Below are 115,343 nucleotides of genomic sequence, written 5' to 3' on the forward strand. Positions count from 1 at the left end.
TCGCGACGAGCAGTCTTGAAGTCGTTCGATTACGCGAATTCTCGACGTTGAGGTTCAATGAAATTTCCTCATGCAGCACTGCCAGTTGTGATCCAGCACGGCGTCGACGAAAACGCTCGGACTTGCCGTTTGTTGTTCAAATGGAAATCATGACGACAACAGTGGCGTCATGGACGCGGATTACTTAAAGAGTCGAACAAAACTGCCTGTTGACCTTTGCGATGTCTTTCAGGTCAGAAGCGAATATAGCAACCACTTCTTCAAAACGTAGAAAAGTTCAATATGTCGATACTTCCTTCGATGATTGTTTTGGCTCTGGCTGCTCCACAGCAGCCCGGAGTGTGGCCAGGTTTTCTGGGTGAGGGAGCCTCACAGCTTCAGATGGAATCTCTTCCGCTGAATTGGTCTCCCGAGGAGGGAGTCGCCTGGCAGCGTCAACTTCCCGGATACGGGCAATCCTCGCCTGTTGTCTGGGACGGAACAGTATTCGTCACCTCCGTTTCAGGAGCCGACAAGAACACACTTCACGTCGTTGCTTTCGATCTCAAATCCGGAGACTTAAGTTGGGAAAGTGAGACCGCATCAACATTCCCTGAAAAAGCCAGCGTTTACATCAGTCGAGCAGCTCCGACGCCAGTCGTCGATGCAGACGGAGTCTATGCTTACTTCGAAAGTGGCGATGTGGTCGCTTTGACCCGATCCGGTGAAGAGCGGTGGAAACGATCGCTTTCCGATGACTATGGGCAGCCGAAAAATAAGTTCGGCCTGTCGAGCTCGCCTGTGCAGACTGAAGATCAGGTCATCATCCTGATTGATGACGAAGAAGCTGCTTATCTGATTTCTTTGAGCAAGGAGACCGGCGAAACGCTGTGGAAGACCGATCGGAAACCACGCACGAACTGGAGCTCTCCCGCGATTGTCGAAATCGGTGGGCAACCGCAAGTCGTTTGCAGCTCCGATGGCACAGTCATGGGATATGACACCAAGACAGGAAAAGAGCTTTGGACGTTCGACCAGGTCGGGGGCAACAGAGCAACCACTCCACAGTCTCCAGGTGAAGGACAGTTCTTCATCGGTGCTTCCGCTGGTCGACAGGGCGAAAATGAAACCATGGCCCGGAAGTCGAATGGCTTGCTGGTCGTCGAAAAGCAGGGTGAGGATTACGTTCCGAAGTTCCAGTGGACGACGCCGAAGGCAACGCCCTCCTGGGCCTCACCCGTGGCACATGATGGAGTGGCGTACTGGGTGAATCGGTCAGCAGTCGTCTTTTGTGTCGATGTTGAAACCGGCGACGACGTCTTCACCGAACGCATCGCAGATTCCTGCTGGGCGACCCCTGTCGGTGTCGGCGAGCGAGTTTACTTCTTCGGGAAATCAGGGACGACAACAGTCCTGCAGTCCGGAAAAGAGTTCAAAGTCCTGGCCGAGAACAAACTTTGGACAGAAGAAAACCCACCCGTCAATAACATCCCGGTTGCGGAAGAGGAAACGGAAGAACGCCGCAGTGCAGCAGCGATGTTTTCTGCTCCAACTCTCTACGGCGTAGCTGTCGCTGACGACAGCTTTGTTTTACGAACCGGAAGCCAACTCTTCTGCGTACGAAAACCATAATTTAGTTGCTGCCCAGAAAAAGTTCTCACTTTTGAACAATCTATGATTCACAGATCGACTTTGTGAGCCAATACACAGATCATGGTCGTTGATTCGGGTAGATTACTTTCAGCAATCAGGCGATTGCATTCAACTCGCGAAAAGTTGTCAGCGAGTGCAGTTGCCGATTGTTCTTCAACGATCAACAAGTTTTCACTGACAAAATTGGAGTATATGAACATGCCAAAGTGGATGATGCTGTCTGTTGCCGTCGCTGTCGCGACGACTGTCGCTGGTTGTACGAATTCAGATCAACAAGCTGCGAGCGACGCTCCAGCTGCAACTGAATCGATGACAGAAACCGCGACCGCTACTGATCTGGCCGCTTTCACATCAGGAGACGAAGTGACGTTGGCAGTGCCTGAGATGCACTGTCCGTTCGCTTGCTATCCGAAAGTGAAAGAGACACTCGAAGGAATCGATGGTGTGAGCCTCGTCGAACTCGTTCCACAGGAACAAGAAGGTGTGATCAACGATCGTCGCGTTGTCGTCAAATTCGATGGCGATGTCTCATCAGATGTTGCGACCGCTGCACTGACTGACGCTGGATTCAAAGGATCATCAGTCGAGTAATTCGCTGCAGTGAATGATCAGAATCGATCAAAGAGCCCGACGGCAATTGTCGACGGGCTCTTTTCAGTTTCAGACTGTCGTACCGAAGCAATGAAAAGGCGCTGGCAGCTACTGTTTCTCTTCGGTGTCAAGCAAGTTCGCTCCCTTTTCAGGCGGCGACGATTCTTGCGCCTGCTTCTCGATTTCCTCGATTTCGCTGCTGAAGCCACCTTCAGATTCATTCTGCACGGTTTCCGGTTCAACAGAAGGCAGCGGTTTTGAAGACTTCTGTTCGACCGGATGTCTTGTTTGACGCTGATCGTCAATCATTGTGATCGGAATTCCCTTCGGAAAGATTACTTCTCTCGCTTCGTCCGGCATCGTTAATCCAGCATCAGAAATCGCCCGCTTGGTCAGGCGAATGACCGACGAGCGAACCTTAGCCGCACTGTATTGGCTGCCATCAATCCAGGCGTAAACGCGAAGGTTCACGGTCGATGTGCCAAGCTCTTCCACCAGCACCATTGGTTCTGGATCGTTGAGAATCGCTTCGTGTCCTTCCAGCATCTGCTGAATGACTTCCTGTGCTTTCGAGGCAGAATCGAGATAGTCGATCCCAACCAGAAAGTCGAATCGCCGTTTCGGATTGGCAGTGAAATTCTTGATAACGTTTTTGTAAATCGTGGCATTCGGAATCTGAACGTGATTGCCGTCCAATGTCATCAGCAAAGTGCCTCGAGTGGTGACTCGCTGCACGACTCCTTCGTGACCGCCCACCAGGATCAGATCGCCCAGCGAGAACGGGCGTTGAATGCTGATCAGAATGCTTGCGAGAAAATTCTCCGCGATGTCGCGAAACGCAATTCCGATCACGATACCGATCAAACCCGTTCCGCCGAGCACTGTCATGGCGATTTGCGTCAGCCCGGAGATTCTGAGGATCAGATAGATTCCAAAAAGAAAGACTGGAATTGCCACCGCTCGAGAGATCACATGTCGCAGAAGTGGGCTCGGGAGTCGGTTCTCGAAGAGCGCAAAAGCGATCCGCATCGACATCGTTGCGAAGACCCAGGTCAGCCCGAACAGGAGTAAGCCCAAGAGAAGCAGGGGAGTTGCTTGAATTGCTTCCCGTCCCATTCTCTGAATCTCAATCCAGGCAGGAGTGAAATCCCAGATGCTTTTATGGCTGACGTGAATTTTGTTGACGACAGCCACAACGTCCTGAGTGTTGCGTGCCAGATCACCCGCCCACTTTCGATGTTCTTCAGTCTCTGCTTCTCCGTTCAGAAAAGCCACACCTTCCTTCACGTCGACTTCCGGACGAAGAAACCAATCGGTCGCTCGCAGAATATTCTCCAGCCGCTCTTCAATCATCTGATCGGTGACCGCCGGTTGAACCTCAACGTCGGACGGAGCAGATTTCACCGCTTCAATTTCGGCATCCGTTGCGAATTGGTTGGGGGCATCATCTTGTGCGAGGCTAGTGAGGGCGGTGCAGAAAACCGATCCCAGAATGACCACGAGTATCCGTAACTTCATCACTCGGTCCGTATTGTTCGTTGTCTGTGGAAGCAAGTCGCCGGCGATCGCTGTCGTGATTGGAAATGGTACACTTGGCAATTGTGTCCCATTTCATGCTTCCGGGGCATCCTTCGAATTGAGTCGGATTGATTCACGTTTGAAGCAATTTCGATCATGATGAGTTTGTCATTTGAAGTCAGTTCGTCAACTCTGTCTGCCTGAAGGACATGTCGATGGCGTCGAAAGTCAATTCTCTGCTTGTTGTTGTCGTGGTGATTTGTCTGTCGCTGAGTTGCCGACCAGCGCATGGAGAAAGAGGAGTACGTTCGAGTAGCGCTTCCTGGACGATTGTCTCTGAGGACCCTGTTCCGGGTATTTCTAAAGCGACCGTCGAAGCTGTCACACTTCGAATGGGCGCTCCGGAACCGCTGAAGGTCGTCTTCTGGTGCGCTGATGCATCAGGCAGTTCCATGCGGAGTAGTGCGGACAAGGACTCAGCGGTTTCCGAAGGTGTTTTCTCGCTTCAGGGTGACGAAATCCCGATTCGCTGCGAAACTAAAGACGGACGCACTGCCTCAGTGATGATCGAAGACCACTTACTTCATACTGATCAAGGCACGTTGTTTCTCATCACGAAGGGATCGTCAGAGGTCAAAGTCTTGCAGCTGGATGTCGACGTCATGAGGCTTCCGACTTCGGTCGATGGCTTGCGTGACTATGCGAAGAGCAATGAAAAAATCGTCAATTTCTTCGCTGGCGAAGAGAAAGCCTCGGACGCAAGTAGCACGCAGTGATGAGCTTCAATCCGATACCACCTTGTCCTGCCGAGTTGGAAGCCCGACAGTAACGTCTTTAAAGTGAGTCAATGTATCGAGTCGTCGAATTACTTGCCGTCGTTTCCAGTGCGTTTTACGGAGTTCTGCTGGCCCGTCGTCATCACATGGATTTCGTGGGCGTGTTCTGCCTTGCGTTCGTTGTTGCATTTGGCGGCGGGACACTCCGCGATCTCTTTCTCGATCGACATCCATTGTTTTGGATTCGAGAGGAATATTATCCGATCATTGTCTTCGTGATTGCTTTAATAAGCTCCGTTCTGAAGACCGTTCCCGTTCACCTGGAGCGGTATCTCAGTATTCCCGATGCTTTGGGACTCGGGTTGTTCAGCGTCGTCGGAACGAGTGCTGCGATCGATTACGGAACGTCATGGTTCATTGCATCATTGCTCGGAGTTGTCACCGGGACGTTTGGGGGTGTGATGGGAGACGTCATTTGCAACCGTGTTCCCAGCTTGTTTCGGCCAGCTCCGTTGTTCGCGACTTGTTCGTTCGTGGGAAGTTGGATCTATATCCTGATGCGTTCCGTTGCATCGCTGGAGACTTTCGCTGCCCCAGTGGCGATTGCAGTCATCGTCGCGTTCCGATTGATTTCGATTCGATTTCATCTCTATTTGCCGCATGTTGGTGATGAGGTTTCGGATCTCGGACAGAACGACGGATGACAAGCGAGCGGATCGCATCGCAAGATCTGATTCTCGACGGCTCAGAGAAAAAACGCATTTTTCGAAATTGTCGCGGTCACATTCTTCGTTTCGGGGTTTTATGAGTATTCCCCCCGATTGAGACGAAGACTTCTCCATGAGTCCGCGTTGTCAGTGAGTTTGCTGCTTGCTGCAATTGCAATCCCCAGAGAGACAGGCCTCACTCAGTCATTCGCCGATGCTCGGTTCTCTCGTTTTCTCAGAAGTGTGAAAACAGATGGTGAGCGTCGAAGGACACGCATGGAGATCTGTTCGATGGAGAATCCTGATTCAGCTCACCGCTTTCGCTGTAAGAATGGCCACAATCTGCGGGCAAGCCATCAGAAGAGCGGGCTGGTGATCAACTGTCCCGCTTGCGGTATCCCGGTCAGAGTCCCGCGTCCGCAGCAGAAATCAATGAGTGAAACGGGGGCTCTTCGCCTTTTGAACGAACTCGAGTTGGAAACTCCTGAAACAAAGTCCGAACCGGTTCGATCAACTCCGCCAATGGCCACGAAGCCAGAGAATCCCGCGGAGCGTCCATGTCCTCGCTGTAGCCATCCGGTCACGAAGCAGTTTCGAGTCTGTCCCTCTTGTCAATTAATTCTGGAGTCGACCAAGAGCGGATTTCGGAACGCTTACAAAGCTGCTTTGCGGTCACTCGGGCGTCCCAGAGCCTAATCCGGTTCCAAATATTCTTCGCGTCACGCTTTGAGCTACGAATTCGAAAGCTCGATCGTTCTGCCTCGCCAGTGAACTGCGTTTCTTCTCCAGCGATGAATGAGAGCTGCCGAGAATGTACAGATCACTGGAAACGCAGAGAGCGGGAAGCACAATGCTTTCGCAACTCGCAGCGTGCAGAGTTGTGTTGCGGGAATCAGCAGCAGAGCCTGAATGATGTAAGTCGCCAGACCGGAAGCGATCATGAGCGGACTTTGCTCAACGATCCCAACGATCGCTGTAGCGATGGGAATCCAATACATAAAGATTGGAAGCCACATCGCAAAGAGTGCCATCCAGGCGCGTGGCATCACGCCCAGAATGTTTTTCGTCAGCCCCCAAAATGCATGGTGATTGCTTTTGAAGAGCCGAACATGCAAAAGTTCCGGGGCGAGCCATAACCGAACTCGCAGTCCGTTCTGGCGTACCCGATTTGCAATGGAGACATCGTCGAGCATTTCTGCCTTGATGCAGTCCATTGCTCCAATCTCTTCGAGAGTTTTCTTCCGTGCCAAAATGAATGCACCCGCACCAGCTGCATGTGGAGATGAGTCGCTATTCACATTCTGAAAGAGAAAGTGCACAACACCTGCGATCAGCGCATGAGGCAGCAGCACGTTTTCCCAGAATGAGTGAAAATCAAACCGCGGGCCGAGGCTGAGCATGTCGAGTTGCTCAGCTTGTGCTGACTGAATCGCGGTTGCGAAACACTCCGGTGAATGAACAACATCCGCATCAGTCAGGACGATCCAGTCGTGACTGGCAACGAGCCGGCCCTGTTCCATCGCATTCGCTTTCCCGAGCCAACCCTTTGCGAGTGGTGGATCGTGAATCACGGTCACGCGATCATCTTTGGCAGCATACTCGTCCGCAATCTCTCCGGTTCGATCAGAAGAGTGATCGTTAATAACAATCACTTCTAAAGCCACATTCTTCTGAGCGAGGATGGAATCAAGCCCTTTCGCCAAGTCGAGTTCTTCATCGCGAGCAGGCACGATAACACTGACAGGTCCAAGTTGTTCCTCTGCCAGTTGGATCGGGCGGGCATGTATAGAAAGGTTGCTCCGGCGAACTGTGATCAGATAGGCAACTCCGAGGAAGGTCGAAATACCAGCTGCGACCCACGTACAGACAAGCAACACGGTATCAATCATGTCCGGGTCTTTATCTCAAAGTGCAATTCAAGCTCTGATCACTTAAGTGGCAAATAGATGTCTGTGCGAAGTTCAGAAGAGTCTGTGTTGCACGGATCATTCAAGTAAATCTCATAGCCGCCGCATTTGTTTTGTTTGAGCTTTTTATAACGCGCAAACTGATGTGCCGCACTCCACGCGTTTCCGAGATGTCGATAGGCACCCTGATGTTCAACCGCCAATGCTTTGCAGGGAGGAAGTACCCAATTGGACATCCCTTCCGGGAGTCTCGCGGAGTTGGAAACCACAAATCCGCTGGTGTAGTCGAAAGTGCGTCGTTTCATGTCCATTTCATGGTAGACGGACAGCGGACCGCTGACGATTGGAATGCTGCTTTCCTCAAGACGCTGTTTCGATTCGGAAATCGCCTCTTCCATTGACGGCCCGACATCACTGAATGAGCACTTGTTTCGGATACCAAACATGGTGAGTGGCCCAACGGACTCAATTCCGCGAATGTTCGTTTGCGATTCGACGGTGCCTGTCTCGATCCACTCTTTGAGCATCATCAGGCCCCGCTCATAATCCATCCCAATGTACAACTCTAAACTCGACTTCATCCAGAACAGGAACCATGGCAGGTTGCCCAGCATTTGCCACGTGACTTCAGTGCCTTCCTGAACGGGAGTCAGCAGAAACCGAACTTCGGAGACCGACTTGAAAGGTTTGATGAATCGAATCTCGTCTTCGATCAGTTCTCCCGGTTCAAGGTTGAGGTGTTCGAGTTCACCAGCCCCCACAATCTCGCCACTCCAGGCATATGTCGAGCCAACACTTTTCGAGTCATCAGAGACGGTGACTCTCGCACTCGGCTCAGCACACAGCCACGGAGACCAAATCGTCCAGTTCGAATAGTCAACGACCTTGTCGTACACCTCGTCGGGTGGAGCTTTAATCTGGATCGAACGACTGACTTGATAGCTTGGCATGATTGGCCTCGTTGAAGAAATGAGCGGAAATCAACAAACAGAAGAAGACCCAGCAATCAGACCGCACTCAAAGAGAATATGAACCGGACGGGCTCGCCCGGTTCTGAAGTAAAACGTTACGACTCATCTCCTGGCCCGTCGTCGTCGTCGGATTCAGGCTCAGTTGCAGGAACTTTTTGATCCTCAACCTTCGCAGAATCCGAAGTATTTGTTTTTGGCTGCTGACGAATCATCACCCCAGCAGTGAATAGAATTGGAAGTGCCAGCCAAAGCGCACGGTTCGCAGATCCGTCTGGAGGGAATTTGTCCGACTGAAGAAGTGGAAAGATAATGGCAGCCAATAACGGATACATCCCCGCTCCAATCGCTGCAACGATTACCAAAGAGATTGCCGAAGTGATCGACATCGCCCGGGAGATAATCAGCGCGAGTGCAAGGGCGATCGCGACGGGCACGAAGAATGCTCCATGAATCGAAATCGCTTCGATGAATTGGTCTTGTTCGTGGACGCGAAAATAATGCAGCAGGTAGGTCGACGCATATCCTCCGACCGCTCCGCCAACTCCTCCCAGGATGAATCCTGAGAGCGTGGCAACGGGAATTCCTCGCTTCGCCAATAGGCTGCCGCCGAGAGCAAGACACCCGGCGAATACCGCCCCAATAATTCCCCCCATGATCGCATGATGTTTGCGAGCGTTCTCATTCTTGACCGTTTCAAGCTGCGCCGACTGTTCTGTGGTCATCGCATTCGCATCGAGTTGTAGCTCTTTCGGAATTTCAAATGGACTTTGATACTCCGTGGCAGCTACTCCAATGACAATCGCAATCAGCGCAAGTGGAAGGATCTTGAGCACGTGAAATTCCTTGTTGTCGATGAATCTAATTAACTAATACAACGTAATTTGGTATGCGGAAATAAAAGCCACAGTTGCAATCAGCGCTCCATGTGACGAATTGATTGTCGTCAGTCTCCAAGTTCTCACTCGGCTGCTTCAAAGCCATTCTTGTTCAGCTCGACGAATCCCTGTTTGAGTCCCCGAGCGTCGTAGCCAAGATTTCTCAATAGATGCGCTGCAGAGACAGAGCGAATCCCCCGCGCACAATGTGTGTAGATGATCTGGTCTTTGGGGAGGTCGAGTTCTTCGACGGTCCCGCGTAGTTCTCGTGTCTGCAAATCACTCAACGGGAACAGCTGGGCCTGGCTGAGGTGACCAGCATCCCACTCTCTTTGTTCACGGACGTCGAGGAGAATGGCGGTTTTGCTATCAAGAAGGCTTTTGACTGTCGCCAGTGAGTCTGTGGTTTGACCGACGTCATTCGTCTTCTCAGATTTGCGAAACGTCATGAAGTACGAGGTGTCAAGGAAATCCACTTCGGACTCGACTTCGAAGCCTGCGTTTTCGATCTCTGCCACAAAAACATCCTGCCCAGCCCGGACATGGTTCATGATCCAGTCAGAGCTTTCACCCTCTTCGCGGTGAAACTCGACCAGAACGACTCTTCCTTCCGGTTTCAATGCCCGATAGATCGATCGCATCGTCTTGTACGGAAACTCAAAGTGATGGTAGGTATCGCAGATGAAAGCGACGTCGATAGAGTTTGGCTGCAACTCGACCGAGTCGGGTTTACAGACCTGCCCACGAACCTGATTCAGGCCGGCAGTTCGCGCTGAGGAGACGGTGTGGTCAACGAACTCTTTAGCGATGTCGACAGCGATGACCGTTCCGGTTGGCCCTGTCTTTTCAGCGAGCAAATGTGTGAAGAGTCCGGTTCCTGCTCCAACGTCTGCAATTGTTTCGCCAGCTGTGATGTTGGCTTCCTCGATGATTCTCTGGCGATGGTCGTAGACCTCGCGGCCCTCTTTCTCGAATCGTTCGACGAAGTCTTTAACATCCGGCGTATCGAAAGAATCGTTGATGCCCGGATTGATGCTTGATTCTTGTCCGAACAGGCTTTGTCCTGATCCAGCAATGATCAGAGTCAGAGTGGAACACAAAACAAATTTGGAAATCGAGTGAAGACTCATGGGGGTAACGTTCTTTCGGTCGATCGTGATGTCTGAGGGAAGTCGTTGTGCCCTTTAGAACTGTTGCAGCAGCAAGTCGTTGTATCAACGCATTATGCAAGAGAGTGAATCCGTTCGACAAGCGACGCAGTTGTTCGGCACTCGACATTGGGAAGTCACCGTCTGCTCGTGCACATCAGAGATTTGTTTCAGTGAATCGCTTCAGAGACAGGAAGGAAATTGGTTGATCTGTTTCGCGAGAATCAACCAGGTCAGCGAGAGCCTTGCCGATCACGTTGACGAATTTGAAACCATGACCGCTCAGCCCCGCCGCAAAAAAGACATTCTTATGTTGAGGATGTTCGTCAACGATGAAGTGTCGATCAGGCGTCAATGTATAGAGGCAGGGGCTGAAGCTTTCACTTTGTGGTTCGAGATCAGGCATGATTTCGCCCAGAAATCGTTCCAGTGGGGCGAGTTCAGACTCCGTGATTTCAGGAGCGTCGTCAGATGGATCGCTAACGTGTTGACCGCCAGTGTGCTCACACACTTTCACGGTCTCGCCATCCAATGACGGGAAGCCGTAAAACTCGCCGTAGGGCATGGTGTAGTGAAAGATAGAACTCCCCATGCTCAGGTCATAAGAATCGGTCCGTACTGGAAACCAGACCATGAACTTTCGAAGGACTTCCAGCGACGGGAATCCCGGCGTTTCATTTAAGAGTTGATTGCTCCAGGCCCCCGAAGCAATCACAACGCTTTTCGCGTGAAAGGTTTTTTCTCCGACAAAAACCTTGGCAGACTCTCCGTCGGATTCCCAGTGGGTGACTGGAGACTCCCATTTGAATTGAACGCCCTTGCTTTGAGCGAGTTCGATGAAAGCCTCGACACATTCTTCCACATCGAGAAATCCGGCGGTCGGCTCGTAGACGACTTCGTAGTCCTCAGGCAGAACGAATCCCGGAAAACGATCCTGAAACTCTTCGGCAGGAACATCTTCCAATTCGATTCCATGAAGATTCGAAGCGGCTCGCGCCCCTTCTATAGTCTCGGCATTGGGCAGCCCAGCCAGCATTAACCCACAAGCGGAGAGCAAAGTTCTTCCGGAACGATCTTCAATCCGCTGCCACAGCTTATAGGCATTTTGAGCCAGCGGGACGTATTCGGGATGCTCGTGATAGGCCGTTCGGATGACGCGGGTTTCACCATGGGAACTTCCGCGTTCATGTCCTCTCGGAAACTGTTCGATGACAAGAACGTTCAGTTTCTTCAGAGCGGCAAAATAGGCGGCACTGCTGCCGACGCCACCACCCCCAATGATAATGAGGTCGAATTGTTGTTCAGTCATGACCCGCTGGTCTTTCGCCTGATTAGAAATCGGCGACTATGACAACAAAGCCTCTGACGTTCAAGACGCCGCGTTGAGTCAACAAGATCGAAACGGAACGAGTCAGTCGACTTTATCAGGCAGCGCAGCTGCTGCGACCGTTGAGATTCGACCGATGAGGTTGTTGACCGAACCGGAGCCGTCAGGATGAACGCGGTTGCTTAGAAAGATGACTGCAAGCTCGAGGTCGGGATCGATCCAGATTCCCGTTCCTGTGAAACCTCCATGTCCAATTGCCGAATCGCTGAGCAGATCTCCTTTGTTGGATGAGTAGGGAGATTGCTTATCCCATCCGAGCGAACGAACCCCGCGCGGGACATCAACACTGTTCGTCATGTGTTGAATCGAAGCTGGTGTGAAGAGTTGAACATCTTCGAGTTCGCCATCATTGAGAATCATGGCTGCGAATCTTGAGAGATCCTGAGCTGTCGAGAAGAGACCAGCATGTCCAGCGACGCCATCCATTTCGTACGCACGCGGATCATGGACTTCACCACGCATCCAGTGATCGCCGCGTTTCTGTGTTGTCGCCGCTCGTTCTCGAAGTGCCGGAGCTGGCAGATAGCCTGTCTCGGACATCTTGAGTGGCCCGAAAATTTCGGCTTGGCAGAACTCATCGAGTCGCTGGCCCGAGACCTTTTCCACGATTCGACCGAGGACGATGAAGCCAACATCGCTGTACATGAATTTCTCTCCCGGTTGAGCAGAGAGCGACAGTTGGTTGATCTTCTCGTAAGCCTCATCTCGACCAGATTGATAGTCAGAGAGAGCATTGTCCGGGATGAGTCCACTCGTGTGTGTCAGTAGCTGTTCGATTGTGATCGTTTCTTTTCCGCTCCCCTGAAAATCGGGAAGGTAGTGATGCGCGGTTTCGTGAACGTCAATGTCGCCTCGCTGCGCGAGAAGATGAATACTCGAAGCGGTCGCGATTGGTTTCGTCAGAGATGCCAGATCGAAAACCGTGTCGACCTGCATCGGAATGACTTCCGGTTCGATCTGTAGATTCCCATAAGCTTTCTCAAAGACTGTCTTGCCCTTGAACTGGATCAACACGACACAACCCGGAAACTGATCACGTTGCAGCCCTTCGTCCACGATTCGATCGATTCGATTCAGACGCTCTTGGTTGATAGCTGGGGCAGTTTCATCCGCGGCTGCATGAAATGAACTGATAGAGAGGAAGATGCCCAGCAGTGGCAGGAGTCGGCCCTTCAAATTTCCTCGGGCGAAGAGTTCTGTTTTCATTGTGTCGCAGGCTTTCGAGAGGATGGAGTTTGAGTATTTGAATTTGATCGAGTTGATCATTCAGAAACTCTGTGGACAGCTAGAGTATCTTCATTTCCTCTCTGCTTCGACACGACCTCGAAAAATGGTGATCTTCGGTCATCGGAATGATCACTTCAGCGGAGAAGAAGATTGCTCAAAATGCGAAAGAGCAGAGCGTTAAAATTTGAGAGGCATCTTCCGGTGAGAAGATAAATCCGGAATTGATCGTGGGTCTGACGAAGCGGTACAGACCAAGCAGTAGGTAGAAAAAAAGTGAGTCCCACCGATTCGGGCCAAATCAAGGTGGGACTCTCCAAATGAAGGCAGCGGGCCAGAGGCCTTCACTTGGTGTGCCGAATTCTAGATCTGAGGATCGGAAATTCAACCTCGTTCTTCGAGTTTTTTTGTGAATAATTTGTCAATCAGGCGTTTTCTGTGTCGTGTTTTGGCTCAAAGGCATCACGTATCCCATCAGTTTGATGAGTATTACCAGAGGCTGACCTGCATTTCGTCCCACCGCGAAACACTGAGAAATCGAATGATTTGCGCAGTGTTTCTGCCTCCAAGCGTCTCGATTCGAAGACTTCCTGCTTGATCACCGTGAAATTTGCGAAAGTTTGACGGTCGTGTATACAATCTCAATCTGATGGGATCGCAAATTGTTCAGGATGCAACGAGTTAAAGGACTTCAGAGTATGGCACGGCACTCCGGAAGCTTTCTACTGGTGATAATGCTGTCTCAGGCACTCTGGGCGGAAGAACCGCCGTCCGCGTCACTGCATGACCTCTCTCTCCCAGGAGTGAATGGGAAACTCGTTTCCGTGTTGGGCGAAGAATCTGATTCAGTCTCAGTCGTCTGCTTTCTCGGGAGTGAGTGTCCGTTGGCCAGACTTTACGGACCGAGACTCGACGCACTTTCTGAGAAGTGGAAGTCGAAAGGTGTTCGCTTCATCGGGATCAACAGCAACTCTCAAGACTCGATCGAAGATCTACGCATCTACTTGAATCGAACAGGAATTGAGTTTCCAGTTTTGAAGGATCGACTTGGAACCGCTGCCGACCTCTTCGGAGCAACTCGAACACCGGAAGTTTTCGTTGTCGATTCGCTGGGAGTCATCCGCTACCAGGGGAGAATTGATGATCAGTATCAGCCGGGTCTGAGCCGGTCAGAACCTGAACGAGAAGACTTGAAGGTCGCGATTGAGCAGCTGATGTCAGGTCAAAAGATCGCTGTGGCTCGCACAGAACCGGTGGGTTGTCTGATCGGACGTATTCGAGATGCTGAAGAATCTACGTCGCTGACGTATGCGAAGGAAATCTCACGAATCCTCCAAAACCGCTGTGTTGAATGCCATCGCGAAGGAGAAATCGGACCGTTCGCTCTCACTGACTTTGAAGAAGTTCAGGGTTGGGGAGAAATGCTTCTGGAGGTGATCGATCAGAAACGCATGCCACCTTGGCACGCCAATCCGGATCACGGAGAATTCCTGAACGCCCGCTCAATGCCGCAAGATGAAATTGAACAACTGCGGGAGTGGGTCCGAGGGGGAATGCCATTCGGTGACGAAAAAGACCTTCCGCCGCCAGTTCCACCCGCTGAAAAGTGGCAACTGAAGCGAGAACCTGATCTCGTCTTGGATATGCATTCGAGACCCTTTAACGTGCCAGCTGAAGGGACCGTCGAGTATCAGTATTTCGTTGTCGATCCACAATTTGAAGAAGACCAGTGGATCGTCGGTGCTCAAGTTGTGCCCGGCAATCGTTCAGTCGTACATCACTGTCTCGTTTTTATTCGTCCACCCGACGGAGAGGACTTTCGAAGAGTTCGCTGGCTAACCGGATTCGTTCCCGGCCAGTTGCCCGTTGATCTTCCAGAGAACTACGGCATCTTCGTTCCGGCGGGATCACGTTTCGTTTTCCAGATGCACTACACGCCCACAGGAGCTCAGGAAGAGGATCTATCTCAGCTCGCCCTTCTCTTGGCGAATGATGAAGACGTGACCCATGAAGTTGCGACATTGATTGGGATCAACAGAGACTTTGAAATCCCTCCGAACGTGTCATCTTTCGCTGTTGATGGAGATGTGACCTACCTTCCCGATTCAGGGAAGCTGATCGGAATCGCTCCGCACATGCATGTTCGTGGCAAAGCGTTCTCCGTTGACGTCGTTCGGGATGGAGAGCGAGACACAGTCCTCGACGTGCCGCATTACGATTTCAACTGGCAGCACTTCTATCAATTTGTCGAACCCTTGCCGCTGGCTGAATTGAAGGGGATTGAGTTCCGATCCGTCTTTGACAATTCCGAAAAGAACCCCGTCAATCCGGACCCGGAACAGTACGTCACCTGGGGTGATCAAACCTGGGAAGAAATGGCTCTAGCCTTCTTCACAGTGGCGATCCCCAGAGATCAAAACGTCCGCTATCGAAATACTTCGGCTGATTCCGTTGTTTCCGTTTCTGAATCAGAACGTGAGGAACAAGCCACCAAGTTTGTTGACCAATTCTTCGGACGATTCGACCGAAACAAAGATGGCAAGATCGTGCGCTCCGAATTGCCGATCGCCATGGATCGATACGGGTTCCGCGAACTGGATCGCAATCGCGATGGATTCATTGATCCGACCGAAGTTCGACACCGGGCAGATGCCGAGTTTCGACGCCGCTAATCCTTCTAAAAGCTGACTCGAATAACATCCTCACGCTCTGAGTTCGCTTGCACTGCGAAATCAGTCTCACTCACATAGATTGTCCTGCTGTGTCAGTAAAATTTCAGAAAGCTTTCGGCTGGACTGTCGACCGGCGAGGAATTGTTTGGGCGCTGCTGTTCTGTCTGACAGCCGTTTCCGCGCTCGGTTATGTCGCACCTGATATGGTTTGGAAACTCTTCGAACCCGCACCCGCTGTGGTGAACGAGACGAGTACGACCCAACAAACGGCTCCCAGGCAAGCTGCTCCCGACGTTGAGGTTGTCAGTCTCACCGATTCCGAAGTCATTCTGGTCATCGATTCCAGCCAGTTCTTCACTGTTGAAGGCTCACAGGCTTTGAAAGCCTGTGTGAGCGCTCTCGAAGAACTTGATTACGTCGAAAGCGTCCTATGGATCGATGAAGTCCCCCCTCTCAATATCTTTGGGCTTCGAGAATCATTCTTTCCGGGAGTCCATGCTTCAGAGCGGCAATTCGAACAGGCCCGAGAAATCGCTCTGGCTCATCCACTTGTCGGGGGGCAGTTGCTGTCTCGCGACGGTGAAACGACTCTCCTGATGGTGCAACTCAATTGGTTCTTTGTCGAAAGTGACGAAGCTGTCACCGACGGTTTGCGTCGAGCGGTGAAGTCAACGCTCAAGAACTTCCCGACGAATGATTTCGAGGTTTTGGTCACGGGACCTGTCCCGATGTACCTGACCTTCATCACCTCACAGGAGGCGAATCGTTTCAAGTACCAGATCATCGGCTACGGGATGGTTCTTCTGATGGCGGTCATCCTCTTCCGAGGATTCCGGGCTGTCATGATCGTCGCGATCGCTCCGACTCTGGGAGTCTTCTGGACGATCGGGCTAGTGAGCTATTTTGAACTGCAAGACAATCCATTTATCGACATTGTCTTGCCCATTTTGTTGAGTATGGTCGGGCTGACCGATGGTGTTCACTTGATGGTCGAAATCCGGCGTCAGCGCGCATCGGGCTTGTCAGAAAAAGAGGCAGCCAAGCGGGGTATCCAGAAAGTCGGCCTGGCCTGTCTTCTCACATCTCTGACCACAGCGATCGGTTTTGGCTCGCTCTCAATGGCTCATCATCAAGTGATCCGAGAGTTTGGATGGGCTTGCGTGCTGGGAGTGATCGTCACGTTCATCGCGGTGATTACATCAATTCCACTGGCCTGCTCGACATGGCTCGGGAGATCGATTCATCACGGCCATGAGCGGGGGCTCATCGATCGAAATCTGAGCCGAATCAGTGTGATTATCGATTTCGTTCTTGGACATGCGCGAGTCGTGGGCATCCTTGGAATTGTGATCACCTTCGCCTTCACTGCGATCTCTCTGACGCTTCGCCCCGATGATCGACGCACAACCGGTTTGCCGATGAAATCCGAAGCAGCCCGGGCGATTGATCACATGGATCAAGCATTCGGAGGGCTCGAGCTCGGATTCGTCGAAGTCACGTGGGACCCGGAGGTTCCATCAGACTCCGCCGAAGTCTTGAAAGTGGTCACTGAAGTTGATGACGCGTTACGCGAAGAACCGCTGCTTGGAAGTCCGCTGTCCATCCGTTCTTTCATTGATGCGCTCCCTGGAGACGGAGACTTCGAAGAGCGAATGCCGCTTTTGGAACTGCTTCCTCCTCCGTTGAAGCGTTCCTACTACTCTCCGGAGAAAAGATCAGCCCGAATTCAGTTTCGCGTTCAGGATTTGGGAATCGCCAAATACGCACCGGTGTTCGAACGGGTTCGAGAAGAGTGCGCAGCGATCACACGAGATCATCCCGGATTTGAGGTCAGACTGGGTGGCGAACCGGTCCGCCGCTGGGAGAGCCTCTTTCAAATCGTGATGGACCTCGTTTACAGCCTCGGCAGTGCCAGCCTCATCATCTTCGTCGTCTTGAGTCTTGCTTACCGTTCGCTTCGTCTCGGTTTGATTTCGATCATTCCGAATGTCTTCCCGCTGGCCGTCACCGGAGTCTATCTGGTGGTGACAGGTCAAACCCTCGAGATCGTCAGTGTATGCGCCTTTACGGTTTGTCTGGGGATCGCAGTGGACGACACGATTCACTTTCTGACGCGTTACGAAGAAGAACGCGCTGAGCTTCAGGCCAGGGGAGGAGGATCAGAACGTGAAGCAATTCGACGCGCGTTCATCGGAACGGGAACAGCGCTCATCATGACGACTGCGGTTCTAGTTGTCGGTTTTGCGACGGTCATGTTCAGCGATATGCGAGATCAGCGAATTTTCGCCAGCATGGCCGGGCTCACGATTTCCGCAGCACTCTTTGGCGATCTTGTTTTTCTCCCCGCACTTCTATCATTCTTCGGGGAAAGCGACAGTCGTTCAGATGATTCCACCGATCCGCAGCTTGACCCTCGAAGCGCCGAGTCATCGGAGGAGGACTCTTCTGATTCCATGATTTCTGCGACACTCGATCGGTAAGTGAACGGCTTCGGTTGATGTCAGTTGATTGCTAAACTCTAAAGCGACAATCTTCCTTCTGACCGCCCGCATCTTTTTGGCTCAGAAAGCAAACGATGAATTCAGTCGCCAGCCGCATTTTCAAAGAGTGGACTCAAACTGGCTGGGGAATGGTCGTTGTCGGTGTTCTGTTTCGGCTGATCTCGTTTGTCGTTCTCGCTCCCTTACCCGGACTTGTCTTGAGGACAGTCCTCACATTCTCCGGGCAATCGGCCGTCGCCGATATGGATATCGTCTCGTTCGTGCTGCATCCGCTGGGAATGATCGGCATGATCACTGTCGCAGCTGTCTTCTTGTGCGTCCTCGCCTTGGAGCAGGCGACCTTCATCGTGATGGCCATGTCTGGACGAAAGGTAACAACTGGTGACTTGCTGACGTGTCTGCACATTAGCTTCTTGAAAGCACCGAATGTTCTACGACTGACTCTACAGATCGTAGTTCGCGTGCTGATGATCGCAGTTCCGTTTCTCGCCGCGGGAGGTCTGATTTTCTGGCTGATGTTGACCGACGTCGATATCAACTTTTATCTGCAGAACCGACCACCCAAATTTCTTGTTGCAGCTTCGATGATTGGAGTCGTGCTGGCTGTCATGTGTTGGAGACTCCTTCCCCGAGTCGCGGGATGGTTCGTTGCACTCCCGATCTTGATGATGGAAAAAGAAGGCCCGTGGGGTGCGATACGCGTCAGCGAACAACGAACGATGGGGCATCGAAAAAACATCGGAATTGGTTTCGTCGCCTGGATCGGAATCTCATTGTTGCTGTCGATGGTCCTTTCGGCAGCCACGGTCTTCATTGCTCGCAGCGTCGTTCCGCCATTCACAGGTTCCGTGACCATTCTCATCACCGTCCTCGGGGCTCTTCTGATTATCTACAGCTTGGCATCGCTCGCTATCAGTTTGACTCAGTCAATTTTGTTCTCACTGCTGATGACAGACTTCTATCGACAGACACTCCCGGAGGAGAAAGCCGTACCTGTTTCGGTAAAAGACATTCCGCAAGCTGAGTCAAAGTTCTGGTCGCAATTGACCTGGCCACGACTGGCTTCTGGAGTTGTGATTCTCGCATTGTTCTCTGGGTTGATTGGCGTTTGGCTGGTCGATGGAGTCCGTCCGGTCGACGATGTTTTGATCATTGCTCATCGTGGAGCATCTGGATCAGCTCCGGAAAATACTCTCTCTTCGGTGCGAAGGGCATTGGACGAAAATGCTGACCAGGTAGAAATTGACGTTCAAGAAACGGCGGACGGAGAGGTCGTCGTCTTTCATGATTCAGACTTCATGAAAGTCAGTCGAGTCAATTTGAAGATTTGGGACGCCACGTTGGAAAAGCTCTCACAGATCGATATCGGCAGTCATTTCTCCTCAGACTTCGATCAAGAGCGAGTTCCAACTCTCAAAGAAGTCCTCGAGGTCTGCTCCGGGCATGCCGTGGTGAACATAGAACTGAAATACTATGGCCACGATCAGGACTTGGAGCGAAAGGTGGTCCAGATCGTCGAAGAGACCGGGATGACAGACAGCGTTGTACTGATGTCCCTGAAGCTGGACGCGGTCAAGAAAATGAAGAAACTTCGGCCCGATTGGACGGTGGGATTGCTCACTGCGACTGCGATCGGAGATTTGACAAAGCTGGAAGCGGACTTTCTGGCTGTCAATTCGAGTTTGATCAGCCATGCATTTGTAGACCGTGCTCACGATCGCGGAAAGGATGTTTACTGTTGGACGGTGAACGATTCGATTCAGATGTCTCTGATGATGTCGCAAGGAGTCGACGGGATCATCACTGACTTTCCGGGGCTGGCTCGGAGAGTGATTCAACAAAGAATGGAACTCAACACCGTCGAACGCCTACTGCTGGAGTTGGCCTACAACTTCGGAGTGATCACTTCCGCACCGGGGCCAGAACAATAATCTCTGTCGTGGATTTCAATCGCTTCTGAGCAACGAGTCGCAACCAACGATGTATGCAATTTGTCGCAGCTACAATAATCCGAAGATCGTTGGACTCCTAGAAAGTCTTCGAAGTCTGCCCGAGATCAACGGACTGATTGTCCCCGTCAATTCAGATCGAGACGGAGCCCCTTCCGGGACAAGCGGCTTCTCCACTAGAGCTTACCTGCAAGAGACTTCTGGTTTCGAGAACCTAAAGTGCTTGCCGATTCCAGATCAAGATTACGGTTGGTCAAAAGCACTCAATGTTGCCCTCGCACATGTTCCGCCGCGTGAGACGTATGTTCTGATCATTTCCACGGAAATTCGTCTCACTTCCGTCCAATTTACCGGGATGTGCGCAGCGGCCGCTCCTCCTTCTGCAAGTTGTGGATACGTATTGTTTCAAGACCGCGAGGAGACATGCTTCCAGTTTCCCAGGAACACCTGCCTCGTCTGGAAACTCTCTCTTTTGAAATCAATCGTGAAGAATGGGATCATTTTCGATGAGTTGCTCGACTCCCGAAGCGGAATGGAAGACGTTGAACTTGCGCTGCGATTGATGGAACAGTCGGACGTCGTCCCGATGCTGGGAGCGAGGGACGTTCGTCTCGAAGCCAGAACGACAGCTTCTGAGTTCGCCAGAAAAGTGGCAGCCGAAAACCAGGCCATCGAAGAGATTTTCGAGAGATTCCCAGCTGAGACTGTCGAGCGGTTTCGACATCACATCCGAGCGGAAAACCAAAAACGGTTGATGTGATGACGTCGCGAAGAATGAAGCTGAATTCGAAATCATCGTCACCGTGCAGTGGGCGCAATCTAAACTCACAAAGTGAGTGTCCGCTCAGAGCAACGATGACAATGCTCAATTGATCCACTACGATTCCAACAACCAGAGTTACCTGAAGAGAAAGGTCGGTTGAGGTTGATTGCAGTTGTCACTGGAGCGGCGGGGCTCATTGGAGCCGAAGCGTGCCGCCAGTTTTCGAAAGTGGGGTTTCAGATCGTGGGGATCGACAACGATCTACGCGCTCACTTCTTCGGGCCGAATTCTTCGACAAGTCCGCAAATGTCGGTTCTGAAAGAACAGATCCCAGAACTCGTCCATCACCCGGTCGATATTCGCGACCGCGAGAAAGTAGACTCAGTCTTTTCGGATTACTCTTCGGACATCTCCGTGGTGATTCACACTGCCGGTCAGCCTTCGCACGACTGGGCAGCGAGTGACCCGTTCACAGACTTTAATGTGAACGCGGTTGGGACGCTCAATCTCTTGGAAGCGACTCGTGCGTCGTGTCCGGACGCGGCTTTTCTGTTTACTTCGACGAACAAAGTTTACGGCGACCGACCGAATGAGTTGCCTCTCGTTGAAGAAGAAACGCGTTGGGAACTCGATTCGAGCCATCCGTTCTTCGAGTATGGGATCGATGAATCGATGCCGATTGACCAAACGACTCACTCGCTGTTCGGATGCTCAAAAACTGCGGCAGACTTACTCGTTCAGGAATACGGACGCTACTTCGGAATGAAGACCGCAGCGTTCCGCGGGGGATGCCTGACAGGGCCCGGACATTCGGGAGCGCAACTGCATGGATTCTTGTCTTACCTGACCAAGTGTGCGGTCCAGCGAATTCCCTATCGCATTTTCGGGTATCGGGGAAAACAAGTCCGAGACAATATTCACGCTCACGATTTCGTCCGCATGCTCTTGTGTTGTGCACGCGATCCGGTGCAGGGAGAAGTCTTCAATGCGGGCGGCGGGCGTTTTAGCAATTGTTCGATTTTGGAAGCAATCAGCATCATCGAGTCACTCAGGGGAGAACGCATGGTCATTGATTTTGACGAGACCCCCAGACGCGGCGATCATCAATGGTATCTCAGCGATACCCGCAAGTTTTCTCATCGGTATCCCGACTGGTCGATGACACTCAATTTACAAACGATTCTCGAAGAACTCATTCGAGCCCACGAAACGGCAGCCCGAACCTGATCAAACTCTCGAATTCTTGAGTCCAGACAGCAGCTGCTGAGACGAGAAGATGAGATGTCTCAATTATCGCTTCGACGCGAATTCCCACTCAGGAAAACAGCTCAAGACACTTCGATCGAAATGAATGGAACCAGGACGTGAAGACTCTCATCACCGGTGTTTGCGGGTTTGTCGGCAGCCGTCTGGCAGAATGGATTCGTCAAGAGCGTTCCGATTGGACTGTGATCGGTATCGATAATCTGTCGCGGGCCGGAGCGGAAACGAATCGCACACGCATTCAGTCTCTGGGAGTCGAATTCGTTCATGGTGATATTCGGGACAGAAACGATCTGGAATTGATTCCCGATGTCGAAGCGGTCATCGATGCTTCTGCAATGCCAAGCGTGCTGGCTGGAACGGATGGAGGCGGTGCTTCGCTGCAGTTGATGCAGCACAACTTGATCGGAACATTGAATCTCCTGGAGTTCTGTCGGTCACGTTCGGCCAAGTTCAATATGATCAGCACGAGTCGAGTCTACGCGATCAAGCCGCTTGCCGGGTTGCCACTGACCAAACAGGACGAAGCATATCTTCCGAACTTCGATGAGATCAAAACTGCCGGGCTCAGCGAACTCGGCGTATCAGAAGAGTTTTCCACCGAAGCTCCTGTTTCACTTTATGGGGCAAGCAAACTCGCTTCCGAAGTTCTCGCGAAAGAATACGCAGAGACGTTCGACTTTCCAGTCTGGATCAATCGGTGCGGAGTGATGGCAGGGGCTGGACAGTTCGGACATCCGGGGCAGGGGATTTTCGCATTCTGGATTCACTCACATCAGCAGCGACAACCACTCAAATACATCGGATTCGACGGAACCGGGGCACAGGTGAGAGATATGCTTCACCCGTTCGATCTAGCTCGACTCGTTGTCAAGCAGTTTGAGTCTGACGGTGACCGCGATCGGCCGATGCTCGTCAATGTCTCGGGCGGCGTCGAGAGTGCGCTGTCGCTGGCACAACTGACTCAATGGTGCGATCAACGATTCGGGGAACATTTCGTCGGGACTGATCCCAATCCACGTCCTTTTGATTTGCCATGGGTCGTTCTCGATAACAGCCTCGCGAAGAAAACATGGGATTGGTCACCCGAGTGGACACGTGAAGACATTTTGACTGAGATCGCCGACTTTGCAGAGACACGAAACGACTGGCTGACCATTTCGAGGGGGCGATGATTGAGCCGCCGTCAGGAGGAAACTGGAAGTGGCCTCTTCTTCCAGTCATTGTCTTTTTAGGACTGCGACTTCCGCTCGTCGTTCATCAACCGGGCGGTCAGGATGAACAGGTCTTTGCCGTTCCGGGGTGGACTGTCGCGAAAGAGGGAGTTCCTCGTGTTCCATATCTGGTGACAGACAAACGAGCCACGTTCTATCAGAACGCCGATCGATGTTTGATGGCGCTTCCGCCCGGGCTGTTCTACATTCAAGCACCGTTTTTCTACCTGCTTTCGGCTGGCTATCCCACCGCGAGAATGCCGCTGCTGTGGGGCGGATGTCTCGCGATTGGCCTTTGTTACTTCGCAACAAGGAAATTTGGTGGGAATTGGTTCGCGGGTCTTCTCGCTGCAAGTCTGCTGGCGTTTTCCCGTCCGTTGATGTTCACGTCGATACTGGCTCGGCCAGACTTGCTCTGCATGCTTTGTGGTTGGGGGGCACTGCTGACGTTGTGGGCCCACTCCGGAAAACGGAGTTGGAAGCGAATCGTCTCAGCTGGAGCCTTGTGTGGTCTGGGCGGACTTTTTCATCCGTTCGCTCTTGTCTTCTGCATACAGTGCGGAGTCTGGGTGCTCGGCGCGAATGGCAGCCTGAAAGATCGCCTTCTTCGGGCGACTCTTCTGACGTTCTCAGCAGTGGCTGTCTTGATGTTGTGGTTGCCGCTGATCATCAAGTTTCCGCAGGAGTTTCAAAGTCAATTCTTTGCGAATGTTGTTGATCGTGCTGGGCCCGGTCTTGGATCGCGTCTCTTGAATCCGATTCCGTCTTTTCGGCACCACATTGGTCTCATCTGGGAGTTCTTCGGTTCTTCGCAGACCGCGTTCTTCGGCGGAGGTGCGATCATCAGCCTGGTGATCTTGCTCAGGCAGCGCGCATCCCATGCCCGCGCGCTTACGATGATCGTGGTCTCAAGTCTCTATCTGACAGCGACAGTGGCCGGGATGCATCCGACCAAGGGGTATTGGGTTTATCCGACATTCTGGATCTGCGTGACCATCGGACTGGCGTTGCAACCGTGGTTGACGACGAGCACTCACCGGATCAGATATTTCCCGACAGCGATTGTCATTGCGATTGGGATGGTCGTTTTCGTTCCGGGCGGAGGCCTACGATCCGCCTGGGTCTATTGGAATCATTGGGGCGATCAACGTTTCCATGCGGGGAACTTCATCTCCGAAGTCCTCGAAGAGATGCCCTCAGATGGGCTTTATCTCGCCGACACAAGCTACGTCTTTGACATCTACCTTTCTGGACGTGAGACTCTGTTGTGTCAACAACGTGAACTCTTTTACGGAGACTCAGAGATTCCCTATCGATATCTACTCGCCGCTGGCGAAGCTGTTCAGGATGAGTGGCCCAAAGAATATGGCGCTGTTCTCAGCTCGACGATCGGAACACAGGCAACGCCGCAAGACTGCTTTGTAAACATTTATGTCCCAAGTGAGTCCGTTGAATAGTCGCCCCCAACTTTCGCTGGTGATCCCGGCACATAACGAAGAACAGAACATTCAGGGATGTCTTGATGAACTGGTGTCGGCACTCATCACAGGGGCTGGACTTGATGTCGAACTGATCGTCGTCGCGGATGGATGTACCGACCAAACCGAAGAACTCGTTCAGGAAAGAATGAAAGCGGTCCCCGGGATCCGCTTGATTCGACACTCAGCTCCGTGCGGTTTCGGTCGAGCGATTCGCTGCGGACTCAATTACGCCGAGGGCGATGTTGTTGTCATCTACATGGCTGATCTGTCAGATCGACCGCAGGATGTTCTGAACTACTATCGTCTGATCATCGACGAAGAGTACGACTGCGTTTTCGGATCGAGATTCATCGACGGCGGAAGCGTTCACAACTACCCCCGTTTCAAGTTGATCGTCAACCGATTCGTGAACACCGCGATTCGCGTCATGTTCTGGACCCGGTTCAATGACCTGACGAATGCGTTCAAAGCGTATCGGCGGGAAGTCATTCAGTCATGTGGCCCGTATCGATCGTGCCACTTCAACATCACACTGGAGATGTCTCTCAGTGCGTTGATTGCGGGCTATAGGATCAAACAATGCCCGATTCACTGGGAAGGCCGCACCTGGGGCTCGACGAAACTCAAGCTTCGCGAAATGGGACGCCGCTACCTGTGCACGTTAATGATGTTGTTCTTCCAGCGGATGCTAATTGCCGATGATGTCCGTCAGGAGCGGGATCGAACCGGAGCTTCGGGAGAAGAAATCTTGCTCACAGAAGTCTCAGACTCGTCGACGGTCTGAGCCAAGAACCATCGCTAATCAAGTCGTTGGGACTGCAGTCATTTGCTGAGGTTTGGAACGCATCCGTCCTGTGAGCAACACTATGACGCCAAAGGCTAGAATCCCGACGCTGTAAAGCTGTGAAATTGTCAGCCCGGTTCCCAACTGACCAAGTTCATCAGCTCGCAGAAACTCAAGCTGAGTTCGTGTGATCGCGTACAGAATCGCTCCGAGTGCGAAAACGTCACCGGAGTGCTTTCGATACCAGTAGTAGTTGGCAGTCACGAAGGCGAGGATAAAGCCATTGATCGAGCTATAAATCTGCGTGGGGTGCATCAGATGCGTCGTCGCAGCATCCGGGTCAACGAACCCACGCGATGCGAGTTCTCCGAACGTCACGCTCTCAGCTGGAAACTGGATTCCCCATGGCAAATCGCACGGATCGCCGTAGCAGCATCCATTCAACAAACAGCCGATTCTCCCGAATCCAATCCCAATAAAAATCGCGGGAGTCATGATGTCCGCAAATTCGAAGAAGTTCAGATTCCGTCGATAACAGAACAGCAGAAAACCTAACGTTCCGCCAACAAGACCGCCAATTTGCACCAAACCTCCTTCTGAGAGATTGACGGCGCGAAAAATGAGATCGAAGGGGCCTTGTGAATTTGCAAAGACGAAGTGACCGTACTGAATCAAGAATGCCAACCGGCCCCCTACAATCCCAAGACCGAGCACCCAGAATGCGGCATCGAGGATGATGTCAGGATCGAAACCGACCGACTTCGCCCGGACGCAAGAAAACCAGAGCGCAGTGACGAATCCGATCAGAACCATCGTTCCGTAGCCAAATACCGGAAGTGTCTCTGGCAGAATTCCCAGCACGGGTTGACCGCTCAACAGAACGATGGCTGCAACCCAGCTCAGCCAGGTATTGCGTTCCAGGAGTGTCGACTTCTGACCGCGAACGAGGTGCACGATCACAAAGATTGCCGCCAGAAATAAGACGACCCAGCAGACGCCGACTTGAGGAGTTTGGTCTGGAAAACTGGTCCAGAAAGCCCAGGGGCGTTCCATCCAGATTCGAAATAGTGTTTGTCGCACAGTCAGGGTCCGTCCAGGGCATCGAACTCTCAGTTCAGTCAATCAACGGGAATTGTCAATTCTCCGTTCGTCGAGAGATTCGTTCTTAAAATGGGATTTAGAGCGAAATCACGGATGCGCATATCACCTTGGAATTCGCTTCGAGCGATCCGATTCGTCTGTAACGATTCAAGTCGAGCTTGAGTCTCATTTCGTGATCGGAATCGTACGGTTATCGATCAAGCGTGTCTGCCCCAATCGGGCAGCGATGAGCGCCACAACCGATGTCGCTGCCTCATCAGGTTCCTGTAATGAGTCAGGATCTCGAATCACCGCGTATTCCGGATTCACTCCGTCGAATGACTTCAGCCGCTCGATCATCGCCTCTTCAACGTCCTTGAAAGAGGCCTCGCCAGCTTGAAGCAGTTGTTCCGCCCGTTCCAATGCTTGGTGCAGGGCAACTGCCGAAGCTCGCTGCTGTTCGTTCAGGTAGGCGTTCCGGCTACTCATAGCGAGTCCGTCCGCTTCACGCAGAGTCGGACAAACGACGATTTCCGTGGGGATATTCAGGTCTCGGACCATTTGACGAATGATCGTTTGCTGCTGGTAGTCTTTTTGCCCAAAACAGGCGACATCCGGCTGAACGATATTCAGAAGCTTGGCGACGATGGTCGTCACTCCTCGAAAGTGTCCCGGGCGAGAAGCCCCCTCGAGAATTCCGGAAATTTCGCCACATTCTACCCAGGTGTCGAATCCTTCGGGGTAGAGTGTCGGGATTTCCGGTGTGAAGACTGCATCAACCTGAACGTGCTCACAAGAGTTCAGATCCTGGGCCAATGGACGGGGATACCGTTCGAGATCTTCTGAGGGGCCGAACTGTGTGGGGTTAACGAAAATGGTTACCAACACGAAATCCACACTTTTTCGACACTCTTCAATCAGGCTCAAATGACCAGCGTGAAGTGCGCCCATCGTTGGGACACAGCCAATTCGGCAACCTTTCTGCCGCGCTTCCCGAAGCAAACGACGCGTTTCGCGGACTTCTGTTGTCACTTCCATTGTGGAGTCCTTGACAATTTCTTCACTTCGTTACCGTAGTCAGGCTGAAGCTGCTTTGCGGGGGAATCCTGCATGCCGACTCGGGAATTTGCCGTTTTCGCAAGCATGAGCCGGTGAAAATTCGTCGGATGAGCCATCCCAAAGCGATCAGAGATCGGACACTGGGAAGTCAGGGGCAAGTTTAGCGGATTTTCCTGAGATCGCAGGCGAGTTCGTCCCACAACCTGATTTGAAGCGGAAAATGACCCGGAAGGGGTCACCGGACACGGGACATCGAATAGAAAACTGTGTTGAATAGTTGTTATGGTCAGGTGATCAACGTGCTTGGTCACTTCTAGCGAGAGAGTATAGGAATTCATGACTCAGGAAATTCAGTCGGAAGACCAACTGATTACGCGCGCCCAGGAAGCATTGAGCCAGTGCAACTGGGTCATCGGAGAGTGCGCTGCTGAATGGACCGAACGCTATTCACGCGGCCGAACCGATGCCGATTTCGGAGCACTGATCGGGTTGAGCGGCGATCAGGTTTATCAACGTCGCCGTGTTTGGGAGTGTTTCGCGGATGTCAGCGGAGACTACCCGAACTTGAAGTGGTCACACTTCTATGTCGCCGTTAACTGGGATGACGCTGCTGAGTGTCTCCAATGGGCGAACGAAATCGAGGCCACCGTCGCTGAAATGAAAGCGTGGCGACGGGCTCAGCATGGGGAAGATCTCAAGGAACCTTCTGAAGAACTTCCGCCATTCAGCGTCGCTCCAGAATATCTGAGTATCGATCAAAACTCGCTGCAACGCGTCGAAGAGGTCGATGAGGACCGCGAGCCAGCCATGGCGGGCGCAGGAGCTTCATCGGGTCGTGCCGAGACGGTTTCATCCGCTCCCAGAGAAGCAGGACAGAGCGAATACGCTCCATTTGGCAAAGGAGCACGTGGAGAAGTCGCTGGAGAAGATCAACAGGAAAGAAGTGATCCCGAAGCGGCCGACTTGTATAAACGCGCTGCGGGCGCCATCGAAAGAGTCGTCACCGTACTCTCACCGGAACTTCTCGATCAGTTCTCAGAAATTCCGCTCGATGTTCAACAACGATTCCTCAAAGCGGTCAACACGCTTCAATCTCGAACCGGTGGATTGTCGTAGTTGACTGCAACTTCGGCATTCATCGTCGACGGGTTGATAATGCTGGTTGTCATTAAGCAGCGAATGGAGGATTCATGATTCGGTTTTCGAGCCCTGTCGTGCGGCGTTTCTGGCTCGCGATGCTTGTTGTCGTGTCGCTGTGCCAGATTGGAATCTCTCAGGATCTCGTCGAGGTCAAAGTTCCAAGCACAGCGGACCAGACTGAACAGCCTGCGTTGATGTTCCTCCCGGAGAAAACGGCCTCCGATCAGAAAAGCCTTCCGCTGTTGGTCCTGCTTCATACCTGGAGCGGTGACTACCATCAGAAGGGACACATTGAGGTCGCTGTCGAAGAGTGTTCATCTCGCGGATGGGCGCTCATCCATCCAAATTTTCGGGGAGCGAACACAGGTCCGGAAGCATGTGGCTCGGAACTCGCCGTCCAGGATGTGATCGATGCGGTCGACTGGATGATTAAAGAGCACGAAATCGATGCCGACCGAGTCTACCTCACCGGTGTTTCAGGAGGGGGGCATCTGTCGATGCTTATGGCTGGTCGTCATCCCGAATATTGGGCCGGTGTGTCGGCGTGGGTCGGCATCTGGGATCTTGCAAATTGGCATCAGGAAACCCAAACGGCTGGTCTCAAGTACTCCAAAGAACTCGAATCTGTCACCGGCGGTTCTCCGGGCGAGTCAGAAGAAATCGATTCAGAGTACCGGAACCGGTCTCCCAAAGTTTGGCTCGACAACGCAGTCAAAGTTCCGCTTGATATCCAGGCGGGCATCCATGATGGACATACGGGAAGCGTCCCGATCAGCCACAGCATCAGCGCTTTTAATCAAGTCGCGAGCCAGTCGGGATTCTCAGATGAGGTCGTTCCGGAAGCTTTGATGAGTCATATGGTGCGTGAGCAAAGTGTTCCAGCGACCGAACTCTTTCGTGGGATGCAAGAGCCACGAAGCCACGGCATTCTCTTTCGCCGCACTGCCGGACCAACTCGTTTGACGATTTTTGAAGGTGGTCACGAAGGCGATGTTCCGACCGCCATCCGATGGCTGGAATCACAAGGTCCGCGAAGTCCAGTTCGTAAAGAACGTGCGGAGTGAGTCGGCCAGCATGAGAGTCGTTTGCTCGATGTTGTGATGCTGCTCGACGTAACGTCTTGCCTGCGAACAGTCCTGCTGCTCTTTCCAATGAAGTCGGACCTTTTCAGCGAGGGCGTCGAGATCTCCGTTCGCACAAAAACCTGCCTGCGTCCGCTTTAGGAATTCTTCTTCAACATTCAGTGACAGGATTGGGATCGAACTCGCTGCCGCTTGAAGAAACGTATTAGGAAATCCTTCCAGCGAGGACGTATTGATCAGCATAGAAGCGTTTTTGTAGAGCGCGGGCATTTCGGCAAACGAAACGCGATCCACAATTTGGACATTGCTCGGTGCTGTCTCACGAATCTGCGATTCGCAAACGTCATCGCGAGGATTCATGATCATCAGAAATCGAACCTCGGGACAAAGTTTGGCGAGCTCAATCAAGTGCTGCGGCTGTTTGTGAACCGGGTCCGCTCGTCCGACCCACAAAGCATATGGGACCGCGTCCAGTGAAATACGAATCGAGTCCGAAGCGAGTCGATCCCATTGTTCGAGGTCAATCGGGTTCGGAATGACTGTTCCGTCGCGGTGAAATCTCGTACTCAGCAGCTCCTGCTGACGAGGAGTCTGGCACAGAATTGCATCCGCCTTTTGAATGACCTGGTAGCATACTTCTCCGGAATCTCGGTAGACGCTCGTGTAGTCGTTGCCGGGTAAATACCGTTCATCGAGATCGCTGTCGGAGCCCAGAAAAAGCACAACAGGGCGTTTCGTTGAATGTGCGGACGAAATCACCGTTGCTGCGTGGCTTTGCACGCCAAAGGAGAGGAACAAGTCGCTATCGACTTGTTGCAGAAGTTCCGAAGGTTGCCACGGATCTTTCTTCCCTCGCAGGAATTTCATGCCCGCGAGGAGCGGAAGATAGAAGGCGTCGCTCAATCGCGGGTGCCGCAGCCTGAATCCCGGAAATCCAGACGTTCGCTCGACTCGCGACAAGAGAGAATCGCGTTTCTGAAAAAAACGGTCACGAATCAGGTGCAGCTTCACATCTTCATATTCGTCCTGACGAAGCGGGTCCCAATGTCTGACGACAAAAGAAACATCGAGCTCCGGCAATCGAGCTAATGCTCGTGCCATCAGCCATGACCGAGTTTCGATCCCGCCGAACGTCCCCGTCACCTGATCGTCAATCGCCGGGTAAGCATTGATTGCCACGAAGCAGACTTTCAGTCGTGAATCATCAGCCATGCGAAAGGAACTTGGTTGGGAAACGGCTGGTTGCGGCACTCAAAGCTCAGAAATAACGCGAGACGCAATCAACATCGGGGTTTGCAAGGACCAGAGGAGGTTAAAACGTCGTGTGAGAAAATGCGAATGAAACACGCTGATGAAAGCCTGTCGGGTCAGGTTGCGTTTCGTCCGGAAGGAGGAGATACTGCGAACACTCAATGTCCTTTGAAAGTTGAGCTCAGCCGAAATCCCATCGTTCGCTTCGCCGGGGCACTCAAGTTGATGGAGTGACTCGAACGAGTACGGTGGAATTCATTTTCTGATTCGGATGAGTTGCTTTCGAGGATATTGCTCCAGCGTTTCATGCGGAATTCAAGTTTCCTTTAGTCCTTATTTGACCATTTATGCTCGCTTGGCGATTCGCGGTCTCAGCAGTCCTGATTCCACTCCTGATTCTGGTCTTTTATCTCGATGCACACGTCGGCTGTTCCGGGCTATATCTTCTGATCTTGTCTGAGATACTCGCGATTCGAAGTGTCTGGGAGTGCATCGACCTCTTCCGTGACCGATCGAAGCGACTCCAACTCCCGATCATCTTCAGCTGTGCCGCAGCGATTGTATTTGCTGGCTGGATTCCGCATCTCAAGGGAGATTGCGATGTCAGTGCAGCCATGGAAATGATTGCGCTGGTCTATTCATTTGCGGTCTTGCTCCTGTGCGCTTCGGAGGCAGCCCGATTTCGAGGTCCTGGCGGAAATATCGAAACACTCGGGACCGAGATTCTAATCGTCAGCTACGTCGGCGTGCTTCTGGCAATCACTACGCAGCTGCGATGGGTGGCTGGAATGGATGCCGGGTATCTCGTGTTAGGCTCGCTGGTGGTCTGTGCGAAGGGAGGGGACGTTGGCGCATTCTCTGTCGGGAAGATCTTCGGAAAGCGAAAACTCGCGCCCCATCTAAGCCCGGGCAAAACACTGGCCGGAGGAGTCGGAGCTCTGCTGGGAGCGGGACTCTGCGGATTGCTTTGGCTCCAATTCGCCACTCCGCTGTTCGATTCCAGCTGGTCGGCCCCTCCGTGGTACTTTTCTGTGATCTACGGATGCATCATCGGAGTCGTCGGTCTGGTCGGCGATCTGGTGGAGTCCTTCCTGAAGCGGGAAGTCGGCAAAAAAGACTCCGCCGCACTCTTTCCGGGATTTGGTGGACTCCTCGACCTTCTCGACAGCGTCATCTATGCCGGACCAGCTGCATATCTCTTATGGAAGGTGCTTCCACTTGCCACCTGGGCTGAGTGAGCATCGAGCGAGCGAAAGTCGGCACGGGCGAGATCACCTCGCCACTTGCTTGCCTACCGACAGCAACAGCACTGTGTCGGCTGGTGACTCAACTAGCTGCTCATACGCAACGATCGATTCAAAGCTTATTGACCGACTCGCTTTAGTTCCGAAGTCCTGAGTGATTGACCTTCGGCCAGTAAGCTTCAAAGTTGAAGTTCGGGCTGTTGTCGTGGTCGTGGCATTTAATGCAGACGCTCTTCTTTGCCTGAGCCAGACTGATTCGGAGTTCCTGCATCGACTCATTCCGCTCCAGCGTCAATTCCGGAGTGAGAGATGCCCCGGCCAGGATCGACTTCTCGATCTCAACATGCTCTGAAGCTGGTCCGTGGCAGTTTTCGCATTGATTCCCTGCCAGATGCGGCGTCTTTTCCAAACTGGCAAATCCCGACTTAAACCGAAGAGCCGCTTGCTGATCCCAGCCAGTGGTGTGACAGGTGAGACATTCTGGATCGTTAATGCGGCTCACCCAAGCATCGCCGTATCCTTCACGGCCTTCGACTAGACTTTCCAGCGCGTGGGAATGGCGAGATTTGTTCCAAACTTCGTAAGCTCCTTTGTGGCACTCTTTGCACGATTCTGCGCCGACAAAAGTTGATGATCGGGAGTGACTGACCGCCAGATCGTCGCTGACGAGTTGATCGTACGCTGCTTCGAGATCGTTCTGATAATTGCGCATCAAATCCGTCATGCGTGGATCGAGTTCAAAACGATCCATATCGAGTTCGACGATTTCATGTTGCAACTTACCGTCATCCATGAGAGCGACCACAGCCACGTTTTTGCCTTTGCGTCCCACTTCGACGACCATCGTTTCGCCAACCATCGTCGGTTCGAGTCGAGGATCTTCTGCGCCTCCAGCAGAAACGATGATCGGGATTTCAGGAAATCGCTCTGCGATGCTCACCGACTCGTCGAGTTCAGAATGCGACAACAGAATGATCAGATTCGGTTCCTGAGCCTTTAATTCGTCCAGGGCTGCACGCAGTGTTTCGTCGACCGGATCGATCTTCAGTTCATTCTCATCTCGGGTCACGCCGGTCTCGTCAAGTTTCTTACGAGTCGTGTCACCGACGATGGCAATCACTCCGATTTTCTTGTCGCCAACTTCCACAACTCGTGAGTTGATTGGAGTGCCGAGGTCTTTGGTTCCGTAAAAAGTGACATTACTGGCCATGAACGGAACGTCGAACTCAGCGTCGCTTGAGAGCTGAGTGTGGGCTTCAAAGATTCCAGCAGGTCCGAGGAGAAGTTCTTCCCGTCCCAGAGCCAGTCCCTGATACCCCATGCGATTAAAGCCGTCGAGCATCCGCATGAACTTAATCTTCGATTGAGGATAGGTGATCCGGTCCAGATCAAGAATTCCGCCGACATCGAAAGCAGTGACGGGCCAGCCGCGTTCATCCTCGATCTGACGGATCAAGTCGGCTCGCCGAGCGAATCCGCCGGACTGTCTTTCTGAGCATCCACAGGGTTCGAGATAGCCAGATTCGTCGCCGGAAAAAACAAAGACGGCTGATGGGTTTTCCCAGCCTTCAAAGAGTGGAGTTGATTGATGGGATTCGGAAGTCTTCGGATTGGTTAAATCCTTACCGTCCTGCGGTTTCGGCCGACATCCGGTGAGAGCGAACCACGTCAGGGTTCCGATTATGCAGGATGTAACAATCTTGGCGTTCACTGAACAGAAAATCCCTTTCACCGTAAACATCTTCACTCCGTGAAATGATGGAATTACAGACCCAACCAGAGGGTTGAGCAGGCGGTATCCGCCGATTTCCCGCCATTTTCGCGTCTGGGAGCCGGATTGGAAGGGATTCGAGGCCCGCAGAAGTGAAAGTTTGCGGATTACAACACTTGAATCGCCCTCTCTTGAAAGAGCGATTTCACCGTGCAGTGGTTACCGATTTCACGAGCTAGAGTGGTTCCTTTGGATGCGCTCAATCTTCTCAGGAAGCGAGTGATGGCAGTTTTTGCTGTCAGTCATAAAAGGAGTCTCCTTCCGGGAATTTTGACCAGGAACGAAACGACTGTCTGCAAACCGGAATTCGTGTGCTCGCGAATTCCAACAGGTGACTAGGAGTAACCGACGATGAGGAAAGTCAACACAACACGATGGCTGTTGACATTGACAGCCGCCTGTGGACTTGCGACGAGCGCAAGTGCACAGGAGAACCAATTTGTGCAACGAGCTGATTCAATTCTCGGAGCACAACAAGGAGGACTGGTTCAACAGATCAACCACGAGTGCGCACCGTTGTGCGACGCAGCTCCGTGCGATGGTCTGGGATGCGACAGCGTCTGCGAACCTGGATGTGGTCTCGGCGGGTGTTTTAACCTGTTCGGTGGACTCAACTGCTTTAACTTCTGTGGCGATAGCTGTGATGCGAGCGGCGGCTGCGACGACTGCTCAAGCTGCTACCTGTGGGAAGGTTGCGGTTTCGATCTGGGCACGACCATCTGTGGTGAGTGCTCCCCAATCGATATCGGTGGATGGTTGCAGTCTGGTTACACCAGCCGATCAACTGGCCTGTTCAACACTCGTCCAAACAAATGGGCGACACACCAGGCTTGGTTGTACGCCGAAAAAGTTGCCGACGGCAGCAACGGACTTGACTGGGGTTTCCGCGGAGACTTCATGTACGGTCTGGACGCCAACGACACACAGGCATTCGGTAACGAGCCAGGAAACTGGGACTACGAAAACGGATTCGACCACGGTCAATTCGGCTTCGCCATTCCACAGTTGTACGGGGAAGTTGCATTCGGAGACTGGTCGATCAAAGCTGGTCACTTCTACACCCTCCTCGGGTACGAAGTGGTGACCGCTCCCGATAACTTCTTCTTCTCACACGCCTTCACCATGTACAACAGTGAAGCGTTTACTCACACCGGTGCATTGGCGACATACAACGCTTCCGACAACCTCACCCTTTACGGTGGATGGACACTCGGATGGGATACAGGCTTCAACCAGTTCGATCAGTTCGGCAAAAAGGGAAGCAGCTTCCTGGGCGGATACTCGTTCGGAATTGGCGATAACATCTCGTTCACCCACATCATCACCGCTGGTGACTTCGGATGGATCGGAAACGGATACTCACAGTCTGTCGTCGTCGACGTTGCACTGTCTGACAAGTTGAACTGGGTCATCCAGTCCGACCTGCTGAACTCTGATAATCGTATTACCGACGCTAACGACAACCTCATCGGTTTCGAAGACGGTAACGAAACAATTGGCCTCAACCAGTACCTGATCTACTCCGTCAACGAATGCTTCGGTGTCGGTGGTCGTGCAGAATGGTGGAAGTCAAACGGAGCCAGCGTATACGCCCTGACCGGTGGTGTTAACTACCGACCAACTCCGAACCTCGTCGTTCGTCCTGAGATCCGCTACCAGTGGGATCCGGGCAATGAGAACGCCGAGATCGAGAACTCAGGCAAAGGAATCTTCGGTGTCGATGCCATCCTGACCTTCTAGTCTGGCAAGCGTCATCCTGAGGAATGCAGAAGCCCTCGTCAGCCGTGTCTGGTTGACGAGGTTTTTTTGCGTTGTTTCAATGCTGTCGCGAACTTCTTCAGAAATCGATTGCCCAAAAAGAAAGACCACGAACAAGACTGTTCGTGGTCTTTCAAATTTCAAGATGCCAATCAGAGATGACTCTCTTGCCACTTCTTAAGAACCGTTTTGCAGGAGCTGGTCAATCGCTCATGCGAATTCTGGAAGTGGCGATTCGAAATGCGATTTAGCCTGCTGCTGCAGCGCTGGCTTGCTTTTCGATGGCTTGTTTGACGACTGCAACGATTTCGTCGAAGACCTCTGGGTCATGAATCGCGATTTCGCTGAGCATTTTGCGGTTGAGTTCGACCTGTGCGAGTTTCAGACCGTAGATGAACTGAGAGTATCGAAGTCCACGGGCTGAGACGGCAGCTGTGATACGAGTGATCCACAGAGCGCGGAAATCGCGTTTACGGACACGGCGGTCACGATAAGCATACGCGCGGGACCGCAGAACAGTTTCCTGAACTGTTCGCCAAAGCTTACTCCGACCCCCGAAATTACCGCGGGCTTCCTTAAAAAGACGCTTCTTCTTGCGTCGACGTGCTTTTCCGTAGCTGACTCGCATTTTCGCTCACCTCATTGAACTGCAGTATCTCAATACTGCCTGTACCGAAATCACTTCTCGTTCAACGGATCTGCTGAAACAGGTCCTCTTTGAAGTGATGGTTGAAACAATTTTTGGAAGCCGTACCTGAAAACAGGCTCTCGCGAGGTGATCGATCCAATCGCTGGCATTGCGACTGTTCGGAAATTCGCTGGGTCTGGATCAACAGAGCCCTTCACGTGGCTGCATCGCTTGCTTGCTCGTCGCTGCACAAACTCCATGTCGTGTCAGCTGAGAGAATATCAAGAAGTGAGAATCACCTGAGTGAAGATCGACTCAAATTGAAACTGTTGCAGCGTCTTGAAAGCCAAGGTTGCTGCGGGCACGGCCAATTTGGGAATCAATGAAGACGTGTCGGAACACGTCAATGACAGTATTACAGGCTGGGTCGCACTGCTTCGACAATCATGCGGGCGTTCGCGCCGTCCACAATTCCCCCGTTACGCAGGTGTCGCTTTCGCTTTCCCGATTTCTTACCGAGAATGTGACCGCGATTTGCGCTGCGATGCTTCGCCTTTTTGCCCGACCCGGTTACTTTGAACCGTTTGGCAATCCCTTTGTGTGTCTTCGCTTTAGGCATAATCTCACCGTGACGTTTTCGCAAAAATCGAAACGAAGAGTTTAGATGAAAACATGTTCAGAATTCCAGTCAACTCGAGAACATTTTTCGAGAAGTTTCTGGGGGCTGTCAATTCGAGTGGAGAAGAGCCGGTGATCAAGACGCAAGTCGCGCAGGTGTAAGTTGATACGTTGCCTCGCTTCTCATTCTTGATATCGGGTTGACAGATGGCATCGAGTAAGTTGAGGGGGCGTTCGGAGGGAGTTACAATTCCACCCAACGACGTGGGAAGGGAAAAGATCCTGGACCCGGACGGTCCCGCAGATCTTTCATGTGAAAGAGAGCGTTCGAAACTGAACTTTGTATTGGAGTCAAAAACGTGGCAGTGAAAGTAGGAATTAACGGGTTTGGTCGAATCGGGCGTATCTCTCTTCGTGCGATGATGGCACGCTCTGACGAATTCGAAGTTGTTGGGATCAACGATCTGAGCGATCCCAAGATGTTGGCAATGCTTCTGAAGTACGACAGTGTTCAAGGTCGTTTCCCCGGAACAGTTGACGTCGAAGGCGACACTCTGATCGTCAACGGTCAAAAAGTCAAAGTCATCGCAGAACGAAATCCTGCTGACCTGCCTTGGGGAGAAATGGGCGTTCAGGTTGCTCTGGAGTCAACCGGAATCTTCACTTCCCGTGCAAAAGACGGAAAACCAGGCTACGACAGCCACCTCGAAGCAGGGGCCAAGAAAGTTGTCATCTCCGCACCTGCGAAAGATGCTCCTGACTTCACTTGCGTCATGGGTGTCAACGACAGCCAGATCAATGCTGAGCACAAGACTGTTTCGAACGCCAGCTGTACAACTAACTGTCTTGCACCTGTCGCGATGGTCCTGAATGAAAAATTCGGACTGGAAAAAGGCTTGATGACAACCTGTCACGCCTATACCAATGATCAACGTGTTTCAGATCAGATTCACAGCGACATCCGTCGTGCCCGTGCAGCAGCGATCAACATTATCCCAACTTCGACTGGTGCAGCGAAAGCTGTCGGTCAAGTGTTGCCAGAATTGAACGGCAAGCTGACCGGAATCTCACTGCGAGTTCCAGTTCCGACCGGAAGTGTCACCGATCTCGTGGCTGTTCTTGGAAAAGACACCACTCCGGAAGAAGTCAACGCAGCTGTCAAAGAAGCAGCAGCTGGCCCGTTGAAAGGCATTCTCGAGTACACCGAAGATCCAATTGTCTCTTCGGACGTGATCGGAAATCCTCACAGCAGCATCTTCGATGCAAGCTGGACACAGGTGATTGGTGGAAACCTCGTCAAAATCCTCAGCTGGTACGACAATGAGTTCGGATACTCAAGCCGCACCGCTGACCTCATCGCGAAACTTGCGTCAATGTAAGTTGTCGATGAGATGAGTTTTTGAGCCATCAGCCGTGACGAAAACCTTTAGTCACGGCTGATGGTGTTTTTGAAGATGTGGGAAGATTTGGGATTTCTGCGGTTTTCAAGGCCACACATCCACCAGAAGCGATGTTTTGACAGGCCTCCAGCAGTTCCTCAGAGAGAAATTTGCTTTCAAAGAGAAATTCGAGACGTCGCCCTAATGATCTATCTCGCGAGGGTCAGGGAATTGACGAGCGAAGTCGCTTTTCGCGGGCAGGAAAATCATTGAAAACGCTCGAATCAGTTTGGACCATCCTGTCGGGGCGAGTCAATCGGCAGTTTTTCGAACAAAACGATCCTGAAGCGTACTCGGAATAACACACTGCTCTGGGATTCCCGGAGTTCAGCCATCCGATTCGGTCGCTGGTGCGATTTGACTAGACGATCCGCCAATCGATGTAGAGAATTCCATTGAATCAAACCGTAGCAGGAATTTGCTCTCTATGACGCGCCAATTGAAAACAAAGTTCCCGGTCGTTGCTCCATCAATGTTGAAATGCGATTTCGGGAATCTGGAGAGTGAAATCTCCCGGCTCGAGGATGCCGGAGCGAGACTTTTTCACTTGGACGTCATGGACGGTCATTTCGTTCCCAATTTGTCCTACGGACCGATGGTGATCGAGCGATTTCGAGATCGCACAGAATTGGTTCTCGATGCTCATCTCATGATTTCCGATCCGGAAAAATACCTCGATGAATACCTGAAAGCTGGGTGCGACTGGATCACAGTACATATTGAAGCGGTTCCGGACCCAAGAGAAATCTTGAATCGGATTCGCGAAGCAGGACGACTGGCCGGGATATCGCTCAATCCCAAGACCCCAGTCTCTGCAATTTCGTCGTTGAAGGGGTTGGTCGACATTGTCCTTGTCATGAGTGTCGAACCAGGTTTCGGCGGGCAGTCCTTCATTCCCGCGTCCGTCGAACGTGTCGCAGAAGTGCGAGAAGTTTTTGGAGAGACCGCGATTGTTTCAATCGATGGAGGGATTGGTCCTCAAACCATTCCATTGGTCGCTCCGCACCAAGTCGATGTCTACGTGGCTGGCAGTTCAATTTTTGATCAGTCGAGCTATGCAGATGCGATTCGCGAGATGACTGAGATTGCTCGGTCGTTCTCGCCTTCCACTTAATTAAAGGATGAACATGGCTATCTTCCTGATTCGGCCGGGCGAAACGGACTACGATGTCCAGGATCGGCTTCAGGGTACTTTGAATTTGCCTCTTACTGAACGTGGAATCAGTCAGGTCGACGCGCTGATTGATCAGGTTCAGGTGGCAGGGATTGACCGGATTTACTGCGGACCCAACGAACCAGCATTGTCGACGGCACGACGTATCAGTCGGCAACTTGATATCCCGCTGAAAGTTCTCGATCAGTTGAGCAACGTTGACCTCGGGCTGTGGCAGGGCCTCTGTCTCGAGGAAATTCGTGCGAAGCAGCCTCGTGTCTTCAAGCAGTGGCGAGAAGCACCCGGCTCGGTCTGCCCACCTCAAGGCGAGGCAGGAGAGTATGCTTGCGAGCGAATTCAGGAAGCCCTGCGCAAGCCTGTGAAAAAGGGTGGCGTGATCGCAATCGTTGCATCTGAGCCGCTTGCTTCGCTCATCGAATGTCAAATCCGAGGCGAATCCCCCGACCTCACGGACTCTTTCGGAAAGCAGCGCCCATCTGCATGCTGCCAGAGAATTGATTCTCCAACTGCTGTGAGCCATAACACTTCGGCGAAGTAGGCTCGACAAGCAAGAGCGATTTCCACAAGATATGCACGTCTTGTCATTCGACCGAATAAATCGATCCGCATTCCCTTCGCTCTCAATCCAGTGTTCTCTTCGATCACTTGCTTGATGACGACAGTGAGATGTTCTGCATATGAGTACTGGCCCCGAAATCGCACGCCCAGCGACGCCGTCTATGAATGATGAATCCGCCACCCCTCGCCGAAAACGTGGTGTTCCCGAGGGACTGTGGCTTCGCTGCCCAAAATGTTCTGCGACGATCTTTCGCAAGCAAGTCGAAAAGAATCTGCGCATGTGCCCGGAGTGCTCGCACCACTTCTACGTTCCGGCGCGAGTTCGGATTCAGCAGCTCTTCGACGATGACAGCTTCGAAGAATGGTACACCGAGCTTCGTTCGGTCGATCCACTCAATTTCCACGATCAGAAACCTTACAAATCTCGCCTCGTCGCTGAGCAAAAGAAGACCGGACTCGACGAAGCATGCGTCGTCGGCAAAGGCTACATGCGTGGTCGACCTGTCGTTTTCGGCCTGACAGATTCCGCGTTCATCATGGGCAGCATGGGATCGGTTGTCGGTGAAAAACTGACTCGCGCCACTGAAGAAGCGACTCGTCAGAAGCTTCCCCTGATCATTGTCAGTGGATCAGGCGGAGGCGCGCGAATGCACGAGGGGATTCTCTCTCTCATGCAAATGGGAAAAGTGTCAGCTGCGCTCGGGCGGTTTCATGATGCTGGAGGACTCTACATCTCCGTCTTGACCGATCCGACCATGGGGGGCGTGGCGGCCAGTTTCGCTTCGCTCGGCGATGTTGTGATCGCAGAACCGGAAGCGTTGATCGGCTTTGCTGGACCACGTGTGGTGAAAGCCACAGTCAGTTCGGAGCTTCCTGAAGGCTTTCAGACGAGTGAGTTTCTGCTGAAGCATGGATTTGTCGACACGATTGTTCCGAGATCAGAACTGCGCAGCGAGATCGTTCGAGTTGTGGACTATTGTACTTGAGATGAGCGAGCGAGGAACTTCCCTGTGACTTCTGAGGCGGGGTCATCGATCGCTGAGATTTGTCGTCCGAAGAATCAGATCAAACCATTTCCTATGATGATCGGAATGCTATGAGTTTTCTCAAGCGGCTCTTCAACAAGAAGGAGAAAGTTCACAAGGTCAACGTTCAGAAAGCCTACCAGCTCCACAATCGGGTTGGTCAGGGAAGTATGTCGAAAGTCTGGAAGGCGACCGATCCAGCGAGTCAAAGTCTGGTCGCTGTCAAAGTGTTGGACAAGGCAAAGCTCGCTCGACTCAATCAGCGATTTCAAGGGATGGCCCGACCGACCGAAGGGCAGATCGCGATTCTTCTCAATCATCCCAACATCGTGAAAACGCTTCTTCACGGGATCACGACCGACGACGAAGAATACCTCGTCATGGAATTCATCGAAGGGGTCAGTCTCAGCTACTTGGTGGAGGTGCAGAACGAGCGGATGCGCGAGAACTGTATCTGGTACGCGATTCAGCTCGGCGAAGCGATGAGTTACCTCCATTCGAACGAATGGATTCATCGCGATCTCTGCCCGCGAAACATCATGGTCACTAATGACGAGTTGGTCAAAGTGATCGACTTCGGGTTGATGGTCCCGAATACGCCCGAGTTTCGAAAACCGGGAAATCGAACCGGAACTGCCAACTACATGGCGCCCGAACTCATCACTCGTCAGCCGACAGACGAGCGAATCGATATCTATTCTTATTCGGTGACCTGTTTCGAAATGTTCACCGGCGAGCTACCCTGGCCAGCTGCAGATTCGTTGGAAGCGGTTCTTCAGCACGTGAACCAGCCGCCGAAAGATATTCTGAAACTTCGCCCCGACCTCGACGAACAAATCGCAAACACGATCATGCAGGGGCTCGAGAGGAATCCAGACGACCGCTGGCGCACGATGCGTCGGATGATCAATGAATTCCGGGCTGCGGGCGAACGACTCTATCCAGATGTGTAAGCTCGAGTGATCAAAACATTCGCAAAGAGCTGAAGGCTTACGACCAGTTGTCTTCTGAACGTCCGAGCAGTTTGGCTCCGTTCTTGAAGCAAAGGTGTCGGAACAGCGAGAGCCAGCATCCGTACATCAGGATGTTCGCCAGCACGATGGGCCAGTGTGAGTCAAAGAGATCGTCCAGTTCCGAGATCTCATGAAGGAATGGAACGACTACCGGCGATAGCAAGAGTGTTGTCACAATTCCGTCACGTTGGTCCACACGGAACATCTCGAAAAGTGTGACCAGAACCACGAGCGGAATCACCATCCACGCGACAATAATCGCGAGCGATGAAAAAATGGCCCTCGTCGACGACTTCATCCACAGCCCCATCAACAGGCTCAGCCAAGCGAACATCGGAAGACTGATCACCACCATCAATACGCTGGCAACGAAGTAGGCAGCTGGGGAGCGTTCCGGTCGATCAAAAAAGTTTGACCAGTCAGTCCCGGATTCAGTCACCAAACCGTACCAGGCTTGCATCGCCATCGCTGTCAAAAGCGGAGTGGCGACCACAAACATGAGACGGTACACCCCCTGGAATTTCTGGCTGATCAACTGCTGACTCGTGATGGGAGTTGTCAGGAGCACGTCCAGCGTTTCGTGCGATCGTTCCCCTGCGACGAGCGAAGCCGACCGAACGACCGTCAGCAGGATGGCGATGATCCAGCATAAGAAGACCATCATCGCAATCGCAGGATGCCTGTTCGTGTAGAACGATCCGACAGAGGTCGCGATGGCAATCGCACAGATTGCCACGACCGGAAACTCCAAAGCGATGAAGATTCTCAACAGATAACGAAACGATCCGAGTGATGTCTTCGTCGTTTCTCTCCATGCGACCGGTTGATACACAGGGAGTGAACTACTTTCCCGGACCAGCACGATTCCTTGCGTAATTCGGTTCTGATTTGCTTTCTGAAAGAGTCGATCAAGCGATTGAAAGAACAGAACGAGATACCGTCGGGGAGAAGCAAACGCCCGCCAAACGAGACAGTATCTGGCCATCAGCAGAAAGAGGGCAGAAATCGCCAGCGACGGAACTCCCATGGAAAGAATCTTCCAGCCCGGTAGAGAGACTGGCACCGCATCCGTTGATTCCAGAATGGGGATCGGGCAGAAAAACGTAAACCCATTTCTGATCGATCGTTCATAAACGGACATGTGGTAGTCAGGTTGCCAGTCAAGAACTCCGTCGAGGTTGGTTCCCAGAAATGATGCCGTTCCGATGAGCGCGAGTTGCCCCATTCGCCCCATGAACAAGAACGATGTGTCGATCAGCGACCAGGCTTCGCGAAAGAAATCGTTCACAAATTGAATTCCCAGCCCGTCGATGACGAACATGGGACCGAAAGCGAGTGCGAGACCCAAAAGGTACGTGGCAATGAAAGCGTTGACGGTCGTTCGAAAATATGTCGAACACAGAATCGCCAGCGAGGCCAGTTGGATCACCAGCACAACAAGTGCGTAGAAACCGTACCAGACCTGGGCTTGCTCGACTCCTCCCAGCGCGTAACAAAAGCCAAACAGGGGGAGTGAAACGAGCAGGTACGTCCCCATCAGAAGCAGACGCCCGAAATACTTCTCGAGAAGAATCGTCCATGGTCCAAGTCGCGTGAGAAACAGAAGCCCGATGGTGTTGCGTTCTTTCTCGGTCGTAATCGCTCCGCAGGTCAGGGCAGGAGTGAACAACGCAATTCCAACGATTTGGAGTGCGGTCAGGATGAAGAACATTTCCCGGCCTTTTCCGAGAAGCTCCATCGGAGAAGTGACGCGATTGTAGATCTGACCAGAAAAAATGAGCGTGGCGAATCCGAAAAGCAGAATCGCGTAGACCGAACGCACAACATACGTTCTCTTTCTCGCGGACTGCTCGATCATTTCTTTCGCGAGTAGTGGAAGCCCGATTGTCTGATTTCTGGCCATCAGGCGGTCACTCCTTCGGTCAACTTCATGAACGCTGTTTCCATGTCCATCGCTTCCGGTTGGAACATCCGAATCTTGCAGCCGAGGCGGACCAACTCGCTGTGCAGATCTTCAACGGCGAGTTCATCTTCTCGGAGGCGAATCGCAACGCGATCAGTGTGGCGTTCTATCGAATCAATCCCCGGAATCTGTTCCATCTCTTTGAGGACTTCGTCACTCAGTTTGACGATCTGAACATGGACCACGCGCTTGAGTGACAACTGCTGAAAAATCTCGTTGAGAGATCCCTCTGCGACCAGTTGACCAGCTTCAATGATTCCAATCCGGGTACACAGCTGCGCAAGTTCGTGAAGAATGTGGCTCGAAATGAGGATGGTTTTGCCCATTTCCTGCATTGCTTTGAGAAGTTCGCGAACCTCAATTCGTGCTCTTGGATCGAGTCCGGAGGCAGGTTCGTCGAGCAAAAGCAGGTCCGGATCGTGAAGCAGAACACGAGCGAGTGCCAGCCGCTGCTTCATCCCGCGAGACAGGGAGTCGACTGGAGAGTCAATCTTGTGACTCAGGTCGGTCAGTTCAAGGACGTCGGAAACGGTGCTGTGACGGCGGTCTTTCGGAAGTCGATAGGCTGCGGCAAAGAAGTGGAGATATTCTCGGGCGGTCAGGTCTTCGTAGACCCCGAAAAAGTCCGGCATGAAGCCAATCATCTCTCGGATTCGATCGGGGTTTTCGCGAACTTCAATTCCGTTCACGCAAACTTGCCCGCTGAACTTTTTCTGAAGGGTAGCCAGAACGCGAATTGTCGAGGACTTACCAGCCCCGTTCGGACCAATGAATCCGAAGACTTCCCCCTTGGGGATTTCGAAAGAGATACCTCGAACTGCGTGGAGTTTTCCGTAGTAGACGTTCAAATTCTTAACGGAAACAACGTTCGTCTCGGTCGTCATTCGGCTTCCAACGGTCAGTGAGGAATGATGGTGGTATGCCACATCTACGAAAATTGGACCACTGTGGAGGAGGAAATGTTGCCGAATTTTCCAAGAGATGTCCATTCGCTCGCGAATTCAGGCTGGCGAAGAAGCCCCCAACCCCGCTGAATCGGCGCAGCAAGTACTCGAGTTTGCCCACTCGAGTCGGCTCTTGTTCCCGAGGTTCAAACATCAGTGGCGATTACGGAGCAACCCAGTTTCCGAACCATTGGTTGTTCTGCTTGGTCCATTGAGCGCGAAGATTTCCCGATTGCTGGAGAATCAACAGGTCCATTTGTGTGATCGACGTTTGAACCACCGCGAAATTCTCTTGCCCAGCGAGAGACTCTGCATCCGTCGGCGGACGGTCGGAGAACTGGCCTGGGAAGTTAACATCCGGGGCATTAGCAATCGTCCCGGGAGCAGCTTCTCCGAGATAAGCCCTGCGACTTGTCAGTGCGGATTGATTCCATTCCCGCTCCCAGGTCTCTCCGGAACGTAGAACCTGACTCTCACCAGCCAGCGTCAGCTGCACCCTGAGATGAGGATGCCACATCAGGATCGAAGTTGCCGGATTATCGGCAATCTGAGCGATCTTTTGAGATCGGCCATCCGTGTGGAAGGTGAGTTGGTCGTCACTTCGGTCAATTCCTCGGACGACGAGTGTGCGAACCTTGGGACCGTCGTCATCGACAGTTCCGAGGGTTGCCAGCTTCCATGGATGGTCGGGCTCAACAGCACCGGCTTCCAGTTCCGTCCAGCACTGATCGAAAAGCCGATCGAGGTCGCCAATGAGAGTTGTGAACGGGTTGGTATCGAGGCTGTCTGACATGGAAAAACTAAGTCGCCGATCGGGTTTTCATGACTCGCTCAACTTCCGCGAGCTGTTCCTGCGTGTTGACTCCCATCGCTTCGACAATATCCATGCGACAGGCTGCGAGAACCGTCTTGCCTTTGGTTCGCAGGATCTCTGCACAGTCGGTGAGGTAGTACTCTCCCTGTGCGTTGTCGGAAGTGATGTCATCCAGTGCCTGCAGGAGTAATTCTCCATCGAAGGCGAAGCAGCCGGTGTTGATTTCGGTGATCGCCCGCTCTTCGTCGGTGGCGTCTTTTTCTTCGACGATTCGCAAGAAGACTCCGTCGTTCGAGCGAACAATTCGTCCAAGGCCGAAGTTGTTTTCAGTCGTGGCTGTTCCCACAACACAAGCGGCCGAGTTGTTCTGGAGTTCAGAGATCAGCCCTTTGAGCGAATCTCCCTGCAGCAACGGAGTGTCTCCTGTGAGAACAAGAACCGGTCCGGTGTGCGAAGCCAAGCTGTCGCGACAGCACATGACCGCGTGACCTGTACCGAGTTGCTCTGCCTGAAGCGCGAAGGAAACATCGTCATGGTGCGAAAGAGCAGCTTTCACTTCGTCAGCTTTGTGACCAACGACAACCACGATTTTCTGACAGCCTGCTTCGCGAGAGGCGTCGAGAACGTGTTCGATCATGGGGCGTTCGCAAACCTCATGAAGAACTTTGGGAGTTTCCGATTTCATTCGCTTGCTTTTACCAGCAGCGAGGATGACGGCCAGAACTTCAGCCATGGTGATTCCTGACAGAGTTAAAATCTTTGGATGATGAAATGAACGAGGGATGAATCAGGGTGTGGAATGCTTGCGAGTCTGCTTGGTCATACAAACTGGAGAAGACCGTTTCGAAGAATCCTTGATGGGTGCTTAAGAAATACTTGAGGAACGGAGCCAGCGAAGGACGGAATGGCCACAATTGCTGGATTTTCTGCAATTCCTGTTGCCTGCAGCGTTACATCAATAACTCATCGACAACGTGGCCGTGAACGTCGGTTAGGCGATAGTCACGCCCCTGAAAACGGTACGTCAGCTTGGTGTGATCAAACCCCAGCTGGTGCAGGATCGTTGCTTGCAGGTCATGCACATGGACAGGATTCTCGGCGACGAAGTATCCGAGTTCGTCCGTGGCCCCATATGTTGTTCCGGGTTTGATTCCTGCACCTGCGAGAAAAATCGTATAGCAATGCGGGTGATGGTCCCTTCCCAAAAACTTCGACCCGTTGCGCTCTTCGTTGAGCGGTGTTCTGCCGAATTCCCCACTCCAGACAATCAGAGTTTCGTCTAGCAGCCCTCTTTCCTTGAGGTCCTGAATCAAGGCTGCGACGGCTTGATCCATCGGTTTGCACCGGTCGGGAAGCGACAGCTTGATGTCGTTCTGGACTGAATTCCCATGGAAATCCCATCCCCAGTCAAAGAGTTGGACGAAGCGAACTCCCTGCTCCACGAGACGCCGGGCCAGCAGACAATTGTTGGCAAAACTCGCTTCTCCCGGTTGTGCTCCATAAGCTTCCTGAATGTGCTTCGGCTCGGCAGCAATGTCCATCACCTCCGGTACAGAAACCTGCATGCGAAAAGCGAGCTCATACTGAGCGATTCTGGTGAGCGTTTCCGGGCTGCCAAATTGCTCGGCCTGAAGCCGATTGAGTTCTCCGATCGAATCGATCGTCAGCGACCGCACGTTTCGATCCATTCCGTCGGGATTGCTGACGTACAGCACGGGGTCGCCTTTGGAACGACACTGAACGCCTTGGTAAACCGACGGAAGAAATCCGCTTCCCCAGGCATTTTTTCCCGCTGAAGGAGATGTTCCTCCAGAAATCAGGACGACGAAACCGGGAAGATTTTCGTTCTCTGCTCCGAGTCCGTAAGTGACCCAGGAGCCCATTGAGGGACGCCCTTGTCGAGGGGAACCCGTATAGAGAAGTAGCTGGGCAGGCGCGTGGTTGAACTGGTCAGTATGCATCGACTTCACGAAGCACAGATCGTCCGCACTCTTCGCGAGATTGGGAAGCACGTCGGAAAGCCAGGCTCCACTTTCGCCATGTTGGGAGAATTTGTGTGGTGTCCCCAGAAGCTTTGGTGTCCCTTTGATGAAAGCGAAGCGTTCGCCCTTGGTGACTTCTGCAGGACACTCCTTGCCAGTCATTTCGACAAGCTTCGGCTTGTAGTCGAACAAGTCATGCTGTGGAGGGGAACCTGCCATGTGCAGATAAATGACGCTTTTCGCTTTCGCAGCAAACGGCGGAGTTTTGGGGCTCAGCGGATCTGAGGCGTCAGCCGCAAGTGAAGAAGATGACCCGAGTAGGCTGGCCAGTGCGATCCCACCGAGACCGTTGGACGCCTGCCCCAGAAAGTGACGACGTGTTCGGAATTGGAGTGGATCGTGTTCAAACTGCATCGAGCTCTCCGGTACTGGTCTTGGCGATTGTCCGAATTCTATCAGATTGACAGTCGAGTCAATGTTCTGCTGGAGTGATCGGTACAATCAACGTGAGTCATCGATTCATTCTTCAGGTTGCACGAATTATACAGGGGAACAGCCATCCCGGTGGACAAACTCGCTGCTGTCTTCCACTTTTCATCAGGTCGACAAGCGTCTCGTTTCGATTTTCGATAGAGACCGTCCTGGAAGTGTGGAGAGGACGTTGCATGCGCTCCAGTCGAGAGTTACAACGTTTTGAGGTGTTCATGTCCTCTCTGCACACGTTAGTCAGTAACGTCGCGCGTGATTTCGTAGTCGGTCCCATGCCGTTCGGCGGTCCACTTCAAGCAGATTAAAGGTGCTTCAACGGTGAACAAGAAAAATCTTGCAGCGACCTCGTTGATTGCAGCGATTCCAGCCGGAATCCTGCTCTTCTTTGCTTTGAAGGCCGTTCTCGGGAGTTTCGACAAACTCCCCACGGTGTTGATGGTCGCGATGATTCTGTTGTTGGTCGTCGCTGGAGTGATGCTGCTGTTCCCCGCGTACATTCTCATTTATTACAGCGGGACAAAACGTCAGAAAGCCGGTGCAGAGCAGCCGGTTGCAGAGACTGGAGCCGTCCCGGCCGCCGTCGAAGAAGATCAACTGGACGCAGCCTTCGCTGATGAGGAAGGCGATGAATTCGCGGATGACGAATTTGGAGACGAATTCGAATTCGACGAAGATGACGAGGACTAGACTACACGCTCAAAGTTCAACTTTGTCGCGGGCAGACAGACTCTGAGATTCTTCAGAGTGTCACTAAATAAAGCAAAACGGTGATTGGTTTTCTCTTTCCAATCACCGTTTTTATTCTTTAGTTGATCACGGACTTCGTCGAACGTCTTCAGCAAGTTGCTGGAGAGTGCTAGTAACGTCCGACCGTTTCTTGATCGGTCAATTGAGAGCATTTTCTGATTTTGTGTGCACAGGAAAGAGCAACTTGCTCTAGCTTGCAGGGCCTTCGAGAGCTGTTCGCTTGAGGATCTCAACGCCGCGTTTCAGAACGTCGTCAGTCGCTGCGTAAGAAATGCGGAAGTGCGTGTCCTGACTGCTGAATACGTTTCCGGGGATGATCAGCAGGTTGTTCTCGATGGCTCGTTTCACGAACTCAGTGCCGGTTCCCCAGGGAGATTTGGCGAACAAGTAGAACGCTCCTTCTCCGCCGTGAATCTCGAAGTCCGACGACAATGCGTCTCGCATGAAATCGCGTTTGCCTTTGTATTCGGCGACTGCTGATGAAATGTCGAGGTTCCAGGCATCGACCGCAGCCCATTGCATAGGATGCGGAGCGCAAACAAACGTGAACTGCTGCAGCTTCATCATTTGCTGGATGACATGCCGGGGGCCGTGGCACCATCCGACTCGCCAACCGGTCATCGAGTGGGACTTGCTGAATCCATCAATAACGATTGTCTGTTTGTTGAACTCTGCGGGGCTGACAAACGGTGTGTCGTAGCAGAATTCCCGGTAGATTTCGTCGCTGATCAAAGCGATGTCATGTTCTTGAGCGAGTTCAGCCAGTTGGCGAACTTCCTCGCGATCGCTGACGTGCCCGGTCGGATTGGACGGGCTGTTGAACAAGATCACTTTCGTGCGATCGTTGATTGCTGATTTGACCTGCTCAATTGGAATCCGGAAGTCGGGGTAAGTGCTGATCTGACGAATCGTGCCTCCCGCCAGCGTGGTGAGATGCTTGTACATCACGAACCAGGGATCGAACGCGATCACTTCATCACCTGGATTGACGAGGGTCGACAGCGCGAGCATGAGGGCTCCGCTGGTCCCGCTGGTGATGAATGCCTGACGGTCTTCGTGCTTGTATTCTGCGTCAACCCGTCCTTGAACCAACTTCAAGAGCGGCTGAATTCCTTGCGTCTGGCTGTAAGCATTCCGCCCCTCGTCGACAGCACGTTTGAGAGCATCTTTGATCGGTTGCGGAGTATCGAAGTGGGGTTGGCCGATGCTGAGATTCACCGGATTCTGCATGTTGGCGGCGAGGTCGAACACCTTCCGAATTCCGGATGCGTCGATCTTGTGCATGCGATCTGCGATCCATCGTTCACTCATTCCGTAACTCCTGAGTTGTCTTGTTGTGTCATTCCTGGAAACCCAGGCTCAATGTCGAAGAGAGGCACAAAACGGCCGATATGTTCATGTGTTTTAGAGAAAGTTGCTCATTCCAGTGCACTCACTTGTGATGTTTCAGCAAGTAAAAGGCTCTGTTCGCTCGTGCGAGAGAATCAAACCAAATCTAAATTGCTCTCGACGGCTTTCTCTTACCGGAATTTAGCCGCTTCCGTCAATTCGCTCCATTGACCGCGCGCACTTCGTCAGCATCGACATTATTGAATAGCTGACAGTCGAGAGTGTTTCGAAACCCTTATCAAAGTCACAAGCGCATGTTTCAGTTGCTTGACGTCGGAAGTTCGAGAACTCATTCATCAGTCTGAGTGATCCACCAGGGTGGGTGACTCCTGTGTCGGCATAAATGCAGAGTGGGTCAGCGATTACGTTCAGGGTTCTGCTCCATCGAGGAGGTGGTGATGTTCCCACTCTCAATTGGCATGGGTTCGGCATTGCTTCTGCATTTGAGTCTCGGAACGACATCGGAATTCGTCTCCGCAGTGTGAGTGTTCATCTCTCGTTCCGGCGGTGAGCAATTCTGTGATCGGTCGCTTGAGTTGTACAAGCGATGCGTCCTTGTGCTGGCTTATGGGTGGATCAGCCCCGTAAGTGGCCCGACGAGAATATTCATTCTCGCAAACTGTCCTTTACTCACTTCTATCGGGAACACGACAATGTGGAATGCGTTACTTCGTGATGAGGCGGGATTCGTCGTCTCAGCGGAACTTGTGCTTGTGGCGACGATCCTCGTCATTGGCTTGATTGTTGGAATGAGCGAAGTCCAACACGCGGTCGTCCAGGAACTCAATGATGTTTCGGACGCGATTGGATCTCTGAACCAAAGCTATCTCTTCTCTGGGTTCGTTAAGCAGAAAGGCGGACGGGGCGGAGTTGCTGCATTTACAGCAGGTTCAGCGTTCGTCGATACAGCCGACGAATGCGACAACAACCAGTGCTCGTTGGCTTGCGTACCTCCAATTCCAGAGGGACCAAAATACTAAGCCAGCAGCTTGGGCACACTAATGTCACCAAATTCTTGACCTGTGTTGGGCAGTCCAGGTTGGAATTGACGTGACGAAGAAATGAATAAAAAACAGCCCGCACTGAAAATGTGCGGGCTGTTTTTTTGTTGTGAATCGATGCCTGAGTCTCGAAGTGGTTATCGAACTCGCATGCGGTATGAGCGGTTGGTCGCGTCGAAATCCGCAACTCCCAGCTTCTGTTGAATCTGCAAATCGGTGTAAGCGTAGAATTCGAGAAGCGTTTCTTCGTCGATTGTCTCCGGGTTCACGTCTTTCCCCCAAGTGAAGTTCTTGACGCAAACCGGCATCGAGAGTTCTTTGTCGACGTAGATGACTGACTTGCGGTAGAGCGGGTTCACTTCCGGAGAATCATATTCACAGATGTAAAGGTAGCAGGGACGTTCTTCGAATTGCTGATCGTCTCGAAGCTCACAGACAAATCCACTCGCTCGTTCAACATCTTTCTCCTGGTATTCGAGGATCGAATGGGCCAGGCCGATGAGGCCCGCCTTTGTGACCGGGTGACGCGATTGTGACATCGCCATCGTTCCGGTCGGATCGAGTTTCATCACACCAGTCAGACGGCCTTTAATTCCTCCCGGTTGAACGAGAAGCTTGTCCTCGTTCTGACCATCGACATAGATCAACTGCTGGCCGCGAGAGTCTCCACTTTCCCACTTCATGTAGACACTGAATGGCTCGTGCTTCATTTTGAGTTCGATGGTTTGACCATCACCCAGCACGCCGTTCATCCGCTCTTGTTTGTAGAACGAGGCAGTGTAGTCGGGAACAGTCTCGAACGACTCGATACCCTTCTTCAGAATTGCAGAAGTCACCTTGAGAGCCCAAATGCCTCTCAACACGCTTGGGTCTTCTTTTCGGACGACCTGCTGAGCTGTGTCCGAAGACGCAGAGTCGCTCTCCTCTTCGATTCGTTCGGGCAACGAAGGACTCGGAGGAAGGTTCAACACGGGTGGACCGCTTGTCCGTTTGCCTTCATTCGGACTCCCACCAATGGCCACTGGATCAGACTGAATGTGTGCCGCTGCTACTGCCAGGCAGGCGACGCTGATCGCGAGCAAGTTCTTACTTCGAAAAGTCTGTTGTGATGGCGCTGACTGCATTCGTCGCGTCCTCTGCATCGGGAATTGACGGTTGGTGTTCTGGTCGTCTTTGAGTGTGCGAAGAAATCGGCACTCTTGTTGAATCGTCTGAACTTTGACTGAAGTGCACATTTTTGCCGATCGCGTGTTCATTCGGATCAGTGCTCGAAACTCTGAATCGAAGAACTCTTTTCCAAATGCTCACCCATTCCCTAATCGGACGAGAGTGATCGGTTGGAAAGTTCGGACCGAAATCGACCCTCGCAATCGGCTCAATAAGTGCATTTGTCCATATGACACGTGATGTCTGCTTCAATACACTCACGAGGAGTCTGTATTCGCTGTGGCTTGTTGTTGGCGAAGTGATCTGTTGCCCGCTGACGGGAGTATTTTTGCAATGATTCTGTCAATTCGTCAGCGAGTTTTACTTGTTGCAATTGGAGCGATCCTGTGCGGTTCACTTGGAATTGCGGCCGATCCGCCGAGTGCTGCGGGACCGTTGATGTCGCTTCTCAAGAGCGGTCGAGTCCCGGAATCGAGGCAGTCCACAATCGTCAAACTGATTTGTGAACGAGGAAACGCTCACGATCTTCGCTTCATTTTTGAATCCGCACTTCAAGAGGATGGATGGCCGCTCGAATTGCGTACGCAGGCACTTTCGGGTTTGCTGGAAGCTGCCACGACTCGTAGCCTTCGCCCTAACGGAGACCTCTCCGAAACGATCGACTTGGTTTCATCTGCCAACTCACTCATCTCACGATTAGGAGTTGAGCTTTGCGGGCATTGGCGAGTGGAGGCTGCCTTTCCAATCTTCGCGGAGCAAATCGACTCTTCACAGTTATCACTTGAGCAGAAGAGATTACGTATCCAAGCGATGGCTCAGATCTCTCCAGACAAGTCGCAGGACTTTCTGATCGACCTTGCAGGTGAAAAATACTCTTTCGAAATTCGAAGCATGGCCATTCGAGCACTCGCTGGGATCTCTCTTCCGGATGCTGGACGTCTGGCTGGGGAAGCACTTCAAAAGACGGATGGTTCTCTCGATTTGGGAGAGATTCTCGATGGATTCCTTGAGCGCGATGGAGGAGCCGAAGTTCTCGCATCGATTCTCCAGCAATCTCCTCCCAGCCAGGATGTCGCCAAATTGGCTCTGCGACATTTGTATTCGGTGGGACGAACGGACCCGCAGCTTAGCGACGTCCTTTCTAAGATCAGTGGCATCGCCGACGAACCGGCTCTCCCGACTCCAGAAGAACTGTCAGAACTCGTTCGGGTCATTGAACAAAATGGTGATCCGCACCGGGGCGAAGCGGTTTTTCGTCGCGATGATCTCAGCTGCATGAAATGCCATGCGGTGAATCAGGCGGGCGGGCAGATTGGTCCGGATCTGAGCGCTGTGGGATCGAGTTCTCCGGTCGAATACCTTCTGATGTCTGTGCTTGATCCAGATCAGTCGATTAAAGAGGCATACACCACCAAAGTTGTCGTCACCGTTTCCGGCAAGATTCATCAGGGACTAGTCGACAATCGGACCTCGACCACATTGTTCCTGAAGCAAGCAACCGGCCAGGTCGATGCGATTCCTGTTGACGAAATTGAAGAAGAGATCGAGGGAAAGTCGCTCATGCCCAAAGGGCTGGTGAAGTTTATGACTCACGCTGAGTTGATCGACCTTGTCAAATTTCTCTCCGAGCTCGGCAAGCCGGGCGACTTCGCCGTTCGTTCCTCGCCTCGCATTCAGCTCTGGAAGCTGTTGAAAAATGTCCCTGACCAATTGATCAACGAAGTTCCGACACTATCGGCGTTCGAGGATCTCGTTCTCAACGCCGACTCCTGGACCAGCGTTTACAGTCGGATAAATGGCGATCTTCCACTCGACGAACTGACGAAGTCAGCGAACGAAAACGTCATTTACGTTCAGGGAGAAGTTGAGATCTCAATGAGTGGACCGATCACTGGTGAACTGAACGCCAGCGAGGGTGTGACTGTCTGGGCAGGGACGCAGTTGATGCCCGCTGAAACAGAATTCACTTGGCAAGCGGAAGAAGGGGTGACACCGATCACCTTGAGAATTGATACTTCTGCGACGGTGTCGGGAGTGGTTCGACTGGAGCTTCGACGACCGGATCAATCGAGTGTTGAGTTCACTGTTGTCGATGGTCAATAAGCGGATTCGACGAATTTCCTGATCACTCAGAACGATCAAGTCGCGTTCTGAATCTCGAACAGCGGACCTGAACACTCAATCGTTTTCTGAGTGTCCAGGCAAGTCGTGATGTGATCGGCGAGTCGATGAGCGCGAACAGCATCCCGCAAATCAGGGATGGGGACGATTCCGCCAGCGATGCGGCGTCCAAATAGGTCGAGGCAAACTTTCAGCGAACTGCGCTCGTGTTCGAGTGATTCTTCGTATTGAGGGCCTCCGCACTCCCAGGCGAGAGTGTCAGCCCCGAAGAGGCTCGCAATTCCTCCTTTGCACGTGACCGAACATTCAACGTTTGCGTGTGTGTCGTCGCTCTCTTTCTGAAATTCGACTTCAGCTGTCACATCTCGTGATCCACCCACTCGAATTGAAACCGAATTCTGGTCCTCGTTCGGGACGATTGTCAGAGGAGCATCCTGAGTCATCACCAAACACCAGTCGAGCTTGGCGATCTGCAAAGCACGATCTTCGTCCTGATGGCAGACGACTTTGAGAGAACGCAGGGGGCCCAGCCGCGTTGCCAGCAGTTCTCGAAGTCGAAGCGTGGAGGGTGTCCAGCGGTGAAAGAGTTCGGGAAGAATCAGCGAAGAGAGGCTTTTCGTCGAGTTGAAAAGTTGTTCGACGCGAGACGGGTCACCCAATGCCGTTGATCTCAGCAGAACAGGCTTCTCACTGCTGCTGATCGGATTCCAGGTCGGCAAGCTGATCCATCGATCCGAACTGACGATCAGGCCATCGATATTGGGGGAATCAATGAGGCGGCAGATGCTTCCGCAGTAAGTCACGCCGTGCTGTTTGGCTGCCTCACGTGCTGTCTCGAAAGAGTCTGCGTGAATAGCTTTCAGTATCAACCGAGGGGCAGTCTTGATCAGTTCGATCAGCTGCCGATCGTTGTCTTCCGAATATCCGATGATTGCCAACGAAAGAACTTCTTTCGTCATTGATCCCTGATTCCTTTCATCGGAACTTTCCGGAAGTCGCCATTGTTGAAGCGGGTTGCGCTGTGTAAATGTTCTCGGTTGCAGGCCAGAAGTCTAACATTCCGGGATAGGGGTTGCGAGTGCGAGTTCCGGGGCTGACAATGCTCATCGCTTCAATTCGACTTCTTTGTCAAATCGAACGCGAAATCACTTCGCCCGTCCGAAAATCTCGCGGATTTCGAACGGTATTCCGCAATCTCCTCCAGCATCTCCAGCAGACTGCTCGTAACAAAGCAGGAGCCTTGAAAGTGGATGGTTTCATGCAAACCAAAAGTATCTGGCCAGGAAGTCACTTCATCAGGACCATCCTCCTGCTGGGGGTGTGTCTCGGTTCGTCGATTCATTCCCTGCACGCGGAAGATTTACGGCCAGCCGAGGTGATTGATGAGAGCTGGCAGACGGTCTGGAGTCATGGAGTACGGATTGGCTACGCGCACTCGCTGACAACCCGAGGACAGCAGGCTGGCGAAACGGTAATTGTCTCCGACCTTCTAACGGTCATGACGTTCCTGCGCTTCGGTCAACAGCTATCGATTCAGCAATCGACCCATGTCGTCGAAACGGTCGAAGGAGATCTGATTTCGTTCGTTTCCACTCTGAAAAATCCACCAAACAGCGAATCTGTGGCGACTGGAGATGTGCAAGCTGGCACTCTCAAGGTGACGTCCCGTGTGGCGGACGAAACGACGACAAAAGAATACGCCGAATTCGACGGGATCAAATCTTCTGTTTGGCCCGAGCGTTTTGTTCGCGAAGGGAGAATCACCCCGGGAATTGTTCATCGCTTTAAGGTGTTTGAACCAGCAGTGGGGCAAGCAGTGACGATGACTGCGGAATTGCTCTCGAAAAAAACCGCACACGACCTCCATCAAATCCGCTTTCAAACCCTGATCGACGAGTCGCCCGCCGTCGACACAATCATCACCTGCAATGCGAACTGGGAGTTTCTCAAGTCGGAAACCCCCATTATGAAGATCGTTATGAAGAAATCCGACGAGCAGGAAGCTCTGTCCCCGGTCGGAAAGGTCGCCTTCGATTTTGCGAAGGACTCGATGATTCCGGTCTCCGTCGAAGACAATCTGCATTCCGCTCAGTCGGTGACTTATCGTATTGAAGTCTCAGGAGCGAATGCCGGCGAACTCTTTTCTGAGCAACATGCCCGTCTCAGCCCCAGTGAAGATGCTGCGATCGTTGAGCTCTCCACAACAGGGGAAGCAATTACATCCAATCCGCCAGAACCTGAATGTTTGGAAGCATCGCCGGTTGTGGAATCGGATCACCCAATGATTCAACAGCTCGCTGAACAAGGTGCCGGAAGCGCCGTCGATCCGCTCGATGTGGCGCTTCGATTGACGAAATTCGTCGATGACTACGTGACAGAAAAGAACTTCTCGACATCACTCGGATCAGCATTGGAAACAGCCCAATCTCGTTCGGGTGATTGTACCGAGCACAGCGTGTTGCTCGCTGCTTTGCTAAGAGCGCGTGGAATTCCGTCGCGCGTGGTCGTGGGATTTGTCTATTCGAGTCGCTTACAGGCCTTCGTTGGTCATTTATGGACCGAAGCCTGGGTGAACGGAAAGTGGATCGGTCTCGATGCACTCGACTCAGACTACTTTGTTGGACCCGGTCATCTCGCGATGAAAACATCGAGTCTCTCGGGACAGGGGACATCAGCTGCGGGTGAGTTCTTCATGATCATTCATCTGCTCGGACGAACGAAAATCGACGTCGTGAACGTTGTCCGGTAGAATGAAAGCGAATCATGACTCATTCAGTTGGTGGAAGATGACGAAATCACGACCGACAGCCTGGAACCAAATTGCCCTGGCTCTGATTCGACGCTGGTTCGATGATCGCCCTAGGTGGCTCGTATTGTCCGATGAGAAAGAGTCGACCTCACGACTCATTGAAGCAGAGCGGCTTCAAAAAGAATCGCTTCGAGAATCCATCGACCGAGAGATTGCATGGGAACTCGGATTGCGACGAAGCAAGGATTACATCGTCTCCAGTGTGCCGCGCTTGCATCTGGAGACACCCGTTTTTGAAAGAGAAACGTGTTCCGGTGAGAAGGAAGAGCGTTTTAATGTCTTTGAATTCTTCCTTGTCGAGCTCTACGGAAAACGCGGACGGAACGAGCTGGATCAAAAGAGTCATGTCGAGTGGTGGTCGGTTGACCAATTGCTCGATCAAAGCGGGACGACATTGCTCGACGAGCGTCAGCGGAGTCTTCTCGAAGTTGCGGACATTCTGAATGAGGAACGTAAACATGAGTGACAGTTCTCGGTTTCATCGCTCAGTTGACGGATTCAGCTTCGATATCGCACTTAAGGCAGTGACATTCGCCTGTGTGGTGGTGTTTCTCTCCGGGCCGATAATTGCGTTCGCTGAGACTCCGGACCCCGATCAGCTGGCGGAGTTGATCGATCTTCGAGTTGAAGAGCGATTGCAAGTCGAAGGCATCACCCCAGCTCCGCTCGCGGATGATGCTGAGTTTCTGCGACGCGTCTCTTTGGATGTCACCGGAAAGATTCCTCATGCTTCCGAGGTGCGTGACTTCCTTGCTGATTCCGATCCCGACAAGCGAAGCAAGCTTGTCGACGCAATGCTCGAACGTCCTTCCTACATCATTCATCACACGAATTTGTGGCGAGCCGCGATGATCCCTGAAGCGGACGCTGATCCCACAATTCGTATAGCGCTCCCCGGATTCGAATCGTGGCTTCGATCACGAATCGCTGAGAATCGAAACTTCGCGGAGATTGTGGACGAGATTCTCACTCTGCCCGTCGACACCGAAACCGTCTCGGCATTCAATCAGCCTGACGCAGCGACTCCCGCCGCGTTTTATATCGCCAAAGAATCAAAACCGGAACGCGTGGCAGCTGCATCGGCCCGGCTCTTTCTGGGAGTTCGAATTGATTGTGCGCAGTGTCATGATCACCCGTTCGACGACTGGAAGCAGGACCAATTCTGGCAACACGCTGCATTCTTCAGCGATCTCCCTCAGGTCGCTCCAATTGGTCAGGAAGTCGATGCTGTGACGATGGTCGATCGAGAGCAGGGGACAATCCTCATTCCGGAAACGGACCGAACTGTCGTCGCAACTTTTCTCGACCAGTCTTCCCCGGTCAGCGTACCTGAGGAACGAACTCGAAAAGCTCTCGCGGACTGGATCGTCTCCTCTGAGAACCCATTCTTTGCCAAGGCAGCCGCCAATCGAATCTGGTCGTACCACTTCGGCCTCGGGTTAGTCGAACCGATGGATGACTTTAGCGCTCACAATCCAGCTTCGCATCCAGAACTGCTTGAGGAGTTGGCGACCGCTTTTCGCGAGGGCGATTACGATTTCAAACTTCTCATTCGCGCCATCACTCGGAGTCGAACTTATCAACGATCGAGCGTGGCGGGTGAATCAACTGGCGAGCGTCGATCACTTCTCGCCCGAATGCCAGTTCGAGGAATGACAGCCGAACAAATCTTCGACAGCCTCGCTGTTGCGACGGGATATCGTCAGCCGTTCGATCCTGAGCAGCCGCTCAATTTCAACAACGACGCTGCTCGTCAGGAGTTCATTGCAACATTTGGAGCCCAGAACGAATCCGCTCCCGACCGAACGACCACAATTTTGCAGGCACTCTCGCTCATGAATGGAGACTTCGTCGGGGACGCAACAGATTTGGCCGACAGTCGCACATTAGCAGCAGTCGTGGACGCTCCATTCTTAACGCTTCCAGAAAAAATTGAAGCGTTGTACTTGTCGACGCTGAGTCGAAAGCCCAGCGATGACGAACTCAGCACCATGATCGACTATGCGACTCGTTCGGACGACTCTGCCAATGATCTTACTGAAGTAGATGTCGCTCTCGCTGATATCTTCTGGGTCCTTCTCAACAGCAGCGAGTTCTTGCTGAATCATTAGAGCAAGCTACTCTCGCCGATGGACTCGCTAGTGCGACATCAATCAATAGAACTCTGAGATTGTTCGTTCGAGTGAGTTCAAAGCGAATTTGAAGGTGTTCGAATACAACATCACGATTCGCACCAACTCATTTGTGCATCCACGGAAGCTCGACCTTTCGATCAGCGGATGCGATTCATTCGCCAGAACTGTGGATAGAACGGGACGGCATAGCGCGGATAGTCTTTGACTTTCTCTTTGCCAGCTTTGCTCAATCGGTAGTGTGACCTCACGGTGATACCTTTTCCGTCATTCAAGAACGGAACTCCGTGCGGCCAGTAAATGTAGAATGCTTTTCCGACCAGGAATTTGCGGGGAACTGTCTGCTGTCCCGGACCCCAAAGGCGGCTGTCGAGACTTCGCGGGCTGTTATCTCCGAGGGCCAGATAAGCATCCGGACCGATCTGAATCTCAAGCTGATCGTATTCGTCCGCTTTTTCGAGATACAAATCGCTCCAGGCTTCCGGATTGTCACTCAAACTCGCGAGCTGGCGTTCGAATCCAGAATTCCGATAGTAGCGGTCATCGTTGATCCCGAAGTCAGCGCGATAGTAAATATCTCGTTCGAGAAGCAGGTTTGAAACTGTTGCGTCCACGCCAGAAGCTGCGATTCCAATCGGTGCGAGATCACGGTCTGTCGGGAAGGGAATTTCCGTCGCACCAGCGACTGCGAGATTAGCACCATCTCCAAAATCAACGAGTGAGTTGTTCACCCACAGGCAAAGTCGGTCGTCCACGTTGCAGAAGGTGATCGCATACGAGCCCGGACCGGAAATCGATGTTTGACCTGTCGCGAGTTCTTCACGACGTTCGTTGAGCATCGAGTTGATTTCCGAGAGAACTGCTTCTCCTGTTTCGGGGTTGATTTCGCAGCGATACCAGGATGTCCCTTCACAGATTTCGAAAATGACCTGACTCTCAGGTGTGACAGAATTCAATTCGAGATCGAAGTTAATGGTCAGATCGCGGACCCAGTATCTCCCGAGATCGACTTCGTTCGCCGATTGAGAGTCAAAACGTCGCCCTTCTCCTGTGTAGGCATTGTATCCGCAGAAGTCGGAAATCAGGCGGGCACGCGGGTCGAGTTCTCTTGAGTTGTTGTAAGCAACCCAATCTTCCGGATGCGGCATGAAGTGACGGTACCGGAGCCACTCCAGCGAATCATTGTCGGAAGCAATTGTGTATTCACGATTCTCTCGGTTCGCCTGCCATCCTTCGTCTGACTCGACAAAGTTTGCAATTTGGCCGACTTCTCCTTCTCGCACGGAAGCCCACCGCTCCGGCCAGCCAGCTTCGAGAATTGCGACCGGGGCGAAATTGTCGTCATAGACCGGAATTTGAAGCGCGCGCTGTTTGTCAGGAGACTTCCGCAGAATTTCCGGCCCATCTTCATTAATGCGATAAACGTTGCCGCCACGAATTCGAATCAACTCATTCGGAAGCCCAGCCAGCCGCTTGATGTAATTTGTTTCAGGCTCTTGAGGATTTTTGAAGACGAAAACATCCCAGCGATCCGGGTCTCCGAATTCGTACGGATATTTGTTGACGAGAATTCTGTCCCCGTTGAAAGCGAGTTCGTTGCGAATTTGTTCGTTGTTGTAGCCACAGTTCGGGCAGATAGCCGACGAGAGACGAGAGTTTTGCTCGAGCAATCCCGATTCACGAACGACTTCATCACTCGCTCCGACGGTGATGTGATAGTCACACTGCGTGCAGGTCGTTTCTTTGTGGCGACCGTAAAGGGTCGGCGCCATCGAACCGGTCGGAATGACGAATGCTTCCGCCTCAAACGTACGGAACATGAAGGCCAGGATGAATGCGAAGAGGATGGACTCGACTGTATCCCGAGTGCTTTCTTTCCGCTTCGGTTTCTCGGCAGCTGTGGTCTCGGTTTGCTTGCCTTGACCACGGTGAAAATATTCTCGCAGGAACTTGACCATTGAAGTCGCGCCGTATTGGAATCGGGTTTATTCGCTCGCTGACTGCCACTTCGCGGCAACCGCAACTGTAGCCATTTTACGCCTCAAACGGCTGTTGTGTTTGGAAAGTATCACAGTTGCCGCTGACGTGCACCCGTGGCGATTTAGTTCAAAGAATCCGGAAGATTTGTCTCAGCTCAATTTCTTCTTGAGTTCGTCTTACGGCGAGTGATCTGGGCGAAATTTGTTCAAATTTGGCCTCTCGAATGATTTTCGCCGGTTCACACAGAATCGATCGCAGCGACAGCTGGGCGATCATGTTAATTCCTAGCGAACTGGGCGGACCCGAGAGAAGTCGGGAATTCGAATGTGAGATTTCTTTCCGTTCCAGGAAACTTCTTTCTGCTGGGTCGGCAGGTGAACAAACAATGGTTTGCCGATCAACGCCTCCCTTGGAATGGTCGGATGAGTCCAGGCACGGCTGTCGAGTGAAACGGGGCTGTTGTCTCCCAGCACCAGAAAATGCCGCGAGGGAATCTCAAACTTTGGATCGCTTTGATCCTTTCGAGGCGTGTAATAGACATCTCGGTACAGATTGAGCGAAGCAATTTCGACATCGATCCCTCTCGCACCAATTCGAACAGGACTGGTGACCGGCGGGCGATTCTCCGAGGCCTCGAAAAGAACCGGGTTGCCGAAGGGCTGTTTATTCACGGCAACGATGACCTGTTGATCGAACAGCGAGAAATCGATCTGCATCGGGCTCGCAAACTCTTCCGGATCGATCGAGGCAGCCCAGTAATCGGTTCCGTTCCTTAGATCAGAAAGCGTGATGAGATGTGTGTCGGGGGAAATGCAAAGCTGAAACTCATCCACTCCATCGGTCAGCTCAAACAGCAGTTCTCCGGACCCTCGCAGGTCTTTGAGTGTCGCTGAGATCATGAAATCGTGAGGGAAATAATACTGCTGGCGCGTCTGCCGGTTGTATTCGCACCGATCGATGATGGGCGAGAGATGTGACTTTTCGAAGAGTGCATCGAGTGCTGAATGGAACGCTTGATCGTCAGTTCGAGTCTTCCAGCGATCACGTTCGAAAGCTGAGAAAATTCCATCACAGCTCAAAATGCCTCGTTCAAATTTCAATGAACCATCATGGTGTTGAGACAAACCGCGAGGCCAATCAGAGAGCGGAACTTCGTGAACTGTCGAGACGGGTTGTGTCTCACTGTGCTGATATTTGATCCACTCAATGTCTTCAAATTGGTTCGAATTCGGCGATTGCGAATAGTTGATTGTGTGTGTGTGAAAGGTCCAATTCCGTGATCCATCTGCCGAAACCCACCTTGGAAGAAGATCCGGGTCTGAAGTCATGGTTTCGCGAGAGTATTCGTGGACGGGAACTCTCATCGCTAACTGGTTTGCGATAGGTTTGCGGATGATTTCGCCGTTGACCCAAATGTCTCCGTCACGGATTTCAAGAGTTTCATTGGGAAGGCCGACGACTCGTTTCACGAAAGGCTGATCTGGCACATCCTGATTGTGAAAGACAATCACTTCCCATCTGCGAGGATCACGAAACTCAAAGGCTAACTTGTCGACGAGAAGTTGATCTCCCTCAGTCCGTGGAACGTCATTCCATTTCGAAATCGGACTTCCGCAGTGAGTGCATTCCATCAAATGTGATTCGTTCGGAAGCCCCGAAAGATCCGCAGCAGCCTTCGCGGAAGATGTGCCTGTTGAGTTGTGTTCACCAGCATGGTCGTCACCGTCAAAGGCAGCTCCGCGAACGAAGCTGTGATGGCAATTTTCACACACGATGCGGCGATGGAAGCCGAGCAGCGTGGGAGCCATTGAACCGGTTGAGATCAGATATCCCTCGACGGCGAAGCACCTGAAAATCACGACGGTCAGACCGAGGAGTAGAAACGATTCGACAACATGCCGAAACATTCCTCCCCTGACGCCTTGTGCATCTGGCCGTGGAGATCTAGGCAGTACAAACATCAATCAGGAAAGGTGTCAGCACCCGTTGAGCGTTTTCGAACCAAATCCTCGAACTCGCGAAAACGTCGCTGCCATATGCTGGTGCGACAGATCAAGAAATTGCACAAGCGAGTGCAATTTCCACTGCGAGACCGAATGTCAATCTGTAACGATTGTATCGGTTATCGGGGTGACGTTGGAATTCAATTTCTTGACGTTTGGATCGATTCGGGGCAACAAGCGTCGGCGAGAATTGCCGGAGTGTTTCGGGGGAGTGACAGTTTGATCAGATTCTGAAACGTTGAGACGTAGCACATCCGAAACACAAGTTGATAAGTTCGGGAGAAGAACTCAGCGAAGTCGACTCATCTGCTGTAGAGAAAAAAGAACTCTCAGATAATTGCCCGATTGGCTGTCTCGACCTGGTGCGCGAGTACGGGATCTGTGCCGATGAGTTCCGAGACTTTTCGGCAAGCATGGATGACGGTGCTGTGATTGCCGCGTCCGAAATATTGCCCGATTTCTTTGAGGGTTAACTCGGTATGTTCTCGCGCCAGAAACATCGCGACCTGTCGTGCAGTCTTGATACTTTGCGATCGCTTGGGACTCTTAAGGTCTGCCACCGTTGTTTCGAATTGCTTGGCGACAATTGCAGAGATTTGTTTTAGCTCGACCTCGGAGTGTTCGGCGAGTTTGTCAATTTCAGCGAGCCAGTCATCGGTCGGCCTCTTGAGTCGATGAAGGGCTTTGATGTGTTCGAGTAAACTCAAAATCTCTCTCGCGGAGACTTCGTACTTCTTCGCGATCAGGGAAATCTGCTCGCTGGAGAGAGTGATGGACTCAGACTTCAAGAAGTGCTGAATCAGTTTGACGCGGCTCGATTCTTTAGGAAGCTTGAGTGTGACGGACAGTCCTCCACGCATGCGGTCCGCGAGGCGGCGAGAGAATCGCGGAATTTGCGATGGTCGCAGCGTGGACGTGAACAGCACACACGCTCCTTCAGAAATCACCTGATCGATTGCGGCGGTCAACTGACGCTGCGATTCGGGACGACCTGCCAGCGACTGAATGTCTTCGCACACGAAAAGTTTGACTTCATGACGATAGCGCCGCTGAAACTGTCGGATGGCGTCATCTGTTGAAGCTTCCGCCAATTCGGCCGCATACTGCGAAGCTGTCACGAAGATTGTTTTTCCGTCGGCTCGTTTCGTATCCCAGCTGCGGATGAGTTCTCGGGCCAAGCGCGATTTGCCTGTCCCCGGTTCTCCGAAAAGCGTGACGAGTTGGATGTTGCGACGCCGAGTATGAGGCCCCAGACGCTTAATCGCAGCGACGCCAAGACGGTTCTCGGAAATGACGAGAAACGGGTGCTGATCGTGTTGGCGAATTGCAGATCCCACGCTTCAACTTTGATAGCTTGTGGTCAGATCATTGATGAATTCAAAGTGACATAGGCCAGCGATCGAGGCAATTACTCTTCTTCGGGGTTTCCCTGAGACGAAAGTCGTTTGCAGGGTTATGGAGTGAGTTTGCTTGCGTTGATCGCTACCTGCGGAAATTTCAATGGTTTTTGTGTTGGGGAATACGGAGTTCTGTATTAACTGATTAGCTCGTTTGCTCAGCGTAACGAGCCAGTGCCATGAGTGGGAAATAATGCCGATACAGGTGGTATCTGAGGTAAAACACGCGAGGAAAACCTGTTCCCGTGTACCACGGTTCGTCCCAGGTTCCGTCGCTGGTTTGTGTTCGGATGAGATACTCGATGCCGCGAGAGACTGCTTCGGATTCTCTCGCTCCGCCAGCGATCAGTCCCATGAGGGCCCATGCTGTTTGCGACGCGGTGGTTGGACCAGTTCCTCTCAACTCGGGGCGATCATAGGTGAGCGGGGTTTCTCCCCAACCGCCATCTTCCTGTTGGACTGACTTTAACCATCCGACGGCATTTTGAAGACGTTCGTCGCTGGCCGGGATTCCAAACTCAGTCAGTCCAACCAGCACTTGCCATGTTCCGTACAAGTAGTTGACGCCCCAGCGTCCGTACCATGCGTGGTCAGGTTCCTGGTCGTCCCAGACGAATTTCAAAGCTTGTTGAAATGCTGGATCGTCGTCGGTCAAACCAAGGCGACCGAACATCTCCAGAACCCGGGCTGTGATGTCAGCGGTGGGAGGATCAATCATTGCGTTATGATCGGCGAAGGGGACTCGCGTCAGAATTTCGCGGTCGTTGTCAGCGTCGAAGGCTGCCCAGCCACCGTTTCGACACTGCATCGCGGAAACCCAACGGACTCCTCGCTTCATCGCATCCACGATGGGCTGTGTTTCTTCCAGTGCTGCCATTACTTCTTCGACGGACGATGTCGTGCCGCTCAATGACAAGGCAAGGTCTTTTTCGTTCAGCGACTGACCTTGCTTCTGTTTCATCAGCTTGCCGATCCAGTTGGTCGAGGGACCGCCCGGAAGGCATCGCGACAACGCCATTGTCACCATGATGGTGTCGTCGATGTCGGGATAAAACTCATTGTTGAATTCGAAGTACCAGCCGCCTGGTTCGACATTCGGGTGAGCAACAGACCAATCACCTTTCGATCGAACTTCTTTCGAAAGCAACCACTCGACCGCTTTTCGAATCTTGGGCGAATCAGCAGGCACTCCCGCTTCTCGGAGAGCATTGACGGCGATCGATGTATCCCAGACTGGCGATCGGCACGGTTCCAGCCGAACCGTTTCGTTCTCGCGAATGGTCAGCTTTTCAAGTTCTTCAAGTGCTGCAACAACTTCAGGAGCGTCTTCGGAATAGCCGAGACATCTCAGGCCGATGATGCTCCAGATGATGGGAGGAAAGATCGCTCCCAAGCCGTCACTCTTTTCGAATCGTGCGAGAATCCAGTTTTGGGCAGCAGCGACTGCCCGCTTGCGAAATGGATTCAGATGCAAGCGTTCAACGAGTTTCCAAGTTCGATCGACACCGCGAAAGAAGCTGTCCCATGGGAAGAACGACTTCTTCTTCATCGCGTCCAATTGCTCAGAAGGAGGCATCGTGACGGGAAGATCTTCGGGTGAATTCAGGAAGAGTTCGTCGATCTTGTGTTCGGCTGGCAGTTCCGTTTTGGGTTGGAATGCCCACAAGAGACTGAGCGGGACGACGATCGTGCGAGACCAGGAAGACATCTCGTAGATGTTGATCGGAAACCAGTTTGGCAAGAGCATCAACTCTGGCGGTACAGCTGGAACCTGCTTGTATGAAATGATGCCGAGCAGCGCCATGTAATATCGAGTGAAGCTGTTGACTCGTTCCGCTCCGCCCGCCTGACGAATTGCTTCAGCGGCGCGGGTCATGGGCTCCGACGCAGGATCGTGGCCCGCAATCTTCAACACCCAGTACGCTTTGACGGACGAACTGATTTCAAGTGGGCCATCAGGATAGAGTGCCCAACCACCTTCTGAACGTTGTTGTTCAAGAATCCGAGCAGCACACTCTTGGACGAGCTGATTTTTTCCACGTCCCAGCCAGACGAGGAGCAAGACATATTCCGATTCGAGGATTGTGTCGCCTTCGAGCTCGCCCAGCCAATATCCCTCATCATGCTGCCGTTCAAGCAACCAGTCGCGAGATTTGGAGACAGCTTCTCGAACTGATTCTGGCGACGGAGCATCGAGAACCCCCAGGTGTGAAGAAATCCGATTCATATCGGAGATGTCACTTGATCCGAACTCACCCGAAGTCATTTCAGGTCCTTTACTTGCAACACTCTGTGTTTTGTGAGGGAATGCGTTCCGACTGGGGTGTCGAATCTCGTCAATATGCTTGAAAGTTCTTGCTGAATAATAAGTTGCTGTCGGTGAGGTCAACAAGGTCAATCATCTGCAGCAGGGAGAATTCGGGCAAGCAGTTCGATCTCGATGACCTTCTGTTCCTCAAGATTGGTGGAGAGGACGAGAGTCCGGGAAAATTCTTCGCTGAGAGCATCGTTGAGGGCGATCGTTATCTTATGAGACGTCTTCGGTTCGTCATCGAATTGGACCTCGATTGAGGTATCTTCATCGGGCGGAGCATAGCTGACTCGGAATGGAACTTGATCTTTGGAGACGAGAAACAGGCTGCGCGTTTTTTGCGTCCCAGCTGGAAACTGACCGAAGTGGATTCTCTCCGGAAAGGCGATTGGTCGACTTGATCGGCGGACGAGTCGAATTGTCGTATGTGCCGCGACAGAATCAGTTCGTTGTTCCGTTGACTCCGTATCTGTTGAAGAGGGGAGCCAGATGTTGAGAGTATCAATTCGGTCTGCGGATTCTTTTGATTCTTGTAGTTCAATGAGAAGTTCAACTTCCCACGTCGCACACCATAGCCCGGATTCAATTTGCGTTGGCGATTCAGTGAGATGAATTGACTTCACGCTGACATCATCCGGAACACCATCGACAATCGGAGTGGGAGTTGCTGGAGAGTCGCTTCGGAAATAGCGAGTAACTTCAAGTTCTCGAGTCTCGGACTTTGGCGAGCTAGGGCTTGTTTCACATTCAATCAGAGCAGGGATCACTTTGAAGTCTTGATAGACTTGTTGATTACACAGGATTCGTTCGAGTTGTTTCGTTCCGTCCGGTGCAGTGATTTCAAAGTCAGCTGTGTACGTCTTCCTGGACTCTTCTTGAGGTGACTGACCCTGAATTGCGAGGGTGAGTTCCTGATCCGCCGTGACTTCCTTAACTTCGCCACGTTCCAGTGATTCGCCGTCTTCAGTGACAACTCCGTAGCAGGAACAACCTGTCGCAGCGAGTACGACCTGTTGAGTGGAATCGGTGTTGTTGACGATTTGAACAGGGCAGCGAATCGTATGCGGGTCATCGCCTTGCAACTCACTCAATAGCAATGCCGGCAGCTGTGTCGGAGCAGAGATTTGGATCCCATGCTTTTCAGGAGCGGCGTTCTGTTCAGAACAACCTGAGAACAAGACAACCGTTGCAAAGACTGACAGCAGGGTGAGGTGCGAGGTGGGCATTGACTCTTAACAGCGATTAGAAAACGTGAGGTGTGGTCAAAGCTGGTGAGGACTTCAGTTAGTTGCAAATCAGGTCTCTGCACTCGGGGAACTTGCGGTGCGCGAAGCCTGTAGTGTCGAGTATCGTGGCTGGAGTTCGAATAAGAATCAATAAAGACTCTGTAAAGCCTCATTTGTTGGAACGAAACATTCCGGCTTGGCGAGAGGCAGACGATTGAGTCTCGGTACCTGCTGGGTTATCGTCTCCGATGAACTCCTCGTCATCTGTCAGCAAGGTCTCCGCCGATGCGATTCATCATCCTGGGAATTGTCACTCTAAGCCTCTACGTCGTGGGAATGGCATTCTCATACGAAGCAGAGATCGACCGGGTCGAGGTCGCCATCCTCAGTGAGAAAAACTGGGATCAGTTCGTCCCTGAGGGAAAAGAAGTCGACGCGATTTACGGAGACATCGTGTTGCGAAACCAGCATCTAGTCGCAGTGATTGCGAAACCGGTTCCAACGCGAAATGCGAACATGACTGTTCGCTCCGTCGGTGGCTGTCTCATCGATCTGACATGCTCTCTTGCCGAAAGCGATCAGCTGAGCTGCTTCTATCCCGGCGGGAATGGAACGCTTTATTCCGATTGGGAATTCGGAGTCGATGGCCAACCAGAGAAGAGCATTTCTGCGGAGTTGGAGACCAAAGCAAATTCCGCGACTGTCACAGTCATCGCACAGGGGACCGACAGTCGTCCTGAGATTCGTACAACATACGAACTGGGAGTTGATGATAAAGCGCTGACGATTCGGACTCAGTACAGCAACGCCGGAAAGAAGACCCTGACGATTCTTCCGTCAGACACAATTCGTGCTGATGGTGGAAGCGAGCGCATGACGAAGTCTCCAAACGGGACAACTTCTCAGTACTTCATCGATGATCAGTATTGGGGCCAGGCGTACGTGTTCAGCCCGGAGACTGCGGAAATACGGATTCAATGCAACAGTGATTCTCGGAACTCAACGCTCAAATATCTGGCAACGAATGGCAACGATCTGAAACAGATCGGACCGGATGCCCGCGAAGTCATCGTCCGCCGAATTGCAGCGGGAAGGACGTTGTCCGACGCCGTCGCGAATCTTCAGACCGGTGAGACGAATACGTTTCAAGAGACGACTTTCGCAGTCACGGACGGAAGCGGGAAACCTGTTGTTGATGCTTTAATCGAATTCAGCAACGTTGGAATCCATTCGGGAAGTCTAAGAACTAACGAACGTGGAGAAGCATCATCACAGGTGGCGATCGGCGTTGGTGAGGCCCGCATCTCTCAATTCGGAACGAGCTTGGGAGTGCAGGAATTCACTGTCGCTGCATCCTCGTCCGATTCCGCACACAGAGTCATTTTGAAAGTGCCGGAATATCAACCCGGGAAACTTGAACTCAAAGTGGCTGATTCTGAACAGACCATGATTCCGTGCAAAGTGGAAATCATCGGTGTCGATGGAACTCCGTCTCCCGAATTCGGTCCGGATTCCGCCGACTTCGCAGTGCGAAATCTGCGATACACGCCGAACGGAATCTGCGAACAAACGCTTCCATCCGGTCGCTATCTCATCCGAGTCAGCCACGGACCGGAGTTTTCAAGCGAAGAGTTCGAAACCGAGATTAAACGTTCATCTGTTTCCGAGCACGAAGTCACACTTCATCGATCGGTTTCGACTCCTGGTTGGATCAGCAGCGATTTCCACAGTCACAGCTCGCCGTCTGGAGACAATACTGCCAGCCAACGGGGGCGTGTTCTTAACCTCGTTTGTGAACACATCGAATTCGCCCCTTGTACGGAGCACAATCGGATCACAACTTACGAACCACATTTCGAAGCTTTGGGAATCAAGCAGTTCATCTCGTCAGTGACCGGCATGGAGTTGACCGGCCAGCCGTTGCCTCTCAATCACCAGAACGTGTTTCCATTGCACCATCATCCTCATCACCAAGACGGCGGCGGACCGACGACGGATACTGATGTCGAACGTCAGGTTCAAAGACTGGCAGCATGGGACAATGGAAGCGAGAAGTTGATTCAACAGAATCATCCCGATGTCGGTTGGCTCGTCTACGACAAGGACGGAGACGGAACCCATGACCACGGACATTCTCACGCCATTTCTCTGATCGACGTGATGGAAATTCATCCGATCGACCGTGCCTTGCTGCTTTGCAAGACCGAAGACGTTTCAGCCGAAGAAGCGAAGTCCAACCGCATCTTCAAGTGGCTCCAGCTATTGAATCAAGGGAAACGAATTCCCGGAGTCGTGAATACAGACGCACATTACAATTTTCACGGTTCAGGGTGGCTGCGAAACTGGATTGAATGTTCGACCGATGATCCGAGCCAAATCGACCCCATGGAAATAGTCCGAGCTTCCGAAGAGGGACGCGTTGTGATGTCGAACGGTCCATTCCTTTCGTTCACTGCGACAGCGGACGAGAAGACCACCGGAGTCGGACAGGATCTCGCTGCTCCATCAGGTGAGGTGCAACTTAAGATTGATGTTCAATGCCCTAACTGGCACGAAGTCGACACAGTATTTGTACTCGTCAATGGACGAGCCAGAGAAGATCTCATCTTCACCCGAGAAGAGCATCCAGCCGCATTTGAGAGCCGAGGGGAGGGCGGCGAGCTCACCCAGAATGTTTCACTCAACATCCTCCTAAAGCTCGATTCGGATGCACATCTCGTCGCTGTCGCAGGTGGCATCAACACCCAGCTTGGTCCAGTCGTCGGTCCGAGAATGGCCGGTGTGCAACCGACCGCGCTGACCAACCCGATTTTCGTTGATGTGGATGGTGATGGAGTCGAGCACAACCTCGACACTCTTGGTCGCCCTCTTCCGGTCAAAGGAGATTAGGCAAGGGGAATGAGAGCAGAAACGGTTCTCATTCACTTACGAGCACCGTGGATTCGAAGACCAATAATGTTCTGCGACCGAAGTCTGAGCGTTGTAGTTATTGGACGAACTTACTCAACTGCACGCTGAGCGACATTCACCCTGCTAGCTAGCGCAGGAAGTGGATTCTGTGCTCGTTATCAGCGATTTTCTTTGCGATTCAACAAGTGTCATAATGCAGAATTCGACAGCTGATCAACTTCGGCAATGGGACAACGATCACGTATGGCATCCCTTCACACCAATGGAGGCGTATCAGGCAGAAGGGGCGCCGATCATCGAAAGCGGCGACGGTTTTGAGCTCATCGACGTTGAGGGAAACCGCTATCTCGACGGGATTTCTGCGCTATGGTGCAATGTCCACGGCCACAATGTCCCGGAGATCAATCTCGCAATTCAGAATCAACTTGGGAAGATTGCCCACACGACTTTGCTCGGGATGTCCTCTTCCCCCAGCATCGAACTTGCCAAGCGGCTAGTCGATCTGGCACCGAAGTCGTTGACGAGAGTTTTCTACTCAGACAGCGGCTCCACGGCTGTTGAGGCAGCTTTGAAAATTGCGTGGCAATACCATCGGCAAAAACCCTCCGGGCCAGAGGAGCGAGACCTGTTTGGAACGGTCAGCGGAGCATATCATGGCGACACGATCGGTTCCGTCAGTGTGGGGAGCATTGAACTGTTCCATCAAGTTTACGGAAAGATGCTGTTTCAAACAGTCAGTGTTCCATCACCAGCTTCGATCACTTCTCTCCATTCAGAGAACCGGGACCGTGACGTTACAGACTGCTTTGATCAGGTGCGAAACATCATCGAAGAGTACGGGTCACGGATGAATGCGTTCGTGATTGAACCGCTCGTTCAAGGGGCAGCCGGAATTCTCGTTCATCCCCCTGGTTATTTGCAGCACGTTCGTGAGCTGACACAAAAGGCTGGGATTCTGCTGATCTGCGATGAAGTGGCAGTCGGTTTCGGACGAACAGGGACGATGTTTGCCTGCGAACAGGAAGATGTCGAACCGGATCTTATGTGTCTCGCCAAAGGCTTAACCGGAGGCTATCTCCCGGTGGCGGTGACGATGGCGAGCGAAGAGATTTTCTCGGCGTTTCTGGGGGATCCATCCGCCGGAAGAACATTCTTTCACGGGCATACTTTCACCGGAAATCCGCTCGGCTGCGCAGCTGCGTTAGCGTCATTGGATCTGCTCGAGAAGAACTCCGTGTTGGAGAATTCGCGTCGAGTCGCCGAGGTTCTTCGCGAAGAATTGCAGAAGCTTGACTCGCATCCACATGTCGCAGAAATTCGCCAGAAAGGGACGATGGTCGGAATTGAACTCGTTCGTTCCCGCACACCGCTCGAAGCGTACTCATCAACTCGAAGAACCGGCCATCTCGTCACTTTGGCTGCTCGCAAACGCGGTGTGATACTGCGTCCGCTGGGAGACACGGTCGTCCTGATGCCTGCGCCAGCAATGCCAGAAGAACTTGTGAGAAAGCTCTGCCGAACGGCCATCGAGTCAATCGAAGAAGCGACTGCTGAGTCCAGCTAGAGTATTATTGGGTTTGCGGCACCGAGTAAACTCAATCTGCCTGGATAGAGATTTTTCGAGGCTGAGACCTCGGGACACGCGGTAAGCGAACTTCGAGGACGCCATCGGTCAACTTCGCTGAGATTCGCTCGTGGTCCACGTCATCACTGAGGATGAATGAGCGGAGAAAGTCACCTTGGTGATACTCCTGATGAACGAGTGATTCCAATCGATCGTTCGGCATATCGACTCGGCCGAAAAGGGTCAGGCGATTGTCCTGGACTTGGAGATCGAGATTCTCTGCGGAGACTCCGGGAAGATCAGCACACAGCACTAAACCTTCTTCGGTTTCGTAAATGTCGATCGGGGGAGTCCGTACCCATCGCTGTGGACTCTCTTCGGATTGTGAGAGCGCAGCTTCTTCGCGATTGGGGGAGTCATCGCGTTCCGGTCGATTCGGTTCGATGGATTCACTCATCGGGACTCTCCCTCTGCAGCGTTTTCGTTCGTAATTTCCGTCCGACCTTTGGTGACTGGAATCTGTTTCGGGGCAGCTGATGGAGTTTTGGGGAGATAGAGCTTCAGCAAGCCATCATTCAATTCCGCCCGCACATCGTCATCGTTAATCCGTTCCGGAACTGAAATCGAACGCTCCCAGTTTCCGACAGGTCGTTCACGTCGACGGAATCGATCTTCCGGAACGTCCCCAGCTGGAGTCCGTACCCCGCGCATCGTAACCACGCCGTTCGCAACAGTGAGGTCAAGCTCGGATGCAGTGCAGCCCGAAAGCTCGGCGGTAATCAGATATTCTGAACCGAGGTCGTAAAGATTGAGCATTGGATAGGGGCGACCAATCCTCGGGTTTTCGAAAGCAATATCCATGCTTCGAACCCAACGATCGACTTCGCGTTCCAGGTCGCGGAACGCGTCAAATGCACTTCCCCATCGGAAAACGGGCATGTTCAACCTATTTAGCCACAAAATGTTTCTGAGGGCAGCATCAAAGTGCAAATGTTGCGCCTGACCTTCGTTTGAACAGGTATGCGAAGCGTAAGTTTAATTTTTTCAGATGTTTACGGAATCGTTTTTGATCAGTCTCGTTCGGACGAAAGCGTGCGAAGGCTGTCAAACTGACAGACGGCGTTAGCCATCTCGGTGATGCAACCGGTTTTTTTATCAAATTCGCTGAAACAGTTTGACTCGCTGAAACCCGGGGCTAGGTTTCATGACGGAATGTATTGAGTCCCCTGAATTGTCGAGGTCAGCAGCGCGTCGAGCTGTCTCAAATCTGTAGACTTCTAATGGAAGAATCCTGTGTTCACTGGTAACTCAATCCGTTCGATTCGCAAGTTCCTTGCTGACGAAAGTGGGCCGACGTCCGTTGAGTACGCGGTCATGCTTGCGTTGATTCTCGCGGTTTGCATCGGGGCTGTCCGAGCCTTGGGTGACGGTCAGACCGGAATGTGGGGCAAAAACCTGAGTGAGTTGGAACGGCACGGCTTCTAATCGATCGACGTGATTTCTCTGCACTCTCAGCGGCGGCATTCAGTTTGAATGCCAGTCGAGGCGATCTCTCTGTAAACTTGCAAGCTGTTGTTCAGATCGCCCTTGCCTATCGATAAAGTGAATTCGGGTCAATCGTCAGCTTGAGGGATTTTCCTCGCTCTCAGAGTCTTGCTGCTCAGCATCACGCAGCTTGTCAAACAGATGAGCCCCTGTCTGCTCAATGATGAAGTCATCGCTCTCTTCAGGAATCGCCTGAGGAAATTCTGTGCTCACCGGTCCTTTAGCGATGATCGGCTTCTGCGGTGGTGGCGAAGGTGCTCTTCGAGCTGTTGCTTCTTTCTTTTGGTTTGCAGCTGCCTGAAAACGAAACCCGACATCTCCGACCCAGACTTCGTCTCCGTGATTCAAGGGAAGTTCGGGTTGAGCGCTGGCGTCATTGACTCGGACTCCATTCATGCTGCCGAGATCCCGAATTAGGTAGGTGTCGTCAATCTGCGCAATGCAGCAATGTTTGCGAGAAACCTTGCGGCTCGTCTTGAGAACAATGTCGCATTCGTTTCCCCGACCAATGAACATGACTGCCTTGGCAAGATGGATCGGAGCACCGCCTGCGAGTGGAATCAGAATCATCCGCACATCCACTTGCTTTCGGGGAGCGAAGAACAGGAATTACTTCGAATGTTATCGCATTGGCGGTGCGTTGCCGATGAAAATCGGGAATTTCCATGCCGACTCAAGCGATCCCAATCACATCGGATGTTACTGCGTCTTTTGCGGACAAATTCAGCAACAGTCGAAAGGTCAGAGCAGACAACCAGCGAACCGATGTTCTAGAACAAGTTGCTCTTTCCTGTGCACACAAAACAGAAAATGTTCTAGTCGTTCGGATATTGGACGAAAATTTCGTCGCTGCGAATTTCAACCTTGAACGTCTCAACCGGTTGTGTGGCTGGCATGCAGAGAGCTTTTCCTGTGCGAATGTCGAACTTTGCTCCGTGTCTTGGGCAGGTCAATTCGCAGCCGCTAATCTCCCCATCGGTCATTGGCTGACCGTCGTGAGTGCAGACATCTTCGACGCAGTAGTAATCGTCTCCGATCCTGATCACGAGTGCAGAGATTTCATCTCCGAGGATGACAGACAATCGGTCTCCGTCACCAAGTTCCGACGTTGAACCAACTCGTTCGAAGCGATCACTCATAGTCTGCGGTTTCCAGAAATTGTTGACTCTCCGGCTGAATGCAGAACAGCCAGGATCTGCGATAAACCCTATTCGTTCGGGATAGCCCCGTCAGGGAACAGCTGCGAGACACTCGTTCGATCATGGATCGACTGAATGGCTTCCGCGAAGAGTTCCGCGACGGACACGACGGAAATATTGTGTGGCAGCGGATCGTTTTGAGGTTCGATCGTGTCTGTAATGAACAGCTGCTTGATTCCACTCTTCGCGATTCGCGGTGCAACTCCCTTCGAAAGCACACCGTGTGAAACAGCAGCATAAATGTCGTTCGCACCCCGATCTTTCAGGACGTCGGCCATCGACATCAGCGTTCCACCTGAGATGGTGAAGTCGTCGACGATCAGAACGTTGCGGCCATCAACGTCTCCGATCAACTCGAGAACTTCCGCCCGTTCCGTGTGGTCGCGTCGAGTCTTATTCCCGATGACAACTGGAACGCCGAGGTAGTTTGCGTAAGCTGAAGCGCCCTTGGCGAATCCGATGTCGGGGGAACAGACCACGAGGTTCTCAATTCCCAGCGACTTGATGTGATCACACAAGACGTAGCGGGCGTAAAGGTGATCGACTGGAACCCGGAAGAATCCCTGAATCTGCGGGGAGTGCAGGTCCATCATGAGGCAGCGGTCCGCTCCGGCTGCTTCGAGTGCATCGGCACACACGCGAGCACGAATCGAAACTCGCGGTTCGTCCTTTTTGTCCCCTTTTGCGTAGCTGAAGAAGGGGATGACGGCTGTAATCTGCTGTGCACTGGCTCGTTTCAGGGCATCGATCCAGAACAGCAACTCCATGAAGTTGTCGTTGACCGGCTGGTGAGTTCCCTGAATGACGTAACAATCGCAGCCGCGGACGTTTTCGAGAACGCGAACGAAAACGTTCCCTTCACTGAAATAGTGTGCTTCGCAGGGAGTCAACCTCACCCCCAACTCGTTGGCGATTTTCGTAGCCAGCTGCTTATTTGCTGAGCCGGCAATGATCGCCAATTCCCCTTGTGGAGGCTGAAACGCTTGCGGACGGGGACCGTTGTTCGGTCGATATGACATGCCGGACTGCTAGGTTGAAATGATGAACAATTGAGGAAGAACCCAACGATGTTGGCATCATATCGGTCCGGGGAGACGACACAAGCGTCGCACAGTCGTCGATCTCTCCGGAACTGATTTCGAGGAGAAAACTCCGACAGAAATCACACTTTCGACAACTCAACTTCAGCTGAGGTCTCCTGACTGTCGAATTTCATGTCCTGATCTCGAGGATCAGGCATTCGAGCCAGCAATGTGAAGACGATGACCGGGAGCGGCATGACCGCGAACAAGATCAGGGAGAGGTCGAACGATCCCTGCCAGTCCTTAATCAGTCCCATCGCGAACGGGCCTCCGCTCGACGAAACGACCATCGTTGTCATCGCGAATCCTGTGATTTGTCCAAGATGACGTCTTCCGAAACGGCGTGCCCAGAGTGGGTGAGAGATCCCGAAAAATGTTCCCTGACCAGTTCCGAGCAACCCGCCAGCCAGGAGTGCAGTCGCTGAGGAATCGGATTGGTAGAGCAAAACCAGTCCACCTGCCAGTCCAAGGTGACCGGCGATCATGAGAGGTTTCGGCGGAACGTAATCGGCCAGAACCCCACCGATGAATTGAGTAATTGCCATGCAAGCTGCGAGCACGGACATGAACCGGGCGTGATCCCATTCACTCAGTCCTCGTTCCGCGAGAACCGGTGTCAGGTTGAAAACAACCGCAGTCATGACCAAAGCATTCAAGCCTGCCCCGAACGTAATCGCCCAGAAGGCGAACGTTCGCATCGATTCATGCAGAGTCAGCCCGTTTAACTGGATCGATTCCGATTTTGTTTCGTCGAGCCCGTGATCAATGCTCTGCCCGACGTCTTCCGGTCGTGACTGAAAGAGGCAAACGAACAATGGAACCAGACCGACCAGAATGACACACGCCCAAAGTGCGTATGTTTCCCGCCAGTCCAGAAAGGTCAACAACCATAAGTTGATGGCTGGAACCGTTCCCATCGCCACGGAAATTGCGATCTTTCGAAATGCCTCAACGAGACCGAGTCGGCGGTCAAACCAGAAGGCCAGGGTGTTACCACTCAACATGGCAAGCGTGCCTGGGCCAAGCATTCGAAGAAAGCAGAACGCAACCAAAAGCATGAACCAGTTCATGCTGACCGAAAGCACGAGGCAAGCACCTGCGAGAAGAATCAACGTAGCGAGCATTGTCGTGCGCAATCCCCAGCGGTCCATCAATCGACCGAAGTAGGTGATTGGAATCGCACCCAGCAATGTTCCCATCAGATAAGCGCCGGCCAATTGGGTGTGCGAGAGATTGAGCGATTCTCGAATCGGCGCGTTAAATGTCGAGATCCCAAACGTCTGACCGACAGCTGTTGCGGCCAGTGCTAGCATGGCGAGCGGGAGCATGACCCAACCGTAATAAAACGGAAGTGTTGAGTTTCGACTGATTGCCAAATCGGAAGAATTCATTCGTCCATCCATGTTCAAGAATGCGAAACAGACGCGTCACGAGTCGTTCCGTCATGGGCTAGCTTCGCGTTCGACCATACCACCGAAGAGGCAATTGGAAATGAAGACGTTCGCCGATTTTTCGAGATTATTGAATCTATTCGGTTAGTTGATCAACACATCCAGACGAGTGAATGACTGGCCGCGATCTTATGTCAAAATACTGATCACTCACTTGCGATGGATCAGTGGTAGTGAATGTGTGAAGTCGGTTCATTTCGCTCTCACGTTGGCCATTTAGTGAGACGCATCACAGTTTCGCAGTAATTTGGAACTGCACATGTTGTTATTCGAAACGTGATGCTCAGAACTTGCCTCGACGCTTCGGGAGCGGATCCATCGATAGAACGATGCGGTCGAAGGCTTGCTTCATCAAGCTCATTTTCAGCTGACTTGCCGAAGGATCGGACCACAAGTTGACGAACTCATCGGGATCATTTTCGAGATCGTAAAGCTCACCCTCATCGACTCCGTGGTACACCACAATTTTGTGACTCTTCGTCCGCAGCATCGTTCCGTACGCTCGTTCGTGAGTCCAGGAATTCGAATACTCGCAAAAGACGGAGTCACGATGCTCGTCGACCATCGACTCGCCCACACAAAGCGGAAGAAAACTGCGGCCTTGAAATTGATCTTCGAGCGGAATTCCTATCGCCTCACAAAGGGTTGGCACGAGATCAGTCAATTCGACGAGTGCTGAGGAACGTCGAGACTTCTGGAACCCGTTGTTCCATTGCAGGCACAATGGAACATGAATCGCCTCTTCATAGAAGTGTGGGCCTTTGAGATACAACCCATGATCCCCGAGCATTTCACCGTGGTCGGACATGAAAATGACGATCGTGTTATCGAGTTGCCCAGTCTCTCGAAGAGTGTCCATCATGCGTCCCACCTGATCGTCGATCAACTCGACCATCGCGTAGTAGGCTGCTGTGATTCTCTGCGATTCAGCCGGCGTGATTTCATCAACTCTCATTCCACCCACGTCGTTGTGTGCCCAGACGTGATCGAGTTGTTGATAGCTTGGTTTTTTGTCGAACGTTGCGGATTGAAATTTTGGAAGAGGCATTTCTTCCGGTCGGTACCGTTTCAGATAGTCCGCCGGTGGATCGAATGGATGATGCGGGTCAAACATGTTGACTGAAAACATCCACGGTTGATCGACAGTTGAACGCATGAAGTCGATCGCCATCTCCGCACACCACGTCGTTTGATGATACTCCGCAGGAACACCCTCCCGAACGTATCTGACTTCTGGAGACTTCAGCAATTCATCCCAGCTGACATTCTTCGATGCGAGCCATTGCTGGTAGGCGTTTTCAGGCCAGTCGGGCTGAGGATGATGGCTCCAGTGAAAAACGTCGTAACCGTCATCGATTCGCTCTTCGACTTTTCCTTCTGAACACGAGCTAAGATGCAACTTCCCAGCAAGTCCGCACCGGTAGCCATGGTCTTTCAAGATGCGAGGCAAGAGCCTTTCGGATGTATGAATCGTCTGGCCATTCTGACGACAGCCTGTGTTCCGCGGATAACGTCCCGTGAGGAATGAAGCTCGACTCGGGCTGCAGACAGGACTTTGGCAATAGGCTTTGTCGAAGCTGATTCCGTGATCGATGATCCGGTCGATGTTGGGAGTGCGAATCAACGGATTTCCAAGCCGATGAACGGTGTCGTATCTCTGCTGGTCGCTGCAGATCCATAAGATGTTCGGGCGAGTAGATGCTGCAGCGTTCATGTTATTCGTTTTCAGTTTCCGATTGATCGTCGAGCATTGACTCGAGAAGCTTCGCAATTTCGGATTGTCTTTTGCCGATGGTGTCCAGCAATCGCAGACGCGTTTCGGAGTCACTGTCGAATTTCGGGTCATTCTCGTCAAGAGCGAGAATTCCGCTGCTGACCCAGTCTTGTGTGTCACGATGGAGCTGTTCTTGCAGCTGCGCCACCAGCTCAATCGACCAACCAGTCATCTCGTCTGAAGCGTCTTCCTGAGAGTCATTCGTCGAGTTACGAACCGACACATCTGCAGGTGACAATTGCGAAATCGTCTCAAGCGTCGATTCGATCCACTGCAGAGCCAGCGAGTCGTGATCGTCAAACTGAAAATTTCGAAGTCGGTTCGCAGTGGCTGTTGCTTCGCCTGAGAGTGAATTCAGGAGTTGTTGAAGAACTGGAAGTTTGTCAGCTTCTGTGGCGAGAGAGTTCAGTTCATTGCGAAGGTCGAATTCCAAACCGGATTGCTCGACGAAGTGCCGCCTCTCAGCCCGGCTTAGCTTGTGATCAGAACTGGGATTCGGAAGCGCTAAACGAATTTCCTGCTGCTGCCTAACGAGTTGGCCCGCTCGAAGGCATAGTGCGCGCAAGCGGTTCCTCTGCTCCTGCAGATTCAGTCTTTGTTGAACACGATCTAGTGCATCAACACTTTCCTCCAGTTTCGTGACGAGATCATCGAGGCTTTGCTGAACCTCAGAATGTGACTTCGCATCCAACGATTCAAGAAGTTGCTGTTGAAGAGAGATGACTCCAGCGACCAGTTGCTTCAATTCAAGCAGATCAAGCTCGTCAGCACGTTGAGTGACGTCCTCAAGCTGCTGCTCGATCTGACGTTCCGCATCAGCAAGCCCAGGTTTCCCGAGGAGAAAATTCTGCCACCGCTCAGCGAGTTGTCTTCGCTCAGCGTGAATCGCATCAAGATGTTGCTTCAACTCGTTCACTGCTGTGAGAAGTTCGCCATCAGTGAGCTGTCTTTGCGTTTTCTCAGCGTTCGCAAGTGACAACAGCAATTCGAGCAACTCGTTGTCACTGTCCATCGCTGTCACGATGTTGTTGTCCAGAATGAACTCGTGAACACGGTTCATTCGTTCAAGCGGATGCAGCCTCAGAATTTGATCGCCGTCCGGAATTTGACCTAGCGTGCGGTTGCGCGAATTACCGGTCGTGTGCTGACGTGCGAAGTTTTCGAGGGCCTCGCCGAGTTCTAGATGTCGATCCGCGAGACCATTCAATTGCGTTCGTTGAGTTTGGGAAACTGCATCAACAGGGAGTCCCAACGTGCTGGCTCCGAGAACTCTCAACTCATCCATTAGCGTTCGCAGCTTGGCGATAACCAGTCGCCATTGTTCCAGCGACTCTTTGGAATCGACCCACGATTCAAGATTCTGCAGTGCTTGCCGAAGCGTTCTTTCAATCTCCGCCTGATCACGCACGATTTCAGCGAGGTTGTCTCGCACGTTCGGCAATTCATGGGAAAGCAGTGGAAGGCTCGATCGAGAGCGTGTTTCCTGACGAATCAGGTCCAGTCGGCTCTGCAGATTGACGAGAGTTCCGTCCTCGAGAGGTTTGAGAGTCTCGATGGCGGTCACAACTGCCTCAGTTAGCGGGCTGTCTCCGATCTGATTCTGAAGAAGTCGTTCGTGAATTGACTCCAGCCCGTTGCTGAGGACTTCAGTCGCCAGGCGTTCCGTGGTGAGTTCTTGCTGAGCGATCAACGAAATGAGTTCGTTCGTTTCTTCCGACTGGAGTTTCTCACCATTCTCGAACAAAGCTAACAGCGGTTCGAGGCGCGTTCGAAGTGACGGTTGCAGCGTTGATAGTGCAATGATGGTCCGCGTGACTTTCGTCAATTCCGATGCGAGAAGCTGCCGCATTTCATCGTCTGAAACGATGGAGAGTTGAATCGGTTCAGAGACTGTTGGCGTCGATTCCGGACGTGCATCCATTGCCCGGCAACTCAGCGTGACCTGATCTCCGGGGCTCAGGCCGAGTTCATCCACTGATAAAAGGACTTTCACTTCTCCGTTCCGCCGGTCGGATGAAAGTTTTCCTGGGAGCACTTTCGAAGTGCCCCCTTCAATAATCCCTTCGATGCTTTGCATGCCGAAGTCATCATTCGCCGTTGCCAGAAGCTGAAACGAAGCTTGCGGAGTCAGTGTTTGATCGCGTCGAGGATCAGAGATCGCGACCACCGGAGCGAGATCGCTGGTCGAGTTGAGAGTGATTGTTCGAGCGAGAATGGGTGATGCGTTGTAGGAGACTGTTTGATCGGGCACGACAGCTTGGACGAGAAGTTCAAGCGACAATAGACCGACGAATTGCGGAGGCACTTGCCAGTCGAAGCTGAAAGTCGTGCTTCCGTCGACGACTTCGCTCCGAATTACCGACCTGTCGGAGCGGTCACGAACCTGAAAACTTTCGAGAGGTTGGTCGAACGTAAATGACATTTTGAGAGTGGAACCGGCGACCACATCAATCGGGCCAGCCCAATGTCGAAGTTCCTGTTCGGGGAATTGCAGATAGTCAGGCCCAGCGACAAAGCAGACTGAATCAACAAGTCTTGGTCGCGATCTCCATTTGACCGTCGTCCAAGCTGAAGACTGATCATCTCCTCCCACGACTCGGAACAGTGTCGTTTTTGTCGACGAAGGGAAGAGAGAGAATTCAAGCTCCTGCCGACTCTGGTTGTTCTCGACAACGTCCGTGCTGCGTGGTCGAAAGCGGTTGTGTCGCGAGTTTCCGCGAAGAGTTTCTACCCAGACTTCTTCCGGGAGTTCGCCGATCAGGTCGATGATTCGAAAAAGGGCAACGTCAGCTTCGTCGACAAAAATTGTCGATCCCGTGATGATCGGTTTGTTCTGCTTGTCGAAGATTTGGAAACGGGTGGTCTTGGGCCAAATCGTTTCTGAACCGGGGTTGATCAGTCGCTGGCTGGCGATCTGAATTCGGTCTGCGTAAAGAACGCTCAGGCTGAGCAGAGAGAAGGCGATGACCAGCGACGCACACGCAACTGGCCATATTCTTAACGGCACTGCCTCTGCTTCGAGTTTCAGGTCATTAACACCGCTTTGAATGTGCTGCTGCCAGTCAGAATCGCTCTTGAGTGGAACAGACGATTGTTCAAAGGCAAGTGGAGTCGCCAGCTTGCCTGCAAGTCGCGGGGAGACTCCTTCGAGAGTCAACGCTGTATCGATCGTCGAGATGCGAGTGACATACAAGCTTCGAAACAGCCAGAACACGCACCCTAAAAAACAGGTCCAGAACGCAATCGAGAGAAGAGATCGAATCGCTGGCGATTCGGGTTGAATCCACCAGTCAATCACACCAAGAAAGGCCCACCCCAAGACAAGCATCGTCAGTGAGCGCAGCACTTGTTCGACGACGTAAAGCGACCAAAGTCGACGACGAATCTGCTCCAATGGATGTTGCGAACGGTGAGGCGAAATCGTTGAAATCCTGAACCGGAAGCAGAGCATTTTCGAAGGCGAAATGAGCTTGGACGATCCCGCTCAATCGAACTTTGAAACTAAGATACTCCGGAAAGCCAGAACGGTAGGCAGTGACTATTATTGTAGCAGTGAATCGTGGTAGCGGGGAGATGTGAAGCATTGGCGCCCAGCGAATGAAGATCCGAAAGGAGTCGCTGGGCAGCAGGCATGTGATCGAGTCGAGGGTTCAATTCAGTCCAAACCGGCGACGGATCACCCAGTCAACGGTAAGTCCCAGGATGGCAAGGCACAGAATTTCCCATCGATTCCAAAGTGGAAGAATTGTCGTTTGTGCGGTGCTTCGATCTGGACCCTCGGGAAGTCGCTGAAGTAGTTCCTCCAGTTCATCGGGAGTCTGAAAACTTCCTCCGCTCACGTTTGCCAGTTCTTCCAGAAACGAACTGTCCATCGCTTGTGAGCTCAACTCGGCGTCAAAGGGGCTGACTCGAAATTGCCTCCTCAGCGGAGAAAGTCCGTCTTTCTCCGAGACGATCGTCGCTTCGTAGGTTCCCGGGGAGAGGGAGGAGAACTGGTGCGCGTAGATGTGGTCGATGTCAGACGTCGGTTGAAGATTCAATTCCGCGATCAGCGAGTCCTCTTTCGTCAATCGAAGCTGCGGCGACCGACTCTCGTCGAATTCGCCTCCACGGTCGAGAACGAGAACATCGATCGGCTGATTTGTGAATGCCTGTTCGGGATTGATCAACAATTCTACCGATGGCAACTGATCCGCCATTCGCATCTTCGCAGAGTATCGCACAAGTTGCGACCAGAATTGCCGGTAGAGTTCTCCCTGCATGAGGAACTTCCACCGCCATGAGTCATCAAATGAGTGTTGAATGATCTGCCCTCGCCCCAACCTCATCGAGACGCTGAGCGGAAGGCTTTGGCTCTCTGCCGACTCGCTGTTTCCCTGAAGGAGAACGATCGCTGCAGGATGGATCTGCATGTCGACCGAGTGCGGATAAACGACCGGCAGATCTTCCGACGCATTTTCTTGGATCGATCGTGGAAGCATGCGTTGTGCTCGCCCTTCAGCCGTCAGCGTCGGAATGACTGCGATCCGATTATTCGAATCGACAGACCCGATGGGCATCATGGGCAGCAGCTTGGAATAGGGGAGAGACTCCGAATCGGCAGACAACGCACTCCGCCCGGGAATGAAGATCAATCCACTGCCGGTTTTCTCGACATACTCCGGCAATGCATTCCAGAAATCGGACGGAAGATCATCTTCGACAATGTCGCCAATGATGACGGAGTCGTACTCAACGAGTTCCTCAAGCGTCCTTGGCGGGGCTAAGATCGCGGTTCGATCTTCGTTGACGTATTGAGCGTCGCTGGAAAGCAAAAGTGTTCGAAGAGTGATGTTCCTGTCTCTTTCGAGAGTTGACTTCAGCCGTCGAAACTCCCAGCGAGGAAGTGAGTCGATGAGCAAGACGTTGATTGTAGTCTCACGTCCGTACACAGAGATTGAGCGAACGTTGTTGCCAACTTCGACTTCTCCGGAATGCGGAATGATCGAAATTCGAAAAGCGTTCCGCCCGACCTTCAAGTCAGGAATCGTCAAATCGACGCTTGTTGTTGTCTGACCGGGATCGATTTGAAATTCGGTGCTATCAGCAACTTCGTTGGTACCGTCGTGGATCAATTCGATTGTTGCTGGGGAACTCGTCGCTTGATTGGATTCAATATGAACCCGGAGGTCGATCACATCTCCGACAAAACCAATCGGTTCGACGTCCACGGAAGCAATGATCAAGTCGACTGCTTGTTCAGAGTTTCCGGTTCCCAGCACAACGAACGGAGACGAGAACCCATTGAGGGAATCGCGAAGAACTGATCGCGTGGTGGAACGTCGCTCAGAAGTCGATTGGCTGGTCCGAGTGATCAACTTCGGGACTTGATTTCCATCTGAGAGCAACAGGACAGCTGCGGGCGGGCGACCCTGATAACTCTCCCGGAGTGATCTCAGCATCCCAAGCAGGTCGGTCGTCCGTCCGGTTGAATTGAGTCCATTCACGTTCTCCTCGAACTCGCTGGTCACAGCGATTCGTGTTGGACCATGCAGACTGGAGTCAAAATTGAACAGATCAATGTTGTACTCATCTGTCAGTCGCTGGGAGATGTTCAGCGAGGGTGCCGAGAAGACTCTCTGCACCAATTCGAGCCGCGATAGATCACCTTCGAACGCGTTCAGGTCGGATGCCACCGATCGAGGAAGATTCACAGCTCCGTCACGATTTTGCATGCTCTGCGACGTGTCGATCACAACCGCTAGCGTTGCTTTTCCGAAGGTTAGAACTTTGAGACGAACTTGCAGGAGCAGCAGCGCAAGCATGACGCCCACCAGCAGTCTGCTCGCGAAGCTGAGAATTCGAAGACGCACCGGGAGCGAACGAGTGGAGACCACGGTCACCCAGACCAAGCAAACAATCACAGCGAGAGCGGCGAGGTAAACGCTCCAGACCTGCCAGTTCCAAGACGCTTCTAGCCTCAGCGAATATCGTCCGCCGTCGACAGCATTCCAACCGGGAATGTTGAAGTAGCGAGCGATCAAATTGTTGAGAAAGTGGTTCACCCTTTGAAGGTAGTCCAATTCCAGTATCAAGAGCTACTCAGAATGAACTCTCGAATCCACCGCCAATCGTTCTCAATCAGCTTGGAACTCATCAAACAAAAAAAGAAGGCCCCTGTGATCACAAGAGCCTTCTTTCGTCGTATTCAAGATATCGCTGCGTCAGCTCGACAACCGGGGGTTTTTTCGTCTGCAAGTGGTCGTCAGCGATTCAGATGATCACGGGAAGAGGAAAATCAACCCGGTGTAGACGCCGGCTGCTGTGGCAGCAGCTTTCTTGTTCCAAGGAATCCGGTAACACAACTTAGGAGCACAATCGCCTGGGCGGTAATAGCCGAGAGCGTAATCCTCATCCCAAACCGGATTGAGCGCCATCTGATATGGAAGACCGATCAATTGAACTCCGAACTTTCCAACCGAGACAAACGGCTGCATCCCCAACGGATAAGTGTGCCCGTAACGTTCAAGTTGCACGTCTTCGAAGTAAAGTGGGTCGCTCGCGAGATTCGATGCCATCCATTGGTAGTGAGTCGTTCCGTAGTTTCGATTGAAGTCACCGGAACTCGGAAGTGGCTGGTAGTCAGCCAGTTCGGTTTCAGCCACACCTGTTGGTGAGTAGTCGTAGAACGGTTTGATCTCGCCAATTCTCTGGAATGAAGGAAGCTTCTGACCGGCATACGGATCAGGCAGCGGAGATGAATCACCTCGCTGTGCGACCATGACTGCGGAGTCAGGTGTTCGTGTGTTGATCACTGCTTCCGGAATCGGCAACGATTCAACAACTCTTCCCTGAGATGCAGGGTTTGTCGCGTAAGGATCGGGAACCAGAATCTCTGCACCAACTTGTGGCTCGGAGTTCATTTCGACAGGTGCCAGCCGATTCGACTGACTGCTCTCCCGAAAGAGAGAGGGAGTCGTTGCGGAACCACTTTCAGCACTCTGGAGCGGAGGATCAGCAACAGTCGGAGGACTGTATTCGCCGACGGGAGCAGCCTTCGGAAGTTCGGGAGGCGATTGACTCTCACGATTCTCGTCCTCTGATGCTTTTCCGGGGATCCAGTTCTCCTTGACCTCTTCCCATCTCTTCACTGCGGACCGCTTAGAAAGGCGATCAAGTGGAGAATCGGCAAAGGTCAGCTTGCCTCCCAGAATCAGGAGGAGAAGAACCGGCACACCGAGAATACAAAGTTGGCGGACGACGTCGGTTTCCCGGGCGCGACACAAACTAATTGAGGTCACCGGTTGAATGCTCGGTCGTATAGTTTGGCGCTTCTTGCGTGATGGCAATGTCATGCGGATGGTTCTCCCTTACCGTTGCCGCTGACACTCGAAGGAATTGGGCTTTCGTTCGCAATTCTTCAATCGAACGAACACCGAGATATCCCATCCCAGCTCGTAGCCCCCCTACGAGTTGATACAGCAGGCTTGTGAGGGGGCCTTTGTACGGAACGCGCCCCTCGACACCTTCTGGTACTAGTTTCGGCGTTCCGCGTCCTTCATCTTCAGTCAGGCTTTGCCGATATCGTTCACTACTCCCTTTCACCATCGCTCCCAGAGAACCCATTCCGCGATAGCGTTTGAAGCGGCGTCCTTGATAGAGAATCATCTCGCCAGGGCTCTCGTCGAGTCCCGCAAGAAGACCTCCCAGCATGACCGTAAATCCACCAGCAGCAAGAGCTTTAGTCATGTCGCCGCTGTAACGGATGCCGCCGTCGGCGATGATCGGAACGTCCGTTCCCTGAACAGCTCGGGCTGCACTGGCGACAGCAGTCAGCTGGGGAACACCAACGCCGGAAATAATTCTCGTCGTACAAATTGAACCGGGGCCAATACCAACTTTGATTGCGTCGGCTCCAGCGTCGAGGAGTGCTTTGGCTCCATCGTATGTCGCGATGTTTCCCGCGATGACGTCAATTCCCCATCGTCTCTTAATTTCCTGGACTGTTTCGATCACATTTTTTGAGTGCCCGTGAGCGCTGTCCACAACCAGCACATCGACTCCGGACTGGATAAGTTGTTCAGCCCGCTCGATGTCATGAACGCCCACGGCTGCCCCAACTCGAAGGCGGCCGCGAGGATCTTTGTTCGCCCACGGGAATCGCAGGTTCTTGTCAATGTCTTTGATGGTGATCAGACCCTTGAGCTGATAGTCATCGTCGACGAGAAGAAGTTTCTCGACGCGATTCTCTCGCAGAATTCTCTCAGCATCTTTGAGGTTGGTGTCTTCGCGGGCGGTGATCAACTTTTCTTTTGTCATCACCTCTTCGACGAGTGTTTCTCCGGAATCGAGAAATCGCAGATCGCGGCGAGTCAGGATTCCCTTCAGCTTTCCCGAAGGATCTGTGATCGGAACGCCGCCGATGTTTCGAGAGTCCATGATCTCGATGGCTTCCGAAACTCGGGCTGTGGGCGGCAACGTGAGTGGGTCGACGATGACGCCGTTTTCGCTTCTCTTGACTCGATCAACTTCGAGTGCTTGCTGCGCGATGGAGAGATTCTTGTGAATGATTCCGATCCCACCTTCCTGAGCCATGGCGATCGCCATTTCGCTCTCGGTGACTGTGTCCATGGGACTGGAAACGATCGGCAGACTGACCTGAATGTTCCGAGTCAACTTTGAAGAGACATTCACTTCTCCGGGCATCAGTTCGCTGTAGGCCGGGACAAGCAGAACGTCGTCGAAGGTCACTCCAGTTTCTAGAATTCGGTCGTGCATTTCTCTCTCCTCCTGGTTGGTCTTGTTCTGCTGTCATCTGGCTGTGGCGGGGGATGACTGAAAAGTCTCACGTTGGTCAGTCAACGCGGGCCACGTATTTGGTCGAGTCTTGGACGGCTTTTATGGGCCTGTCACTTGTGCCGGATCGCAGAAATCACTTCTGGCTTATTCCGGCGATGTGAGTCGTGTCTGGAACCGATTTCCCAGAGCGACAAGCGTTGGAACGTCGAGTTGTTCCGCTCTTAATGTTGGGGACAAGTCCATCTCTGACAGCAAGTCATCGACGTCCTGCTTTGTCAGCTGTTTTCGATACATCCCCACGAGGACGCTTCGCATAAACTTTCTGCGAAAGCCGAACAGTCTTCTGATGAAATCCTGAAAGAAGGCCCGGTCGTGGATTTTCTCGCGGTGTTTCTCGTTCGGGACGATCTTCATGATCGCGGAATCGACTTTCGGACGCGGCCAGAAAACAGTCGGGCCGAGTTGCTTCAACATCTCGACGTCGCACTGAGATTGCAGCCAGACAGAAAGTGCTCCGTAGTGCGATTGTTTAGGGCGAGCCTGCATTCGCAATCCAAGCTCGTACTGAATCGTCACCACCATTCTGGACCAAGGGATCTCTGTCGCCACGAGATTGGAAATGACCGGCGTGGCAATGCTGTACGGAAGATTCGCCACGAGTTTGAGTGACATTTCCGGCGACTCATTCAATCGACGGTTGATTTCCTCAATGATCTCAGGTGCAAATGTATTCTTATTCTTGAGTGCATCCTGACGAATCAGCGTGACGTTGTCGTACGGTGCGATCGCATCGGAAGCGAGCAGATGCATGTCACGGTCCACTTCGACCGAGATGACATGTCCTGCTTCACGAGCCATAAAGGTGGTCATCCCACCCGTACCTGCTCCGATCTCTAGCACGAGGTCGTTCGAGTTCAGTTCCGCGTTTCGAACCACGAACTCGATGATGTTCAGGTCAATCAGAAAGTTTTGTCCCAGGTGAGTCCGGGGGTGAAACCCGTGCTCCTGAAACTTCCGCATGAGATGAGATCGTGTTTGACGTTCCGTATCAGACATCGCATTGTTTCCGCGTTATTTCACGGCTCCTGTCAGCATTTTTTCCATATACTTCCCGACAATATCCGTTTCGATGTTCACTCGATCTCCGACTTTCCGTCGACCGAGCGTCGTCACTTCCAGTGTGTGAGGAATGAGTGCCACGCTAAAGCGATCCGCTTCGACATTCACCAGAGTCAGAGAGATCCCGTCGACCGCGATTGATCCCTTAGCCACCATTTGTCCGGTGAGATGCTGCGGAACACGGAACCACATGTTGACCCATTCGCCTTCTGTCTCAATCGCATCAATGAGGCCGGTTCCGTCGATGTGCCCTTGTACGAAATGTCCGCCCATGCGATCCGTTGGTCTTAGCGAACGTTCGAGATTAACTGGAGTTCCGACTTCGAATTCGCCCAAATTCGTCTTCGACAGGGTTTCCGAGCCTGCTTGAAACCACAGGCTCTCCCCGTCGTTTCGAATCACAGTCAGGCAACATCCATTGATAGAAATGCTGTCGCCGATTTCAACAGACTCGAGATCGCGCATTTCAGATTGAGGCGAGATCGAGAGGACAATTCCCGGTCCGTCAGGTTCTGTTGAGATGACAGTTCCGATTGCTTCAACCAATCCGGTAAACATTTTGGACTGTATTCCAGTTTGAGTTTCGAGGCGATCAAGCGGTTCGTCAGCAATGATGTTTGGGGCTCGCGGTCCCGATTTTGTGTCGAGCTTAAAACAATTCAGCCCGAAGCAAGACACGCTGAGTGCGAATCTCGCTTCGGGCTGAATTGGATGAACATTATGTACCGTTCCATTTGCCAATTATGACAACATGCTTGCCGGTTGTCCAATCCATGAAGTTCGATCAGTCGACTTCACGAGCGGACGGAAGCTGTCCCGATGGGGATTTCAGGAAGGGGTTGGAGATCGGTCAAACGTCAACTGCGGAGTCGTTGAACAGTCTCGCTAATGATCTGAACAGCTTCTTCGATCTCGTCGATGGTATTTTGCGGACCAATCGAAAACCGAAGTGATGAGCTGTAGATCTCCGAAGGAAGCTGCATCGCGAGAAGAATCGGAGCTGGTTCTGAAGATCCACTGGCACATGCACTGCCATGCGAACAGCAGATCCCAGCCAGGTCGAGTGCGACGAGTAAAGCATCTGCGTTGCATCCGGGAAAAGCAGCGTGCAGAGTGTTTGGGAGTCGGTGCTCGATGCATCCGTTCACAACAAACGGTTCGCACTGTTTCGCAAGTCCTATCTCGAAACGATCGCGAAGAGACCGCAAGTGGGCGATGTGTTCGTCCATATGTTGATGAAAGATTTGCATCGCCTTCGCCATACCAGCGGCAAGTGCGACACATTCTGTTCCGGCGCGTCGTCCCTGTTCCTGATGCCCTCCCAGCGATTGCGGAATGACACGAGTTCCATCTTTGACAATGAGCGCCCCGATCCCGCGCGGTCCGCAGAACTTTTGAGACGCGATTGACATCGTCGTCGCTTTAAGATCTCGAAACGACACGGGAATCTTACCGACCGCTTGCACCGCATCGACATGAAACGGAACGCCATTCCGTTCGCAGTATTCGCTCATCGGTCCAAGATCGAGAACGGTTCCGGTTTCGTTGTGCGCCAGAAGCGCCGTGGCGAGAATCGCATCATCCCACGGAGCCGCGGTCAGCGAATCCTGTACAAGTTGGCCTCGGTCATTCAATTGCAACCGATGCTTTCGCGATCCCAATTTCGTCAGGCGTTTGACCGCCTCTTCAGTCGCTGGGTGCTCCGCTGGAGGCAGAATGATCGTGCCTTTTCGTCCGGCAGCTAAGCCAGCAATGGCCAGATTGGAAGCTTCGGTTCCGCCACTCGTGAAAACGACTTCATCTGAAGAGCAGTCGATGATCTCGGCGATCATTTCTCGAGAGTCTTCGAGAACCTGCCGAGCCTTGCGACCGGCAGAGTGTCGACTTCCCGGATTTCCGTAAGCCACCCGAGAGACGCGCGTCATCTCTTCAAGCACTTCCGGAGCGACCGGAGTTGTCGCGTTATTGTCCAGATAAATCATCTCACCAGCGTATTCGAGCTTGTGCCGCTTCCAGTCCATCAATGTCGCGAAGGCACTTGCAAAGAATGACCTTCGCGAACTCACACGAGCTGTCTGAAAAGAATCCCTTATCCACGTGCTTCAGCGAATGCAATTCCCTCAACCAGTTCAACAGCGGTTGTGATGACCAGAAGACGACTAAGGATTCTCAATGTTCGAACGGGTTCTCACCCGTTGAATCTGGAAAGAATCAGCGAGATGTTTTGTCCGCCGAATCCGAAGCTGTTGGACAATGTCGTCGTGACAGGCTTTTCCCGAGTCGTATTTGGAACGTAATCCAAATCGCAGTTCGGGTCGGGAGTCGTGTAGTTGATCGTGGGGGGAAGGATGTTGTCTCGCATCGAAAGCAGGCAGACAATCGCTTCCGCACTTCCAGCAGCTGCGATGAGATGGCCCATCATGCTCTTGGTGCTGGAAACGGGTGTGTCGTAGGCATCCTGGCCGAGTGCCTGCTTAATCGCCAGAGTCTCGACTTTATCGTTCACAGCCGTGCTCGTTCCGTGAGCGTTGATGTAGTCGATCTCGTCGGTGTTTTTGCCAGCGTCTTTCAAAGCCATCTTGATGCAGGCCGTTCCGCCTCGACCCTCTGGATGAATGTCGGTGATGCGGTAAGCGTCTGCGGTTGAACCGTATCCAAGAACTTCGCCCAGAATCTCAGCCCCACGTTTTTGGGCATGTTCGAGTTCTTCGAGGATTAGAATTCCCGACCCTTCACCGAGGACGAATCCATCGCGATCTTTGTCGAATGGTCGCGAGGCAGCTTGAGGATCGTCATTTCGAGTTGAAAGGGCAGTCAGCAAGTTGAAGCCCGTCACACCGAATGGATGGATCATGCTGTGTGATCCTCCGGACATCATGATGTCCGCATCTCCCTGACGGATGATTTCAGTCGCTTCACCGATGGCCTGACTGGAGGCGGCACATGCTGTCAAACTGTTGAGATTGGGACCTTGTGCATTGAACAAACTCGCCAGGTGACCGGCCGGCATGTTTGGTTCCTGCTCCCGTTCTTCATTCGGGTTGAGTCGTTCCAACCCTTCTCGCGTGAAATGCTCCATGTCGAACTCACCGTTCTTCTGAGCATTCGCAATCAGCTGCATGAACAGGAAGAAGTCCTGCTGTCCTTCACCTGCTCCAAGATAAACTCCAAATCTTGTGGGGTCGTAGCTGCCTTCTTCCAGCCCGGAACATTTCATTGCCTGTACGGCAGCTCCGATCGCAAAGCGAATATTTCGTCCGCTGTAGTGGAAGCGTTCCGGATTTGAGATGTAATCACCGAGATTGAAGTTTTTGACCTCTGAGGCAAACTTCGTCGGGAAACCGCTCGCATCGAAGTGCGTAATAAAGTCGATGCCGCTACGGCCCTCTTTGAGCGAGGTCCATGTCGACTCCACATCATTTCCAACTGGAGTCACACAACCCATTCCGGTAATGACTACACGTCTACGCATCTTCACAGTTCCTGTCTTGACGTCGAGGTGATAACTCGGTGTTCCGTACCTGGTTATCGATCGTTTCAGAAGCGGTTCGCCACAGGCTTTTTCGGATCATCTGGAAAGTGATGGTCCCCAATGTCTTGGCTGGCTTCTTCAATTATTGATGATTCTGTCGCTGTCGAAATTTCCAGCTGTCAGTTGCCTGAGATTATAGCGGCACGACAGAGAAAATGAGAAGTGCCGTCTTCCTGGCAGATGCACTCTCAGGTCTCTTCCGAAGTTGGCCTGACAGATCGACTGATCATTTGTAAACTTGTTCGGCTGAAGGCTGACAGGAATCTAACCGTTTGACAACTGCTTTTGCGACAAGAACTTGAAATATGGACAACCCTCTCTTCACTCGAAGCATTGCCATTTTGCTCACTTTTTTTCTGGCGTGTGAGTTGGACACCTTCGCTGGAGACTGGCCGCAATGGCGCGGACCGATGCGAAACGGGCATTCTGAAGAAGAACTCCCTGTTGGCTCAGAGCTGATACTGCCCACGGTTTGGGAAACTTCGGTGGGGACTGGCATGTCGTCGCTGGTGGTCAGCCAAAACCGTCTCGTGACAATCGGGAACGTGGATGACCATGACATTGTGCAATGTCTCGATGCAACAACTGGCGATTCTCTGTGGCAGCACCGATACCCGGAACCGTTGGACCCGAACCTGTTCGAAGGCGGACCGACGTCGACGCCGCTCATCGTTGACGGGACTGTCTACACGATTAGCCGACAGGGGAAGATCTTTGCTCTCGGATTAGAGAGTGGCCTCGTTCAGTGGGAGTTTGATGTCCTCGAAGAACTCGAACTGAACGTTCCCACCTGGGGATTTTCCGGGTCTCCGCTTCAGTACGGGGAAACAGTGATTTTCAACGTGGGCAGCCACGGACTGGCTTTGAATCGTCAAAGCGGCGAAATCGTCTGGCAATCGAACAACGATGAAGACGCTGGTTACACATCGCCCACAATCTTCGAGTCCGGCGGGAAAGATTATTGCTTGATCGTTTCCGGGAAGACGTTCAACGTCGTTCGCCCGGAGTCTGGAGAAGTGGTCGCCTCGGAACGCTGGATCACGCGCTACGGAATCAACGCAGCCGATCCGATCGTGCTCGACGAGGAACATATTCTTCTCTCCTCCGGATACGGAAAGGGGACTGCTTTGTTCCAGTTTGACGACGAAGAGCTTTCACAACTCTGGAGAAATCGCGATCTTCGCATCCAGATGAGCCCGGGTGTTCTCGTGGACGGAATCGTTTATGGAATTGACGGTGATGCTGGAAATGAGTCCGCCCTGGTGTGTTTGAATCCAATGACTGGAGACGCCTACTGGAAAGAAACCATTCCCGGACCTGCCAGCTTGCTGGTCGCTGAGAACGCGATCGGGATGCTCGGAGAATCGGGTTTGTGGACCCAGTTTCGCAACAGTAAGGAGGGTTTTGAGTCTCTCGGAGAGAGCGAAGTGAACTCGACGAGATGTTGGACTCCACCGGTTCTCGCTCATGGACGGCTTTACACACGGAATGCAAACGGCAGAATCGTCTGTTCAGATGTGCAGGTTTCTGCTGCGGAAGGCCAGTAGGATGCATATTTTTCTGTTTTTGTGATGATTTTCCAACAGCACGATGCGGCGTGGTCGTAGAAATGGAAACGGAAATCAGATGAACGGGCAGCCCATGACTCCGAATCGATCACTGACCGACGAATATGACATTCTGGTGGATGCCGGATCGCAATCGAGTGATGCTCGGTTGGTGGAAGAAACGAAAAAAGGGAACAAGCAGGCGTTCGGCGAACTCGTTCAGAGATACGAACGCCGACTGATGCGTGTGATTGGCCGCTTCGTTTTCGACCTCGATTTAATCGACGATTTGGCTCAGGAAACCTTTATCCGAGCATACGAGCGATTGGACCAATTCGATCCCTCACGACGATTTTCGCCGTGGCTGTTTCGAATTGGAGTCAATCTGGCACTCGACCTGCACCGTCGACGAAAACGTCGAGTGTGGACAATCATGTTCACGGATCGATCAGCCGATCGATGGATTGAGAACCCTGAAGCAGATCCGCGAAACGTCCGTGATCTGCAGTTAGAAGTTCAGGCGGTCATTCGAGAGATTCCTGAGAAGTACCGAACGGTTCTGATTCTGAGAGATATGGAAAACTTCTCGACGTCAGAAATCGCTGCGATCCTCGACCGGAAGGAAGCGACAGTTCGCTGGAGGTTGGCCGAAGCACGGAACCGATTTCAGGAGCTTTGGGAAAAGAGACAAAAGCAAGAAGCGGAGTGAGTGAGGCGAAAGCGGTCGCGACAGGAAGTGCGGCGGTTTTGCAGTTCAGAGGAATCCAAAACAGCCTCTGAGACTTTGGATGTGAGTTCGCGGGAATCAATCGATTCCCAGTCGAGAGAGAATTTGAGAACTTTTCATTGTTTTCACAATGAGTTGCCATAATAGGGATGATTTCAATTCATCGGCCCAGTTGCCAGTGGATGTTGAACAGAGAAGTAACCATGAATTGTCACGATGCAAAACGTTTGATGGCGCTGCGACTTGGTCGCGACGAAGCCGATCCTGCGGATTGGGAGCAGGCACGTCGACATGCATCAACATGCCTTGAGTGCCGGAAGCATTTCAAGCAGCTCAAGAGCGCGATGACGGTTCTTGAACAGGTTGATACCGAGTCAACCTACGAAGTCTCAAAGAGCCTGTGGCCAGAGATTGAAAGTCGACTGGCGAATCAGCCCGGTCGTCGCAGTACGTCCGAACGCTCGAAGTGGATGCCGGTTGTCTCCTTAACGGTGGCTTGCATGCTGTTTGTCGTGGTCTGGTTTGTCCCAGCCCAGAATCCAGCTGGCAACTCACACGTCCCCGGGATGGGCAGGGGAATGGGCCCGATTCCAGGAGCCTTCGACGGCTTTCACGCTTCCGACCAAGCATCGTCGGAATACGCTCATAACAAGGTGGAAGAAGACGATCGTTCGCTGTAACGCTCTTGCGAATGTAGAGTTTCACTCTTCAAGAGTCGATTTCTACGACTCTACTATCGGGGCAAAGACCCCTCTAAGAACCGGGCGCTTTTGAAGAGGAGAACGCGTCGCGGGCGCTTCTTCATCTATCGTCTTCTAGAAACGGGCGGTTCGATCTCTTCGCTTCGCTGACAATAAAGCGAATGACCTTGAAGGGGCGATTTCACGCGAGTTGAGAGACAGCTCGAAACAGCCCTATTGCGGGAGTCTACAGCAGTGTGGGTTACAAGGACCCGCTTCCGGCGGAGGGCAGCTGTCTCCGAGGACTGGAAAGCTGTTGCCTGACACTCTGCCAGCTGGGGCGCTGATTAGACGTTCCAGCTTCTTGCTGCTGCAATTGGGACAGGCGGGCTTTTCGTTGGAGCGAACCAGCACTTCAATCTCTTGGTCACATTGTGTGCAGTGATATTCGAAAGTTGGCATTTGTCGTTGTTGTTCAGGAACTGAATTGGAAGCGGTTGACAGAAAAAGCCTGCCGATCGCACGTCGCGACTGGCAGGCTCTATTATTTTCCAATCTTGCCGTAAAGCAAGACTCTCGGATTACTTTTCACCGATCGCGTACAACGTGTCTTTCGTGGTGATGTAAAGAACACCGTTTGCGACGACTGGAGTACTGTAGACCGAGCTGTCCATCAGGTTTTCTGCGAGCAGTTCCATCTCTTTGCCGTGAGTGAAGACAGCGATGTCGCCGTCTTCGTCACCGATGTAGACTTTCTCGTCCACGATCAATGGGGAACCCCAGGCAGCGGAGAACATGTCGTAGTTCCAGTAGGACTTTCCGGTTTTCGCATCGAGGCAGTGGAAGATTCCGGAGAAGTCAGCGATGTAGAGCAGGTCATCTTTGATGGCGACTGTTCCACATGTGCGGTGCATCTCTTCTTCGAACTCGATGTCCCCGTCGCCGTTGGTATCGTCACCGGTGTAGTGCCAGACAACAGCGGAGTTTGGGTTCTCTTTGACCGACTCTCCCTGATCGGGATGAATTTTCTGCAGTCGGCGAGTTCCATCGTTTTTGAAGTCGATTTCGTTGCCATCTTTGTCAACAGCAAGGGTCGGGCTGACGTCGCCACGTTTGGTGGGATCGATACACCACAGGTGACCGTTTCCTTCCCCGTGTTCAGGGTCTTCACCGACTCCGATGTAAACGAGGCCATCGTAAATGACTGGAGTTCCAATGAGGTGATTGCGTTCGCTTCGACCGCTGACTGAGTACATCGAGTCTTTTGGGTTGCTGTCGAATTTCCAGAGCAGCTTTGCACCACCATTCCCATCTCCGGCTGGGTCGAATGCGTAGAGCCAGCCATCACCACCACCGAAGAAGACCATCGCCTGGCCGTCGATGACTGCATAGGAAGGAGATGACCACTGTCCGTGAAGGATGTTGAGGCCGGGAGAATTGTCGGTCCACAGGACTTCGCCGGTGTCGCGATTCATCGCAATGAAGCTGGCAGCGTTTGGCGAGGGAATATTGACGTGAGATTCATCGACACCGTTCGAGGTGTTCACGAAGAGAACATCGCCGATGCAGGCAATTGAGCAGTTACACATGTTGTGCTGTGACACGCTCAGTTTGCCCATCATGTCATATTTCCAGAGAATGTCGGCTTCGTCTTTGTTCTCGTTTCCTTCAGCTGTGAAGGGGCCGTCATTTTCTCCGTCGAGGAAACCTTCTGCATCGAGGCAGACGACTTCTCCGCGGCTGCTCACAAACCAGACGCGATCACCTTCTGCGTAAGGGGCAGCACAGATTCCCTGATCTGGCCAGTCGTGAACACGACCGGTGGAGAGTTTCTGGCTGGAGTGTTGCCACTTGAATTCCCCTGTTTTCTCATCGATGCACAGCAGCACACCGAGGTCGACCGATTTTGGAAAGCGAGCAAGATATCCGTGGTGGTTGTTCGTTCCGACGTAGATGTTTCCGTTGGCAACAACGACGTTTCCGTACGTTTGTGAGCCGAGTGGTGTTGACCAGATGACTCCGTCACCGGCTTCCACGTCAAACTCAGTCAGGATTCCGGTCTGCGCGGAGACGTTGTTCTTGTGGCTCCATCCACCCCATTGAGGCCAGTCGCCTGACCCAACGTCCATCTTTGAAATCTCTTCCTGGGCAGCTGCAACAGAATCGTAATCCTGGGCAGAGCAGACCGTCACCAACAAGCTGAATGCAGCCGAGTACTGCAGAAACTGAAAGAAGCGGGGCATAAATGAATCCTTTGGTGGCAATTTCGTCTCTTACCGAATTCTGTAGAAAATTGAACGAGGATATCAGCGTCGAATCATTTAGTTGTTTCGGATCACTGAGAGGTTGTCGTAGAAGATCTCTGCATCCTTGGCATTTCCGAAGAAGCCAGGACTTCCGATTGTGTTCGGGACTTCATCGACACCTTCGATCATCCATTCCGAAGGTTCCTCTTCGCCTTTTTTCCAGACTTTACCTCGCAAGACTGCTTTGTTGTCTTCAACGGCAGCAGAGAACTTGATGGTGTACCACTGGTCGGCTTCCCATGAGAACGGGACGTTCACGGAGAACCGGTTCAACTGAGGCGTCCACGTTCGCATCTGAATTTGCTGAGAAGCGCCCATCAGGTCGATCGTGTAGCGTTGAGCAATCAAACCGATGTCCGGAAGTTTTCCGTTCCGTTCGAAGGCGTAAACATCTGACTGAATGGTGTAGTCATGCAGATCAGGATGGCCAATCCAGCCTTGGCTGCGGGCACCCTTGGGAATTGTTGTGATCTTGCAGAGAACACCGTTTCCGTCGATGCGTCGTGGACCTCGCTGAATCGTGAGGCGTGGTTCTGCAGCAAAAACACCTTCTTCACTTGTGGGACGATCCCAAGTGGTCCAGTCGGCTGATGCAACGACTTTCTCGTCGATGAGTCGCTGAAGTGAGCTTCCCAATGCTGCTTGGGCAGCTTCCACGTCTTTCGGGCGATTTGCACCATCGGCAATGTTGAGGAACTGCAGAAGTGCGGACCAGCGAAGCTGTGGCGAGCTGTCGTCAAAGACGCGTTTTGGAGCAAAGTTCTCGAACTCAGACATCAGATAGATATAGAGATCGCTAGCCATCGGATCGTCTTTGCGGAGCGACATCAACAGGTCAAAGTCGAGCGGCACGTGACGATAAGCCATTCCGATCCATGGAAGCGGAATCTGGCCGTCTGAGAAGTCGAACGCCCATGGGAGTTCAGGGATTGTTCGAACGCGAGCCTGCGTTGTGAGGTTTCCGACCTTCGCATTCACGATTGTCGCAACCGGCTGATCAACATCTCGGCCGACCTGAAAGAGTCCGTAGTCGTCAATGCTTCCTGGACCTGTCAGTTCATACTGAACCTCAGCAGCGGCTGCCATTCGGACGAATTGCCCGCGATCGTTGTAAAGTCGAACGTGGAAACCTTGTCGGTATCCAGGGCGAAGCAGGAGTTCGGCTGGGACAATTTGAGCCTCAGCTGGATTGTTCGGGCCGCTCGGTTTTGTTTCCGCAGGCATCGGCGGAAGCGGATCGATTTCGACTTCAGCATCCGGCAGCCCGATGCAATACAGGTTTCCGGTCGTCGGGATGAAGATGCGTCCCTCGGAAACGATGGGCGAACCGTGAGCCTCTTCTCCGCGTTGGAAACGGAACTTGTGGATGATATCAGCGCCGGTTTCGGTCGGCGTCATGATGTAACCCCGTCCGTTGGCTTCGTGAGCGTAGATCTTGCCATCGGCGTAAAGCAGATTGGCTCGCATCATGGTTCCCATTCGAACCGGGTCTCCGAGCGATTCACCAGTGTCGGCGTCGAGGCAGTGAAGTTTTGCACGGTCGTCAGCGACGTAGAGTCGACCATCAATCATGATGGGACTGGAACGACCATTGAAGATTCCAGTCTTGCGCCAGATCTCACCAGTTCGTGTGATGTCTCCTCGCTTAGTAGCGTCTATGCAGAAAACCGCGCCCATGTCGGTTGTGTCAAGGTTTTCTTCACCGTGTCCGCAATAGACTCGATTGCCAACGACGAGAGGAGCCGTGTTCACTCCACGTCCACTCACGAAGTAGCTCCACAGGATTTTTCCTGTACGAGGATGCATCGAGTGGATTCCCCCGTCACCAGAGGCGAAGATCATCTGAAGTTCGCCGTCGATGACAGCTAGGACTGGAGCACTGTAAGTCGTGTCGTCCGGCAGGAGTGAAGTTCCGTTCATCCAGACGGGCACGCCATTTCGTTTGTCGAACGCAATGAACCGGTGAGCAGGTTTAGCGGTGTCTCCCCAACCGATTGTGACTGCGCTGATGATCACATTGTTTTCGTGAACAATCGGGAAGTTGGTTCGACCACCATAGGTGCTGAGAAGACCAAACTCTTCGTGCAGGGACTTGTACTGAGGGTGTTGCCACATCAGCTGTCCGGTTTCGCCGTTCAGGCAGCAGAAGTATCCACACACGCCAAGTGCGTAGACGTTTCCGGTTTCTGGATCACAAGCGACGCTGGACCAGCCAATTCGTTCTGCCGGGACATCACTCAGATAAACGTTAAAGACATGTTCCCAGACAGTGCTTCCGGTTTCTGCATCGATGCAGACGACCTTCTCGCCCATCAGAGCTTCATCTTCGGGGTTCGCTGTCGTCAGAGCGTACAGCTTTCCGTTCATCAGCGTTGGAGTGGCACGGATTGGAATTTCCTGTGCCCAGACAACGTTGCTCCCTTCGCCACCTTCGGGATCCCATTCGGCGGGAAGGTTCTTTTCTCCCGAAACGCCACTGTAGGCAGGGCCTCGCCAATAGGACCAGTTTTCTTCAGCGATGGAGATGCTGCACAGCGATGTGCAGAACCCGACAAGGAGAGCGGTAGATGCAATATTTCGTATCATTCGACGACTCTTCTGAGTGGAACCAGGATGTCTTAGGGGAGATCGAACTTGCTCATTGTGGCAGGGGCGTGAAGTCATATTCACGCTCTCCTAAACATAGTGAAGACGCATCGCGTCGGCAAGGAGGGAACCTGCCGACTATCAACTCTTGGAATCCAATTCTTCACGCCCAGCATCGATCGATTCAACTCAATTTCATCCCGAATGCCGTTAAATCTTCATCAACGGATCTCCTCACGTTCCTTGCACATCGGGACACGCTGAGGGAAAATCAGATCGTACATGATGGCGTCTCAACGTGATGATTTGCTCTCTGTGAGGATTTTGTTCTCAGGCGTCCGAAAGCACGTGGGAGTAGTCATCATCGGTGACGACGCTGATCCGAGAAACCAAACAAGTTGACTGCTTTGCCAGATCAGGAAGATGGGGAGATTTCATTGTCGTTGAAACAGAAGTTGCGACAGGGCGAGTTGGTCAATGTCTTTGCGGTGAGCCGTCTCTATCACCCAAATCTGATTGAGGTTTACGGCTTTCACGGTGGATTCGATGGATTCTGGATCGACGCTGAGCACGCCGATTTTTCGACTCAAGACATTGAACACGCCGCAGCGGTCGGACGGTCGCATTCTCTCGACTGTTTCGTCCGAATTCCTCCAGATGACTACTCGTTGGTCACACGCTGTCTGGAATCTGGAGCGACTGGTGTAATGGCTGCCCAGATTCAATCCGCCGAACATGCGGAACAGTTTGTCCAGTGGTCGAAGTTTGCTCCTCGCGGCAATCGTGGCCTGAACGCGGGATGCTATGACGGTCGATTTGGAACGGTTCCTGTCGCTCAATTCTGTGCAGAAGCCAACGAACGGTCGTTTGTTGCGATCCAGGTCGAGACGATTGGGGCGCTTCAAGAATGTGAGGCAATTGCAGCGATCGAAGATGTGGACTTGCTCTTCATCGGGCCATCCGATTTGAGTCAAGCATTGGGAGTTACGGGAGACTTTCTGCATCCAAAATGCTTGGAAGCAGTTGAGAAAATTGCTGCTGCCTGTCAGAAAAACAACAAAGCTCTCGGGGCAGTGACGACCAATCCAGAGCATGCGGCAATGCTGCGAAGTCACGGATGTCAGATGCTTTCACCGACGAATGATGTGCGAACATTTCAGGCAGGCGTCAAAGCTGTTGCGGAGACCTTCCGAGACTTCTTCTAAGGCCCGTTGCCTTGTCCTTGTGCACTTGCTCGCCGACTCTCTCATTCAGAAGCTGAGTTTGCACGTGCGAGATCGTGCACAAAAAAATTAGAAAATGCTCTAGCGGCGGAGTCATCGAAGAATGAATTCAAACGAATCGATTCAATCTTTCCTGGCGGGTGATGTCTTCGCAGTCGCAGGAGCATCCACAGAGCGACACAAGTACGGAAACAAAGTTTTGAGGTGCTATCTTCAGAACGATCGAACCGTCTACCCGGTGAATCCCAATGCCGATGTTGTTGAGGGATTGGCTGCGTTTCCGACGTTACAAGACCTACCTGAACCGGTTCACGGTCTCTCGATCATTACTCCGCCGGCAGTGACCGAACAGATCGTTGAAGATGCCATTCAAGCTGGTATCAAGCACATTTGGATGCAGCCGGGAGCCGAGAATTCAGCCTCCGTGGCTGCTGCACAAGAGGCTGGTATTAACGTGATCGCGGGCGGACCGTGTCTTCTCGTCGTGATGGGCTACCGAGAGGAATGACTCACAATCTCGGCAGCAAGGAAAGTAATCGCGAAGTTGACGTGAAATTCTATCGGGCTGGAATCGTCACCGGCTGCACCCATGCGGACTTCTTGTCTCCGATTTCAGACGGATTGTTATGGTCAGCGGAGGAGGTGACTTTTGCACGCACGTAAAGTTCCGTCCCTTGAAACTCGTAAGTCGCTGAGGTGCCCTCGGTTGTTTGCAAGACGCGACCGATCTTGGGGCTGTAGCGATGAGTGACCGCCAATGGTTCTCCATCGTCATTGAGAATCGGTTCTCCATCGAGCGGGGTATCGCGATCCGTTCCGATGAACTCGATCGTGTACGTTTCTCCCGGTTCCGGTTGAACTTCGACGGACATCTCTTTCTCGGTATGCCCGAACGAGGCGAGCGTCACACCCGAAGAAGCATAAAACTGGCCGGACTCAAGTGATTCGATGAGGCTTTTCGGGGTAAGCGAAGCTGCCTGAACCATCACCCATCCGCGTCCCGGTTCACTCGCTCTGCTTGGGATCGAATGGTAATTATGGCCGTCGTCGACCGCGAGACCGTACATCAGCGGAAGGTCGAGTCTGCCGAGCCGTTGGGACAACACGATGTCCCAGATTCGTTCAGTTGAGGCATGCGTTTCGTCGCCTGTGTTGTGGACGCCGGGGTGTCCGTTGTAGACCTCGAAGAACTTCTCTCCCTGCAGCTTCATGATGTCTTCCGCAGAGACAGCGTAGCCAAAGTTGGGATGATTGAGGTGAATGATCATCGGTTGCCCGGTCAGTTTCCGTTGGGAAACAACCGCGTCGACATTGTTCTGCATCGTTTCGAAGACGCTGTCTCCGTGACGGGGGACGACGAGTTCCTGCACGTTGCTGACATTCATGTGAATCGGATGTCGATGAAAGCTGTCGCTGATTTCTTCTCCCTGAATCAGAAGAAATGAATCGGGAACGTCGAGTTTCGCAACGACTTCGTCGAACTTCCTCAGACGGATTTGCAATTGAACGTCAACGGTCCGTTCATCGATCCAGTCTGGGAAATTGGCTTGGAGTTTCTCGTAGGCTTTCTGGCCCCCCTTCGTCTTCTCAACGACCACCCATTTCTCACTGTCAGCCAGGACGTTGTGATCGGTGAAAACCAGAAACTCGTAACCCTGATCGCGATACCAGAGTGCAATGTTTTCGAGATAGTCGTCCCCGTCACTCCAGTGAGAGTGGGTGTGCAGATTGCCTTTGTACCAGGTCAAGCTCTTGGGTGACTGAGCAGCCAACTCTCCCGGTGAGCCGGACATGTTGAGGCCAAAGCCTGTCAGGGCGAGGACTGCAACCAACAAAAGGAGAAGGAAGAGACGGGGCATGGGAGAACCTCAAATGACGCCGGTGGGGATGGGAGGGCGGGAAATTGTTCTTTGTTGAATGATAGTGATCGATGCCGTGATCGAGCAGGGCGGGCGATTGGACTGAAACGGCTACTCTTGTTGCGAATGTGAAGCGACTTTTACATCGCAGCCTGTCGGCCTGGCTTGTCGCGCTCAATATGCTCCATTCCGCAGGCTCCAGCAGTGGGGAGAATTTTGTGGGGGCTGCAATTTCCTTTGGGGTTAAAAGCTGACCGAATATCGGTCATCACACTGACATCGTCAGCAGCGAACAACTTGTCCATAAAGTTGATCTTCTCCACCCCGATTCCGTGTTCACCGGTGACGCTTCCGCCAAGTTCGATGCATTTGGAGAGAATAGCGTCTCCCGCCGCGATGACTCTTTTAACCTGATCCTCATCACGTTCATCGAACAGAAGAATGGGATGAATGTTTCCATCGCCTGCATGAAACACATTGACGATGCGGATGTCGAATTCTTTTTGAGTTTGGATAATGAAGTCGAGAATTTCCGGCAGCTTTGTGCGTGGCACGACACCATCTTGTGTGCAATAACTGGGAGCCAAACGTCCGATCGCTCCGAATGCCTGCTTGCGGCACTTCCACAAGAGTTGACGTTCGGCAGGTGTATCAGCTGAGCGAACTTCACGTGCGCCGTGTTGTTTGCAGAGTTCGATGATCTTTTGTTTTTCTAGATCAACCGCGACGTCGAGGCCGTCGACTTCGATCAGCAGAACCGCTCCAGCATCGAGCGGAAAACCGAAGTGAAAAGCATCTTCGAGTGCGCCGACGATCCCCTGATCCATCATTTCTAAAGCTGCAGGAATGATCCCAGCACCGATGATTCCTGAGATCGCTTCGGTCGCGTCCGAGACGGTTTCGAAGATTCCAAGCATTGTTCGATACGCGGCGGGATCGCGCGTCAGGCGGACCCAGATCTTCGTGACGACTCCGAATGTCCCCTCACTTCCCACGAATAATCCGGTCAAGTCGTAGCCGTTCAGTTCGCCCAGCGGACCACCCAATTGGATGAGTTCCCCACTCGGCGAAACGAATTCAACGCCCAGAACATGGTTGACCGTGACACCATACTTCAGCGTATGGGGTCCTCCGGAGTTGGTGGCGACATTTCCACCGAGAGTGCATGCCCCTTGCGAGGAAGGGTCGGGAGCGTAATGAAAACCACTCCCCTTGAGGTTCTGTGTCAGATGAACATTCACCAGCCCCGGCTCGACGATGGCAAATCTGTCTCTCGCATTGATCTCCAGAATTTGCCTCATACGAGTGAGGCAGATCATCACACCGCCGCCGACTGCGAGCGTTCCGCCAGCGAGGCTTGTCCCTGCGCCACGGGGAACAAACGGGATGTCAAACTCGTTGCACAGACGAACCGTTTCGACAACCTGATTGGACGTTGTCGGGAAGACAACGATCTCGGGCATCTTCTTTTCGACCACATAGCCGTCACATTCATAGACGATCAACTCGTCTTCACTGGCAATCAGGTCTTCGGGAGCATAGATGGAGCGAAGCCGAGTGAGAATCTCCGAAGCTACAGTGGCCATAAACCTTCACTTCTCTTCATTTCTAATCCGGAAAGCGCCGACACTTCCAATGCAAGTCAAGCTGCGCATTTGAAGGCGACTTCTCAGGTGATCGTTTCGGACGAGTATTGAAGAATCAGAACTCGACTGCAACTGACTTCCGGTGTTCAATCAGCCAGCTAAGGTGACACGAAAATGATTCATCAGGCAGATCGGAGACTCTATCGCTCAGAGTTAAGACAGCGGCTTCGCAAATTCACTTCCGAGCGCTCACCGTGAGTGTGATGTCGACGCACGATTAGAGTTCAAAGAGTGTTTGCGTCCGAAGAATGGAGAGATCGGACGGGAAAGTATGGAAGGTCTGGACCGCCAACATTTTGCTGTTGCCTTCCACGCGAGCCAGACTCAGCGGCCCCGGCAACAAGCGGTTTTGCGTTGGGAACTGATGTGAAACGAAGGACTTTTGTGCTTCGATTTCCAATTCCAGTTGGACACGTGTGAAGACTGAAAAGTCGACAGCATCGACTTCGCCTGCGAAGTGATAATTGAGCGGGTGCTCAGTTTCGTGAAGGATTTCGTCTTGCTGGTTGTAGAAATAGGTCTTCTGAAGTCCGAACGTCGAGAGCTTTAACTCGTCGGGAAGTGTGACTTCCACGATCGATTGTTCCCCGGACTTGAATTGAAGGTAATAGCCTCCTTCACACAATCCGATCGACAAATCATACAGCTCAGAATGGACTCGCCCGACGATCAGCGGGTCAAAGAGTTCGGGATGAAGAGAGCGGTCGAACATTCGGTAAGATGTTTCGTCGATGCTTGGACGAAGAGAATGAGTCGACATCTCGAGACCGCGCTTCCTATGTGAGAAGTGATCTTGAAACCCGAAGGTCACATTGTCCTGAAAGTCGGCGAACACCTTTCCAAGGACTTCCGAAAGTGATCTCAAACGGTGTAATCGTCTGCTTCCGAACACTCTCGTCGGCTCAATGGAAGAGGGGCGACACCCCTGAAATATGGGGGCACTGACTTCCAACTGGTCAAGTATACCCCATTCCCCCGATCGGTCGAGAAGGAGTTGCGGGAAGTTTTCAAAGAAAGATTTTTCGTGAGATCTATCTTCGAACTGGGTTGATTCTGGTCGAACGAATTGAACGGGTCAGCAAAGCTGCAAGCGGAGCCAACTCAATCGTGATAACCATCACCTAAATGTTCTTGATGCAGATCAGAGTGAAAACAATCAGCTCGTTAGCCGAGCGGCATGAGGTTTTGCAAGTATTGAATCGCCCGATTGGAGTCACCGATTTTGTCGCTGCCAGATGTCCGGCGGACATTCATCCATCCGCTGAATTCCATTTCATACAGAATTGCAGCGATCTCATCCCATTCTGCTTCTCCGCGTCCGACAGGGACTTCCTGTCCGGTCCCATCAACATCTGAGACAGCATCTCGGATGTCGACCTGTCCAACGAATTCGTAGAGGTCTCGCAGTTGTTGTTGAGGATTTCGCCGCGACAGAATCCAGCCTCCAATATCTCCATCAACGCTGAGCGGCCCTGTTTTGACATTCGACATGAGTTGCCGTAGCGATTCAGACGAGTCGCCAGAGGGTATGACGCAAATCGTCACACCTTCTCGATTCCCATGCTCAGCGAGGTCGCTCATGATTGGCAGCACAAGTTCCGTGTAAGCTTTGGAATCTTGCTCGGGGAGTCGTCCGATGCGAAGAGTCATCTGCCGAATTCTCAGCTTGGATGCAAACGTCATCGCTTCTCGAACTGCATTCAGACGTTCCTCCAGTCGGTCGAGTTCAAAGAGTGAAGCTCGCAGCGGGAAGTACGCTGAGGCAGCGACGAGATTGCGCTCGCTCAAATAATTCTGCAGCTGTCGACGTGCTGTGTCTCCGTAATCTTGCGGACGAACTTGAGTTCGCAGATCAAATTGAACGCCCTGAGCACGCATCTGCATCGCTGAATGCAACGACGTGCGCAGATCCTGACCGAATTCGTATGTCGCAACTGAGATTCTTCTTCCGAACACGCTATCCTCCTGAAGCACTCAACCCATCGAAGCAATTCCGATGGAATTGTGATCCCCATATCTGCGAATAAAGCAATTGGTTGAGACTCTTGTCCGACCTCTCGCAGTTCAATATTTCGCGATTCATCGACTACGAGTCGGACGATTTTCGAAACTTGTGAACAATCTAACATTCGTCGGATGATATCCCATTTCCCCAAGTGTCAACGGTCAGTTCTCGCGAGCGGATTCGCTGAGTGCCATTTCTGGCAATTCTGAGAGGCTGCTGGAATTCAACCTGACAATGCTCGATAACAGTGATCGGCGACTTCAACTTTCATTCATCCGATTGAATCATGAATCGATGGCGTATTCACTTAAAACTCTGACGAACTATCTCGAAGCATTCGCTCCACTGGACTTGGGTGAAGACTGGGACAACATCGGATTGCTCGTCGGAGATCCTGACGCTTCAATCGGGAGTGTGTTGACCTGCTTAACGCTGACTCCCGATGTTGCAGACGAAGCCATTCGACTCAACGCGGATTTGATTGTTTCTCATCATCCCGTCTTATTTCGCTCAGTCAAGAAGCTGACCACCGAGACGAATGAAGGCCGGATGCTTCTCAAATTGATCGCTCACCAGGTCGCAATTTACAGTCCCCACACAGCATTTGACAGCGCACTGAGCGGCATCAATCAACAGCTTGCCGAATCGTTTGGATTGACAGAGATTCAACCGCTGCGAAGTCTTCAGGACACGGAAGCGACCGCAGCAAGCGTAGGTTCCGGGCGCTGGGGGTTACTCAACGAACCCATGACAACCGACCAGTTTTTGGATCGTGTTCGCACGTCGTTGAAGGTTCGCAACCTGCAGTACACCGGAGATTTGCAGCAGCAGGTGAAGTCAGTCGCTGTCGCCTGTGGATCGGCCGGAGAATTTCTTCGAGATGCGAACCAACTCGGATGTGATGTGTTCATTACTGGTGAAGCACGATTTCACTCGTGTCTTGAAGCTCGCGAACTTGGCGTATTTATGGTGCTGGCGGGGCACTACGCCACGGAGCGGCCAGCAGTCGAATCCCTCGCGAATACCCTTTCAGCAGAATTTCCCGACTTGCAATGCCGGGCCAGCGAAGTCGAAACGGATCCCGTTCAGTGGAGTCTCGGATGAATCAGCCTTCCCAACCGCAACAGTCAGATGCCGAAATTCCTGACGGGCAAGAGACCGTTCAGTCAAAGTGGCCTCGCCCTCAATTTGAAACACTCATTTGGAGAGCGATTCGACTCCGCTGTCCTCGGTGCGGACAAGGTCACCTGTTCGAGGGATTCATTCGCATGCCGGAGAGGTGCTCTCATTGCAATCTTCGCATACAGCGTGAAGCGGGGTTCTATCTCGGCTCGACGTATGTCAATTATGGCCTGACTGCGGTCTTGATGACGGCGACCTTCTTGTTCTTACGACTTGTGATGAACATCCCCGCCAAGACGATGATCTGGCCATTGTTTGGCTTCTGTATTATTTTTCCCGTGCTCATTTTTCGTCAGGCCCGAGCCATCTGGCTGGCATTGGACTGTCAGTTCGACCAGTCCATTCTAAATGAGGAGTAAAGCCAAACTTGCAGCATCGCCAATTGCACCGACGACTGAACACGGACGACTTAATCCGAGACGAAAGGGGCGTTCGATGCGCACGTTCGTGATCGTCTTTCAGCATCTGCCCGCCTCCGAACTGGGAGCTTACGGAGGTTCTCGATCCCTCACAGCTTTCGATGAATTCACAAGCTGCGCGGATGTCTACGACTGGGTTTATGTCGCGGACCGAACTCACCCCTTGACGCAGGAATTAAATGGGATCTCCCGGGCCTCCTTCCGCCAGGCCAACTCAATCGAAGAGATTGACGACAACGTTCAAGAACTTGCTTCCGGTTCGTCCTCGGTGTCGACACTTCTTCTCAACTTGCCGAGCGATACGCCAATTGCAGAAATTGATCGGGCCTTCGCGAGTACTTTGAATTCATGGAAGACCGCTACAGACTCCAACGAACCAACAACGGTTGTCGTCACCGCAAATTTAGGTGAGCACATTGATGTCGACGCTTTAGCGACTCACCCGGAGCGGTCAGTCACCGAAGCTGCAGCCCATATACCGTTGATCATTCAACAGCCGGGGCAAGATGTTTCTCGCCGTCGATCCAGGTTACTGACGAGCGATTCAATTCCCAGTGCCGTGCGGGCAATTTCGGAATCAACAGGCAGTTATCTCAATTTTCGTGATGAGGCAGGGGCGACGCAGATTGAATACCAATCACGCTCCATGCAGGCCATCAGGACGGAACAAGCTCTCCTGATTCGTTCACGTGAATCCGATGAGTCAGGCGAAAGTCATTTCTTGTCGCTCTACTTGAAGCCGGAAGACTGCTGGGAAGTGTTGGATGTCGCGTCGCAGTATCCGCTGGTCGTCGAGCACTTTCTTGAAACCGGCGAATTGACGCTTCCGCAACAGGGGCATCAAGCATCATAATTGCAGAGTAGGAAATGCTTGTTCAATGACCTCAAGGAAGCGCGGATGAATTCCGTATTGCAGTTCAGCGACCAGATCTACTGTCTGCCTGTCGTACACGGGAGCGGAGATTTTGCGATTCAGGTTCGCGAAACAATGCTCGCGCAGAAGTTTGATTGTGTCGCTCTCCCTCTGCCGGAATCGTTTCGGACCCATGTTGAAGCGGGAGTGAGACACCTGCCAACTGTCTCGATGGTCGTGCAACCCGAGACAGCTCCGACTGCGTCGACCTGGACGCCCGAAGGGGAGAGCGAGTCGGAAAACATCGCCAGCTATGTGCCGATCGATCCGTGCCAGCCAGCGATTCAGGCCATTCGAGTCGCTCTTCAGGAACGGATTCCTCGGCAATATATCGATCTCGAAGTCGAGGATTTTGAGATCACAACCGGAGTTCTTCCGGACCCTTACGCTCTGAAACGAGTGAAAATTGAACAGTTTGCTGCGGCTGTCGTTCCAGAGTCCCGTCGTCCGGAGCGAGACCAGCATCGAGCGCGAATTGAGTGGATGGCTCGCTCGCTTCGTGAATTAGAGAAGAAGCATTCCGCAATCCTCTTCGTCTGTTCCGTGCTTGATTGGATCTGGATTCGAGATGCCTATCGGTCTCAGGAGTTTCGTCTCGCAGAGCCGGAAGCTGTTTATGAAACAGAGATTTTCCGTGTTGATCCGCGCACGCTGGTTTTCGTTTTGGAAGAGTTGCCGTTCATCACGAGCTTGTACGAACGCTCGCGATTAACGCTCGATCTCGACGACAATCTCTCTATCGATGGTGTCAAAGAGCTGCTCTTTGAATCTAGAAAAAGGTATGTCGACGAACATGGGCAAAAAGGTCGACGAATTTCGCCACTCACGATGCGGTCGATGCTCAAGTACATTCGAAATCTGAGTCTGATCGAACGCCGCCTGACTCCTGATCTGTACACATTGATCACCGCTGCCAAGCAAATTGGGGGAGATCTCTTCGCAATCTCACTCGCGGAAACGGCTCGTGAATACGAATTCAAGGAAAGTCTTCCATACGGTGACCTAAAGATGTCCATCGGACGCGGCGAATTTCCGAACGGTGACATCTTTCACCTCAAGAGCCGTTTGGCTGGTCAACCGGTCACGTGGCGTACCTGTGAGCTTCGAAATAAACCGCCGGAGATCGACAAGCAATCGTGGGCCATGAAATGGAACCCCTTCAGCCACTGTAGTTGGCCGCCGGAAGATGTCGCGATCGAACGCTTCCGCACTCATGTCAAAGATCGTGCATTGGCGATGCTTGGGAATGATCTTGCCCGAGTCGAAAAGTTCACTTCGAGCATTAAAGATGGAATCGATATTCGCGAAACGCTCCGCAACTGGCACACCGGCGAGTTGTACGTGAAAGAGAATCCCCCGAGTCGAGGGACTTTGGATTGCGTGATCATGCTGTTCGATTCCCCGGCCGATCCGCGTGATTATCCATGGAGAATCACCTGGCATGCCGAACATCAGGATGAGTCGACACTCTCGTTTTATGCCACTCCGTTCGAGAACGAATTCGTCGGACCTGGAATTGCAATGTCGACTTACGGAGGGGCGATGTTCTTGTTTCCACCACGTCCAATTCCCGACATCTGGCAAGATCGCCGATTTGACTCGGTCGATACGTTAGAAGAACGGCTTCTGATCGCTGCCTGCTACCATTCCAATGAGCGGCACATCGCTTTGCTGTCACACTCTCCACCGGGGATTGCGTGGAGACGGATCGCGAAGAGAAGCGGCAAGCGATTGATTCATCTGCCCCTGGCAGGATTCAGCAGCGAGACGATTCAGAAGCTCAAAATGTTCCATGTGCTGAATGGACGACAAGTTCGTACCTACGCGGAACACTTTATTCGCAAAGCTTGAGAACTGCTGCTGTCCGACGTTCGCGAAAGAGTGCGATTGCGATGCCGAGCAGTCCACAAGAAAACAAAAGCATCGTCGATGGCTCAGGAACAATTGGGCCAGCCGGACCGACGACTATGTTATCAAACTGATGAAAATATCCGTCCTGCCGCCACGTCACCGAAGTAATTGAATTGAAGTCCGAGCTAAACAAAAAGGTCTCAGCAGCGAACGCGATTCCATCGAGAGTGAATGATTGCATAGCTGTTCCGCCTCCGGTTTTTACCGCGACGAAGGTCACGGTCGTCGAGAGTGGAAAGTTCAACTCGGCAAGATCGATCGACTTCAAAGCAAATGAACCACCACCATCTTGTGTAAGTGTGGCGGAGTTCCGCGGGTCCAGAGGGTCGAGAGGATTCGGAACCGAGTTGATGATCAAGGATGTCGACCCGGTAAAGCGTGTGTCGAGTGTCCCGAAGCTGGCAAATCCGCCAAGCCCCGGCGTGGTTAACGTGTATCCATCTTCGCTGTAAGTCACTCCGGGGAGGGCATCCACGAATGTGTCCACATGGACGAGTTGTTCAAAATCGAGAACAACATCTGCCTCGACGCATGACCCGTTCATCATGTGGGCAGTGACAACGATGATTCCGACGAGATTCCTGAGCATCTGTCCCTCGTAGTCTGAATTTGCTGGTTGCACGGGCCGCGCAAGCGGTTTCGCATCCCGTACAAGTCTCAGGAAAAGTAAAGTCGGAATTGCTCTCAGGAAGAATTTTCGCGTGAGAATTATGATGATCCTAAGTTTCGGATCAGAAGTGCGGAGCGAAAACCGTTACGACCGGCACAATGTGAAACTGATTGAGTGGCTCGGAATTCTCATCATCAGGTTTCCGCTATCTTGGGCTCAGAGCGAGCAGAATTTCGATCGACTCCCCAACTGAAGCGATCATTGCAGCTCTTCTGCGATGATCACCGTCGATTGATTGGCATTTCCCGGCAGTTCATCCGGCTTATTGGGAGAGATTGCCGGAGAAGTGGAAGAGCCTGGATTGCGCTGAGGCGTTTGAAGCTTTCCGGTCTGTTTCCGTGGTGAATGTGAGATCGCTCGCATCCCCCACCACTCGGCAGCTTTGGAGAAATTCCACTCATGTGATGCTTTCAAGCGGTTCAAGCACTCTGCAAGTTCGACGACAGATTGCGGCCGGTTGCGAGGGTCTTTCTCCAGGCAACTCAAGACGATCTCCTCATACTCACGGCTAACGTTTGCTTTGAGGTGTCTTCGTAGTCGAGGTGGAGGTGTTTCAACCTGCGCGCAGATAATTTTGCGGAGCGGAAGATTCCCGAACAAGACCTGCCCTGAGACGAGGAAGTGAGCGACACCTCCCAGCGCGTAAATGTCTGATCGCTCGTCAACTTCGTCGGGGAAATGAATTGACTCTGGCGACATGTAGTTGGGTGTCCCGGTGATGCCCGTTTCTTTGTCTCGGTTGGCTCGCTCTCCCGTCACTGCCACCAATCCGAAGTCGAGGACTTTCGCGAAGTCATGAGCCCCAGCACATGTTGTTAAGACGATGTTCTCTGGTTTGATGTCGCGGTGAATGAGCCCTTTGTGATGTGATTCCGACAGCGATCCGCAGACCTGACAGAGAATGTGAATCGCCCGTCCTTCCGGAATTGGCCCGTGCTGGTAAACGAGATCGCTGAGGCTCAAGCCGTCCAAATATTCCATCACATAATAGAGCGTGCCTTCGGGAGTCACTCCGTAGTCATAAACCTGAACCGTGTGCGGGCTTGAGAGTTCGCTGGTGGTGCGGGCTTCAACGCGAAAACGTTCCAGCAACTGACGGCTGACGCGAGACGTTTTCATCATCTTGACAGCTGCCGGTCGGTGCAGCATCGTGTGTCGGGCACGGTAAACGATGCCCATCCCACCACGACCAATTTCTTCTTCAAGTGTGTAGCTGCCGAGTTGCTGTTCAACCCAATTCGTTTCGATGCTTGGAGCTTGAACAGCGGCCAGTGCCAGTCTTTCGAGTCGGTCGGACAGCCGGACCCGATTGACCGGGAGAGATTCGTTTCTCTCGATTTCTTCGTCGACCGAAGCGGCGATTTCAAGAAAGTCGAAGCCGGGAATGTGATTCTGGTACGCAACGAATCGCGAAATAATCTCTGGCTCTTGAGGGAAACCGCTTGGCAACAACCCACTGATTGCTACGGCAGCAATTTCGGAGTGCAGCAATTCTTCGTCGGCAAGAATGACGTCGTGCTCATGCTGATAGCAGGCACAGGCGACCACTTCTTCAGCGAAATTCCAACGTTGAAGGAGTTGTCCCGCGAGAGACGCGTGATCCCATTGAAACTCAGTGCGTTCAAAATCAACGATGGACTCCCGAGTTCGATCGAACTTGGAGTACGTGTCATCAAATTCATCGAGAAGGTGGTGCAACAAAATGTCCTGCAGCAGCGCAGCGACATAAACATGGTCCTGATCGACACCCAGCAGCTTCGCGACTCGAACAGCAAACATGGCGCGTTCCTGTGCTTCGATCAGAAACGAATCGACGGTGCTTCCCGATTGATCACGCGTCACAAACGAAGCGTGCAGTGCAGCGCTCATGACAAGCATCTTGCAACGACGGAGGCCAATCATTCCGATCGCATGCTGGATCGACGAAATTCTTCGCTGAAGCATGAGCGTGCTGGCGTTGACGAGCCGTAGCACATTCGAAGCGAGTTCCATGTCGACTTCGACGATTGTCGCCAGTTTCCGCAGCGGGATGTCGGG

At 52.5% G+C, this 115,343-nt stretch carries 92 protein-coding genes (1 of these 92 only partly in view); 41 read left to right on the forward strand and 51 right to left on the reverse strand.

Annotation, left to right across the window (positions count from 1 at the left end):
* The first annotated feature begins 282 nt into the window (after positions 1 to 282).
* On the forward strand, positions 283 to 1,611 hold the full coding sequence (locus AB1L42_RS18395; RefSeq protein ID WP_367059403.1) for a PQQ-binding-like beta-propeller repeat protein: 1,329 nt from the start codon (positions 283 to 285) through the stop codon (positions 1,609 to 1,611).
* A 219-nt stretch (positions 1,612 to 1,830) separates the two neighbouring features.
* A complete protein-coding gene (locus AB1L42_RS18400) occupies positions 1,831 to 2,223 on the forward strand; it encodes a heavy-metal-associated domain-containing protein (RefSeq protein WP_367059406.1) in 393 nt (130 codons plus the stop codon).
* 108 nt (positions 2,224 to 2,331) lie between these two features.
* On the opposite strand, the gene AB1L42_RS18405 is transcribed toward AB1L42_RS18400, so the two are convergent.
* Positions 2,332 to 3,741 carry a mechanosensitive ion channel family protein gene (locus AB1L42_RS18405; RefSeq protein WP_367059409.1) on the reverse strand — a complete coding sequence of 470 codons (1,410 nt, stop codon included), beginning with the start codon at positions 3,739 to 3,741 and terminating at the stop codon, positions 2,332 to 2,334.
* 215 nt (positions 3,742 to 3,956) lie between these two features.
* Between AB1L42_RS18405 and AB1L42_RS18410 the strand changes: the two genes are divergently transcribed.
* The 3 genes from AB1L42_RS18410 (at position 3,957) to AB1L42_RS18420 (ending at position 5,920) form a co-directional block, all read left to right on the forward strand.
* Entirely contained in the window at positions 3,957 to 4,517 is a 561-nt protein-coding gene (locus tag AB1L42_RS18410) for a hypothetical protein (protein WP_367059412.1), read from the forward strand.
* A gap of 71 nt (positions 4,518 to 4,588) precedes the next feature.
* A complete protein-coding gene (locus tag AB1L42_RS18415) occupies positions 4,589 to 5,221 on the forward strand; it encodes a trimeric intracellular cation channel family protein (protein ID WP_367059415.1) in 633 nt (210 codons plus the stop codon).
* Between the two features lie 294 nt (positions 5,222 to 5,515).
* Positions 5,516 to 5,920, forward strand: a complete 405-nt coding sequence (locus tag AB1L42_RS18420; RefSeq protein WP_367059418.1) for a hypothetical protein — start codon at positions 5,516 to 5,518, stop codon at positions 5,918 to 5,920.
* Positions 5,921 to 5,955: 35 nt separating this feature from the next.
* Here AB1L42_RS18420 and AB1L42_RS18425 read toward each other — a convergent pair whose 3' ends face one another.
* From AB1L42_RS18425 to AB1L42_RS18450, 6 genes are all read right to left on the reverse strand, one after another.
* Positions 5,956 to 7,113 carry a glycosyltransferase family 2 protein gene (locus AB1L42_RS18425; RefSeq protein WP_367059421.1) on the reverse strand — a complete coding sequence of 386 codons (1,158 nt, stop codon included), beginning with the start codon at positions 7,111 to 7,113 and terminating at the stop codon, positions 5,956 to 5,958.
* A 38-nt stretch (positions 7,114 to 7,151) separates the two neighbouring features.
* The gene (locus tag AB1L42_RS18430; protein WP_367059424.1) at positions 7,152 to 8,081 is read right to left on the reverse strand and encodes a GyrI-like domain-containing protein; all 930 of its coding nucleotides are present in this window, start codon (positions 8,079 to 8,081) and stop codon (positions 7,152 to 7,154) included.
* 116 nt (positions 8,082 to 8,197) lie between these two features.
* A complete protein-coding gene (locus AB1L42_RS18435; protein WP_367059427.1) occupies positions 8,198 to 8,935 on the reverse strand; it encodes a hypothetical protein in 738 nt (245 codons plus the stop codon).
* Positions 8,936 to 9,060: 125 nt separating this feature from the next.
* On the reverse strand, positions 9,061 to 10,107 hold the full coding sequence (locus AB1L42_RS18440) for a methyltransferase domain-containing protein (protein WP_367059430.1): 1,047 nt from the start codon (positions 10,105 to 10,107) through the stop codon (positions 9,061 to 9,063).
* A gap of 175 nt (positions 10,108 to 10,282) precedes the next feature.
* Positions 10,283 to 11,434 carry an N-methyl-L-tryptophan oxidase gene (gene solA, locus AB1L42_RS18445; protein WP_367059433.1) on the reverse strand — a complete coding sequence of 384 codons (1,152 nt, stop codon included), beginning with the start codon at positions 11,432 to 11,434 and terminating at the stop codon, positions 10,283 to 10,285.
* A gap of 102 nt (positions 11,435 to 11,536) precedes the next feature.
* Entirely contained in the window at positions 11,537 to 12,778 is a 1,242-nt protein-coding gene (locus AB1L42_RS18450) for a serine hydrolase domain-containing protein (RefSeq protein WP_367059436.1), read from the reverse strand.
* 656 nt (positions 12,779 to 13,434) lie between these two features.
* Between AB1L42_RS18450 and AB1L42_RS18455 the strand changes: the two genes are divergently transcribed.
* The 8 genes from AB1L42_RS18455 to AB1L42_RS18490 all read left to right on the forward strand — a co-directional run bounded on the left by AB1L42_RS18455 (position 13,435) and on the right by AB1L42_RS18490 (position 25,363).
* Positions 13,435 to 15,408, forward strand: coding sequence for a redoxin domain-containing protein (locus tag AB1L42_RS18455; protein ID WP_367059439.1), 1,974 nt, complete (start codon positions 13,435 to 13,437; stop codon positions 15,406 to 15,408).
* Between the two features lie 89 nt (positions 15,409 to 15,497).
* Positions 15,498 to 17,888, forward strand: a complete 2,391-nt coding sequence (locus AB1L42_RS18460) for an efflux RND transporter permease subunit (protein WP_367059442.1) — start codon at positions 15,498 to 15,500, stop codon at positions 17,886 to 17,888.
* A gap of 95 nt (positions 17,889 to 17,983) precedes the next feature.
* Positions 17,984 to 19,840 (forward strand): glycerophosphodiester phosphodiesterase, encoded by a 1,857-nt coding sequence (locus AB1L42_RS18465; protein WP_367059445.1) that lies wholly within the window; start codon positions 17,984 to 17,986, stop codon positions 19,838 to 19,840.
* A gap of 49 nt (positions 19,841 to 19,889) precedes the next feature.
* On the forward strand, positions 19,890 to 20,618 hold the full coding sequence (locus AB1L42_RS18470; protein WP_367059449.1) for a hypothetical protein: 729 nt from the start codon (positions 19,890 to 19,892) through the stop codon (positions 20,616 to 20,618).
* A gap of 159 nt (positions 20,619 to 20,777) precedes the next feature.
* On the forward strand, positions 20,778 to 21,848 hold the full coding sequence (locus AB1L42_RS18475; protein WP_367059452.1) for an NAD-dependent epimerase/dehydratase family protein: 1,071 nt from the start codon (positions 20,778 to 20,780) through the stop codon (positions 21,846 to 21,848).
* A gap of 137 nt (positions 21,849 to 21,985) precedes the next feature.
* Positions 21,986 to 23,059 (forward strand): NAD-dependent epimerase/dehydratase family protein, encoded by a 1,074-nt coding sequence (locus AB1L42_RS18480; protein ID WP_367059455.1) that lies wholly within the window; start codon positions 21,986 to 21,988, stop codon positions 23,057 to 23,059.
* Positions 23,056 to 24,555, forward strand: coding sequence for a glycosyltransferase family 39 protein (locus AB1L42_RS18485; protein ID WP_367059458.1), 1,500 nt, complete (start codon positions 23,056 to 23,058; stop codon positions 24,553 to 24,555). Before AB1L42_RS18480 ends, AB1L42_RS18485 begins: the two co-directional genes overlap by 4 nt.
* Positions 24,530 to 25,363 (forward strand): glycosyltransferase family 2 protein, encoded by an 834-nt coding sequence (locus tag AB1L42_RS18490; protein ID WP_367059461.1) that lies wholly within the window; start codon positions 24,530 to 24,532, stop codon positions 25,361 to 25,363. The genes AB1L42_RS18485 and AB1L42_RS18490 overlap by 26 nt, the downstream gene beginning before the upstream one ends.
* An 18-nt stretch (positions 25,364 to 25,381) precedes the next feature.
* Here the strand turns inward: AB1L42_RS18490 and AB1L42_RS18495 are convergent, their stop codons facing one another.
* Positions 25,382 to 26,443: a prolipoprotein diacylglyceryl transferase gene (locus AB1L42_RS18495; protein ID WP_367059464.1), complete on the reverse strand. Its 1,062-nt coding sequence runs from the start codon at positions 26,441 to 26,443 to the stop codon at positions 25,382 to 25,384.
* A 186-nt stretch (positions 26,444 to 26,629) separates the two neighbouring features.
* Positions 26,630 to 27,481, reverse strand: a complete 852-nt coding sequence (gene panC, locus AB1L42_RS18500; RefSeq protein ID WP_367059467.1) for a pantoate--beta-alanine ligase — start codon at positions 27,479 to 27,481, stop codon at positions 26,630 to 26,632.
* A gap of 357 nt (positions 27,482 to 27,838) precedes the next feature.
* Here panC and AB1L42_RS18505 point away from each other — a divergent pair, with 357 nt between their 5' ends.
* The gene (locus AB1L42_RS18505) at positions 27,839 to 28,618 is read left to right on the forward strand and encodes a hypothetical protein (RefSeq protein WP_367059470.1); all 780 of its coding nucleotides are present in this window, start codon (positions 27,839 to 27,841) and stop codon (positions 28,616 to 28,618) included.
* 74 nt (positions 28,619 to 28,692) lie between these two features.
* Positions 28,693 to 29,706 carry a prolyl oligopeptidase family serine peptidase gene (locus AB1L42_RS18510; RefSeq protein ID WP_367059473.1) on the forward strand — a complete coding sequence of 338 codons (1,014 nt, stop codon included), beginning with the start codon at positions 28,693 to 28,695 and terminating at the stop codon, positions 29,704 to 29,706.
* Here AB1L42_RS18510 and AB1L42_RS18515 read toward each other — a convergent pair.
* Entirely contained in the window at positions 29,662 to 30,936 is a 1,275-nt protein-coding gene (locus AB1L42_RS18515; protein WP_367059476.1) for a glycosyltransferase family 4 protein, read from the reverse strand. The two genes, AB1L42_RS18510 and AB1L42_RS18515, sit on opposite strands and share 45 nt — an antisense overlap.
* A gap of 126 nt (positions 30,937 to 31,062) precedes the next feature.
* Between AB1L42_RS18515 and AB1L42_RS18520 the strand changes: the two genes are divergently transcribed.
* Entirely contained in the window at positions 31,063 to 31,209 is a 147-nt protein-coding gene (locus AB1L42_RS18520; protein WP_367059479.1) for a hypothetical protein, read from the forward strand.
* A gap of 113 nt (positions 31,210 to 31,322) precedes the next feature.
* Positions 31,323 to 32,213 carry a phosphatidate cytidylyltransferase gene (locus AB1L42_RS18525; RefSeq protein ID WP_367059482.1) on the forward strand — a complete coding sequence of 297 codons (891 nt, stop codon included), beginning with the start codon at positions 31,323 to 31,325 and terminating at the stop codon, positions 32,211 to 32,213.
* 142 nt (positions 32,214 to 32,355) lie between these two features.
* Here AB1L42_RS18525 and AB1L42_RS18530 read toward each other — a convergent pair whose 3' ends face one another.
* On the reverse strand, positions 32,356 to 33,960 hold the full coding sequence (locus tag AB1L42_RS18530) for a multiheme c-type cytochrome (RefSeq protein WP_367059485.1): 1,605 nt from the start codon (positions 33,958 to 33,960) through the stop codon (positions 32,356 to 32,358).
* A 381-nt stretch (positions 33,961 to 34,341) separates the two neighbouring features.
* Here AB1L42_RS18530 and AB1L42_RS18535 point away from each other — a divergent pair, with 381 nt between their 5' ends.
* On the forward strand, positions 34,342 to 35,730 hold the full coding sequence (locus AB1L42_RS18535; RefSeq protein WP_367059488.1) for an outer membrane beta-barrel protein: 1,389 nt from the start codon (positions 34,342 to 34,344) through the stop codon (positions 35,728 to 35,730).
* Positions 35,731 to 35,995: 265 nt separating this feature from the next.
* Here the strand turns inward: AB1L42_RS18535 and rplT are convergent, their stop codons facing one another.
* On the reverse strand, positions 35,996 to 36,376 hold the full coding sequence (gene rplT, locus AB1L42_RS18540; RefSeq protein WP_367059491.1) for a 50S ribosomal protein L20: 381 nt from the start codon (positions 36,374 to 36,376) through the stop codon (positions 35,996 to 35,998).
* A 415-nt stretch (positions 36,377 to 36,791) separates the two neighbouring features.
* Positions 36,792 to 36,995 (reverse strand): 50S ribosomal protein L35, encoded by a 204-nt coding sequence (gene rpmI / locus AB1L42_RS18545; protein WP_145195813.1) that lies wholly within the window; start codon positions 36,993 to 36,995, stop codon positions 36,792 to 36,794.
* Positions 36,996 to 37,353: 358 nt separating this feature from the next.
* Here rpmI and gap point away from each other — a divergent pair, with 358 nt between their 5' ends.
* The 5 genes from gap to AB1L42_RS18570 all read left to right on the forward strand — a co-directional run bounded on the left by gap (position 37,354) and on the right by AB1L42_RS18570 (position 42,143).
* On the forward strand, positions 37,354 to 38,373 hold the full coding sequence (gene gap / locus AB1L42_RS18550) for a type I glyceraldehyde-3-phosphate dehydrogenase (RefSeq protein ID WP_367059495.1): 1,020 nt from the start codon (positions 37,354 to 37,356) through the stop codon (positions 38,371 to 38,373).
* Positions 38,374 to 38,860: 487 nt separating this feature from the next.
* A complete protein-coding gene (gene rpe / locus AB1L42_RS18555; protein WP_367059498.1) occupies positions 38,861 to 39,547 on the forward strand; it encodes a ribulose-phosphate 3-epimerase in 687 nt (228 codons plus the stop codon).
* Positions 39,548 to 39,560: 13 nt separating this feature from the next.
* The gene (locus AB1L42_RS18560) at positions 39,561 to 40,145 is read left to right on the forward strand and encodes a histidine phosphatase family protein (protein WP_367059501.1); all 585 of its coding nucleotides are present in this window, start codon (positions 39,561 to 39,563) and stop codon (positions 40,143 to 40,145) included.
* 181 nt (positions 40,146 to 40,326) lie between these two features.
* Positions 40,327 to 41,151, forward strand: coding sequence for an acetyl-CoA carboxylase, carboxyltransferase subunit beta (gene accD, locus AB1L42_RS18565; RefSeq protein WP_367060059.1), 825 nt, complete (start codon positions 40,327 to 40,329; stop codon positions 41,149 to 41,151).
* 110 nt (positions 41,152 to 41,261) lie between these two features.
* Positions 41,262 to 42,143, forward strand: coding sequence for a serine/threonine-protein kinase (locus tag AB1L42_RS18570; RefSeq protein ID WP_367059504.1), 882 nt, complete (start codon positions 41,262 to 41,264; stop codon positions 42,141 to 42,143).
* Between the two features lie 37 nt (positions 42,144 to 42,180).
* Here AB1L42_RS18570 and AB1L42_RS18575 read toward each other — a convergent pair whose 3' ends face one another.
* The 5 genes from AB1L42_RS18575 to AB1L42_RS18595 all read right to left on the reverse strand — a co-directional run bounded on the left by AB1L42_RS18575 (position 42,181) and on the right by AB1L42_RS18595 (position 48,320).
* On the reverse strand, positions 42,181 to 44,106 hold the full coding sequence (locus AB1L42_RS18575; protein WP_367059507.1) for an ABC transporter permease subunit: 1,926 nt from the start codon (positions 44,104 to 44,106) through the stop codon (positions 42,181 to 42,183).
* Positions 44,106 to 45,050, reverse strand: a complete 945-nt coding sequence (locus AB1L42_RS18580; RefSeq protein ID WP_367059510.1) for an ABC transporter ATP-binding protein — start codon at positions 45,048 to 45,050, stop codon at positions 44,106 to 44,108. The genes AB1L42_RS18575 and AB1L42_RS18580 overlap by 1 nt, the downstream gene beginning before the upstream one ends.
* A gap of 223 nt (positions 45,051 to 45,273) precedes the next feature.
* The gene (locus AB1L42_RS18585) at positions 45,274 to 45,903 is read right to left on the reverse strand and encodes a pyridoxamine 5'-phosphate oxidase family protein (RefSeq protein WP_367059513.1); all 630 of its coding nucleotides are present in this window, start codon (positions 45,901 to 45,903) and stop codon (positions 45,274 to 45,276) included.
* Between the two features lie 7 nt (positions 45,904 to 45,910).
* Positions 45,911 to 46,657: an NTP transferase domain-containing protein gene (locus AB1L42_RS18590; RefSeq protein WP_367059516.1), complete on the reverse strand. Its 747-nt coding sequence runs from the start codon at positions 46,655 to 46,657 to the stop codon at positions 45,911 to 45,913.
* A gap of 217 nt (positions 46,658 to 46,874) precedes the next feature.
* Positions 46,875 to 48,320, reverse strand: a complete 1,446-nt coding sequence (locus tag AB1L42_RS18595) for a DUF1501 domain-containing protein (protein WP_367059519.1) — start codon at positions 48,318 to 48,320, stop codon at positions 46,875 to 46,877.
* 393 nt (positions 48,321 to 48,713) lie between these two features.
* On the opposite strand from AB1L42_RS18595, the gene AB1L42_RS18600 reads away from it, so the two are divergent.
* Positions 48,714 to 49,082 (forward strand): hypothetical protein, encoded by a 369-nt coding sequence (locus AB1L42_RS18600; RefSeq protein WP_367059522.1) that lies wholly within the window; start codon positions 48,714 to 48,716, stop codon positions 49,080 to 49,082.
* 249 nt (positions 49,083 to 49,331) lie between these two features.
* On the opposite strand, the gene AB1L42_RS18605 is transcribed toward AB1L42_RS18600, so the two are convergent.
* Positions 49,332 to 50,453, reverse strand: coding sequence for a pyridoxal phosphate-dependent aminotransferase (locus AB1L42_RS18605; RefSeq protein WP_367059525.1), 1,122 nt, complete (start codon positions 50,451 to 50,453; stop codon positions 49,332 to 49,334).
* A gap of 731 nt (positions 50,454 to 51,184) precedes the next feature.
* Between AB1L42_RS18605 and AB1L42_RS18610 the strand changes: the two genes are divergently transcribed.
* A complete protein-coding gene (locus tag AB1L42_RS18610) occupies positions 51,185 to 51,511 on the forward strand; it encodes a hypothetical protein (protein ID WP_367059528.1) in 327 nt (108 codons plus the stop codon).
* 158 nt (positions 51,512 to 51,669) lie between these two features.
* Here AB1L42_RS18610 and AB1L42_RS18615 read toward each other — a convergent pair whose 3' ends face one another.
* On the reverse strand, positions 51,670 to 52,656 hold the full coding sequence (locus AB1L42_RS18615; RefSeq protein WP_367059531.1) for a DUF1571 domain-containing protein: 987 nt from the start codon (positions 52,654 to 52,656) through the stop codon (positions 51,670 to 51,672).
* Positions 52,657 to 53,032: 376 nt separating this feature from the next.
* Here AB1L42_RS18615 and AB1L42_RS18620 point away from each other — a divergent pair, with 376 nt between their 5' ends.
* Entirely contained in the window at positions 53,033 to 54,802 is a 1,770-nt protein-coding gene (locus AB1L42_RS18620; protein WP_367059534.1) for a hypothetical protein, read from the forward strand.
* Positions 54,803 to 54,837: 35 nt separating this feature from the next.
* Here the strand turns inward: AB1L42_RS18620 and AB1L42_RS18625 are convergent, their stop codons facing one another.
* Positions 54,838 to 55,779, reverse strand: a complete 942-nt coding sequence (locus AB1L42_RS18625; protein ID WP_367059537.1) for a hypothetical protein — start codon at positions 55,777 to 55,779, stop codon at positions 54,838 to 54,840.
* 16 nt (positions 55,780 to 55,795) lie between these two features.
* Positions 55,796 to 55,927, reverse strand: a complete 132-nt coding sequence (locus AB1L42_RS18630) for a hypothetical protein (protein ID WP_367059540.1) — start codon at positions 55,925 to 55,927, stop codon at positions 55,796 to 55,798.
* Between the two features lie 151 nt (positions 55,928 to 56,078).
* Here AB1L42_RS18630 and AB1L42_RS18635 point away from each other — a divergent pair, with 151 nt between their 5' ends.
* The 3 genes from AB1L42_RS18635 to AB1L42_RS18645 are packed head-to-tail and all read left to right on the forward strand — an operon-like array spanning position 56,079 to position 59,740.
* A complete protein-coding gene (locus AB1L42_RS18635; protein ID WP_367059543.1) occupies positions 56,079 to 57,569 on the forward strand; it encodes a transglutaminase-like domain-containing protein in 1,491 nt (496 codons plus the stop codon).
* A gap of 37 nt (positions 57,570 to 57,606) precedes the next feature.
* The gene (locus AB1L42_RS18640) at positions 57,607 to 58,095 is read left to right on the forward strand and encodes a hypothetical protein (RefSeq protein ID WP_367059546.1); all 489 of its coding nucleotides are present in this window, start codon (positions 57,607 to 57,609) and stop codon (positions 58,093 to 58,095) included.
* Positions 58,088 to 59,740, forward strand: coding sequence for a DUF1553 domain-containing protein (locus AB1L42_RS18645; protein WP_367059549.1), 1,653 nt, complete (start codon positions 58,088 to 58,090; stop codon positions 59,738 to 59,740). The genes AB1L42_RS18640 and AB1L42_RS18645 overlap by 8 nt, the downstream gene beginning before the upstream one ends.
* A 161-nt stretch (positions 59,741 to 59,901) precedes the next feature.
* Here the strand turns inward: AB1L42_RS18645 and lepB (AB1L42_RS18650) are convergent, their stop codons facing one another.
* The 5 genes from lepB (AB1L42_RS18650) to AB1L42_RS18670 all read right to left on the reverse strand — a co-directional run bounded on the left by lepB (AB1L42_RS18650) (position 59,902) and on the right by AB1L42_RS18670 (position 68,678).
* Positions 59,902 to 61,719 (reverse strand): signal peptidase I, encoded by a 1,818-nt coding sequence (gene lepB / locus AB1L42_RS18650; protein WP_367059552.1) that lies wholly within the window; start codon positions 61,717 to 61,719, stop codon positions 59,902 to 59,904.
* 306 nt (positions 61,720 to 62,025) lie between these two features.
* A complete protein-coding gene (gene lepB / locus AB1L42_RS18655; RefSeq protein ID WP_367059555.1) occupies positions 62,026 to 63,648 on the reverse strand; it encodes a signal peptidase I in 1,623 nt (540 codons plus the stop codon).
* A 425-nt stretch (positions 63,649 to 64,073) separates the two neighbouring features.
* On the reverse strand, positions 64,074 to 65,081 hold the full coding sequence (locus AB1L42_RS18660) for a DnaA/Hda family protein (RefSeq protein ID WP_367059558.1): 1,008 nt from the start codon (positions 65,079 to 65,081) through the stop codon (positions 64,074 to 64,076).
* A 205-nt stretch (positions 65,082 to 65,286) separates the two neighbouring features.
* Positions 65,287 to 67,368 (reverse strand): prenyltransferase/squalene oxidase repeat-containing protein, encoded by a 2,082-nt coding sequence (locus AB1L42_RS18665; RefSeq protein WP_367059561.1) that lies wholly within the window; start codon positions 67,366 to 67,368, stop codon positions 65,287 to 65,289.
* Positions 67,369 to 67,535: 167 nt separating this feature from the next.
* Positions 67,536 to 68,678 carry a hypothetical protein gene (locus tag AB1L42_RS18670; protein WP_367059564.1) on the reverse strand — a complete coding sequence of 381 codons (1,143 nt, stop codon included), beginning with the start codon at positions 68,676 to 68,678 and terminating at the stop codon, positions 67,536 to 67,538.
* Positions 68,679 to 68,963: 285 nt separating this feature from the next.
* Here AB1L42_RS18670 and AB1L42_RS18675 point away from each other — a divergent pair, with 285 nt between their 5' ends.
* Positions 68,964 to 71,567, forward strand: coding sequence for a CehA/McbA family metallohydrolase (locus AB1L42_RS18675; protein WP_367059567.1), 2,604 nt, complete (start codon positions 68,964 to 68,966; stop codon positions 71,565 to 71,567).
* 214 nt (positions 71,568 to 71,781) lie between these two features.
* The gene (gene bioA / locus AB1L42_RS18680) at positions 71,782 to 73,152 is read left to right on the forward strand and encodes an adenosylmethionine--8-amino-7-oxononanoate transaminase (protein ID WP_367059570.1); all 1,371 of its coding nucleotides are present in this window, start codon (positions 71,782 to 71,784) and stop codon (positions 73,150 to 73,152) included.
* A gap of 31 nt (positions 73,153 to 73,183) precedes the next feature.
* Here the strand turns inward: bioA and AB1L42_RS18685 are convergent, their stop codons facing one another.
* Together AB1L42_RS18685 and AB1L42_RS18690 are read right to left on the reverse strand one after the other, a co-directional pair.
* A complete protein-coding gene (locus tag AB1L42_RS18685; protein WP_367059574.1) occupies positions 73,184 to 73,609 on the reverse strand; it encodes an Hsp20/alpha crystallin family protein in 426 nt (141 codons plus the stop codon).
* A complete protein-coding gene (locus AB1L42_RS18690; protein ID WP_367059577.1) occupies positions 73,606 to 74,091 on the reverse strand; it encodes an Hsp20/alpha crystallin family protein in 486 nt (161 codons plus the stop codon). Before AB1L42_RS18690 ends, AB1L42_RS18685 begins: the two co-directional genes overlap by 4 nt.
* A 354-nt stretch (positions 74,092 to 74,445) precedes the next feature.
* On the opposite strand from AB1L42_RS18690, the gene AB1L42_RS18695 reads away from it, so the two are divergent.
* The gene (locus AB1L42_RS18695) at positions 74,446 to 74,637 is read left to right on the forward strand and encodes a Flp family type IVb pilin (RefSeq protein WP_231740623.1); all 192 of its coding nucleotides are present in this window, start codon (positions 74,446 to 74,448) and stop codon (positions 74,635 to 74,637) included.
* Positions 74,638 to 74,772: 135 nt separating this feature from the next.
* Here AB1L42_RS18695 and AB1L42_RS18700 read toward each other — a convergent pair whose 3' ends face one another.
* From AB1L42_RS18700 to fabF, 13 genes are all read right to left on the reverse strand, one after another.
* Positions 74,773 to 75,267: an FHA domain-containing protein gene (locus tag AB1L42_RS18700; RefSeq protein WP_367059581.1), complete on the reverse strand. Its 495-nt coding sequence runs from the start codon at positions 75,265 to 75,267 to the stop codon at positions 74,773 to 74,775.
* A 245-nt stretch (positions 75,268 to 75,512) separates the two neighbouring features.
* The gene (locus AB1L42_RS18705; RefSeq protein WP_367059584.1) at positions 75,513 to 75,836 is read right to left on the reverse strand and encodes a non-heme iron oxygenase ferredoxin subunit; all 324 of its coding nucleotides are present in this window, start codon (positions 75,834 to 75,836) and stop codon (positions 75,513 to 75,515) included.
* Positions 75,837 to 75,904: 68 nt separating this feature from the next.
* Complete coding sequence (locus AB1L42_RS18710) at positions 75,905 to 76,915, reverse strand: ribose-phosphate pyrophosphokinase (protein WP_367059587.1); 1,011 nt, start codon at positions 76,913 to 76,915, stop codon at positions 75,905 to 75,907.
* 143 nt (positions 76,916 to 77,058) lie between these two features.
* Positions 77,059 to 78,369 (reverse strand): MFS transporter, encoded by a 1,311-nt coding sequence (locus AB1L42_RS18715; RefSeq protein ID WP_367059590.1) that lies wholly within the window; start codon positions 78,367 to 78,369, stop codon positions 77,059 to 77,061.
* Positions 78,370 to 78,712: 343 nt separating this feature from the next.
* The gene (locus AB1L42_RS18720; RefSeq protein ID WP_367059593.1) at positions 78,713 to 80,143 is read right to left on the reverse strand and encodes a sulfatase-like hydrolase/transferase; all 1,431 of its coding nucleotides are present in this window, start codon (positions 80,141 to 80,143) and stop codon (positions 78,713 to 78,715) included.
* Between the two features lies 1 nt (position 80,144).
* Complete coding sequence (locus AB1L42_RS18725; RefSeq protein WP_367059596.1) at positions 80,145 to 83,597, reverse strand: hypothetical protein; 3,453 nt, start codon at positions 83,595 to 83,597, stop codon at positions 80,145 to 80,147.
* A 256-nt stretch (positions 83,598 to 83,853) separates the two neighbouring features.
* A complete protein-coding gene (locus AB1L42_RS18730) occupies positions 83,854 to 86,247 on the reverse strand; it encodes a hypothetical protein (protein ID WP_367059599.1) in 2,394 nt (797 codons plus the stop codon).
* A gap of 216 nt (positions 86,248 to 86,463) precedes the next feature.
* Entirely contained in the window at positions 86,464 to 87,483 is a 1,020-nt protein-coding gene (locus tag AB1L42_RS18735) for a hypothetical protein (protein ID WP_367059602.1), read from the reverse strand.
* The gene (gene guaB, locus AB1L42_RS18740; RefSeq protein ID WP_367059605.1) at positions 87,470 to 88,960 is read right to left on the reverse strand and encodes an IMP dehydrogenase; all 1,491 of its coding nucleotides are present in this window, start codon (positions 88,958 to 88,960) and stop codon (positions 87,470 to 87,472) included. Before guaB ends, AB1L42_RS18735 begins: the two co-directional genes overlap by 14 nt.
* Before the next feature lie 165 nt (positions 88,961 to 89,125).
* Complete coding sequence (gene rsmA / locus AB1L42_RS18745) at positions 89,126 to 90,037, reverse strand: 16S rRNA (adenine(1518)-N(6)/adenine(1519)-N(6))-dimethyltransferase RsmA (protein ID WP_367059608.1); 912 nt, start codon at positions 90,035 to 90,037, stop codon at positions 89,126 to 89,128.
* Between the two features lie 15 nt (positions 90,038 to 90,052).
* The gene (locus AB1L42_RS18750; protein WP_367059611.1) at positions 90,053 to 90,658 is read right to left on the reverse strand and encodes a riboflavin synthase; all 606 of its coding nucleotides are present in this window, start codon (positions 90,656 to 90,658) and stop codon (positions 90,053 to 90,055) included.
* Positions 90,659 to 90,957: 299 nt separating this feature from the next.
* The gene (locus tag AB1L42_RS18755; RefSeq protein WP_367059614.1) at positions 90,958 to 92,121 is read right to left on the reverse strand and encodes a cysteine desulfurase family protein; all 1,164 of its coding nucleotides are present in this window, start codon (positions 92,119 to 92,121) and stop codon (positions 90,958 to 90,960) included.
* 167 nt (positions 92,122 to 92,288) lie between these two features.
* Positions 92,289 to 93,572 (reverse strand): beta-ketoacyl-ACP synthase II, encoded by a 1,284-nt coding sequence (gene fabF / locus AB1L42_RS18760; protein WP_367059617.1) that lies wholly within the window; start codon positions 93,570 to 93,572, stop codon positions 92,289 to 92,291.
* Between the two features lie 365 nt (positions 93,573 to 93,937).
* Here fabF and AB1L42_RS18765 point away from each other — a divergent pair, with 365 nt between their 5' ends.
* The 3 genes from AB1L42_RS18765 (at position 93,938) to AB1L42_RS18775 (ending at position 96,586) form a co-directional block, all read left to right on the forward strand.
* Positions 93,938 to 95,179, forward strand: coding sequence for a PQQ-binding-like beta-propeller repeat protein (locus tag AB1L42_RS18765; RefSeq protein WP_367059620.1), 1,242 nt, complete (start codon positions 93,938 to 93,940; stop codon positions 95,177 to 95,179).
* A gap of 79 nt (positions 95,180 to 95,258) precedes the next feature.
* Positions 95,259 to 95,888, forward strand: coding sequence for a sigma-70 family RNA polymerase sigma factor (locus tag AB1L42_RS18770; RefSeq protein WP_367059623.1), 630 nt, complete (start codon positions 95,259 to 95,261; stop codon positions 95,886 to 95,888).
* 221 nt (positions 95,889 to 96,109) lie between these two features.
* The gene (locus AB1L42_RS18775; protein WP_367059626.1) at positions 96,110 to 96,586 is read left to right on the forward strand and encodes a hypothetical protein; all 477 of its coding nucleotides are present in this window, start codon (positions 96,110 to 96,112) and stop codon (positions 96,584 to 96,586) included.
* Between the two features lie 234 nt (positions 96,587 to 96,820).
* Here AB1L42_RS18775 and AB1L42_RS18780 read toward each other — a convergent pair whose 3' ends face one another.
* The 3 genes from AB1L42_RS18780 to AB1L42_RS18790 all read right to left on the reverse strand — a co-directional run bounded on the left by AB1L42_RS18780 (position 96,821) and on the right by AB1L42_RS18790 (position 101,478).
* Entirely contained in the window at positions 96,821 to 97,048 is a 228-nt protein-coding gene (locus tag AB1L42_RS18780) for a zinc ribbon domain-containing protein (RefSeq protein WP_367059629.1), read from the reverse strand.
* Between the two features lie 119 nt (positions 97,049 to 97,167).
* On the reverse strand, positions 97,168 to 98,829 hold the full coding sequence (locus AB1L42_RS18785; RefSeq protein ID WP_367059632.1) for a PQQ-binding-like beta-propeller repeat protein: 1,662 nt from the start codon (positions 98,827 to 98,829) through the stop codon (positions 97,168 to 97,170).
* 78 nt (positions 98,830 to 98,907) lie between these two features.
* On the reverse strand, positions 98,908 to 101,478 hold the full coding sequence (locus tag AB1L42_RS18790) for a PQQ-binding-like beta-propeller repeat protein (protein ID WP_367059635.1): 2,571 nt from the start codon (positions 101,476 to 101,478) through the stop codon (positions 98,908 to 98,910).
* 407 nt (positions 101,479 to 101,885) lie between these two features.
* On the opposite strand from AB1L42_RS18790, the gene AB1L42_RS18795 reads away from it, so the two are divergent.
* Both AB1L42_RS18795 and AB1L42_RS18800 read left to right on the forward strand, forming a co-directional pair.
* On the forward strand, positions 101,886 to 102,683 hold the full coding sequence (locus tag AB1L42_RS18795) for an aldolase/citrate lyase family protein (RefSeq protein WP_367059637.1): 798 nt from the start codon (positions 101,886 to 101,888) through the stop codon (positions 102,681 to 102,683).
* A gap of 121 nt (positions 102,684 to 102,804) precedes the next feature.
* Positions 102,805 to 103,209, forward strand: a complete 405-nt coding sequence (locus AB1L42_RS18800; RefSeq protein WP_367059640.1) for a CoA-binding protein — start codon at positions 102,805 to 102,807, stop codon at positions 103,207 to 103,209.
* Positions 103,210 to 103,258: 49 nt separating this feature from the next.
* Here the strand turns inward: AB1L42_RS18800 and AB1L42_RS18805 are convergent, their stop codons facing one another.
* From AB1L42_RS18805 to AB1L42_RS18820, 4 genes are all read right to left on the reverse strand, one after another.
* Positions 103,259 to 104,560, reverse strand: coding sequence for a hypothetical protein (locus AB1L42_RS18805; protein WP_367059644.1), 1,302 nt, complete (start codon positions 104,558 to 104,560; stop codon positions 103,259 to 103,261).
* Between the two features lie 140 nt (positions 104,561 to 104,700).
* A complete protein-coding gene (locus AB1L42_RS18810) occupies positions 104,701 to 106,146 on the reverse strand; it encodes an FAD-linked oxidase C-terminal domain-containing protein (protein WP_367059647.1) in 1,446 nt (481 codons plus the stop codon).
* A gap of 277 nt (positions 106,147 to 106,423) precedes the next feature.
* Entirely contained in the window at positions 106,424 to 106,966 is a 543-nt protein-coding gene (locus tag AB1L42_RS18815; protein ID WP_367059650.1) for a DUF2617 family protein, read from the reverse strand.
* A gap of 404 nt (positions 106,967 to 107,370) precedes the next feature.
* Positions 107,371 to 108,162 carry a TIM barrel protein gene (locus AB1L42_RS18820; RefSeq protein ID WP_367059653.1) on the reverse strand — a complete coding sequence of 264 codons (792 nt, stop codon included), beginning with the start codon at positions 108,160 to 108,162 and terminating at the stop codon, positions 107,371 to 107,373.
* 343 nt (positions 108,163 to 108,505) lie between these two features.
* Here AB1L42_RS18820 and AB1L42_RS18825 point away from each other — a divergent pair, with 343 nt between their 5' ends.
* The 4 genes from AB1L42_RS18825 to AB1L42_RS18840 all read left to right on the forward strand — a co-directional run bounded on the left by AB1L42_RS18825 (position 108,506) and on the right by AB1L42_RS18840 (position 112,576).
* Entirely contained in the window at positions 108,506 to 109,315 is an 810-nt protein-coding gene (locus AB1L42_RS18825) for a Nif3-like dinuclear metal center hexameric protein (protein WP_367059656.1), read from the forward strand.
* The gene (locus AB1L42_RS18830) at positions 109,312 to 109,752 is read left to right on the forward strand and encodes a DUF983 domain-containing protein (RefSeq protein WP_367059659.1); all 441 of its coding nucleotides are present in this window, start codon (positions 109,312 to 109,314) and stop codon (positions 109,750 to 109,752) included. Before AB1L42_RS18825 ends, AB1L42_RS18830 begins: the two co-directional genes overlap by 4 nt.
* A gap of 76 nt (positions 109,753 to 109,828) precedes the next feature.
* Entirely contained in the window at positions 109,829 to 110,665 is an 837-nt protein-coding gene (locus AB1L42_RS18835) for a hypothetical protein (RefSeq protein ID WP_367059663.1), read from the forward strand.
* A gap of 45 nt (positions 110,666 to 110,710) precedes the next feature.
* A complete protein-coding gene (locus tag AB1L42_RS18840) occupies positions 110,711 to 112,576 on the forward strand; it encodes a hypothetical protein (protein ID WP_367059666.1) in 1,866 nt (621 codons plus the stop codon).
* Here the strand turns inward: AB1L42_RS18840 and AB1L42_RS18845 are convergent.
* On the reverse strand, positions 112,560 to 113,225 hold the full coding sequence (locus AB1L42_RS18845) for a PEP-CTERM sorting domain-containing protein (protein ID WP_367059670.1): 666 nt from the start codon (positions 113,223 to 113,225) through the stop codon (positions 112,560 to 112,562). The two genes, AB1L42_RS18840 and AB1L42_RS18845, sit on opposite strands and share 17 nt — an antisense overlap.
* 279 nt (positions 113,226 to 113,504) lie before the next feature.
* On the reverse strand, positions 113,505 to 115,343 hold the 3' portion of the coding sequence (locus tag AB1L42_RS18850; RefSeq protein ID WP_367059673.1) for an HDOD domain-containing protein. The gene runs 126 nt beyond the window's last position; only the last 1,839 of its 1,965 coding nucleotides appear in the window; its start codon lies beyond the right edge, outside the window — the gene reads right to left on this strand; its stop codon occupies positions 113,505 to 113,507.

It is taken from the genome of Thalassoglobus sp. JC818, assembly GCF_040717535.1.
GTDB lineage: Bacteria > Planctomycetota > Planctomycetia > Planctomycetales > Planctomycetaceae > Thalassoglobus.

Bases quoted from the DNA above. Each gene is read 5' to 3' on its own strand.
- AB1L42_RS18395 (WP_367059403.1), top strand. From the start codon at position 283: ATGTCGATACTTCCTTCGATGATTGTTTTGGCTCTGGCTGCTCCACAG.
- AB1L42_RS18400 (WP_367059406.1), top strand. From the start codon at position 1,831: ATGCCAAAGTGGATGATGCTGTCTGTTGCCGTCGCTGTCGCGACGACT.
- AB1L42_RS18405 (WP_367059409.1), bottom strand. From the start codon at position 3,741: ATGAAGTTACGGATACTCGTGGTCATTCTGGGATCGGTTTTCTGCACC.
- AB1L42_RS18410 (WP_367059412.1), top strand. From the start codon at position 3,957: ATGGCGTCGAAAGTCAATTCTCTGCTTGTTGTTGTCGTGGTGATTTGT.
- AB1L42_RS18415 (WP_367059415.1), top strand. From the start codon at position 4,589: ATGTATCGAGTCGTCGAATTACTTGCCGTCGTTTCCAGTGCGTTTTAC.
- AB1L42_RS18420 (WP_367059418.1), top strand. From the start codon at position 5,516: ATGGAGAATCCTGATTCAGCTCACCGCTTTCGCTGTAAGAATGGCCAC.
- AB1L42_RS18425 (WP_367059421.1), bottom strand. From the start codon at position 7,113: ATGATTGATACCGTGTTGCTTGTCTGTACGTGGGTCGCAGCTGGTATT.
- AB1L42_RS18430 (WP_367059424.1), bottom strand. From the start codon at position 8,081: ATGCCAAGCTATCAAGTCAGTCGTTCGATCCAGATTAAAGCTCCACCC.
- AB1L42_RS18440 (WP_367059430.1), bottom strand. From the start codon at position 10,107: ATGAGTCTTCACTCGATTTCCAAATTTGTTTTGTGTTCCACTCTGACT.
- solA (WP_367059433.1), bottom strand. From the start codon at position 11,434: ATGACTGAACAACAATTCGACCTCATTATCATTGGGGGTGGTGGCGTC.
- AB1L42_RS18450 (WP_367059436.1), bottom strand. From the start codon at position 12,778: ATGATCAACTCGATCAAATTCAAATACTCAAACTCCATCCTCTCGAAA.
- AB1L42_RS18455 (WP_367059439.1), top strand. From the start codon at position 13,435: ATGGCACGGCACTCCGGAAGCTTTCTACTGGTGATAATGCTGTCTCAG.
- AB1L42_RS18465 (WP_367059445.1), top strand. From the start codon at position 17,984: ATGAATTCAGTCGCCAGCCGCATTTTCAAAGAGTGGACTCAAACTGGC.
- AB1L42_RS18470 (WP_367059449.1), top strand. From the start codon at position 19,890: ATGTATGCAATTTGTCGCAGCTACAATAATCCGAAGATCGTTGGACTC.
- AB1L42_RS18485 (WP_367059458.1), top strand. From the start codon at position 23,056: ATGATTGAGCCGCCGTCAGGAGGAAACTGGAAGTGGCCTCTTCTTCCA.
- AB1L42_RS18490 (WP_367059461.1), top strand. From the start codon at position 24,530: ATGTCCCAAGTGAGTCCGTTGAATAGTCGCCCCCAACTTTCGCTGGTG.
- panC (WP_367059467.1), bottom strand. From the start codon at position 27,481: ATGGAAGTGACAACAGAAGTCCGCGAAACGCGTCGTTTGCTTCGGGAA.
- AB1L42_RS18505 (WP_367059470.1), top strand. From the start codon at position 27,839: ATGACTCAGGAAATTCAGTCGGAAGACCAACTGATTACGCGCGCCCAG.
- AB1L42_RS18510 (WP_367059473.1), top strand. From the start codon at position 28,693: ATGATTCGGTTTTCGAGCCCTGTCGTGCGGCGTTTCTGGCTCGCGATG.
- AB1L42_RS18515 (WP_367059476.1), bottom strand. From the start codon at position 30,936: ATGGCTGATGATTCACGACTGAAAGTCTGCTTCGTGGCAATCAATGCT.
- AB1L42_RS18520 (WP_367059479.1), top strand. From the start codon at position 31,063: ATGAAACACGCTGATGAAAGCCTGTCGGGTCAGGTTGCGTTTCGTCCG.
- AB1L42_RS18525 (WP_367059482.1), top strand. From the start codon at position 31,323: ATGCTCGCTTGGCGATTCGCGGTCTCAGCAGTCCTGATTCCACTCCTG.
- AB1L42_RS18530 (WP_367059485.1), bottom strand. From the start codon at position 33,960: ATGTTTACGGTGAAAGGGATTTTCTGTTCAGTGAACGCCAAGATTGTT.
- AB1L42_RS18535 (WP_367059488.1), top strand. From the start codon at position 34,342: ATGAGGAAAGTCAACACAACACGATGGCTGTTGACATTGACAGCCGCC.
- rplT (WP_367059491.1), bottom strand. From the start codon at position 36,376: ATGCGAGTCAGCTACGGAAAAGCACGTCGACGCAAGAAGAAGCGTCTT.
- rpmI (WP_145195813.1), bottom strand. From the start codon at position 36,995: ATGCCTAAAGCGAAGACACACAAAGGGATTGCCAAACGGTTCAAAGTA.
- rpe (WP_367059498.1), top strand. From the start codon at position 38,861: ATGACGCGCCAATTGAAAACAAAGTTCCCGGTCGTTGCTCCATCAATG.
- AB1L42_RS18560 (WP_367059501.1), top strand. From the start codon at position 39,561: ATGGCTATCTTCCTGATTCGGCCGGGCGAAACGGACTACGATGTCCAG.
- accD (WP_367060059.1), top strand. From the start codon at position 40,327: ATGAATGATGAATCCGCCACCCCTCGCCGAAAACGTGGTGTTCCCGAG.
- AB1L42_RS18570 (WP_367059504.1), top strand. From the start codon at position 41,262: ATGAGTTTTCTCAAGCGGCTCTTCAACAAGAAGGAGAAAGTTCACAAG.
- AB1L42_RS18575 (WP_367059507.1), bottom strand. From the start codon at position 44,106: ATGGCCAGAAATCAGACAATCGGGCTTCCACTACTCGCGAAAGAAATG.
- AB1L42_RS18580 (WP_367059510.1), bottom strand. From the start codon at position 45,050: ATGACGACCGAGACGAACGTTGTTTCCGTTAAGAATTTGAACGTCTAC.
- AB1L42_RS18585 (WP_367059513.1), bottom strand. From the start codon at position 45,903: ATGTCAGACAGCCTCGATACCAACCCGTTCACAACTCTCATTGGCGAC.
- AB1L42_RS18590 (WP_367059516.1), bottom strand. From the start codon at position 46,657: ATGGCTGAAGTTCTGGCCGTCATCCTCGCTGCTGGTAAAAGCAAGCGA.
- AB1L42_RS18595 (WP_367059519.1), bottom strand. From the start codon at position 48,320: ATGCAGTTTGAACACGATCCACTCCAATTCCGAACACGTCGTCACTTT.
- AB1L42_RS18605 (WP_367059525.1), bottom strand. From the start codon at position 50,453: ATGAGTGAACGATGGATCGCAGATCGCATGCACAAGATCGACGCATCC.
- AB1L42_RS18610 (WP_367059528.1), top strand. From the start codon at position 51,185: ATGTGGAATGCGTTACTTCGTGATGAGGCGGGATTCGTCGTCTCAGCG.
- AB1L42_RS18615 (WP_367059531.1), bottom strand. From the start codon at position 52,656: ATGCAGTCAGCGCCATCACAACAGACTTTTCGAAGTAAGAACTTGCTC.
- AB1L42_RS18620 (WP_367059534.1), top strand. From the start codon at position 53,033: ATGATTCTGTCAATTCGTCAGCGAGTTTTACTTGTTGCAATTGGAGCG.
- AB1L42_RS18625 (WP_367059537.1), bottom strand. From the start codon at position 55,779: ATGACGAAAGAAGTTCTTTCGTTGGCAATCATCGGATATTCGGAAGAC.
- AB1L42_RS18630 (WP_367059540.1), bottom strand. From the start codon at position 55,927: ATGAGCATTGTCAGCCCCGGAACTCGCACTCGCAACCCCTATCCCGGA.
- AB1L42_RS18635 (WP_367059543.1), top strand. From the start codon at position 56,079: ATGCAAACCAAAAGTATCTGGCCAGGAAGTCACTTCATCAGGACCATC.
- AB1L42_RS18640 (WP_367059546.1), top strand. From the start codon at position 57,607: ATGACGAAATCACGACCGACAGCCTGGAACCAAATTGCCCTGGCTCTG.
- AB1L42_RS18645 (WP_367059549.1), top strand. From the start codon at position 58,088: ATGAGTGACAGTTCTCGGTTTCATCGCTCAGTTGACGGATTCAGCTTC.
- lepB (WP_367059552.1), bottom strand. From the start codon at position 61,719: ATGGTCAAGTTCCTGCGAGAATATTTTCACCGTGGTCAAGGCAAGCAA.
- lepB (WP_367059555.1), bottom strand. From the start codon at position 63,648: ATGTTTCGGCATGTTGTCGAATCGTTTCTACTCCTCGGTCTGACCGTC.
- AB1L42_RS18665 (WP_367059561.1), bottom strand. From the start codon at position 67,368: ATGAATCGGATTTCTTCACACCTGGGGGTTCTCGATGCTCCGTCGCCA.
- AB1L42_RS18670 (WP_367059564.1), bottom strand. From the start codon at position 68,678: ATGCCCACCTCGCACCTCACCCTGCTGTCAGTCTTTGCAACGGTTGTC.
- AB1L42_RS18675 (WP_367059567.1), top strand. From the start codon at position 68,964: ATGCGATTCATCATCCTGGGAATTGTCACTCTAAGCCTCTACGTCGTG.
- bioA (WP_367059570.1), top strand. From the start codon at position 71,782: ATGCAGAATTCGACAGCTGATCAACTTCGGCAATGGGACAACGATCAC.
- AB1L42_RS18685 (WP_367059574.1), bottom strand. From the start codon at position 73,609: ATGAGTGAATCCATCGAACCGAATCGACCGGAACGCGATGACTCCCCC.
- AB1L42_RS18690 (WP_367059577.1), bottom strand. From the start codon at position 74,091: ATGCCCGTTTTCCGATGGGGAAGTGCATTTGACGCGTTCCGCGACCTG.
- AB1L42_RS18700 (WP_367059581.1), bottom strand. From the start codon at position 75,267: ATGATTCTGATTCCACTCGCAGGCGGTGCTCCGATCCATCTTGCCAAG.
- AB1L42_RS18705 (WP_367059584.1), bottom strand. From the start codon at position 75,836: ATGAGTGATCGCTTCGAACGAGTTGGTTCAACGTCGGAACTTGGTGAC.
- AB1L42_RS18710 (WP_367059587.1), bottom strand. From the start codon at position 76,915: ATGTCATATCGACCGAACAACGGTCCCCGTCCGCAAGCGTTTCAGCCT.
- AB1L42_RS18715 (WP_367059590.1), bottom strand. From the start codon at position 78,369: ATGAATTCTTCCGATTTGGCAATCAGTCGAAACTCAACACTTCCGTTT.
- AB1L42_RS18720 (WP_367059593.1), bottom strand. From the start codon at position 80,143: ATGAACGCTGCAGCATCTACTCGCCCGAACATCTTATGGATCTGCAGC.
- guaB (WP_367059605.1), bottom strand. From the start codon at position 88,960: ATGCACGACCGAATTCTAGAAACTGGAGTGACCTTCGACGACGTTCTG.
- rsmA (WP_367059608.1), bottom strand. From the start codon at position 90,037: ATGTCTGATACGGAACGTCAAACACGATCTCATCTCATGCGGAAGTTT.
- AB1L42_RS18750 (WP_367059611.1), bottom strand. From the start codon at position 90,658: ATGTTTACCGGATTGGTTGAAGCAATCGGAACTGTCATCTCAACAGAA.
- AB1L42_RS18755 (WP_367059614.1), bottom strand. From the start codon at position 92,121: ATGGACTGGAAGCGGCACAAGCTCGAATACGCTGGTGAGATGATTTAT.
- fabF (WP_367059617.1), bottom strand. From the start codon at position 93,572: ATGCGTAGACGTGTAGTCATTACCGGAATGGGTTGTGTGACTCCAGTT.
- AB1L42_RS18765 (WP_367059620.1), top strand. From the start codon at position 93,938: ATGGACAACCCTCTCTTCACTCGAAGCATTGCCATTTTGCTCACTTTT.
- AB1L42_RS18770 (WP_367059623.1), top strand. From the start codon at position 95,259: ATGAACGGGCAGCCCATGACTCCGAATCGATCACTGACCGACGAATAT.
- AB1L42_RS18775 (WP_367059626.1), top strand. From the start codon at position 96,110: ATGAATTGTCACGATGCAAAACGTTTGATGGCGCTGCGACTTGGTCGC.
- AB1L42_RS18780 (WP_367059629.1), bottom strand. From the start codon at position 97,048: ATGCCAACTTTCGAATATCACTGCACACAATGTGACCAAGAGATTGAA.
- AB1L42_RS18785 (WP_367059632.1), bottom strand. From the start codon at position 98,829: ATGCCCCGCTTCTTTCAGTTTCTGCAGTACTCGGCTGCATTCAGCTTG.
- AB1L42_RS18790 (WP_367059635.1), bottom strand. From the start codon at position 101,478: ATGATACGAAATATTGCATCTACCGCTCTCCTTGTCGGGTTCTGCACA.
- AB1L42_RS18800 (WP_367059640.1), top strand. From the start codon at position 102,805: ATGAATTCAAACGAATCGATTCAATCTTTCCTGGCGGGTGATGTCTTC.
- AB1L42_RS18805 (WP_367059644.1), bottom strand. From the start codon at position 104,560: ATGCCCCGTCTCTTCCTTCTCCTTTTGTTGGTTGCAGTCCTCGCCCTG.
- AB1L42_RS18810 (WP_367059647.1), bottom strand. From the start codon at position 106,146: ATGGCCACTGTAGCTTCGGAGATTCTCACTCGGCTTCGCTCCATCTAT.
- AB1L42_RS18815 (WP_367059650.1), bottom strand. From the start codon at position 106,966: ATGTCGACTCATTCTCTTCGTCCAAGCATCGACGAAACATCTTACCGA.
- AB1L42_RS18825 (WP_367059656.1), top strand. From the start codon at position 108,506: ATGGCGTATTCACTTAAAACTCTGACGAACTATCTCGAAGCATTCGCT.
- AB1L42_RS18830 (WP_367059659.1), top strand. From the start codon at position 109,312: ATGAATCAGCCTTCCCAACCGCAACAGTCAGATGCCGAAATTCCTGAC.
- AB1L42_RS18835 (WP_367059663.1), top strand. From the start codon at position 109,829: ATGCGCACGTTCGTGATCGTCTTTCAGCATCTGCCCGCCTCCGAACTG.
- AB1L42_RS18840 (WP_367059666.1), top strand. From the start codon at position 110,711: ATGAATTCCGTATTGCAGTTCAGCGACCAGATCTACTGTCTGCCTGTC.
- AB1L42_RS18845 (WP_367059670.1), bottom strand. From the start codon at position 113,225: ATGCTCAGGAATCTCGTCGGAATCATCGTTGTCACTGCCCACATGATG.